General features: G+C 60.6%; 91 protein-coding genes (2 of these 91 only partly in view). 43 read left to right on the top strand and 48 right to left on the bottom strand.

What is annotated here, in order from left to right; genetic code table 11:
• Positions 1–41: the 5' end (the start) of a hypothetical protein gene (locus IPM54_42405; GenBank protein ID MBK9266428.1), read on the bottom strand. Its footprint begins 445 nt before the window's first position; the window shows 41 of its 486 coding nt (coding positions 1–41); it begins with the start codon at positions 39–41; its stop codon lies off the left edge, out of view.
• On the opposite strand from IPM54_42405, the gene IPM54_42400 reads away from it, so the two are divergent.
• Positions 40–279, top strand: coding sequence for a hypothetical protein (locus IPM54_42400; protein MBK9266427.1), 240 nt, complete (start codon positions 40–42; stop codon positions 277–279). The two genes, IPM54_42405 and IPM54_42400, sit on opposite strands and share 2 nt — an antisense overlap.
• Before the next feature lie 22 nt (positions 280–301).
• Here the strand turns inward: IPM54_42400 and IPM54_42395 are convergent, their stop codons facing one another.
• The 3 genes from IPM54_42395 to IPM54_42385 all read right to left on the bottom strand — a co-directional run bounded on the left by IPM54_42395 (position 302) and on the right by IPM54_42385 (position 4,255).
• The gene (locus tag IPM54_42395; protein ID MBK9266426.1) at positions 302–1,252 is read right to left on the bottom strand and encodes a GDP-mannose 4,6-dehydratase; all 951 of its coding nucleotides are present in this window, start codon (positions 1,250–1,252) and stop codon (positions 302–304) included.
• Positions 1,253–1,267: 15 nt separating this feature from the next.
• Entirely contained in the window at positions 1,268–2,242 is a 975-nt protein-coding gene (locus IPM54_42390; GenBank protein MBK9266425.1) for a galactokinase, read from the bottom strand.
• Between the two features lie 273 nt (positions 2,243–2,515).
• The gene (locus IPM54_42385) at positions 2,516–4,255 is read right to left on the bottom strand and encodes a hypothetical protein (GenBank protein ID MBK9266424.1); all 1,740 of its coding nucleotides are present in this window, start codon (positions 4,253–4,255) and stop codon (positions 2,516–2,518) included.
• 278 nt (positions 4,256–4,533) lie between these two features.
• On the opposite strand from IPM54_42385, the gene IPM54_42380 reads away from it, so the two are divergent.
• Complete coding sequence (locus IPM54_42380) at positions 4,534–6,765, top strand: NADP-dependent isocitrate dehydrogenase (protein MBK9266423.1); 2,232 nt, start codon at positions 4,534–4,536, stop codon at positions 6,763–6,765.
• A gap of 127 nt (positions 6,766–6,892) precedes the next feature.
• On the opposite strand, the gene IPM54_42375 is transcribed toward IPM54_42380, so the two are convergent.
• A complete protein-coding gene (locus IPM54_42375) occupies positions 6,893–8,170 on the bottom strand; it encodes a glycosyltransferase family 1 protein (GenBank protein MBK9266422.1) in 1,278 nt (425 codons plus the stop codon).
• 26 nt (positions 8,171–8,196) lie between these two features.
• Here IPM54_42375 and IPM54_42370 point away from each other — a divergent pair, with 26 nt between their 5' ends.
• Positions 8,197–8,814 (top strand): hypothetical protein, encoded by a 618-nt coding sequence (locus IPM54_42370; GenBank protein ID MBK9266421.1) that lies wholly within the window; start codon positions 8,197–8,199, stop codon positions 8,812–8,814.
• Between the two features lie 14 nt (positions 8,815–8,828).
• Here IPM54_42370 and IPM54_42365 read toward each other — a convergent pair whose 3' ends face one another.
• The 7 genes from IPM54_42365 to mdh all read right to left on the bottom strand — a co-directional run bounded on the left by IPM54_42365 (position 8,829) and on the right by mdh (position 16,037).
• Positions 8,829–10,511 (bottom strand): hypothetical protein, encoded by a 1,683-nt coding sequence (locus IPM54_42365; GenBank protein MBK9266420.1) that lies wholly within the window; start codon positions 10,509–10,511, stop codon positions 8,829–8,831.
• Positions 10,508–11,341 (bottom strand): hypothetical protein, encoded by an 834-nt coding sequence (locus IPM54_42360; GenBank protein MBK9266419.1) that lies wholly within the window; start codon positions 11,339–11,341, stop codon positions 10,508–10,510. Before IPM54_42360 ends, IPM54_42365 begins: the two co-directional genes overlap by 4 nt.
• On the bottom strand, positions 11,338–12,096 hold the full coding sequence (locus tag IPM54_42355) for a hypothetical protein (protein ID MBK9266418.1): 759 nt from the start codon (positions 12,094–12,096) through the stop codon (positions 11,338–11,340). The genes IPM54_42360 and IPM54_42355 overlap by 4 nt, the downstream gene beginning before the upstream one ends.
• 96 nt (positions 12,097–12,192) lie before the next feature.
• Positions 12,193–12,906 carry a hypothetical protein gene (locus IPM54_42350; protein ID MBK9266417.1) on the bottom strand — a complete coding sequence of 238 codons (714 nt, stop codon included), beginning with the start codon at positions 12,904–12,906 and terminating at the stop codon, positions 12,193–12,195.
• 283 nt (positions 12,907–13,189) lie between these two features.
• On the bottom strand, positions 13,190–13,774 hold the full coding sequence (locus IPM54_42345; protein MBK9266416.1) for a DUF4276 family protein: 585 nt from the start codon (positions 13,772–13,774) through the stop codon (positions 13,190–13,192).
• A gap of 7 nt (positions 13,775–13,781) precedes the next feature.
• The gene (locus IPM54_42340) at positions 13,782–14,930 is read right to left on the bottom strand and encodes an AAA family ATPase (GenBank protein ID MBK9266415.1); all 1,149 of its coding nucleotides are present in this window, start codon (positions 14,928–14,930) and stop codon (positions 13,782–13,784) included.
• A 159-nt stretch (positions 14,931–15,089) separates the two neighbouring features.
• Entirely contained in the window at positions 15,090–16,037 is a 948-nt protein-coding gene (gene mdh / locus IPM54_42335; GenBank protein MBK9266414.1) for a malate dehydrogenase, read from the bottom strand.
• A 79-nt stretch (positions 16,038–16,116) separates the two neighbouring features.
• Here mdh and IPM54_42330 point away from each other — a divergent pair, with 79 nt between their 5' ends.
• Positions 16,117–17,079 (top strand): phosphoribosylaminoimidazolesuccinocarboxamide synthase, encoded by a 963-nt coding sequence (locus IPM54_42330; protein ID MBK9266413.1) that lies wholly within the window; start codon positions 16,117–16,119, stop codon positions 17,077–17,079.
• Positions 17,080–17,092: 13 nt separating this feature from the next.
• Here IPM54_42330 and IPM54_42325 read toward each other — a convergent pair whose 3' ends face one another.
• The gene (locus IPM54_42325) at positions 17,093–18,547 is read right to left on the bottom strand and encodes an ATP-binding protein (protein MBK9266412.1); all 1,455 of its coding nucleotides are present in this window, start codon (positions 18,545–18,547) and stop codon (positions 17,093–17,095) included.
• Positions 18,548–18,631: 84 nt separating this feature from the next.
• On the opposite strand from IPM54_42325, the gene IPM54_42320 reads away from it, so the two are divergent.
• Entirely contained in the window at positions 18,632–19,894 is a 1,263-nt protein-coding gene (locus IPM54_42320) for a dicarboxylate/amino acid:cation symporter (protein MBK9266411.1), read from the top strand.
• Positions 19,895–19,907: 13 nt separating this feature from the next.
• Here IPM54_42320 and IPM54_42315 read toward each other — a convergent pair whose 3' ends face one another.
• The gene (locus IPM54_42315; protein ID MBK9266410.1) at positions 19,908–21,179 is read right to left on the bottom strand and encodes an MFS transporter; all 1,272 of its coding nucleotides are present in this window, start codon (positions 21,177–21,179) and stop codon (positions 19,908–19,910) included.
• Positions 21,180–21,218: 39 nt separating this feature from the next.
• Positions 21,219–22,136: a hypothetical protein gene (locus IPM54_42310; GenBank protein MBK9266409.1), complete on the bottom strand. Its 918-nt coding sequence runs from the start codon at positions 22,134–22,136 to the stop codon at positions 21,219–21,221.
• Between the two features lie 111 nt (positions 22,137–22,247).
• Between IPM54_42310 and IPM54_42305 the strand changes: the two genes are divergently transcribed.
• The 10 genes from IPM54_42305 (at position 22,248) to guaD (ending at position 35,802) form a co-directional block, all read left to right on the top strand.
• On the top strand, positions 22,248–23,297 hold the full coding sequence (locus IPM54_42305) for a hypothetical protein (protein MBK9266408.1): 1,050 nt from the start codon (positions 22,248–22,250) through the stop codon (positions 23,295–23,297).
• A gap of 47 nt (positions 23,298–23,344) precedes the next feature.
• Positions 23,345–25,873 carry a HEAT repeat domain-containing protein gene (locus IPM54_42300; protein ID MBK9266407.1) on the top strand — a complete coding sequence of 843 codons (2,529 nt, stop codon included), beginning with the start codon at positions 23,345–23,347 and terminating at the stop codon, positions 25,871–25,873.
• A gap of 114 nt (positions 25,874–25,987) precedes the next feature.
• Complete coding sequence (locus tag IPM54_42295) at positions 25,988–27,490, top strand: serine/threonine protein kinase (protein MBK9266406.1); 1,503 nt, start codon at positions 25,988–25,990, stop codon at positions 27,488–27,490.
• A 92-nt stretch (positions 27,491–27,582) separates the two neighbouring features.
• Entirely contained in the window at positions 27,583–28,686 is a 1,104-nt protein-coding gene (locus IPM54_42290) for a hypothetical protein (GenBank protein MBK9266405.1), read from the top strand.
• Entirely contained in the window at positions 28,683–29,279 is a 597-nt protein-coding gene (locus IPM54_42285; GenBank protein ID MBK9266404.1) for a hypothetical protein, read from the top strand. Before IPM54_42290 ends, IPM54_42285 begins: the two co-directional genes overlap by 4 nt.
• Positions 29,280–29,297: 18 nt before the next feature.
• Complete coding sequence (locus IPM54_42280) at positions 29,298–30,569, top strand: hypothetical protein (protein MBK9266403.1); 1,272 nt, start codon at positions 29,298–29,300, stop codon at positions 30,567–30,569.
• A 139-nt stretch (positions 30,570–30,708) separates the two neighbouring features.
• Positions 30,709–32,835, top strand: a complete 2,127-nt coding sequence (locus IPM54_42275) for a sulfatase-like hydrolase/transferase (protein ID MBK9266402.1) — start codon at positions 30,709–30,711, stop codon at positions 32,833–32,835.
• Between the two features lie 18 nt (positions 32,836–32,853).
• The gene (locus IPM54_42270; GenBank protein ID MBK9266401.1) at positions 32,854–33,951 is read left to right on the top strand and encodes an SUMF1/EgtB/PvdO family nonheme iron enzyme; all 1,098 of its coding nucleotides are present in this window, start codon (positions 32,854–32,856) and stop codon (positions 33,949–33,951) included.
• Between the two features lie 25 nt (positions 33,952–33,976).
• Positions 33,977–34,549, top strand: coding sequence for a hypothetical protein (locus IPM54_42265; GenBank protein MBK9266400.1), 573 nt, complete (start codon positions 33,977–33,979; stop codon positions 34,547–34,549).
• A complete protein-coding gene (gene guaD / locus IPM54_42260; GenBank protein MBK9266399.1) occupies positions 34,549–35,802 on the top strand; it encodes a guanine deaminase in 1,254 nt (417 codons plus the stop codon). The genes IPM54_42265 and guaD overlap by 1 nt, the downstream gene beginning before the upstream one ends.
• 172 nt (positions 35,803–35,974) lie before the next feature.
• Here the strand turns inward: guaD and IPM54_42255 are convergent, their stop codons facing one another.
• Together IPM54_42255 and obgE are read right to left on the bottom strand one after the other, a co-directional pair.
• Positions 35,975–38,401 carry a protein kinase gene (locus IPM54_42255; GenBank protein ID MBK9266398.1) on the bottom strand — a complete coding sequence of 809 codons (2,427 nt, stop codon included), beginning with the start codon at positions 38,399–38,401 and terminating at the stop codon, positions 35,975–35,977.
• 70 nt (positions 38,402–38,471) lie between these two features.
• A complete protein-coding gene (gene obgE, locus IPM54_42250; GenBank protein ID MBK9266397.1) occupies positions 38,472–39,509 on the bottom strand; it encodes a GTPase ObgE in 1,038 nt (345 codons plus the stop codon).
• Positions 39,510–39,853: 344 nt separating this feature from the next.
• On the opposite strand from obgE, the gene IPM54_42245 reads away from it, so the two are divergent.
• The gene (locus IPM54_42245; GenBank protein ID MBK9266396.1) at positions 39,854–41,317 is read left to right on the top strand and encodes a response regulator; all 1,464 of its coding nucleotides are present in this window, start codon (positions 39,854–39,856) and stop codon (positions 41,315–41,317) included.
• 285 nt (positions 41,318–41,602) lie between these two features.
• On the opposite strand, the gene IPM54_42240 is transcribed toward IPM54_42245, so the two are convergent.
• The 4 genes from IPM54_42240 to IPM54_42225 all read right to left on the bottom strand — a co-directional run bounded on the left by IPM54_42240 (position 41,603) and on the right by IPM54_42225 (position 43,826).
• Entirely contained in the window at positions 41,603–41,857 is a 255-nt protein-coding gene (locus IPM54_42240; protein MBK9266395.1) for a hypothetical protein, read from the bottom strand.
• A gap of 17 nt (positions 41,858–41,874) precedes the next feature.
• Positions 41,875–42,615 carry an Rpn family recombination-promoting nuclease/putative transposase gene (locus IPM54_42235; GenBank protein MBK9266394.1) on the bottom strand — a complete coding sequence of 247 codons (741 nt, stop codon included), beginning with the start codon at positions 42,613–42,615 and terminating at the stop codon, positions 41,875–41,877.
• 149 nt (positions 42,616–42,764) lie between these two features.
• A complete protein-coding gene (locus IPM54_42230; GenBank protein MBK9266393.1) occupies positions 42,765–43,001 on the bottom strand; it encodes a hypothetical protein in 237 nt (78 codons plus the stop codon).
• 78 nt (positions 43,002–43,079) lie between these two features.
• Positions 43,080–43,826: a hypothetical protein gene (locus tag IPM54_42225; GenBank protein MBK9266392.1), complete on the bottom strand. Its 747-nt coding sequence runs from the start codon at positions 43,824–43,826 to the stop codon at positions 43,080–43,082.
• Positions 43,827–44,190: 364 nt separating this feature from the next.
• Here IPM54_42225 and IPM54_42220 point away from each other — a divergent pair, with 364 nt between their 5' ends.
• Positions 44,191–44,463 carry a hypothetical protein gene (locus tag IPM54_42220; protein ID MBK9266391.1) on the top strand — a complete coding sequence of 91 codons (273 nt, stop codon included), beginning with the start codon at positions 44,191–44,193 and terminating at the stop codon, positions 44,461–44,463.
• 18 nt (positions 44,464–44,481) lie between these two features.
• On the opposite strand, the gene IPM54_42215 is transcribed toward IPM54_42220, so the two are convergent.
• The 7 genes from IPM54_42215 to IPM54_42185 form a co-directional block, all read right to left on the bottom strand.
• Complete coding sequence (locus IPM54_42215) at positions 44,482–44,661, bottom strand: hypothetical protein (GenBank protein ID MBK9266390.1); 180 nt, start codon at positions 44,659–44,661, stop codon at positions 44,482–44,484.
• Between the two features lie 5 nt (positions 44,662–44,666).
• The gene (locus IPM54_42210) at positions 44,667–45,137 is read right to left on the bottom strand and encodes a type II toxin-antitoxin system VapC family toxin (GenBank protein ID MBK9266389.1); all 471 of its coding nucleotides are present in this window, start codon (positions 45,135–45,137) and stop codon (positions 44,667–44,669) included.
• Between the two features lie 111 nt (positions 45,138–45,248).
• Positions 45,249–45,476 (bottom strand): hypothetical protein, encoded by a 228-nt coding sequence (locus IPM54_42205; protein MBK9266388.1) that lies wholly within the window; start codon positions 45,474–45,476, stop codon positions 45,249–45,251.
• Positions 45,477–45,795: 319 nt separating this feature from the next.
• Positions 45,796–46,890, bottom strand: a complete 1,095-nt coding sequence (locus IPM54_42200) for an Rpn family recombination-promoting nuclease/putative transposase (protein ID MBK9266387.1) — start codon at positions 46,888–46,890, stop codon at positions 45,796–45,798.
• Positions 46,891–46,935: 45 nt separating this feature from the next.
• Positions 46,936–47,376, bottom strand: a complete 441-nt coding sequence (locus IPM54_42195; protein ID MBK9266386.1) for a hypothetical protein — start codon at positions 47,374–47,376, stop codon at positions 46,936–46,938.
• Between the two features lie 59 nt (positions 47,377–47,435).
• Positions 47,436–48,878 carry a glycosyltransferase gene (locus tag IPM54_42190; protein MBK9266385.1) on the bottom strand — a complete coding sequence of 481 codons (1,443 nt, stop codon included), beginning with the start codon at positions 48,876–48,878 and terminating at the stop codon, positions 47,436–47,438.
• Between the two features lie 13 nt (positions 48,879–48,891).
• Positions 48,892–49,401: a universal stress protein gene (locus IPM54_42185; GenBank protein ID MBK9266384.1), complete on the bottom strand. Its 510-nt coding sequence runs from the start codon at positions 49,399–49,401 to the stop codon at positions 48,892–48,894.
• Positions 49,402–49,564: 163 nt separating this feature from the next.
• On the opposite strand from IPM54_42185, the gene IPM54_42180 reads away from it, so the two are divergent.
• Both IPM54_42180 and IPM54_42175 read left to right on the top strand, forming a co-directional pair.
• Entirely contained in the window at positions 49,565–52,504 is a 2,940-nt protein-coding gene (locus IPM54_42180) for a thrombospondin type 3 repeat-containing protein (GenBank protein MBK9266383.1), read from the top strand.
• Positions 52,505–52,604: 100 nt separating this feature from the next.
• On the top strand, positions 52,605–53,564 hold the full coding sequence (locus IPM54_42175; GenBank protein ID MBK9266382.1) for a hypothetical protein: 960 nt from the start codon (positions 52,605–52,607) through the stop codon (positions 53,562–53,564).
• Between the two features lie 42 nt (positions 53,565–53,606).
• Here IPM54_42175 and IPM54_42170 read toward each other — a convergent pair whose 3' ends face one another.
• Positions 53,607–53,972 (bottom strand): hypothetical protein, encoded by a 366-nt coding sequence (locus IPM54_42170; GenBank protein ID MBK9266381.1) that lies wholly within the window; start codon positions 53,970–53,972, stop codon positions 53,607–53,609.
• An 86-nt stretch (positions 53,973–54,058) separates the two neighbouring features.
• Between IPM54_42170 and IPM54_42165 the strand changes: the two genes are divergently transcribed.
• From IPM54_42165 to IPM54_42155, 3 genes are all read left to right on the top strand, one after another.
• Positions 54,059–55,345: a radical SAM protein gene (locus IPM54_42165; GenBank protein MBK9266380.1), complete on the top strand. Its 1,287-nt coding sequence runs from the start codon at positions 54,059–54,061 to the stop codon at positions 55,343–55,345.
• 202 nt (positions 55,346–55,547) lie between these two features.
• On the top strand, positions 55,548–57,377 hold the full coding sequence (locus IPM54_42160) for an AAA family ATPase (GenBank protein ID MBK9266379.1): 1,830 nt from the start codon (positions 55,548–55,550) through the stop codon (positions 57,375–57,377).
• 240 nt (positions 57,378–57,617) lie between these two features.
• Positions 57,618–58,994, top strand: a complete 1,377-nt coding sequence (locus IPM54_42155; protein MBK9266378.1) for a hypothetical protein — start codon at positions 57,618–57,620, stop codon at positions 58,992–58,994.
• 96 nt (positions 58,995–59,090) lie between these two features.
• On the opposite strand, the gene IPM54_42150 is transcribed toward IPM54_42155, so the two are convergent.
• Complete coding sequence (locus IPM54_42150; protein MBK9266377.1) at positions 59,091–59,786, bottom strand: hypothetical protein; 696 nt, start codon at positions 59,784–59,786, stop codon at positions 59,091–59,093.
• 193 nt (positions 59,787–59,979) lie between these two features.
• Between IPM54_42150 and IPM54_42145 the strand changes: the two genes are divergently transcribed.
• Together IPM54_42145 and IPM54_42140 are read left to right on the top strand one after the other, a co-directional pair.
• Positions 59,980–60,978 (top strand): hypothetical protein, encoded by a 999-nt coding sequence (locus IPM54_42145; GenBank protein ID MBK9266376.1) that lies wholly within the window; start codon positions 59,980–59,982, stop codon positions 60,976–60,978.
• A gap of 63 nt (positions 60,979–61,041) precedes the next feature.
• Entirely contained in the window at positions 61,042–61,824 is a 783-nt protein-coding gene (locus IPM54_42140; protein MBK9266375.1) for a hypothetical protein, read from the top strand.
• Positions 61,825–62,074: 250 nt separating this feature from the next.
• Here IPM54_42140 and IPM54_42135 read toward each other — a convergent pair whose 3' ends face one another.
• A complete protein-coding gene (locus IPM54_42135; protein MBK9266374.1) occupies positions 62,075–64,897 on the bottom strand; it encodes an NACHT domain-containing protein in 2,823 nt (940 codons plus the stop codon).
• Between the two features lie 685 nt (positions 64,898–65,582).
• Between IPM54_42135 and IPM54_42130 the strand changes: the two genes are divergently transcribed.
• Positions 65,583–66,173: a hypothetical protein gene (locus IPM54_42130; protein ID MBK9266373.1), complete on the top strand. Its 591-nt coding sequence runs from the start codon at positions 65,583–65,585 to the stop codon at positions 66,171–66,173.
• Between the two features lie 94 nt (positions 66,174–66,267).
• Positions 66,268–66,588, top strand: coding sequence for a hypothetical protein (locus tag IPM54_42125; protein ID MBK9266372.1), 321 nt, complete (start codon positions 66,268–66,270; stop codon positions 66,586–66,588).
• 48 nt (positions 66,589–66,636) lie between these two features.
• On the opposite strand, the gene IPM54_42120 is transcribed toward IPM54_42125, so the two are convergent.
• The 3 genes from IPM54_42120 to IPM54_42110 form a co-directional block, all read right to left on the bottom strand.
• The gene (locus IPM54_42120) at positions 66,637–67,233 is read right to left on the bottom strand and encodes a hypothetical protein (protein MBK9266371.1); all 597 of its coding nucleotides are present in this window, start codon (positions 67,231–67,233) and stop codon (positions 66,637–66,639) included.
• 88 nt (positions 67,234–67,321) lie between these two features.
• Complete coding sequence (locus IPM54_42115) at positions 67,322–78,253, bottom strand: thioester reductase domain-containing protein (GenBank protein MBK9266370.1); 10,932 nt, start codon at positions 78,251–78,253, stop codon at positions 67,322–67,324.
• A 415-nt stretch (positions 78,254–78,668) separates the two neighbouring features.
• Complete coding sequence (locus IPM54_42110; protein MBK9266369.1) at positions 78,669–79,472, bottom strand: hypothetical protein; 804 nt, start codon at positions 79,470–79,472, stop codon at positions 78,669–78,671.
• 240 nt (positions 79,473–79,712) lie between these two features.
• Here IPM54_42110 and IPM54_42105 point away from each other — a divergent pair, with 240 nt between their 5' ends.
• Together IPM54_42105 and IPM54_42100 are read left to right on the top strand one after the other, a co-directional pair.
• Entirely contained in the window at positions 79,713–80,849 is a 1,137-nt protein-coding gene (locus tag IPM54_42105; GenBank protein MBK9266368.1) for a hypothetical protein, read from the top strand.
• 210 nt (positions 80,850–81,059) lie between these two features.
• The gene (locus IPM54_42100) at positions 81,060–81,356 is read left to right on the top strand and encodes a TMEM165/GDT1 family protein (protein ID MBK9266367.1); all 297 of its coding nucleotides are present in this window, start codon (positions 81,060–81,062) and stop codon (positions 81,354–81,356) included.
• On the opposite strand, the gene IPM54_42095 is transcribed toward IPM54_42100, so the two are convergent.
• Complete coding sequence (locus IPM54_42095) at positions 81,350–82,660, bottom strand: inositol-3-phosphate synthase (protein ID MBK9266366.1); 1,311 nt, start codon at positions 82,658–82,660, stop codon at positions 81,350–81,352. The two genes, IPM54_42100 and IPM54_42095, sit on opposite strands and share 7 nt — an antisense overlap.
• A 625-nt stretch (positions 82,661–83,285) precedes the next feature.
• Here IPM54_42095 and IPM54_42090 point away from each other — a divergent pair.
• On the top strand, positions 83,286–84,086 hold the full coding sequence (locus tag IPM54_42090) for an NTP transferase domain-containing protein (protein ID MBK9266365.1): 801 nt from the start codon (positions 83,286–83,288) through the stop codon (positions 84,084–84,086).
• A gap of 198 nt (positions 84,087–84,284) precedes the next feature.
• Here IPM54_42090 and IPM54_42085 read toward each other — a convergent pair whose 3' ends face one another.
• Positions 84,285–85,004, bottom strand: a complete 720-nt coding sequence (locus IPM54_42085; GenBank protein ID MBK9266364.1) for a DUF2064 domain-containing protein — start codon at positions 85,002–85,004, stop codon at positions 84,285–84,287.
• 242 nt (positions 85,005–85,246) lie between these two features.
• Between IPM54_42085 and IPM54_42080 the strand changes: the two genes are divergently transcribed.
• The 4 genes from IPM54_42080 to IPM54_42065 all read left to right on the top strand — a co-directional run bounded on the left by IPM54_42080 (position 85,247) and on the right by IPM54_42065 (position 92,669).
• A complete protein-coding gene (locus IPM54_42080) occupies positions 85,247–86,506 on the top strand; it encodes a hypothetical protein (GenBank protein MBK9266363.1) in 1,260 nt (419 codons plus the stop codon).
• Between the two features lie 13 nt (positions 86,507–86,519).
• On the top strand, positions 86,520–89,063 hold the full coding sequence (locus IPM54_42075) for a HEAT repeat domain-containing protein (GenBank protein MBK9266362.1): 2,544 nt from the start codon (positions 86,520–86,522) through the stop codon (positions 89,061–89,063).
• 180 nt (positions 89,064–89,243) lie between these two features.
• Positions 89,244–90,908: a VWA domain-containing protein gene (locus tag IPM54_42070; GenBank protein ID MBK9266361.1), complete on the top strand. Its 1,665-nt coding sequence runs from the start codon at positions 89,244–89,246 to the stop codon at positions 90,906–90,908.
• A gap of 87 nt (positions 90,909–90,995) precedes the next feature.
• A complete protein-coding gene (locus IPM54_42065; GenBank protein MBK9266360.1) occupies positions 90,996–92,669 on the top strand; it encodes a VWA domain-containing protein in 1,674 nt (557 codons plus the stop codon).
• A 186-nt stretch (positions 92,670–92,855) separates the two neighbouring features.
• Here the strand turns inward: IPM54_42065 and IPM54_42060 are convergent, their stop codons facing one another.
• The 3 genes from IPM54_42060 to IPM54_42050 form a co-directional block, all read right to left on the bottom strand.
• On the bottom strand, positions 92,856–93,332 hold the full coding sequence (locus IPM54_42060; GenBank protein MBK9266359.1) for a hypothetical protein: 477 nt from the start codon (positions 93,330–93,332) through the stop codon (positions 92,856–92,858).
• Between the two features lie 76 nt (positions 93,333–93,408).
• Entirely contained in the window at positions 93,409–94,518 is a 1,110-nt protein-coding gene (locus IPM54_42055) for a 3-oxoacyl-ACP synthase III family protein (protein MBK9266358.1), read from the bottom strand.
• Positions 94,515–96,269 carry a thiamine pyrophosphate-binding protein gene (locus IPM54_42050; protein ID MBK9266357.1) on the bottom strand — a complete coding sequence of 585 codons (1,755 nt, stop codon included), beginning with the start codon at positions 96,267–96,269 and terminating at the stop codon, positions 94,515–94,517. Before IPM54_42050 ends, IPM54_42055 begins: the two co-directional genes overlap by 4 nt.
• 270 nt (positions 96,270–96,539) lie before the next feature.
• On the opposite strand from IPM54_42050, the gene IPM54_42045 reads away from it, so the two are divergent.
• The 6 genes from IPM54_42045 (at position 96,540) to IPM54_42020 (ending at position 106,275) form a co-directional block, all read left to right on the top strand.
• Positions 96,540–98,480 (top strand): hypothetical protein, encoded by a 1,941-nt coding sequence (locus IPM54_42045; GenBank protein MBK9266356.1) that lies wholly within the window; start codon positions 96,540–96,542, stop codon positions 98,478–98,480.
• The gene (locus tag IPM54_42040; GenBank protein ID MBK9266355.1) at positions 98,477–100,210 is read left to right on the top strand and encodes an acetyltransferase; all 1,734 of its coding nucleotides are present in this window, start codon (positions 98,477–98,479) and stop codon (positions 100,208–100,210) included. The genes IPM54_42045 and IPM54_42040 overlap by 4 nt, the downstream gene beginning before the upstream one ends.
• A 78-nt stretch (positions 100,211–100,288) precedes the next feature.
• Positions 100,289–101,683 carry an outer membrane protein transport protein gene (locus IPM54_42035; protein MBK9266354.1) on the top strand — a complete coding sequence of 465 codons (1,395 nt, stop codon included), beginning with the start codon at positions 100,289–100,291 and terminating at the stop codon, positions 101,681–101,683.
• Between the two features lie 96 nt (positions 101,684–101,779).
• On the top strand, positions 101,780–103,873 hold the full coding sequence (locus IPM54_42030; protein ID MBK9266353.1) for an AMP-binding protein: 2,094 nt from the start codon (positions 101,780–101,782) through the stop codon (positions 103,871–103,873).
• Positions 103,874–103,884: 11 nt separating this feature from the next.
• Positions 103,885–105,126: a type III polyketide synthase gene (locus IPM54_42025; GenBank protein ID MBK9266352.1), complete on the top strand. Its 1,242-nt coding sequence runs from the start codon at positions 103,885–103,887 to the stop codon at positions 105,124–105,126.
• A gap of 3 nt (positions 105,127–105,129) precedes the next feature.
• Positions 105,130–106,275, top strand: a complete 1,146-nt coding sequence (locus IPM54_42020) for a sulfotransferase (protein ID MBK9266351.1) — start codon at positions 105,130–105,132, stop codon at positions 106,273–106,275.
• Positions 106,276–106,903: 628 nt separating this feature from the next.
• Here the strand turns inward: IPM54_42020 and IPM54_42015 are convergent.
• The 6 genes from IPM54_42015 to IPM54_41990 all read right to left on the bottom strand — a co-directional run bounded on the left by IPM54_42015 (position 106,904) and on the right by IPM54_41990 (position 110,285).
• On the bottom strand, positions 106,904–107,593 hold the full coding sequence (locus IPM54_42015) for a hypothetical protein (GenBank protein MBK9266350.1): 690 nt from the start codon (positions 107,591–107,593) through the stop codon (positions 106,904–106,906).
• A gap of 280 nt (positions 107,594–107,873) precedes the next feature.
• Positions 107,874–108,038, bottom strand: a complete 165-nt coding sequence (locus IPM54_42010) for a hypothetical protein (GenBank protein ID MBK9266349.1) — start codon at positions 108,036–108,038, stop codon at positions 107,874–107,876.
• A gap of 93 nt (positions 108,039–108,131) precedes the next feature.
• The gene (locus tag IPM54_42005) at positions 108,132–108,632 is read right to left on the bottom strand and encodes a hypothetical protein (GenBank protein ID MBK9266348.1); all 501 of its coding nucleotides are present in this window, start codon (positions 108,630–108,632) and stop codon (positions 108,132–108,134) included.
• A 28-nt stretch (positions 108,633–108,660) separates the two neighbouring features.
• The gene (locus IPM54_42000) at positions 108,661–108,960 is read right to left on the bottom strand and encodes a hypothetical protein (GenBank protein ID MBK9266347.1); all 300 of its coding nucleotides are present in this window, start codon (positions 108,958–108,960) and stop codon (positions 108,661–108,663) included.
• A 32-nt stretch (positions 108,961–108,992) separates the two neighbouring features.
• Positions 108,993–109,988 carry a hypothetical protein gene (locus IPM54_41995; GenBank protein ID MBK9266346.1) on the bottom strand — a complete coding sequence of 332 codons (996 nt, stop codon included), beginning with the start codon at positions 109,986–109,988 and terminating at the stop codon, positions 108,993–108,995.
• Positions 109,989–110,015: 27 nt separating this feature from the next.
• Positions 110,016–110,285 (bottom strand): hypothetical protein, encoded by a 270-nt coding sequence (locus IPM54_41990; GenBank protein MBK9266345.1) that lies wholly within the window; start codon positions 110,283–110,285, stop codon positions 110,016–110,018.
• A 714-nt stretch (positions 110,286–110,999) separates the two neighbouring features.
• On the opposite strand from IPM54_41990, the gene IPM54_41985 reads away from it, so the two are divergent.
• Positions 111,000–111,869 (top strand): DUF3883 domain-containing protein, encoded by an 870-nt coding sequence (locus IPM54_41985; protein ID MBK9266344.1) that lies wholly within the window; start codon positions 111,000–111,002, stop codon positions 111,867–111,869.
• Between the two features lie 253 nt (positions 111,870–112,122).
• Here IPM54_41985 and IPM54_41980 read toward each other — a convergent pair whose 3' ends face one another.
• The 3 genes from IPM54_41980 to IPM54_41970 form a co-directional block, all read right to left on the bottom strand.
• A complete protein-coding gene (locus IPM54_41980) occupies positions 112,123–112,362 on the bottom strand; it encodes a hypothetical protein (protein ID MBK9266343.1) in 240 nt (79 codons plus the stop codon).
• A gap of 195 nt (positions 112,363–112,557) precedes the next feature.
• Positions 112,558–112,920, bottom strand: a complete 363-nt coding sequence (locus IPM54_41975; protein MBK9266342.1) for a hypothetical protein — start codon at positions 112,918–112,920, stop codon at positions 112,558–112,560.
• A 202-nt stretch (positions 112,921–113,122) separates the two neighbouring features.
• Positions 113,123–113,335, bottom strand: a complete 213-nt coding sequence (locus tag IPM54_41970) for a hypothetical protein (protein ID MBK9266341.1) — start codon at positions 113,333–113,335, stop codon at positions 113,123–113,125.
• Between the two features lie 7 nt (positions 113,336–113,342).
• On the opposite strand from IPM54_41970, the gene IPM54_41965 reads away from it, so the two are divergent.
• The 3 genes from IPM54_41965 to IPM54_41955 form a co-directional block, all read left to right on the top strand.
• Positions 113,343–113,519: a hypothetical protein gene (locus IPM54_41965; GenBank protein ID MBK9266340.1), complete on the top strand. Its 177-nt coding sequence runs from the start codon at positions 113,343–113,345 to the stop codon at positions 113,517–113,519.
• Positions 113,520–113,633: 114 nt separating this feature from the next.
• Complete coding sequence (locus tag IPM54_41960; protein MBK9266339.1) at positions 113,634–114,899, top strand: PAAR domain-containing protein; 1,266 nt, start codon at positions 113,634–113,636, stop codon at positions 114,897–114,899.
• Positions 114,896–115,343, top strand: the 5' portion of a protein-coding gene (locus tag IPM54_41955; GenBank protein MBK9266338.1) for an ankyrin repeat domain-containing protein. Its footprint extends 245 nt past the window's final position; the window shows 448 of its 693 coding nt (coding positions 1–448); it begins with the start codon at positions 114,896–114,898; the stop codon falls past the right edge of the window. The genes IPM54_41960 and IPM54_41955 overlap by 4 nt, the downstream gene beginning before the upstream one ends.

Genomic DNA, 115,343 nt, shown 5'->3' with positions numbered 1-115,343 from the left:
ACGGGAATGCCAGCGCACGTGCAGCAGTCATTGACCACCATGCAATCCGAATCCTTCGTGCATTCGGGGCCCGGTGCGGGATTCATGCCCCCGCCGCCGCCCATTCCACCACCTCCGCCCGAGCCTCCGCCTCCACCCATTCCACTCGAAGAAGACGAGCTCGAAGACGAAGACGAGCCGGACGAAGATGACGAAGTTGACGACGAGCTATTGTCTTCGACGGTTGGATCGCATCCGAACAGAGCCACCATCGAAACCATTGACGCACAAGCCAAGTAGCGCATGACGTTTTCCCCTTTTGTTAAGCAGTTTCGCGTATCATCGATCGAATCGCATCCGTGACGGCACCCTCCGAAGAATACTTGCTCGACCACCCTCGCGATCGGATTTTCGACGTGTCCAGCCGATAAACCGGCACGTCGCCTTTCCACCCTCGAGGTCCCCCCGTGAATTCGTATTTCACATCGGACAACCCCATTTCCCGCACCACGATGTCCGCAATTTCTCGTACCGTGATGTGGTCCGTCGTTCCAACATTGAAGTATTCGTACGGGCCGCGGCGCTCGCGTTCCAGTGTGTCGAAAGCATCGAGCACATCGTACACGTGAATGTAGGGTTTGCTCTGGGAACCATCGCCCAAAATGAGCAGCTCATTCGGATTGGCCCGAAGCTTTCGAACGAAGTCGTAGCCCACTCCATGGGTTTGTCTTGGACCCACCACGTTGGCGAATCGAAACACCGTCCCCTCGAAATCGAACATGAAACAATACGCACTGATGAGGGCTTCGGCTGCGAGTTTTCCGGCGCCATACGTCGACACGGGAATCATCGTCGGCCAATCTTCGGGAATGGGCGTCGGCGGAATGTCCCCATAAACGCCGCTGCCCGACGTGAATCGAATCCGCCGCACCCCCGTTTTGCGCATCGCTTCGAGCACGTTGCGGCACAAAAGCGTCCCATTGTCGAAATCGATGTCCGGCTCGACCACGGCCCGCGCAATGTCCGCATTCGACGCGAAGTGGTACACGATGTCGTGCCCCGCAATCGATCGCCCGAGCAGCTCCGGCTCGCGAATGTCACCTCGAATCACCGTCAGTCGCGGATTATTTCGCACCGCTTCGAGGTGTTTTTCCGTGCCCGTGAGAAAGTTGTCGAAGACCGTGATGGTCGCATCGGTTTTGGCCAGCAGCCGTTCGACGAGGTGCGACCCGATGAATCCTGCGCCGCCTGTGATGAAGTATCGTGTGGGCATCGTTTCCTCGACGAGCTAGAGCAAGGTCGTACCGAAATAATCGAAGTCGTAATGCAGCTCCATGAGCCCTTCGGCTTCCATGGCGCGACGAACGGGCGTCGGGTCGGGCGTGTAAAACATCAAAAAACCGCCACCTCCTGCACCAATCAGTTTTCCCCCGATCGCGCCGTGCTCACGACCGATGTCGTACCAGCGATCGATGTCCGAATTCGTCATTTTTGACGAACGCTTTTTCTTCCATTGCCAATGCTCGTCGAGCAGCCGGCCATAAGCATCCAAATCGCCCAGCTCCAGCGTTCGTTTGGATTCGATGCCGATGTTTTTGATGAAGTGCAAGTTGTCGATCATCTCCTTGCTCTGCGCGCGGCTCTTGTCGTCCTGCTCCTTCAAAATGGACGACGCTTCACGCGTGATGCCCGTACAAAAAAGCAGCAGCCGCTGCGTGAATCGCACGAGCACCGGTTCGTCCACGGCGAGCGGCGTCACGACGACCGATTCATCCGGCCGGAATTCATAACAATTCACGCCGCCCAGCGCGGACGCATATTGGTCCTGTTTGCCCACCGGCTCGCGCAAAATGTCGATTTCGATGTGCGACGCCATCTCCGCAAGCTCGCGCTGCGAAAGTGTTTTGCGCGAAAACCGAGCGAGCGCTTTCAGCAGCGACACGCCGAAACTTCCCGACGACCCCAGCCCCGTGCCGGCAGGAATGTCCGCCATCGTCGTGATTTCGAGCTGCGGTTCGCGGATTCCAAGAAGCTCCAAAGCTTCACGCACGATGGGATGCCGGATCTCCGAGTTCGTCGACACTTGCTCGATTTTCGAATACCGCACCAAAATGCGTTTCTCGAACGTGCGATGCACCGACACGTAGACGTGCTTGTTGATCGCGCCGGCGATGAGAAACCCACCATATTGCCGGTAATACGACGGCAAGTCCGTCCCGCCGCCCCCCAAGCTGATTCGTAACGGACTGCGTGCGATGATCATGAGCCTCGTGGTCGAACCTTCGGGGACGAGCATCCCCAGGCAATTCGCCCACAACATACCCGTGTTCGTGCGGTTTGTCAAACCCGCGCGTGCCCCGTTCAGTTTGGAACGAGGCCAAATCGGGGGGTATGGGGGGGCCGAGCCTCGCCGTGTTTTTGTGCGCAGCGCAAAAACACCGGGAGGCGAGCCTCGGCCCCCCCATCGTGAACTAGCCTCGCGAAGCGCGCGTCCCACGCGCGCGAAGCGAGCGTGCAAATCTTGGCCTGGATTCAGTCAATTCGCGTACACGACGATGATCGCATATTGCGCCCACGCACCATCTTCGGGCTTGAAATGCGTCACGCCAATGTCCAGATGCAGCGTCGGTTGCCGCAACACCTCATCGGGAAGCGTCAACTCCTCGAGCGACGTCGTTTGTATCGCATAACCACGCATGCTCTGCTGAAACGACTCCACCGACCGCTGCAGCACCGCGTTCATTGCATCCACCGGGCTCTGCTTGCTCTGGTGCACCCGCATCAGCTCCTCGTTCAAAATCGCGTCGACCCCGCCAAGGCGCTTCGGTGGCGACAAATTCAGCCGCTTGCGCGTCTGCATCACGCGCGAAAGCAAATACTGCTCGTCGTCCGCATGATCCGCTCCGTGATGAAACCGATATCCCACCGCGACCGATCCAAGCATCCCCTGGTCCTGCATGATCATCGGCCCGAGCGCCAATTGCTCGATGTTCGGATCAAATAACGTGTGACGACCTATCGGCATCTCCAGCGCCGACGTCAGCCACCTGCTCACATCCAGCGTCGCAGCCGTCGTCGATACCATTTGCGCATCCCGAATCATTCCCTTCACGTCCCAGCCCGCCATCAAAGCGAGCGCTATCGTGTCCACCTGCCCCGGATTCGGGTTTTCGTCGAACATCGACGTAAAGTAATGAGGTGCAACCGCCGCAGCCGTCTTGGATTGTTCACGCGCCAGCGTCAATTCGGACAAACCAGCCTCTTTGCGCGCCTTGTTCAGGTTTTGAATCACCGTCGTCGTGAAGTTTTCCGGCGTCGATGCCGGAGCCGCATCGCCATATCGAATCGCCGCGTACTTCGGCGAAACATTCGCCTCTTTCCGCACCAGCGCTTGCGCGAACACCGAACCGAGCGCCCGCTTCGGCGGCACCGATAGCAGTTGAATCCATGCCGTATCGTCTTGCGCATCGATCGGGCAAATGATGCGGAAATTAGGCCGCACCATCGACATGTCGATTTCGCACTTGACAACCGCCGTCGCACCTTTGTTGACGTATGCATTGAAATATTGCGTCGGCTGCAAGACCTGACCCTCGATCACCACTTCCCCGCGTTCGTCAGGCGTCAGCGAAAACGGCTTGATGGTCGCCTCTTCCCGCGCCTGCACCACATACGCGACAATTTGTTTGTCCTTTCGCCCAAACCAAAAACCGACCAAATCGGGATTTCCACCCAAACTCTTGCCCAAAGCTTGGCGAATGTTCGGCCCCGCATTCTTCAAAAGATCCTCGTCGCTCACGTCCGCGGGCACTTCATCCACGAGATATCCGCCGCCCACATCCGGCACGAAATTCCCACAACCACCCGTCATGAAACGCCGCAACCCATCATCGGGCTCGGACTTCTTTTCCAGGTAAAACCTCCCAAGCTCGTGCGCAACACATGCCATCGCGCGCGTCAGCCGAGCCTTCGGAGCCTTCGCTTTCGCAACCTCCTCGAACATCGTCTCCCACGAATTCCCCGGCGTCCAAGCCTCCTGCCCCTTGTCCGCTTCAGGCGCCGATTCGATCGTCCACGCATCCACCGCATCCGCCGTCTTGCGCATCGAAACCTTGCCGACCGGTTTGGCCGCAATCGCACCGAGCACATCGCGGCCAGGAAATTCCAGCACCGCACTGCCGCGCGACGTCGCCGGAGCTCCCCCACACGCTTCGACGACAAGTGCTGCGAAACACATACCCACGAACGCGCGATGCTTTGAATTCAAAATATTCATGCCTCAGCTTTCTCCCACACGGCCCAACGAAGCCACTTGTTGCTCCCAGCAGTGAGCCTACGACTGCATCACGCGTACAACTCTAGGCGAATGTCAAGAAGTCTCTTCGCAGGCCCGTGCGGTGTTTGACGCGATCGTTACGACCGCCCTTCCGTTTCGTCTCCGAATCGGCTAAGGTGCGCGCGCCCGAGGCGGACGCAGAGCGCGCATGCACGGACTCGCCCGCCTTCACCTATGGTTTCCTGCGCAAAGCAGCCCGCAGCTCACAACAGAAAACGATGAAGAACACCACGTCGACCATCCACTGGACCCACACCGACGAGGCACCGGCCTTGGCCTCGCTGTCGTTTCTCCCCATCGTCGAGGCATTCCTGAAAGATACGGGCATTGCCGTCGAGACCCGAGACATCTCGCTCGCGGGCCGCATCATCGCCACGTTTCCCGAAAGCCTCACCGAAGCGCAGCGCATTCCGGATGACCTCGCGTACCTCGGCGACCTGACCCACAAGCTCGAAGCCAACATCATCAAGCTCCCCAACATCTCCGCTTCGATCCCGCAGCTCAAAGACGCCATCGCCGAACTGCAGTCGCAAGGCTACAAGATCCCGGATTATCCGGAAGCGCCCAAAGACGACGCCGAAAAGGCCATTGCTGCACGTTACGCAAAAGTTCTCGGAAGTGCAGTCAATCCCGTTCTTCGCGAAGGCAATTCCGACCGCCGCTCGCCCTTGTCCGTCAAAGAGTTTGCCCGCAAGCACCCGCACAAACTCGGCGCCTGGTCGAAAGAATCGAAGTCGCACATTTCGCACATGTCCAGCGGCGATTTCTACGGGACCGAAACGTCCACGATCATCGGCAAAGCCACCGACGTCCGCTTCGAATTCGTCGCGGCAGATGGCTCGACCACCGTGCTCAAGAAAAAATTCGCATTGCAAGAAGGCGAAATCCTCGATTCGTCGGTCATGCACGTCGAACCCCTGCGAGCGTTTTACGCCGAGCAAATCGACGAAGCGAAGAACAATGGGCTGCTTTTGTCATTGCACCTCAAGTGCACGATGATGAAGGTTTCGGATCCCGTCATGTTCGGGCACCTCGTCAGCGTCTACTTCAAGGACGTATTCGACAAACACGCCGCTACGTTCAAAGAAATTGGCGTCAACCCGAACAATGGATTGGCGGATCTCTACGCCAAGATTCAATCGCTCCCGGCCGACAAAAAGGCTGAAATCGAAGAGGACATCAAAGCCACCTACGCCAAGCGTCCACCGCTTGCGATGGTCGATTCCGATCGAGGCATCACGAATTTGCACATGCCGAACGACATCATCGTCGATGCGTCGATGCCCGTCGTCGTGCGTGATTCTGGCAAGATGTGGGGCCCCGACGGCAAACTCCACGACACCAAGGCGCTCGTGCCGGATCGCAACTACGCCGGCATCTACAGCGTGATCCTCGACGATTGTCGCGAGCATGGTGCGTTCGATCCGAAGACGATGGGCAGCGTCCCCAACGTGGGGCTCATGGCGCAAAAGGCCGAAGAATACGGTTCGCACGACAAGACGTTCATTGCATCCGGTTCGGGCACCATTCGCGTCGTCGACGAATCCACGGGCAACGTGGTTCTCGAGCAAAAGGTCGACAAGGGCGACATCTTCCGATCGTGCCAAACGAAGGACATTGCCATTCGTGATTGGGTCAAGCTCGCGGTTCGTCGCGGCAAAGCGACGGGCGCGCATGTCGTGTTTTGGCTCGACAAGAATCGCGCGCACGACAGGCAGGTCATTGCCAAGGTCGAGACGTACTTGAAAGAGCACGACACGACGGGCCTCGAAATTCGCATTCTTTCGCCCGTCGAAGCGATGAAGTATTCGCTCGAGCGCATTCGCAAAGGTCAAGACACCATTTCGGTGACGGGCAACGTGCTCCGCGATTACCTCACGGACCTCTTCCCGATTCTCGAGATTGGCACATCAGCAAAGATGTTGTCCGTCGTTCCGCTGCTCGCGGGCGGAGGGCTCTTCGAGACCGGCGCCGGTGGTTCGGCACCGAAGCATGTGCAGCAATTCCAGAAGGAGGGGTATCTCCGCTGGGATTCGCTCGGCGAGTTTTCGGCGCTTGGCGCGTCGCTCGAGCACGTTGCGCTGACGTTCCAGAATCAGCGTGCTGCGGTGCTCGGCGAAACGCTCGATCAGGCCATCGGCAAATTCCTCGACAACAACAAGTCACCGGCGCGCAAGGTCGGTCAAATCGACAATCGCGGCAGCCATTTCTACTTGGCGCTGTACTGGGCCGAGGCATTGGCTGCGCAAACGAAGGACGCCGAGCTGCAAAAGCGTTTCGTTGGTGTCGCGAAGCAATTGGCGGAAAACGAAGCGAAAATCAATGCCGAGCTCATTGGGGCTCAAGGCAAGCCGGTCGACATGGGCGGGTATTACCACCCCGACTTGGCCAAAGCGACGGCCGCCATGAGGCCGAGCGCGACGCTGAATGCGATTGTCGACGGGATGTGAAGGGCACCCGCCTCACCCCCCGACCCCCTCTCCCCCGCGTAAAACGCGGCGGAGAGGGGGAGAAAGAAAGAGCGTTACGATTCTGTAGTTCCCCCTCTCCGCGGAGCGAAGCGACGGGGAGAGGGGGCTAGGGGGTGAGGCGCGACTGCTCGATGAACGCCAGCGTATTCTTCATCGAGTCTTCCTGCCGCAACTTTTCTCCGATGGCCTCCGCATTTCGGCGAAGCGCTTCATTCTCGACCAATTCTCGCAAGGCCTTTGCCAGGTTGTCCACGGCAAGCTTTTTCGGAGGAATGGGAGCAGGTCCCGCGCCGAGCGTTTGCACGCGACGTCCCCAAAATGGCTGATCGCCAAAAAATGGGCATATCAATGTAGGTCGACCCGCGCGTAGTCCTGCCGCCGTCGTACCAGCGCCCCCGTGATGTACCACCGCCGCCATACGTGGAAAAAGCCAATCGTGAGGAGCGGCGTCGATCTTGTAAATCGAATCGGGCAAATCGTTTGCTTCGAGTCCTCCCCATCCCGTCGCCAAAATCCCTCGCACCTTGGCTTTTTGCAATGCTCCCACGACCACTCGGCTGACGCGCTCCGTCTTTTGATTCGTCATGCTGCCGAACCCTATGTAAATCGGCGGGTCACCGGCGTTCAAAAAGTCCACCAGCGAAGACGGCGGGCTCCATGTTTCCTGTTTGTCCAAGAACCAATACCCGGTGACCGTGACGTGGTCGGGCCAATCGGCGGGTCGCGGCACGACATTCGGGCTGAAGCCATGCATCACGGGAATCGGACGATCATCCGATGTATGCAAAAAGTCTCGGCTGCGACGTCGAGGCATTCCATGCTTTTTCCTCCACGCGTCGACGTATTTGCCAAAGCCCATCGACATGGCAGCGAGCGTGAACTTGGTGGTGAGCCGATTGTACCAGCCGCCCAGTTTCCATTCGGGAAACCCAAAGCCCGAAAACTCGCGGGTGGGCACCAGCATCGGGATGAGCAACGCACAGATCGAAGGAATGCCGAGTTTTTCTGCGTAGTGCGAAGCGCCGAGACCCTTGGGATGAAACAAAATGAGGTCGGGTTTCGCGGCTTCCGCCGCTTGCCAGCCTTCTTCCAAGAGAGCCGCTTGCATGGGAGCTGCCAGCTTCGTGAGCTCGGCATACGTCTTGATTGTTTTCCACATGGATCTGTCGTCATCGAGCGCCGAGCGCCCAGCGTCCGTGTGTATGAGCTTCAGCGCGTCGTCGTTCAGGTACCCATAACGGAGGCCATGCTCGGTGACGAAGTCACGAAAGTTCACCGTCGTGCAAAGGGTGACTTGGTGCCCTGCTTTTTGCAGCCCGAGCCCCAGCGCGATGTACGGTTGCACGTCGCCGCGCGTGCCGAGTGTGATGATGAAAATATTCATGCGCGTGCTCCCTCGAAGGGCGAGTCATGCAATGGTACGATGTGGTCGTGAAGGGCAGGGACATCATGATCGAACGCAAATCCATTTTCAAGGCAAGCTTTGCAGCATCCATCCTCGGGCTGTTTTTCGTCGTCATGCTCTCGTCGTGCGAAGGAGGTGGCGTTTTCGGCGGCGCCGAAGGCGATGCTTGCCGCTCGAACGACGATTGTGCCAGCGACCTTTATTGTTATGGCCCCAATCGCCCCAACGTCTGCGGTATTCCTCCGCGCGAGCAATGCTGGAAGGATGCCGATTGCCCCATGGGCACGTTTTGCCACGCCATTGTTGACCATTGCAGTCCCGATGGTATCGGCTCCGAATGCAAACCGCCGTGCGCCGTCGATTCGTGCGGACCCGATTTTCGCTGCAATGCAATGGGCGCCTGCGAGCCCATTCCATGCGACGAAGGTTTTACGTGCCCGGACAGGCAACAATGCGATGCCGTGCTCGCGCATGATGCGACGCAGCCCGTGCACGCGCGCACGTCTGGATGCGTGAACATCACGTGCAATGCGGATGGCGCGTGTCCGACGGGCAAGTTTTGCGTCGAGGGGTATTGTCAGGACGAGCTCGGCACGTGCGGGGAGGAATTCGCGGTGCCGTGAGTTCTCGTTCCTGATTACTTGCGGGCGCGTTTCTTGGACGCGGCCGCGGGAGACTTGCGATTGCCTCGCGCGGCATTGGCGGCCGGTGCTTGGTCTGCCTGATTTTCCTCGGCCTGTTTTGTCGAGTTCGCTAAATCCGCAGTTCCGCCAAGCTTATGGTAGATATCGAAAAGCTTCTTTCGTTCGTGACTGTTCAGGACTCCGCCCAGCGAGGCCAATGCATTTTCTATATTTTGTCTGCTTTCGTCGGGCTGTCCTTCCGTAATAAGACTCGCGGACGATAGGACGAGGGCCACGCCTACCAGTGGAGGAATGTCTGTCGACTTCGCAATGGTCAGCATTTGCTGACGCAGCTCTTCGGCCCGAGCGCTGTTCCGTTGCACGGCTTCGATCAAGGCAAGGTTACCCAAAGGCAATATTTGTTTTCCGCGGGCCCCGATTGCTTCATAGATGGCTAATGCTTGCTCGAAAAGCTTTTTCGCATCTGCCCAATGCAATTGATCGGAGCCGACAAGCCCCATCTCATAGATCGCATCTGCGTACGATTCCCGATCCTCGCGCCCGAGAAAGATACCCGCAGCCCTTTCGAGTACTGCGAGTGCCTTATCATGCTCCTCTTGCTTCCTCAGCTCTTGCCCAAGCGCCAGCAGCGCTTCGCCCATGCCACGAATGTCCCCGCGCCGCTCCGCTTCTTGAACGCGCGTTTCCAATATCGGAATGCTCGTCCCTGGCGTCGACACTTGCAGGCCCGCCGGCATGTCCTGCCCCAATTGCCAATGCCGCAACGTCTCCGCCAACTGATCGTACGCTCGAGCCAAAATCTCCTTGTCCGAAACCCCCGATGCGTCATGCAAAAGCTGCTCGCCAAAACTCCACCGCGCTCGAAACGGTATCTCGTGCGAACGCAGCCCCGAAAGATGGTTCTCCTTTTTCCAAAGCCCCTCTTTCATCCCACGCTCGAATTCGGCTTCGTACTTGCGATACCATTCTTCCGCGAGCGATACTTCCTCCACCACCGAAATGCGCGACGGAACGAGCCACAAATGCGGCGTATCCCGTCCCCCTCGCTGCGTGCTCGGTGCCGCTACGATGCCCCGCGCGATCTTCTCGATGCCCCGAAAGGATTGCTCGTTCGGCGCAGTCAATAGGACGACGCCGTCCGGAAGCTGAATCGTGCAAATGCCCCCCGTGTCCGTCAATCCCGTGCGACTGTCCACGAGCACGATGTCGAAATCTTCCGTGATCTGTTTTCGCAATGTCTCGATCGCGACGGCGCCCCGATCCTTCTCGTAAAACTCTTGCCAATCGAACGCGGCGAGGCGAGCATCGAAGCCCGAATCCAATTGCCCCGCAATCAACAACGACAATGACCCAAATCGAGGGGCATGAGGTCGCCTCGTGATGGGAATGATCGACGAACGAACATTCGGCGGGGCGGGCGCTTTTTTTCGCACCGCGTTTCGCCATTCGAGCAGAAAATCGAGCACTCCGCGGGCATTGGCAAGCTCTTCCTGGGTCAATCCCCAGAAATCGTGCAATCCCGGAGCCTCCAAATCCCAATCCACCGCGAGCACCCGCAGGCCATGTTTATTCGCCAGGCGCCAGGCGACATTGGCCAGCGCCATCGTGCGCCCCACGCCACCTTTGTACGAATAAAAAGTGACGATTTGTCTGCGGTTCGTGAACAACATTCTCATGCGGCTACGGACCACCGTGGTGGTTTCATCGGCAACTGATCTTCTCCAACGGCCCATGTCGGCAAATCTGCTGCATCGTCATCCGGATCCGCTTGCTCGGCGAGCAATTCATCGATTTGCTCTGCCGTTGCGCCGACATCCATGAGCGCCATACGGCAGCGCGCGCGCTCCCAATTCCCAAGCTTGCCAAGCTCCTGCGCAAGGCGCGGTGGCCCAATCCGCGGATCGGCCCGATATGCCCAAAGCACCTCACCCAATGGAAAATCTCGGTGACTCTTTGCTCTCGTAATGATCTCCGGAAGGAGAGCGACCCCCTGCTCCGGATCCGAATGCCTGAGGCCCGCCGTTGCAATGGGCCAAAGAGCGGGATCCTTCGAGCACCACACGCCAATCCAATGATGAGCCAAGAGTTTCGGCTCCTGCAGTCGCGCCAGCGCCATCAGCACCATGCGCTCGGCATTCGCATCGATTTCGCGGTTGGTTCTGCCCAGAATCCCCCTCTCCGCAATCGCGAGCAAAACAGGCACCGCCGTCCGAATGGCCCGGCGCAAAATGAGCGCGGCAAGATGCTGCACCGCGTTTGCATCTTTGCCCGCCCGCAGGTCTGGATTTTTGGCGATTTCCCGAAGCGCCTCGACAATGCCGTTTTCCAGTCGACCGCGGAATGCCGCGTCGGTCGTTCTGCCGTGAACGACTGCGACGAAATCGTCCGGGGTTTCCAGGTGCATGCTCGACAGCGGAGGATCCGCTTCTTCCCCACGCATACGGCGAACGAGCCAGCCCGTGAGAGCCTTCTCGTCCATTTCCTCTAGCGCGCGCTGATTGATCATGGGATCCTCTTTACCAGATAATCCGTGGGAGGGCTGCGTCGAAGTAGGCCGACTTGATGCGCGCTGCGTTCATCGGCGTCGTTTGGCGTTGCCAGTAGCTCCGGCTCAGCGGGACGATCGTCGCGCAAATCTCGTGTCAATCCCCATGGTTCGGAATGGCTCTTCGGCGGACGCCTCCATGGTGGACTGAACCCTGCATCGATAGCGCTCGGGACATGCAGCGGACGTTTCTTGTCGTCCACGTGCACGGCAACGCGATACAGCACTTCACCTGCCGGAAGATGCGCCAACCCGAGTCGATCGCGCACCTCGTCGGCATCGCCGCCATCCGTCATCGTCGTGATCCAAAATGGATACTCGTTACCTGCACCGTCCGAGCCCCAGCGGCGAGTGAGCGGCAGCCGCGGCGGCGCCGCAGACGGATCGACTGCCGCTCCCGACACGAAACCGTGCCGCTGCAGCTTGTCCAGCGTCATGTACGTGCGCCACTCGGGCTGCACCTTTGGCCGTTTCTTCGCGAGCACACGTAACGCTCGCCCCCCGCTTTTGCAGGCCTCGCGCAGTTTGTCCGGTGCCGTTCCCGTCGCGGCGGCAAGCGCCTTCTGAAAGGCTGCTCGACGCGTCTTTGGCAGACGGTCTTCTTCCCGAAGATTGAGCAGCACGGCTCGATCTTCGCGTCCTCCGGCTTCGAGCTCATCGACGAAGGTTTTGACCGCGGCCGCTACTGCTCCTCGAGCGCCATCCACGAGCGACATGGGCGGCGACCCTACCACACTTGGGAAAACGGGGAACGATAAAAGGCGGAGGAATGTCGTTTTGCAGGAGCGGCTCGGAGATGCGGAGAGACGTAATCAGCCTCCGCTTTCTTTCGTCTTCGCCTTCGCAGGTCCTCGTCGTTCTTCCAATTCATCGATGAACGCGAATACTTGCTGTTCCAAGTCTCGCGGCAATGCTTCGTTTTCGGTGATTTCATCACGCAGCGCCGCGCGGAACTTATTGAGCAGCCCCAGCGTCTCGCCGCGCAGCTTGCCCACGCTGCCTTTCGGCATCGTCGTATGGGCGCTGGCCCGCTGATCCAGCAATTCGGCCAGCTTATCGCCCGCGTCGAGGAATCCGGTGACCCAATCGAGGAGCGTTTTGCCTTCGGGCGTTGGGAATTGCTTCAAGTCGCCTTCCAGCTCGGCGACCTTGGTTCGATTCTTTTTCGCGGCTGCTGCTTCTTCCGCATAGGAATCGACGAGTGCGCTGCGCTGTGGAACGAATGCAGCGCGAATCCGCTTCGCCGCCGCGCGCGTATCATTCGACAGCCCGGGAACCTGTTCCACGGCGTCCAAGTAGCTTAGAATGGCGCCACCAAAGCCGTCGTGCGTGACGTCGGTCACGCCAAGCTCTTCGGCGAAAGCTTTGCCGCGCAGCACCTCGGGCACGGCCAAAATGGCCACGTGTTTTTTGGCAATCCACGGACCATACAACTTCCCGACCACGGACGCTTCGAGCGCGTCTTTGCGCGGCCCGAAGAGATTGGCCAGGGCGAGGTCCAGGTCGTCCAGCGTGAGTTTGCTCATGTGCCCAGCTTTCCACGAAGTCTAGTTTTTGGTCAAGGGGTAACGTGGACGGTAGCGCGATGTTGCTGGGCTAGCTTTGGGGTTGAGCGAAGGGCCCTGGGCGAGGGGGTGTTGTTAGGGTGGGGGGTAAGCGCGAGGGATCGGGCGAGGGGGTGTGTTTAGGGTGGGGGCAAACGCGAGGGCTCGGGCGAGGGGGGTGTTGTTAGGGTGGGGGTAGACGCGAGGGCTTGGGCGAGGGGGTGTGGGTAGGGTGGGGGTAGACGCGAGGGCTTGGGGGAGGGGTTCAAGTTGGCGCCGAGCCATTCCGTATCGCTTGCTCGAAATGGGCAAAACTGCGACTGCGTTTGCCGACTTCAGTGGTCGAAATTCCCTGCGCGATTTCTCCGGCAACACGAGCCGTGTAGGGCACATCGAGCAAGTCTTTCAAACATTGTTTGGGGCTGGGTATCGCGTCGGGATCGTTGATGTCGACGTTGCCGAGATCCCGCCCCACATAACTCCGTAATGCGTGCGGATCAGCCCAAAACCATGCCTCCAGGTGCCATTTCGCGGCGACCACTTTGATGGGGACCGGAATGTCTTGGCACTTGGTGCCTTCGAGCCGCTGCGCAAACGTCGCGACGACCATTTGCGGGTCCTTGCCATCGGCGTCCACGAGAATGACGAATTTATCGGGCTGAGGATCATTCCAATACCATGCTGCTTGGACGAGCTTGCAAGCCGAATCCGGCGTGAGAGCATGCTGTCGCGGGGGCGTAAGGATGGGTCCCAGGATCCCAACATTGTCCGACTCGAGGTGCCGGAGTAGATGGGGCAGCGCCATTCTTTCCGTCTCGCCCGAGGCAATGACGACAACGCGTTTTCCCATGGCGCGCTCAGGCTCCGAATCCCTTGGTCTCGTGAAATTCACCCAGGCTGAAGCCGGATTCTTCGAGCGCCTTGCGTACGCCTTCGGGATTTTTTTCTGCGGTAATGGACGTTCCTTCGGGCGTGCGCCGGACGATGGAAACTTCTTCCGGTTTTGGCAAGCAGTCGAGCAGAATAGGAGAATGCGTGGTGACGATGATTTGCACGCGTTCGCTCGCCTCGCGCAGATACTCGGCCAAACCTTTCAATGCCGAGGGGTGGACATGATTCTCGGGTTCCTCGATGCCGACGAGGCTCGAATCCGATTCGCCAAACAGGGCGGTCATGAAGGCGAGCATGCGCAGGGTGCCGCTGGAAATGCCCGCCTGAGGAACCGCAAAGTTCCCCCCGTATTCCTTTTGCGAGAAATAAGCCTTTCCATCGAGAGGCGATATGGCGAGCGTAATCGCTTCGGGGACGCCAAGTACGTGACGCGTTGCTGTAACAATTCGATCCAATGTCTGTTCGCCCGCGTGAGCATTCTTTATTGTATATAAACGTGCCGCAAGGTTGGCTCCATAAGGGTCCAATTTGTCTCCCTCTGTCATGTGGGCCGCTCCGCGCAGAAGCGGAGGGCTAGGATCAAAAAATCCCCAGCGACTTACGAATTCGGCGACATGTCGCGCTGGGAAGGACTCATCCGTGCAAGCGATCGCGAGAGCACAAGATGTAAGGTGCAACTTCAAAGTAACCCGATCATTTCTGGCCTGCGTCGACGTCCACCAGACTTTACCTCGCCTAAATTCCAATATCTTTGTCGTCGAGTTATCATCATTGAGCTTGAACATTTCTTCGACAACGCTGAAGGTCATCGCGTCGCCATAAAGAGTGACAGTCCATGAATATCGCGCGCCAATGTCGTCGAGAAACGTCGTCTCGAGCGTGATTTCAATGGGAAAGCCCTCTCCCCGCCATCCAAGGTCTTTGCATCCGCCCCGGCTTTCAATACTCTCTATAAAGTCCTTCGCCCGAACCCCTTCCGACAAAAACCGCAATGCATCGAGCACGTTGCTCTTGCCGCTCGCATTCGCGCCGATGAGCACGTTCATCGAGCCGAGCGAAATGTCGACGTCTTTGAGACTGCGGTAACGACTCGCCTTGAGGTTCGTGAGCTTCATGGGCCGCTACAGCATCTGCCTGCAAGCACGCGCGTCGTCAACGCAGATCGCGTTTCATCGGACGGACGTCCGCAGCGAATGGCAATGATGGGATCGGGGAAAAGCGAATTCGGTAGGACGAACAAACTCAACTCGAACGCATGGCGCGCTCGATGCGCCTCACGCCGCCGGGGTTGCCTTCACGACGTCCGTGATGCCCTGCACGCTCTTCGCGCTCTTCGCAAGCATCGCTTTCTCGTCGTCCGAGAGCTTGATCTCGAGGATCTTCTCGACGCCGCGGCCGCCAATGACGACGGGCACGCCCATGTAGAGATCCTTGTAGCCGTATTCGCCTTCGAGGTACGCGGCGCAGGCCAAGACGCGCTTTTGGTCGAGCAAAAACGATTCGGCCATCGCGACGGCCGCCGATGCAGGCGCGTAGTAGGCGCTCGTGCCCATGAGCTTGACGATCTCGCCGCCGCCCGTACGCGTGCGCGCGATGATCGCGTCGATCTTGTCCTTCGCAAGGAACTCGGTCACGGCAACGCCGTTGATCGTGGTCGCGGAAAGGACGGGGACCATGTCGTCGCCGTGTCCGCCGAGGACCATCGCGCGGACGTCCTTGATGCTGACGTTGGCTTCACGCGCGAGGAAGAGCTGGAAGCGGGCGCTGTCGAGCACGCCGGCCATGCCAACGACACGCTCGCGGGGCAGGCCCGTCGCGCGCTTGAGCTCGTAGACCATGGCGTCGAGCGGGTTCGAGATGACGATGATGAAGGCGTCGGGGCAGTTTGCCTTCACGCCGGCAGCGACGCTGCGGATGATGGGAAGGTTTGTCGCGACGAGGTCATCGCGGCTCTGGCCGGGCTTGCGCGGGATGCCGGCGGTGACGATGACGACGTCGGCGCCTTTGCAGTCGGCCCAGTCGCTCGTGCCTTTGATGTTCGCGTCGTAGCCGATGACGCTGCTGTTTTGCTCGAGGTCGAGCGCTTTGCCTTTGGCGAAGTCGGTCTTGGCGGGGATGTCGAAGAGGACGATGTCACCAAGCTCCTTGCGTGCGCAGAGTGCCGCAAGTTCGCCACCGATGTTGCCTGCTCCAATGAGTGCGATCTTCTTCCGAGTGCTCATGCGCCGCCTTTAGCACCCCGGCCGCCTGAACTAAATGCAGTAGGTGCCGCGCGCAAAAGTTGCGCTAACGTCGCGCCTCATGGTGGACATCGAACAGGTCCGAGCCGCACTTCGTACGACACTGAACAGCACTGATCTGGGTGCTCTGGGGACGAAATACGAAGGGAAAGTCCGCGACAATTACACGACGGGCGATGGTCGTCGGTACTTGGTGTCGACCGATCGCATCAGCGCTTTCGACAGGGTGCTCGGGACGCTTCCGCTGAAAGGGCAGGTGCTGAACCTGCTTGCTGCGCACTGGTTCGAGGCGACGAAAGACATCGCGCCGAATCACGTGATTTCGGTGCCGGATCCGAACGTGCTGGAAGCGAAAGAGTGCACGCCGCTGCCGGTGGAGATGGTGGTGCGTGCGTACGTGACGGGGGTGACGTCGACGAGCATATGGACGCATTACGCGAAGGGGGAGCGGGTGTTTTGTGGGCATCGTTTGCCCGATGGGTTGAGGAAAAACGAACGGTTACCTTCGCCGATCCTGACGCCGAGCACGAAGGCGCCGAAGGGTGGCCACGACGTTTCGGCTTCGCGCGATGAAATTTTGGCGATGGGGCACATCGATGCGCGTGACTTCGATCGAGCGGCCGAGCTTGCGATGGCGCTCTTCGCGTTCGGACAAACTCGATGCAAAGAGCGTGGGCTGATCTTGGTGGACACGAAGTACGAGTTTGGAAAGACGAAGGAGGGGGAGGTCGTGGTGATCGACGAGATACACACGCCGGACTCGTCGCGGTTCTGGTTTGCCCGGACGTACGACGAACGATTTGGGAAGGGTGAGGAGCCGGAGTCGTTCGACAAGGAGTACGTGCGGAGGTGGCTCGCGGCTGCGGGTTTCACGGGTGATGGAGCGATTCCTACGATCCCGGACGATGTGCGCGTGGAGGCGTCGAGGCGTTACATCGAGGCGTTCGAGGCGATCACGGGGGCGGCTTTCGTGCCGAATTTGGAAGAGCCGAGCGCGCGGATGAAGCGGAATTTGGGGTTGTAGGGGCGAGCTGCGATCACATGTCGAGCTCGGACTTACCGAGCCAGTAGCAAGCCAGGAGTGCTGGAATCTTCAGCGCTTGCGCTTCGATGTCGCCGTTTGTCGTTTGGATCGACACGCCCAGCGGCATCACCGAAAAATCCTGGATGTCTTTCGTGATGACGTAGCCTCGGGGGATCTTGCGTACTTCGCAGAAGTCGCGCAGTCCCCGAAGTTCGCCGGCTCCGGTGCTCTGCATGCTGCGGTACTTGACCTCGAACGGGATGAGCCGGCCTTCGACTTCGGCGATGAGGTCGACCTCGCGGTCGCGTTTGCCGCGCCAATAGGAAAAACCGATGCTCCGGGCGTAGTAGCGTGTGCATACGTGCTTGAAGAAGGCTGTCTCCGCGGCCAAGCCCAAGGCCGTTTCGTCTTCGAGGAGCGACTGACCTTTGAGCAAGACCGACGGAGCGATCGCGGGATCGGCCAGGTAGATCTTGTAGCGGGCGCGCAGGACTTCCTTGCCGTACCCGAAGGGCGCGAGCTTGTGGATGAGGTGCGTGGCTTCGAGCAGATCGATGAACCCGAGCACCGTGGGGCGCTTGAGTGCCAGGTTTGCGCAAAGCGCCTGCACGTCGAGCAGTCCTCCGCCGTGCAGGCACAAGTACAAGAACGTTTGCTCGAGGCCCAGAATCTGCCGCACACCGAAGAGCGCGGTCATGTCGCGCTTCAGGACTTTGTCGACGATGTCTTCGCGCAGGAGCTTCTGGGCGCCTGAAATGCTGTCGACCAACGCTGTTTGAGGAAACCCGCCGCGCAGCAGGTATTCGTGGAAGTGGGCCACGAGAGGCTGGGCATCGGCCGATACGGTGGCGAATTCGACGGGACGCCATTGAAAAAGCCGCGCGAGCGTATCGACTTGCGGCAAGTCGGGCGTTTGTACTTTCTTGAGCTGAAGGTACTCGAAGAAAGAAAGCGTCGAGAGCTTCAGCGTGGACCAGCGTCCCACACCGGATTCCTGGCCTTCCGTGACGAGCGGCGTTGCCGAACCCGTCACGGCGATGCGGCGGCTCTTGTTGAAATCGACTTGGTGCTTCAGCCACACCTGCCAGTCGCGGACGCTCTGGATTTCATCGAGGAACAGGTATTCGACTCCGCCGCTTTCTGGTTCGAATTCCCGCCAGAGCCGGATGAGCCCTTCCAGGCCGAGCAGCTTCAGCAGCGGATGGTCGAACGTGGCGTACAGAATTTTGTTGGCCGGGACGCCTTGATCGACGAGCTCCTGAATTACCTGCAAAAAAAGGGTAGTCTTCCCGATTTGCCGCGCGCCAGAAAGCAGTAAGGCACGCGGGGCGGGGGGCGACTTCATCCAGTCGAGCACGTCTTTGAACGCACGCCTGCGCCATCCGGGCAGGTCGGGCACACGTGCGCCCCTCCACCAAGGGTTGTATTGGCGCAGGACCGTAAGGAGCTCGGCAACGTTGGCAATCATGGGAAAGTTGCTTCGGGTGCGGATTTAAGTAAACTATACTTGACTTAAATGACGTAGCCAAGCTGTTTCGTCGCGGGAGGGGGCATGAACGCTCACGTGAAGATGTTGGTCGGCGTCGTCACCGGCGCACTGGCTGGGTTCGCGTGGCGTCTTCTGCCCGGAGATGGCCGCTGGCTCGGCCTGTTCATCGAATACGTGGCGCAGCCCGTGGGGCAGATCTTCCTGCGGCTGCTCTTCATGCTCATCGTGCCGCTGCTGTTTTCAGCGCTCGTGATCGGCGTGTGCGGGCTCGAGCTGAAAAGCGTGGGGCGTATTGGGCTTCGTACGCTCGGGTACACCGTGGTGGTTTCGACGATCGCGGTGCTGATTGGGCTGGTGCTGGTGAACGTGCTGCAGCCCGGGGCCGGATTGCCCGATGAACTGCGTGCGCTGGCCAAGCAGACGGCGCTCGTGCAGGCGGTGCCGAAGCCGCCGGATACCAAGGTGGTGACGCAGATCGTGCAGATGGTGCCCGACAACGTGCTGAGGGCAGCGGCGAGCGGCGACATGATCGGCCTCATCGTCTTCGCGCTGCTCTTCGCGGTGGCGTTGTCGTTCGTGGAGACGCAAGCGTCGAAGCGGCTGCTCGAGGTGATCGAGGGTCTGTACGACGTGATGATGAAGATGATCGACGGGGTGCTGAAGTTGGCCCCGATCGGCGTCGCCGCGCTGCTCTTCACGATGGCCGCGCGTCTTGGTTTGGGGGTGATGAAACAGCTCGCGGCGTACGTGGGCGTGGTGCTTCTGGGGCTGTCGATTCACATGTTCGGCGTCTATTCGCTGTCGGTTCGCTTCCTTGGAGGCCGCAGCCCTGTGCGCTTCTTCGCCGACAGTCGGCTGGCGATCGTCACCGCATTCGCGACGGCATCGTCGAGCGCGACGTTGCCCACGGCCATCAAAGTTGCCGAGGAAAACCTGAAGCTGCCGACGCACGTGAGCCGATTCGTGCTCACGGCGGGGTCGGCGATGAACCAGAACGGCACGGCACTCTTCGAGGGCGTGACGGTGCTGTTTTTGGCGCAGTTGTTCGGCGTCGAGCTTTCGCTGACGCAGCAGTTCGTCGTCATGGTCATCTGTATCCTCGGCGGGATTGGCACTGCGGGCGTGCCGGCTGGTTCGCTGCCGGTCGTCGCGATGATCCTCGGCATGTTCGGCATTCCGCCCGAGGGGCTTGGTCTCGTGCTCGGCATCGACCGCTTCCTCGACATGTGTCGCACGACGCTCAACGTCACGGGAGACTTGGCGGCAGCGGTTTACGTGGCGAAAGGGGCAGCGTCTTCCGCGAGCAGCGAGCCGACGCAGAGTTGATGTCGCGCGCGGATTACGCGGTGGCGGGAGCTGGTTCCTCTTCGCGATGGGGCGGCGGCGGCTTCCAAAGGAGCCAACCGACGTAGCCTGGGATCATCCACACGCCGAGCGCGAGGTACGGCGTTACGTAGCCGCCGGAGATCGTGATGAGTTTGCCGATCAGTGGGGCGAAGAGGATGTAGGTCATCGATTGCGCAGCGGCACCCATGCCGCTCGCAGCGGACACCTCGGAAGGGTGAACGCGCGCCAAGTAATCGGCCGTGATGATGGCGAACATGCCGCCACCTCCGGCCATGCCGATGCCTGCGATGAACATGCTTTCCCATGGTGTGCGGCCAAAAGGCGTCATGGGAATGAAGAGCGTGAAGAGGATGGCCAGGGCGAAGAGAGGGCGGTCGGGTGCGCCGTCGGGGCGATGGCGTTTGCGTGCGCTTGCAAAGTGGCCGAAGAGGATGGAGCCGGCGTCGAAGAGCAGCGGCGGCAAGACCATGTAAGGGCCGACGTCCACTTGCGCGACGTGATGAGCTTTCTCGAGGTACTTGGCGCCCCAATTGAGGACGAATCCCAGGGATGGAGCGATGGCGGCGATGCCGAGCGATGCGCGTAGCACGGCAGGGTGAAACGCGACGGCTCGTGACGACGTTTTCGGTTTGTCCGGTACGCGTCGCTCGTCGAGCAACTCACGGGCCGGACTTTTCCAGGCAAACGCGAGCCAGAGCGGAATCCACAACAGACCGATGGCGGCAGTACCGAGAAATGCCGCCTGAAGCCCCCAGTGTTTCAGAAGAAACGTTGCAAGAGGTGGGGCAATCATCGCTCCAATCGAGCTGCCGGTAAAAAGCACGCCAAACCCACGCGCTCGTTCTGCTGGGGAAAGCGAGCGTTGTACGGTCTGAGCGGCACCTGGAAACGAAGGTGCCTCGGCCAAACCCAAGGCAATACGCAGAAAGAAGAGCACGCCAAACCCAGGGACGATGGCGTGCAGGGCTGAAACGAGCGACCAAACGAGCACCGCGCCCAAGAGACCTCGACGCGCACCGACGCGATCGACGAGTGTTCCCGCAATCGGCGCTCCGACGAGATACGCCAGCGAAAAGGCGCTCATCAAAAAGCCGTATTGCGTCTCCGAGATGTCGAAGGTCTTCGTGACGGTCGGAGCGAGCGCCGCAAGTGCCTGACGATCGACGTAGCTCACTGCCATCGTCAGCGTGGCCACGATGGTCAGAGCCCAAGCGTGATTGCGAGAGATCACCGAATAGCCGGCGTTGGTCGATGCGGTCGTCATGGTTTGTCATGTCCTGCTGGCAGGACATTCGAGACTCTATCAGGGGCCTTGCTGAAACCGCAGCACGTCGTCAGCCTTCACCCCGAGGGCTCGAAGCGCGCTCACGAGCTTGGAACGGTGCAGTGAAACGACCGTCGGCATGCCGCCTGAGATGCCGAACTTTTCGAGAAAATTGAGCCCGCTGTCGAAGGGCGCTGCAAACGTCACGTTTTCCGCGTCGATCACGACCGCGACCTTCGCGCGTTCCTGTCCCAGAAGCAGCAGAAGCGTCTTGTCGTACGGACCCTTGCGGTTTGTCGCGTCCACGATCGCAAGGGACGGCTCGATGCGCTCGAAGTCCCGCGCAAGGCGTCGCGATTCCATCTCGAGCGGTAGAAGCTCGGCCCCAGCGGCGTCGATGGGCTCCCACAAGGAACCATCGGCAAGCCCGGTCGCGAGGTGTCTCACGATGATGCCGAAAAGCGCGTGATCTCGTGGTCGCGCGCGAAGGGCTCGATCGAGGCGTTGCGCAATGGGTCCCGCGATGCCGATGCGCGTGTCGATCGCCCGCGCATCGTCGTCGCTCCCCGGGTACGGCTCGATGCCGCCGCGTATCCACTTCGCTGCGCTCACGAGCCCATCGAAGTCGCCATGACAAACCAAGGTGTCCACGCGGCCCGTGCGAGCGACGACTTCGGGCGTGATCATTTCCGGACACGCGCCGTGCTCGGCCTTGGTGGACAGGATGAACCGGGCGTCATGCGCGAACCGCGCGTGGTGGCTGCTGTCGTGATGGTCGATCCAGGCGACCAGACGGCTTCCAAGGCCCTCGATGAGCGGCAACGTCGTTTGCTCGAAGCCTTTTCCTCCGGCCTCCGAGGCGAAGGCGATGTCGACGACCGCTACGTTGCCTCGCAGGTCTTTTGCCCGCGGGAGCTTTCGTGGAGTAGCAAAAGCCAGTTCGATGGATGTTTGCATCATCAGGCGCTCGTCAACGTCCCTCGTGCCGCCCCGGGTATCGAGCAGGGGCAGCTCGATCCGGCGCTGTGGATCCACATGGCACAGGGGCGAGCGAAAATGGAGACGAACATGAAACGTGGTCTCTTGGCATTGGGATGGCTTTTTGCGGGGGCTTTGGCTGGATTTGGAATGTGGGGCGGCTCGTCCCCAGTGCCCGAAGCCCTCGCGGGTGAACCTGCCGGGCCCAAGGACGTAACGGGCCCGGGGTGCTTGATCAAGGGCACATACCCACCGGTGAAAGGCGCCAAGGTTTTCGATCAGGCGACGGGTGGCGAGCTCATCGCGACCCTGACCGGTGCCTACCTTCCCATGACACTTTTCGAGATTCCATTCGATCCGGGTTCGTCGCGCGCACGCCTGGCCACCTCCACCGGCAGGGGCAATCTGCGCATCGAAGGGTATGTGAAGGCGTCGAATTTACCGCTCTACACAGCACAAGACATATCCGTGCACGGCGCCACCGTTTGGATTTCTTCGGCGCAGCGCGTGAAGATCGTACGCGCATCCAAGAGCTCGCTCACCGTGGAGATGGCGGTCGGCGGTACGTTGAAGCAAACCGTCCGCGCCACGGCTCCGTGCGATGCGTTTTCGTTGGCCAAAGGTGCGCCCCAGCCCATCGAGCTTTCGCCGAAGGGTCGGTCGTACATGACCAAAAAGCAGAAGATCGAGCTGTACGAGCAGCCGAACGGCAAGGTGGTGTTCACGCTGAACATGATGGAGGGCACGGGGCAGCTCTTCTGGGGCGACAAGATTCGTCAGGGGTTTGTCCACGTCCTTTCGCGCAACGACTTGACCATCGACGCATGGGTTCCGCTGAAGGACCTCGAGCGGATCAAAAAGGACGAAATGATGGATCAGTACACGCCGCCGGTGACGCCGATATCCGGAGCAACGCTTTCCTTCGACAAACCACCGCTCGTGGGTCGCGCGACGCAACCGATTCCCATCCGCGCCAAGCGTGACGAAAGTGCCAAACCGGTGGGCGTGATCGAAGCGGGCGCCGAGTTTTACATCTTGGAGACGGTCACCACTTGGACCAACGTCATGCCCAAGCACCTTGGCGTGTTGCCCCCGGACGACGGCGGATTCTGGATCCCGTCGAGCGAAGTGCCCAAGTGATCGCGTAGCCATTGCGCGCGCCCGCCATCACGGCAACCATGCGCCCCATGCGCATCCGCAAAGCGCTCGCACCTTTCTCCGCACTGCTCACATGGTTCGCCGGCGCATCCACGTCGATCGCGGCTCCCGCTTCCCCCAGCATCGTCGCTCCCGCGGCCGCGGGCCAGCAAGCCCTCGCTGCGACCACCATCGACGGGGCCATCGTCGCCAAGGTTTGTCCGGGTACCGCTGGGTGTAGCCCCACCGGCGGCACCTCGATGGACGTGCCTGCCGATGCTGCGGCGCTCATCAAAAAAGGCGCACGTTTCGACGCGCTGAAGCTTGCCGGCGGGCGCCACGTCGTGCGCGTCGTCGCCGATGGATCCAGCGGCGAGCGTTTCACCATGCTCCTTGCAGCGCCGCCCGCGGGCAAAGGCGAGACGCCGATCGCCATCTGGAGCGGTTTTACCGGCCAATCCAAAGGCGAATACGGCGAGGAACGCGTCAACGTCGTCGTCGAAGAAAAGCTCGACGATGGTCTGCGCATCATCGTTGGCGAACATCGCAACGACGTAACGATGTGCGGAAGGCCCGCGCTCGTCGCCGCGCGCGACGTCGATCCTGCGACGATGACGCTCAGGCGTGGTGCGAGTGTGCAGAGTTTGTCGGAGGCCGATCGCGCCGCCGCCGTGAAGCTCACCGCAAAGCTCGTCACCGATCCGCGTCCCTTGCCCGTCGTGTCGCTTCTGCGTGCGCAGACGGCATCAAGCGCGGTGGGCAAAGCGATCGGCACGCTCACCGATGGAGACCTGGAAACGGCTTGGTCCGAAGCAAAAACGGGCATCGGTCGTGGCGAGTTCGCTTCGATGTCGTCATCGAGCGACATCGCCATCTCGTCGCTGGAGTTCGTCGTTCGGCCTCCGACAACGGATGTCACCGCTGGTGCGGCGCCGAAGGTGTTTTACCTTGCGACATCGGACAAACTTTTCGAGGTCACGCTGCCCGAGGACGCATGGCGCAAAGCTGGCGCACGATTTGAAATTTCGTTCCCAAACGAATTGTCGACATCGTGTTTGTCGCTCGTGCTGGACAGTGCGTTTGCCCCGGCTTCCGCCGACAGCGCGCGCGTTACGATCGCCGAAGTGGTTGCACGAACGTCGCTGGACGACCGAACGCCGGAAGCGCTCGTCGAGCTGCTTTCGGGTGGGCAGCCACGGAGCAAAGCGGCCGCCGCACTGCTCGAACGAGCGGGCAAAGCGGGCGCCGATGCAGCGATGAAGGGCTACGACAAACTGGACGAATCGGGGCAACGTCTTGCAGAAGGCATCATCGATGCGTCGCCGTGTTCCGCTCATGCGCCGTTTTACGTGCGCACGATGGGCGAAAAGCTCGAAGCACGAGGTCCGAAGCGACGGAGGAGCGACGTCGATCCCTCCCTTGCTCACGCGACCGATCGAGTACGCCGCTGCGGGCGAGCAGCCGCGCCAGCGCTGACCGACCTCATCGCAAAGGCGAAACCTTTCGTCAAAGTTGCCGCGGCTGCCGAGCTTGCGTTGATTGCGCCGGCCGAATCCGTGACCGTTCTCATCGACGAGCTCGCGACGTCCGACGATGCCTTACGTCGCGAGATGCGCACGTCGCTCGCGCATGCCGCGAAGAACGAGCGTGCGCGGTCCGTGTTCGCCACCGAGCTCGAACGCGATCGTTTTTCCGCACGAACCGACGTCGTGAAGGTCGACGTCCTTCGTTCGCTCGGATCGCGTATTCCAAGCGTAACCGGTGCCCGAGATGCTTTCTTGTCGTTGTGGGCCCCGGAAGCGCCTTTCCGAACGCGATATCTGCTTCTCGGGCCTGCTGCGGAGCTAGCGCGATCCGGCGACGAACGAGCGCTCGGATTGCTCACCGAAGCACTTTCGAAAGACGAGAACCCGCACGTGCGTTTGCGAGCTGCGCAGGTGGCAGGTCGCGTGCCGTCGCTGAGATCGCTGCTCATTCGTGCCGTCGACGATGGCGAAGTGCGCGTGCGCGAAGCCGCCATCGAAGCATTGGGCACGACGGACAAGGACGCGGAGGTTGCGCCGCCGTCTGCCGAGCTGACTGCGGCCCTCGAAGGGCGACTGAAGAAGGATCCCTTCACGTTTGTCCGGGTACGTGCAGCGACATCGCTCGGACAATTGCCCGCAACGCCGGCGTCCGACGCGGTCCTTGCCGGTGCACTTCGCGACGCTGCACCGGATGTTCGAGCTCGCGCGATCGATGGCTTGGCCGTGCATCGTGCGAAGAATCAAATGCCGGCGTTGCGTCAAATCGCTGACGCTGATGAGGAGTCGGCCGAGGTGCGATCGCGCGCGATCCTGGCGCTTGGCGTGTTGTGCGACGCGTCGAGAGTTGACGCGTGGACCAAGCTCGCGCGGCTATCGGTGCAGGGCATGTCCGACGGCGAGCGGCTCATTGGAGCAGCGGCCATTGCTGCGCTTGGAGACGTCAAGCCGAAGGATTTGGCCAAGCGTTTGGCGCCGCTGCTAGATCCCAAGGCTCCTCGCAACGTAAGGGAAGCGGCACGAGCGGCACTCGAGACGCAGTCGGGTTGTAAATAGGAAAGCCTCTTTTGTTCGCGCGGTTTTTTTGCTGCGTTCCCGAGATGCGATCCAATGATGGATACGCCACACTAACTCGTGTAATTTCCAGCTGCTCGGAGGTACGTGACGCAGGTGAACACCGCGGCCGAGAATATCAAGCCTGGAACGCTCGTTGCCGAGCGTTATCGCGTCGTGCGTCAGCTCGGTCGTGGCGGCATGGGTGCGGTTTTTCTCGTCGAACACGTACACACCGACGAACAGCTTGCGCTGAAGATCCTGAGCGCGTCGGTTGCATCGGACAAAGTCGCGATCGAGCGCTTTCGGCGTGAAGCGCGGACGCCTGCGAGGATCAACAGCGATCACGTCGTGCGCGTGACGGACGCGGATGTCGCCGAGGATCTCAACGGCTTGCCGTTTCTCGTGATGGAGTTTTTGCGCGGCGAAGGCTTGGAAAAACGCGTCGAGCAGCTTGGACCGCTCCCGCCGGAAGAAGTGGTTCTGTACTTGCGACAAACCGCACGAGCGCTCGACAAGGCCCACGCGCTCGGCATCATCCACCGCGATCTCAAGCCGGAAAACCTTTTTCTCACGACACGTGAAGACGGCACTCCATGCATCAAGATCCTCGATTTCGGCATTGCCAAAATCACGGGTGATGCGTCGCGCGAGCTCGTGCGATCCGCAGCAACCACGACGGGACAGATCTTCGGCACGCCGCTCTACATGTCCCCGGAACAAGCCAAGGCCGACAGCTCGAAAGTTTGTCCCCAAACGGATGTCTGGGCACTCGGCATCATCGCATATCGTCTGCTGACGGCGCGCGACATCTGGACCGCTGAAACGATCACCCATCTCATCGCGCAGATTGCGTATGAGCCGATGCCCATTCCGAGCGAGCACGGTTCGCCGCTCGGGCGCGACTTCGATGCGTGGTTTGCCGTGTGTTGTGCCCGCGAGTCATCGGATCGTTACGCGTCGGCGGGTGAAGCCGTCACGGCGCTTGCCAAGGCTCTTGGCGTGGTCGAGCTGCCGTCGATGACCGATCGTCCGACGGGGCGGTTCGTCCTGGAAAAACTCCTGCCGCCGGCATCGTCGCACGCCGTCACGATGAACGATTTGCGAAAGGATCTTCTGTCGGAACGTCCGTCGGATGCTCCATCGTCGGATGCAGACAAGAAGAAATCGGGCGGACCGTTCACGCTGACGGGGCAAATCGGCACGTCGTCGTCCCTTCCTCCGCCACGGCTTTCTGCGCGTGGAAACACAAAGTTCGTCGCAGCCTTGACGACGTTGGCCATCATCGCCGCCGTGCTGTTTTTCATGTGGCGGTTCGTTTCTCAGAACGCGCCGGTCGTCGACGGGAGCAGGTCGAACGAGGACAAACCTGCCGCATCACCGACGTCTCCAGCGATGGCACCTGCAGCCGTCGCGGTTCCGTCAGCGCAGGCCACGACCAGTGCAGCGCCCGCCGTGCCATCTGCAGCCACGCCTGCCGTTGCTACGAGCGCGGATGCTGCCAACCCGGCTACGAAGACAGCATCGTCGGCGGCGACACCTCCTGCTGCACCCGCGACGACACCCATCAAGATCAGGCGCAAGAAGCCCCCGTCCGATCCGCTTTTTGGTCGTCACTGATCGGGCAGCGGGCGCGTCGAACCACCACCTCCCCTCGATGCTGGCCCTTTGTTTCGGTTTCCGAAATCAGTCGGTTATAGATACGTTCGGAAGTGCTGCCCAATGTTCGAGTTGCGGCCGCGCTCGTCGTTCCCTCTCGCTGGACGTGTCATCGCATGAAGCTCGGCTGTTTGTCGATCCGAACCCGCTTGCTCATCACGGCGAGCCTTCTCGTCGTCGCCGTGGCGGATGCATCCGCGGGTGATCCCGTCGCTGCCGAAGCTCTGTTCCAGCAAGGCAAACAGCTCGTGGCCGAACGCAAGTACGCCGAGGCATGTCCGAAGTACGACGCGAGCTACAAGCTCGACCCGACGCTCGGCACTTTGCTCAACCTCGCCGATTGTTACGAGAAGGCGGGACGTATTGCGACGTCGTGGTCGACGTGGGGCGCGGCCATGGAGCAGGCGCAACGGGACAAGGACCCGCGCCTCGACTACGCCAAAGAACGCCGCGAAGCGCTCTTTCCTCGGCTGCCCAAGGTCGTCGTTCGTGTCTACAACGCCGTGCCCGGCATCGATGTCTTATGGGACGGCGCCAAGCTTGCGCCGGGTGCGTTTGGGTCGGAAATGCCCACCGATCCGCTCGATCACAAGCTCGTCGTGCGTCGAGACGACGGTGTGGTGCTTTTCGAAAAGACGGTGCGCGTCACGGATGACGGCAAGAAAACCGAGATCCCGCTCGACATGGTTGCGCTCAATCGCGCGCATCCGAGGCGTTCGGCCGATGATGATTCGTCGTCTGCGTGGGGTCCCCAGCGAAAAGCGGGGCTCGTCGTTGGAGGTATCGGTTTGGCGGCGCTTCTGACGGCCGGGGGACTCGAGCTCGGTGCGCTTTTGAAGCGCGACGAAGCCAATGAAGCGAACGCGTGTGTCGACGGCTTCTGCACGCCCAAGGGCATGGAGTCCATTCAAGCGGCGCGAACGTATGCCGAAGCAGGCCAGTGGATTGGGCTCGGCGGGATCATTGCTTTTTCCGTGGGGGCCACGTTGTTTTTTGCCGCGCCCTCGACGTCTCCGGCATCGCCCGGAGCCTCGAAGCAGACCGCGAACGGTCGTCGTGTCATCGATCGGCATCGAATCCTGTCTCCCTCGGCCGTATGGGTGAGTCCCTGGGCGGGGCCGACGGGGGGCGGTTTCGTGTTTGGGGGCAAGTTGTGAAACGACCTTACGCGCATCGCGTCGTGGCATTGTTCGTCGCCGGATTGTTTGCCGTCGGATGCGCAACCATGCTCGAGCTCGATGGTTACGACCATGCCATCACGCTCATTTGCCAATGCCCGGGTTTCGAATCACTGCAGGATTGCGCTGGTAGCGCCAACAAGCGGTTGTCATTTGCAAACGACACCGAGCGGGAAGCGTGGCTCAGGGTATTTCAGGACAAACAGTGCGGCGTGAGCTGCGACCGTGCGGACGAGTGTTACGGCGACGTACCAGCTTGTCGCGAAAAACGTACGGGATGCGAATGTTGCTCTTGGAATGACGACAAACTCACCTGCACGACGGGCACGTGTGAATCGTGTCGCACGTGCTCTGAAGTCGCGCGTGATAGCGGTAGTGGCAACGTGTGCGTGACGGGCAACGCGCTTCTTGGCGAATTGAGGCGCTGTGCGTGCGAAGCTTGCCCGGACGAATGCACCAAGGTTTGTCAAGGCACGGGCCACTTGTCGAACAACGGATCCGATGCGTGCAGCAAGTGTCTCGGCGGTGCGTGTCAGCCGGCGCTGGCTGCGTGTTTGGCCGATGCACCTTGAAGGGAGGCGAAGGTAGCGATGTCTTGGCTGTTTTCCGCTCCTTCGCTTGCTTCGAAAAGGCCGCTTGCTTTTGGTCTGGCTGCTGCATTTTCGCTGCTTGCAGCCAGTTGTCTCGGTGTGCTCGGCGTCGATGAGTACACGGGCGTTTCCGACGAGATCTGTGCACTTCACGACCGTTGTTACGGATCCGAAGCGTTCGTCGGTTGTCGTCGTCACGTCGACGGCCAGCTTGGCACCGCGGACTCCGATGCTCGCGACGCATTCATCGAGCGCTTCGCAGATTGTCTCGACGATTGCCAGAACCTGAGCGCTTGTCTCGACCAACCGCTCTTTTGTCACGCGCTTCGTGAAGACTGCGGTACGAGCGCGCAATGTTGTGGTTTTGCGGCGGGAGTTGCCACGTGCATGGGTCAATCCTGCTGCCTCGTGAAGGATGCGCCTTGTGACCGCGACGCTGATTGTTGTGCCGGTTCTTGCAATGGCAACAAGTGCGTCGGGGGTGGGAACCCGACTTGTGCGCAGATCGGCGAAGGGTGTCTTGCAAGTGCAGATTGTTGCAGCGGAATCTGCGTCGGTGGCGTTTGCTCGATGGCTTGTGGCCTTCGCGGGTCGGCATGCACGAACGACGTCGATTGTTGCTCGGGCAAATGCAGCAATGGCGTGTGCCGCAAATTCGGCTGCGTAGCGTCGGGCGAGTTGTGTTTGTCGGACCTCGATTGCTGCCAGGATGCTTGTGATACGAGCCGCGGGATTTGCGGCAGCCTCGGATGTTTCCCCGACGGCATTGCTTGTTCCGCGGACGGTCAGTGCTGTTCGGGCGAGTGCAACCCGGCCGATCAACGTTGCGCGGACCTTTCGTGCAAGAAGTACGGCGATTCGTGCGGCGCCGACAGCGAGTGTTGCGGCCTTTATTGCGACGGATCCGCTTGCCAATGCGCTCCGACCGGCACCGCGTGCACGACCGCGGAGGCGTACAAGTGCTGCAGTGGTTTCTGCAGCAATGACGTATGCACGGATTGCTCTCCGGCATCAGCGGCATGCAACGACGACGCCGAGTGTTGTTCGGGGACGTGTAATGCGGGGTTGTGCTGCGATGGTGGTTGTTCGCACAGCATTTGCAGTCCGGGTGCTGCTTTAAGCGTCAAGGATTGTTCGCCGCAGAACGTCGGCGCCGCGCAGGTTTCGTGCATCGACGACATTTGCGCTCAGGATCCGGGCTGCTGCTGCAACACGTGGGATCAGAGCTGCGTGGACAAGGTTGCCACGGTTTGCAAGCTGGTTTGTCCCTAAAATCAGATGACTTGGTTTCAGTTCTCCCCGTTCAGATCGCTGACTCGGTTCCCATCCGTACGGTGCACGAGTCTTGTCTTTTCCGCGTCCTTCCCAGGTGCTACGCCGTGGCCGCCATGAACGAGTCGGTTCGTTTCGCATGACAAACTCAGGCTGGACCATGCGCCTCGGCGAGGCGTGCATGCTCGCGCTCTCCGTCGCTGCACTCGCGGCCGTCCCGACGGCACTGCGCACGCACGTCTCCGGTGGCGGGCTACTCGACGGATTGCTCGTAGGTACCGCTGCCCTGCTCCCGTTCGTCTCGCTCCTCGTCGTGCTCTTGCGAGCTGCGGGGCGCGGGCTTCGAGGCGTCATGGGCGCGCGTGCGGGAGCCGTTGCAACGCTCAGCATCGCGCTGCTCGTGGGGCTCGCGCTGCCTGCGCTCAGCGTCGTTGCGGCGCTGCTCAAAGCGCTGACGCATCATCGTGGACTCGGCGGCGCGACGTTTGGTGTCGTGGGCCTAGGCGTCGTGATTGCCTGCGCGCTCGTTGCGCGACGCATGGTGGACCTCGGTCAAAACCTCGTTTCCCGCGGGGTTCGTCCGGTTCTGGTGGCCGCAGGCGGTGCGATCGTGTCCGTCTTGCCGCTCGTGCTCTTGGCGATCTCTTTGGCGCGCGCATCGAAAGATCGGGGCGCAGGTTCGGTTGGAGCAGCCCTCGTCGATCTCGCCATCGTGCTCGTGGCTACAGCCCTTGCCGCGTCGATCGAGCTTCGTGCGCAGCACAGCAAGTTCGCCTCGTTGCTCGGAGTTCCGTTTGCCGCGGTGCTCATGATCACCGCGTCGGCGCGTCTTGCTTCTTCGCCAGAGCTTGGCCGATCCGTGCAAACGGGTGGAGGGCTCGCCGCGACGTTGCTTTCGGCGCTCGAAAAGTGGACCGATCGCGATGGCGATGGTGTTGGTGCGCATTTCGGTGGTGACGATTGCGACGAAGGCGATCCGCGTCGACATCCCGGGGCCGAGGACGTTCCTGGCGATGGAATCGATCAGGATTGCGATGGCACCGATGCTCGTGCGAATGCGGCACTACCCGGACAAACCGTGCCTGCCGCGGCTTCCGCAGCACCGGCAGCGTCGGCTGCATCGGCGACGCCTCGACCGGCCGCCGCGCCGAAAACGGCTTCTTCGTCGTCGGTGCCGGACATCGTGCTGATTACGCTCGACACCGTGCGAGCGGATCGTACGAGCGTGTACGGGTACGAGCACAAGACGACCCCGCACCTCGAGCAGCTCGCGGCGCGCGGCGTCGTTTTCGAGCACGCGTACGGGCCTGGGAGCGATACGCAGCGTGCGCTCATGCCGCTCGTATCGGGCAAACCGCTGTCGCAAACGGTGAAGGAACGTCGTGAATGGCCGGCGATTCCAGCGGACATCGATACGGTGGCCGAACGAATGAAGCGAGCTGGGTACGCGACGGGCGCGGTCGCTTCTTTTACGTGGATCAGCGACGAGAAGGGTTTTTCTCAGGGGTTCGATCGATTCGAGATGGTGTTTCGGGAAGAACACCCCGAGCGCAGCGTCACGGGGGCATTGGCGACACGTTCGGCGTTATCGATCCTCGACGAATTCGGCCCCAAGGACGCTCCCATTTTTCTTTGGGTCCACCTCTTCGACGCGCACGAAAAGTACCAAGAGCACGCTGGGCCGCGTTTTGGTCGTGGGGCGTCGGGATTGTACGACGGCGAAATAGCGTTCGTGGACAAACAGATCGGCCAAATTGCGGCCTTCGTGGCGAAGTGGAATCGTCCGCGACCATTGGCATGGGTCGTTCACGGCTCCCATGGCGAAGGATTCGGCGAACACGGGACGAAGGGGCACGGCACCGAGCTTTACGAAGAGATGCTTCGGGTGCCGCTCGTCGTCGTATTGCCCGACGGAAAGCCTGGTCGGTATGATGCTGCGGCCGTGACGACGCTCGATGTTGCACCCACGGTGCTTGCCATTGCAGGTGCGCCAGCCGATGGCGTCGTGGGCGTCTCGCTCGTATCCCATGCTCGCCTCGATCCGGCGGCACCGAAACGTGCCCCGGTCGCTGCATACGGGCCCAAACGAGCGGCCTTGATCGATTGGCCTTACAAGCTCATCGTTCAGGAGCGCAAGAAGCAAAATCGCAACTTTCTTTTCGACCTTGCAGCCGATCCGCGGGAAGCCAAGGATGTATCTGCCGAGCACGTGGACGTCGTCACGCGCCTCGAGAAGCTTCTGTCCGACATTGGAACGACGCCATAGAAAGGCCGTCCAAGCGCCATGCCAAATTCCCCTGCGCCCAATGAATCTTCGAAGCGATGGTCCTCCCGCCAGCTTCAGATCGCTGCGGGTCTCGGCGTCGTTGCGGGTGTCGTCGTGGGCGCCTCCGTGGGCGCCTCGGTCGTGCTTCATTACACCCAGAGGCAGGGGCTTCCGCTTCAGCTTGCGCTCGGAGCCATCAAAGGTGCGTTGCCTCGACCGCTCGCGCACGAATGGCGACTCGTGAAAGGCAAGCATTGGCAGATCGTTACGAAATCATCCGCGGAGCCCATGAGCACGACCGACATGCTCGAAGGAAACCGCGGCCTATGCCCATCCGGCATGATTGAAGTCAAAGGCAACATGAAGGTCGATCCTTCGCCCACGGCGGCATACGACGGCAAGTCTGTCGAAGAGATGCAGAAGACGACGTGCACGAAATGGATCAACCGGGACTATCCCGAGCGTTGTGCCGTTTTCGATCGCGACAAGTGGCTTGCGATTTCCAAGGAATTGACCACGAAGCCCATGCATTTCTGTATGGATCGTTTTGAATATCCGAACGAACGCGGCGCATTTCCAGTCATTTTGGTGAATTTCAACGAAGCCAGCGACATGTGCACTGCCCAAGGCAAACGACTTTGCGATGAAAGTGAATGGACGTTTGCTTGTGAAGGTGACGAGGCGCAACCGTATCCTTACGGTTATGTTCGCGACCCCGAAGCTTGCGTCATCGACAACAAATGGCGCCCCTACAATGAAACCGCCATGCAACCTCGCGATTCGCTCCGCGCCATGAACGAGCTCGACAGGTTGTGGCAGGGCGTCGCGAGTGGCTCGCGGCCTCGATGCAAGAGCCCCTTTGGCGTGTACGACATGACGGGCAACGTCGATGAATGGACGCGCGGCGTGCGCACGTGGGAAAGACCGTCGATATTGAAGGGCGGATATTGGGGACCGGTACGAACGCGATGTCGCCCATCGACGCGATCGCACGACGAAAACCACACGTTTTATCAGCAGGGGTTCCGCTGCTGCGCCGACATGGGCACGACGCTCATCGAAAAGCGTTTTTCCGCGGATGGAGCGGCGGCGCCATTGCCGAGGGAAGCGCAATGAAGGTACAGATTCTTGGACCGCGCGTATGGCCGTGACGCAATCACCTCCTCCGCCTCCCGATGGGCATGCCGAGGCGAGTGCCACACCGCCCATTTCGCCGGTTCAATCGAGAATCAAATGGATGGAGCTTGCAACGCGCCTCTTGCTCTTTGCAAGCATCGTGATTTTTGCATGGACGGCGGTCTCCGCGCTCGCACGCCCAGCCGCCAGGCGGCTCATGCAGCCCATTTCGTTCCGTTCGCCCAACGCGGACGATGAGCAGCCCCAGGCGCCGATCGACTTTTTCCAAGGTGACGACGAATTCGAATCGGAACCTCGACCAAGAGAGCCATTTCGGGGCCGCCACGGAGTCATCGAGGACGATACCGAAGACGATGACAATCGCGATGGTGGCGGAAAAATCGAGCTTCGAGCCGCCTCTGCACGAATGGATGCTAAATTGTATGGTCAGCCATCGGAGCGGTCGGTTGAAATGGGCGAGGTTCGTGCCGGTGAAACCATTTTCGTCATGAAGGAGTCTGGCGGCTGGGTGCTCGTGCTCCGTGGGGAAGGCGCAATGATGGGGTGGATGCGTCGAGACAACGTCGACAGTCGCTAATGGGGGGACCATTGAAAACGGGATTTCGTGGCAAGGTATTGACGGCATGTGCGGACGCAGCCGGCCTTCGGTACCTCGAAGATGGCCTGGTCGTTCTGGACGACCAAGGCCGAATTGCCGAAGTCGACGCGTATTCGCTCGATCTTGCGCGTGACGTGACCGTGCGCGACGTGCGCCCGTGGCTCATCTCGCCAGGGTTTGTCGACGCGCATTTGCACTTCCCACAAATCCGCGTCATTGGCAGCGCATCGGGCCCCCTCTTGCCATGGCTCGAACGTACGGTTTTTCCCGAAGAAGCCCGGTTTGTCGATGTAAAACATGCTCGTACGGTTGCCGAAGAGCTCGTGCAGCGATTGGCATCGGCTGGCACGACGACGGCGGTGTTATATTCCAGCTCGAGTCCCCAAGCGACGAGGGTGCTTTTTGAAATGCTCTCCCAAAGCGGCATTCGCGCCATTGCGGGTCTCACGCTCATGGATCAAAACTGCCCCGACGCGCTACGCGTGCCTGCCGATCGAGCGCTCGAGGCTGCCGCGGAGCTCGTCCAGGCATTTCATGGTTACGATCATGGACGCCTTGCATTTGCCATGACGCCTCGATTTGCACCAACATGTTCTCGTGCCCTTTTGGAAGGTGCAGCGCAGCTTGCTCACGATAAAAAATTATATGTGCAGACGCACATTTCCGAGAATGCCGACGAAGTGGATGCGGCGCTCGAAGTTCATCCCTGGGCAAACGATTATCTCGACGTATACGAAAAAACGGGCCTCCTTGGTTCGCGTTCTCTTCTGGCGCATGCCATTCATTTGTCGAGCTCGGAATGGGATAGGATTCGCGACCACGACGCGCGCGTGGTGCATTGCCCCGATTCGAACTTTTTCCTTGGCAGTGGTCGGCATCGATTGAGCGAGCCGCAGCGGCGGGGGATTCGAGTTGCCGTGGGGACCGACGTTGCGGCGGGACGAACGTTCGACGTGCGGCGCATTTTGTCGTCGGCGTATGACAATGCGCTTTGTTTGGGCGATCGAGTTGCACCAGCGGACCTATTCCGGCTGGGAACGCTGGGTGGTGCCGAAGCGCTCGGGATGGAAAAGGCCATTGGGAGCCTCGAGCCGGGCAAGGATGCGGACATTTGTTTGATTGAGCTACCGGATTACGTGAACGGCGAGGCGAACGTGCTTTCGCGTGTCGTCTTCGGCAGCGATACGGCCCTCGTGCGCGAAACGTACGTGCGCGGGAAACAATTGGTTTGAAAGCGCCCTTTCGGGGGGTATGGGGGGCAGAGCAGTCGGCTCGTCTTTTGGGTCGTAGACCCAAAAGACTTATAGAGCCGCCTGCGAGCCCCCCATCGTAAACTGGCCTCGCGCAGCGCGCGTCCCACGCGCGCGAAGCGAGCGTGCAAATCAAGACCCGGATTCGGTACGTCTACGAAAGCTGCGCCCACTGCGCTGCCACTCGAATGAGCCGCGCATTGTCGGGATCGTTTTCGAGAAAGCATTGACGCCAGCGTTCATCGCTGATTCGTGCGGCCTTGGCGCGTAGCCCGCGTCGCGCCATGTTGATCCACCGCTTGCCTTCTTGCGCGTGCCCAATGCCTCGGAGCGCGAGCGCGTGCACCACGCGAATGAGCGATTCGCCTTCTTCTACGCCTTCGAGCTCCTGCAAAATGCCCATGGCCGCCGTTGCCAGATCGAGCGCTGCAGCGGGTTGTCCCTGCGTGAGCAAAATGTCGGCTTGGACCGCCAGGGCAAACCCGCGCAGGCCCGGTACGTTTTCAGCCAAATGAGCCGCTTGTTTTGCGGATGCGAGCGCCACTTCGACTTGGTTTTGCGTGGCGAGCATTCGCGCGAGGTACGTCATGGCATACGCTTCCGCGCGCACGTTTCCTTGCACGCGTGAATGTTCGAGCGCCACCGTGAGCGACTGAATGCCTTCGTCGATGCGTCCGAGGTTCGCGAGCGAAATGCCCAGGTTTGCCCGAGCTACGCCGGAAATGAAGGCAAGCTGCATCGGTTCGGCAATACCGATGCTCTCTTCGAGCGCGCTGGCGGCAAGCTCGTGAGCGCCGAGCTGAAGGAATCCATTGCCCAAATTTGCGCGCTGCAGGCACGCATTACGCAAATCACTGGCCGACGTAAAAAGCTCCACGGCTGAATGAATGTGTTGCACATATGCCGTGAGATCACCAGAATGCAGGGCGATTTCCGCTGATGCGACGTCGATCCATGCGCGTACGAAGGGCGCTGTGTCTGCCGTATTTTCCGAAGAATGGACCGCTTCACGCATCAGCCTGTGGGCAATTTCCACGAGTCCCGTGCGCATGGCGAAAACCGCCAGCCGGCAGCCCGATACGAGATGCGCTTGGTTCGTGATTCCTCCCGTGTTTTTCGCCAGCGTTTCGAGTTCTTTCGCGGCGGCAAAGAGCACCGGCTTTCGACCCAAGTGCCCGGCGGCAATCACGAGGTGCCCGAACGCTGCATGCCATCCCGTGCTGCCCGGCGAAAGCCTCTTTTTCGCCTTTTCGGCTGCATCGTAAGCCTGCACGAATTCACCGAGCCAGTACTTGGCAATGGCCTGCACGAGCCACATGCGCGCCTGCACTTCGTGCGAAATGTCCGGAGCCGAAAACGCGCGCTCGGCAGAATCTGCCGCATAACGAAGCGCATTGACGGACAATGCATGTTCGGCTTGCTCGATCCAGTCCACTTCCCGGACCGAGTTGGACATGGGTTCGTCGCGCCATTCCATTTCGGGCTGAAGCATCGGCGTGAACGAAATGGGCCCTTCACCGTCGTGCGATGCCGACGCTGGTCGAATCCTGCGCGTCTCGTCCTTTTTCTGTTCTTCGCTGATGAGCCTCTTCGGATCGAGCTCGGTCTTCGACGGTGGAGCGACTGCGGCGTTGAGCCCCACGAGCGTCGTCGAACGCGGTTTGTCGCGAAGCGCGATGATGGGCACTCGAGCGGCATCACGAATACCAATGAGCTCGTCCTGGAACGCTTGCATGTGCGGAAAACGTTCGTCCGGGTTTTTGCTGAGCGCTCGATGAATGGCCGCCGAAAACGGCGCTGCGTGCGGCGCTTTCGCTTCGAGCGGCGCGGGCACCTTGGTCAATATCATGTGCAAAACGGCACCCGCATTGTCACTATCGAAAGGCCGCTCGCCCGTGAGCATTTCGTAAAGCATGACGCCCATCGCCCACACGTCGGCCCGAGCATCCACCGGTTTGCCGTCCACTTGTTCGGGCGACATGTATTGGAGCGTTCCCATCAGCGTGCCGAAATGCGAAAGCACGTTCGTCCCGATGTCGTGATGGACCTTGGCGATACCGAAGTCGATGATTTTGGGAATGAATTCGCCCGTCGACGTGCGCGAAAAAACCACGTTCTCCGGCTTCAGGTCGCGATGCACGATGTCGCACGCGTGCGCTGCGGCAAGCCCCCCCATGACGGGAACGGCAATCGATATGGCTTCGGCCAAATCCAGCGACCGTCGGGCATCGAGGTGTTGGCGAAGGGTTTTTCCCAGGAGTAGCTCTTGCGCAATGTAAAACGCAGTGTCACGGTGTTTGCCCACCTCGAACACGATCACCACGTTGGGATGGTGAATCCGTGCCGCCGCTTGCGCCTCGCGCCGGAACCGAGTCACCATGTTCGCATCGAACGCAAGGTGCGGGTGCATCAACTTGAGCGCCACTTGCCGCTCGACGAACATGTCCCGAGCCTCGAACACCGTGCCCATGGCACCGAAAGCGATGACGCGCTGCAAGGTGAACTTGCCACCTACGACGGTACCGGGCGCAAAGTGCGTTCCGCCTGGATTGCTTTCGGGTCCTCCTCGATGTTCGCCCATCCGCGGGCCCCTTTCACGGCGAGAAGAGCGAAACGTTACGACCGAACGCCAAGATGGGTCAAGTTTTTCATCACGCGCTCGACGTCGCCTTCTTGTTTGCCTTCACGATGTCCCATAGGGCCGCAATGATTTCCGGCATCCCGTCGCCCGTCGCCGCGCTGATGAGGTGCAGCGGGATCTTGGCCCGGCCAAACCGTTTTTTGAGCGCCGGGTACGCTTCACGCACGTCCGGAAGGTCCGCTTTCGACAGCGCGACGATTTCCGGACGCGCAGCGAGCTCTTCACTGTACTTCTTGATTTCCTTGCGAATGGCTCGGTAATCCTTCAATGGATCACGTCCTTCACCGTGATCGAGCGTCACGAGGTGCAGAAGAACTCCCGTACGTTCGAGGTGACGCAAGAACTGAATCCCCAAGCCTACGCCTTCGCTCGCGCCCGGAACGAGCCCCGGGATGTCCGCCACGACAAACGACGCCCCGCCAGCTCGCCGCCCGCCGCCGACTTCCACGACACCCAGATGCGGCGTCAGCGTCGTGAAGGGGTAGTCGGCAATTTTCGGCCGAGCGTGGGACACGGCCGAGACAAACGTGCTCTTGCCGGCGTTCGGAAAACCCACGAGACCCACGTCGGCCAATACTTTGAGCTCCAAACGAAGTTCGCGCTCTTCGCCGGGTTCGCCTTTTTCGGCGCGGCGTGGCGCTCGTTCTTCGGGCGTCGCAAAGTGCATGTTTCCACGTCCGCCGCGACCTCCTTTCACCACCACCACGCGTTGACCGTGCTCGGTCACGTCCGCGATGAGCTCGCCTGTTTCCGCGTCGTAGATCTGCGTTCCGAGTGGCACGCGTTCCACGCGATCGGCTCCGCCGCGCCCGTACTTTTCTTTGCCTTGCCCGTGTTCGCCGCGTTCCGCCTCGACCTTTCGGGCGTAGACGAAGTCGAGCAGCGTGCTCATGCCCGAGTCTCCTTCGAGCACCACGTCGCCGCCGCGACCTCCGTCGCCGCCCGAAGGGCCGCCGAAAGGAACATACTTTTCGCGGCGAAATGCGACGGATCCGTTACCGCCGCTGCCCGCCACGACCTTGACTCGACATTCGTCCACGAACCGCATCGCACGCGGCTTGTACCACGCTTCTCGGCAAAGCAAAGCCCGCGCGCGAATTTGATGACTTGGGTGCGATTCGACCTCGGGGGGGTATGGGGGGGCCCGAGCCTCGCCGTGCTTTTGCGCAGCAAAAGCACCGGGAGGCGAGCCTCGGGCCCCCCCATCGTAAACAAAACTCTCGCGAAGCGGGCGTCCCCCCCCGGTGGCCTGGCTTCAAGCCCCCCCAGGCCCCCCCCGTAAACACCTCGCGAAGCGGGCGTCCCACGCCCGCGAAGCGAGCGTGCCAAGTCCTGGCCTGGTTTCAAATCCAACTCCAGATGTGATACGCATCTCCTACGGAGGATGTGACCTTGACGGCGCGGATTCTCATCGTCGACGACAATCAGAACCTGGCAAAAAACCTGCGTGACGTGCTCGAAGGGGCGAGCGAGCTCGGGGCCGAAGTGGCGCTTGCGCCGACGGGTCGGCAAGCGCGCGAGCACGCTGATCGCGAAGGCTTCGACGTGGCGGTCGTCGATGTAAAGCTTCCCGACGAAAGCGGCGTGGATCTGATCCGACCTTTGCGCGAATCGTGCCCGCATGGAGAAATCGTCTTGCTCACGGGCAATGCGACGGTCGACATTGCGATTGCGGCGCTGAGGGCCGGTGCGTTCGCGTTCGTTTTGAAATCGTTTCGTCCTGCCGAGCTCATTTCGACGGTCGCGCAAGCGCTCGAAAAAGTGGCGCTCAAACGAGAGCGCGAAGAGCTCGAAAGGCGTTATCGTGCCATCGTCGACGCGGCCGACGTGCTCATCGTGGGCCTCGATGCGCGTGGTCGAGTGACTTTGTGGAATCCTCGCATTGCGGCCGTGACGGGCATATCGACGGAGGAAGCGGTGAGCAGCAATCTCGCTGAAAACACGCTCGAGGAAGATGGCCGGCGCAGGTTCGCTCAAGCTTTCATGAGCGTGCGGGACGAAGGAACCCCACGAGATGTCGAAGTGGGATTGCGCGACGCGATGGGTGCCATTCGTATCGTGCGCTGGCATTTGAGTGCCGTGAAGGGTTCAGGAAATCGAGTGGACCTCGTGTATGGCATTGGTATCGACGTCACCGAACGCCGGGCGCTCGAACGCCGGGCACAATTGGCCGAGGCGCTGAATGCAATGGCGCCGCTTGCGTTGGGTCTTGCGCACGAGATTCGGAATCCTTTGAATGCCGCGGTGCTCGAATTGCATTTGCTCGGCCGCGGTATCGACAGGCTATCGGAGAGCGCGGCGCGAGACCCCCTCAGGGCTCGCGTGCGTATCGTGGAGAGCGAAATCAAGCGGCTCGAGCGCCTCTTGACCGACTTTCTCGAGCTTGCGCGTCCGCGCGCTCCGCAGCGCGAGCCGGTCGATTTGTCACGCGTCGTGGAGGACGTACTCGAGCTCGAAGCCGAAGCGATTGCGTCGCATCACATCAAATTGGTCCGCGAATTCGATCCCACCGTCATGGCGCTGGGTGATGTGGAAAAACTCAAGCAAGTCGTGCTGAACCTCGTCGTCAATGCGCTCGACGTGATGCCGGATGGAGGCGAATTGCGCGCATTTTCGGGAGGTGACGAGCGCGAGGTATGGCTTGGCATTGCGGATACGGGGCCTGGTGTGGATCCGCATATTTTGGCAGAGATCTTCGATCCATTTTTCACGACGAAACCGGCTGGTACGGGCTTGGGTCTCGCCATCGTACGAAAGCTCGTGGAACAACACGCAGGTCGCGTCGTCGTCGACACGAAAAAAGGTGAGGGGACGGCGGTGCGCGTGCATTTACCGCGGCTGCATGGGGCGACGTGAGGCTTGGCAGGCCACCAGAGCGACTTTCGAGTCAACCTGCAAACAAAGTGACCGCGCGGTGCACATGCGCGTAGAAATTGGCGTGAGAAAGTGAACATATTTGTACGTGGCCGTGGACCGGCGTCAGGAAAAGCGAAAGGCGGGAGCAGAGGCGCGTGGAAAATTGCGTGAGAAAGTGAACGAATTTCCGGGCGGGCGTGGACGGCGAATTACGAAAAGTGAATCGTGGGAGTACGGGAGGGTGGAACTGCGTGCGAGAAGGTGGATGGGCGAGGGCTAGAGCGTTCACTCGGAGCCGGTCGACACGCCCAGCACTTCGTCGAGCGTGTTTGCGGTAAGCACGCGCAGCACCATGGCGTCGAGGTCCTTTGCGGTCGCTGCGTCGATCCTTGCGAGCGCCTCTTGCGCCAGCTCGCCGAAACGGGCACCGAGCAGTTGCTTCAGGGCGTTGCGTCTACCCTTCAGCTCACCCCGCTGCTCGACCCTGCCTGGCCACCGTCCGGGTGCGGATTTCGGGCCTGTTGTTCGAGGGTTCGGCACGCCATGCGTATCTCCGCTTACCCGCCCCTCCAGTGACCGTCGCGAAGACAAGGTCCCGTGCGGCTGTTCCTCACCGCCATGAGCACTTGCGCCATTCTGGGCCGCTCGTCGAAGAACTTGCTCGGCGTCCGGCCAAACCGCAATGCAAACAAGACGAGGCGTCCTTCCGGCGTGATCGGACGCTTTTCAATCGCTTCGGCGCCGACTATGCCGATGTCGTCCAGCAAAAATCCGAAATCGACCATGTACTGAGCGAGCAAATCCTTGTCTTCCGGCGCGACGTCGAACAAATCCCGAAATCGGAGCGATCCCTTCCAGCCTCGTTCGCTGTGATGAAGCACCACCGGGATGATAACGGGCAGCCGAGTTGCTCCTTTGTTCGCTGGATCCTCGAGAAACGATCGCCAAATGCGCACTTCATATTCGAGCAGTTGCAGCGGCGTCCAGGGATCATACTGAGACTTGTGCTCCCAAAGAATGTAGACCAGCGTTTCTTTGCCGCCAATCTTCACGGCATACAAAACGTCGGCGTATCTTCCGGTGAGTTTTGCATCGACGAACTTGAGCGACAGCGGCCTGAGCGTATCCCATTGGACGCGCGCTGAAAGCTCGAGCCCGAAAATGCACCGCAATTCCGCGGCCGCATGCTCGGGCTTGGAAAAGGTCCGGTAAAACAGCGCATCGTGCGGCGACGTCGCTTCGCCCGGTTCGAGCGCTGGCTGTGGTTTGTCGGGATCGTCGTCGCTGGCGTTCGTCATGACGGGCGGGTTTTACTCGAACGAACGAGCTCGTGCAAGGGCGTCGGGGGATTTGTGCTTTGGGAGCCTGCACGTACCCGGTTGCCGTGTGATGGTGTCGCGTTCGCCGGTGTGAACCAAAAAATCGTCCACGGGGATGTCCCACGTGGCTATCTGAGCCACCCTTTACGTTGCGCCTGGTCGATGAGTGCGCGCAGCGTCGCCGCATCAGGGATACGTGCTTGGCCGCGCGCCGGTTGAAGTTTGCCCTCGGGAGTTCGCCAAATAAAGCGATACCCCACTTCGCTGCTACCGTCGTCATAGTGATACGTGCAGCGATGAAAACAAAGTGACCAGTCTCCTTCATCGCCGGTCTGGACCTCATCATGCACTTCCACCCATGCCATGATACGCTCCTGTTTGCAGAAGTCACTGACGTGGCGCAGAGCAGCCGGCACGCTGGGTGCCCCTGCCCAAATCACCCCTCACCCATTCCCCGCTTCATTCTTTTTCTTCGCTACGCGTCGCGAACCCAATGCCGGCACGCGTTCTTCCCAATCGGTGGGGTGAAAATAATGCGCAATGGCTTGCAGCTTGTGGTGCCCATCCACGAGCAACGTGGCAAAGCGATTGCGCAGATCCACGGCAGCGCTCGGGCCGGCCGACGGCACGCTTGGCGCATTGCCAGGGCGCAGATTCGCCACGAGCCACGAACCCACGGTGGCCGCTTGATCGATCATGTCCGTGGTAATCGGGTGCTTTCCCGCAATGGTGGCATCATGATTGCGATACAATGCAGCCAGCGCGACGCAGTCCTCCGCACGATCGCGCGTTCCGCTACCTGCTGCAATGGCCGCGACCTCGGCTTGCGGAAGCAGACCATTTTCTGCCAAAGCTTTGGCCGCGGACAAAAGCTTGGCGCGCAATGCCCGAGCTTCGGACAATTTAGCTGCCATCTGCGATTCGGCCGGCACCTGTTGCTCGGCACGAAGCGCCGCGTACTTGGTGGCCAAGGCAATTTCCGGAAGAGCCTTCAACGTCGACAAATCGACCTTGGGAAAGTGCTCCGGGATTTCAGCCGCATGTTCCACGAACACATGCATGGCCGTGTCGATGTTCACGATGGCCAGGTCCGGATCGAGGCGCACCGTCAACACGTTTGCAGCGGGTAGGGCCTGGGCCGCAGGCAAATGCGCATTGTAACAAGCTTCGATGTCGACCGGATTGCTCATGGCGTCGTGTCTCCTGAAAATGGATGTTAGGCAGCGAGCGACTTTACAAGCAAGACGCTTTTCGAGTCAACCTGCAAACAAAGTGACCGCGCGGTGCACACGTGCGTGGAAATTGGCGTGAGAAAGTGAATGTACGTGGCCGTGGACCGGCGTGACGAAGATTGAATCGCGGGAGTACGGGAGGGTGGAACTGCGCACGGGAAGGTAAGCGGATTTCCGCATCTTCGTGGGACCATCGAGGCTCGCTCCATCGCGAACCGACCGCCGTCAGGCTCCCACTCGTCCGCATCTGGCTAGCGACGACGCACGGGCCGCACCTCGCATACGCTGGCATCCATGCTGGGGCGTGTGGCATACTGCATCCATGACCATCGAGCAACTTGTAGCTGCGATCCGCTCCTTGCCGGTCCCGGAGCGGCTTCGCGTCATTGAGCTCGCCACACACGACGTAGCGGCCGATGTCTCCGGGACGTTGCCGGAGGCGGCTGAGGTTGCCCCTGCCGCTGGCGTCACCCTCGTCGAGCGGCACGGTGTGCTCATCGCACACGGCCAGTCCGGCGTTGTCCTATCCAAGGAAGCGTTCGACCATCGATTGGATCGCGAAGCGCGCGCGGAACATCTCGTGGGTGGTTCATGAAGGTCGCTTTCGACTCGTTCACGATGCCTTTTTGGCGCTTTCCGTCTTCTTCGGTGGGAGGCGCACGACAGGCCGCCCGCTCTTTGCCTGCCGGTCTTTTGCTGCCTCGATGATCTGGTCCAGGTCGTAGCCAGCTTCTTTCGCGATGGCGTCTCGCACCGCGTGGACTTCTTCGACGATGGGATCTTTTCGCGACATGGCGTCTACTCTTGCATGAATTCGACCGGCGTACAAATGACGGGCGCCTCGAACCCTGTTGCCCTGCAGATCATTTCTACTTTGCCTCGCATTGCCGGATTCGCGATGTGCTTGCAATTCCACGTCAGCAGGTAGTCGATGCCGTGTGCCGCCGCAACCGCGACATGCAACGCATCCACGTACGCCTTCGCCGGCATGCCGCCAAGCCGCAGGATCTCGGCTGCGAGCAGCCTTGCCTCCGAAACTACGTCGAGCAGAGCGATGCCCTCGAGCGCGGCCAATCGGCGCTGCGATGCCTCGAGGTCGCCTGCGCCAGCCTCATCCAGAACAAACTGAGAGATGTAGAGATCGAATGCCGATCGCGCGTCCCACCAGTCTCGCGTTACCTGCTGATGCGCCGCGCGCACGAGGTCATGACTCGGCCTGGAGGTGAGATAGCTGATTATCGTCGTTTCAACATACAAAGTGGGCTTCATCTGGTCTGATCCGCTTCCGCGCAAAACCCAGCACCATGCACGTGCGCACGCTACTCGAAGCGCTCAACCAGCGCAAGCCGCAAGACGAGCACCCCTCACCCATTCCCCGCTTCATTCTTTTTCTTCGCCACGCGTCGCGAACCCAATGCCGGCACGCGTTCTTCCCAATCGGTGGGGTGAAAATAATGCGCAATGGCATTGCACATGCATGGCCGTGTCGATGTTGACGATCGCCAGGTCCGGATCGAGGCGTACCGTTAGAACGCTTGTCGTGGGCAGGGCTTGGGCCGCGGGCAAATGCGCATTGTAACAAGCTTCGATGTCGACCGGATTGCTCATGGCGTCGCGTCTCCTGAAAATGGATGTTAGGCTGCGAGCGACTTTACAAGCAAGACGCTTTTCGAGTAAACCTGCAAACAAAGTGACCGCGCGGTGCACACGTGCGTTGAAATTGGCGTGAGAAAGTGAACAAATTTGTACGTGGCCGTGGACCGGCGTGACGAAGAGTGAACGGCGAGAGCAGAGGCGCGTGGAAATTGGCGTGAGAAAGTGAACAGAATTGTACGTGGCCGTGGACCGGCGCGACGAAGAGTGAATGGTGGGAGTACGGGAGGGTGGAACTGCGTGCGCGAAGGTGGATGGGCGAGGGCTAGAGCGTTCACTCGGAGCCGGTCGACGTGCCCAGCACTTCGTCGAGCGAGTCTGCGGTAAGCACGCGCAGCACCATGGCGTCGAGGTCCTTTGCGGTCGCTGCGTCGATCCTTGCGAGCGCCTCTTGCGGCAGCGCGCCGAAGCGGGCGCCGAGCTGTTGCTTCAGGGTGTTGCGTTTACCCTTCAGCTCCCCCGTCAGCTCCCTCCTCAGCTCCCCCATGAGCTCCCCCATGAGTTCACCCTGCTTGATCCCTTGCTGCTCGAGCCATCGTTCCGGGTGCAGGATGTATTCGACAGCCTGTTGTTCGAGGGTTCGTTGCATCGCCATGCGTATCTCCGCTTCAGGCACCTTGCCGACCGTCTTCAAATACCAGATGACCGTCGCGAAGACAAGGTCTCCGTGCGGCTGTTTCCACACCGCCACGAGCACTTGCGCCATCCTGGGCAGTTCGTCGAAGAACTTGCTCGGCGTCCGGCCAAACCGCAACGCAAACAAGACGAGGCGTCCTTCCGGCGTGATCGGACGCAAATCAATCGCTTCGGCGCCGGCTTTGCTGATGTCGTCCAGCAAAAATCCGAAATCGACCATGTACGGAGCGAGCAAATCCGCATCGTCCGGCGCGACATCGAACAAATCCCGAAATCGGAGCGATCCCCTCCAGCCTCGTTCGCTGTGGTGAAGCACCACCGGAAGGATGACTGGCAACCGAGTTGCCCCTTTGTTCGCTGGATCCTCGAGAAACGAACGCCAAATGCGCACTTCGTATTCGAGTAGTTGCAGGGGCGTCCAGGGATCGAAGTGCGACTTGTGCTCCCAAAGAATGTAGACCAGCGCTTCTTTGCCGCCAATCTTGACGGCATACAAAACGTCGGCGTACCTTCCGGTGAGTTTTGCATCGACGAACTTGAGCGACAGCGGTCTGAGCGTATTCCATTCGACGCGCGCCGAGAGCTCGAGGCCGAAAATGCACCGCAATTCGGCTGCCGCATGCTCGGGCTTGGAAAAGGTGCGGTAAAACAGCGCATCGTGCGGCGACGTCGCATCGCCCGGTTCGAGCGCTGGCTGTGGTTTGTCGGGAGCTTCGTCGCTGGCGTTCGTCATGACGAGCGGGTTTTACATGAACGAACGAGCTCGTCAACATTCGAATCAACGCCGCACTTCGGTCGCCGTGCAAATGGGCGCTTCCGGCTTGTCCTCGGCCCCCATTTCGCAACGCAACTTCAAAATGGGCGGCCCACCCCAATATCCTCCACCCTCCCAAACGGCTTTCTTGCCATCGGGTTTGTCGAAACAGACTCGCCAAGCATCATAACGGTCGCCCATGACGATGAATGCTGAAAAATAGCTTGTGCTGGGAAAGGAAAACCGCCCCTCGGCATCGGTACGCGTCTCCGCCGAACCCGCCGGACAATCCGCCTCGGTGCGATCGGCATTGACGGCGCGGCGGACGAGAACCCCGGACGCCGGAGCGCCGTCGACGAGAAGCACGCCCTGCATGGCTGGAGCTTCACGTTGGTCGTGCGGAAAAGGAACGCAAGCTGCGCCGAAGCACGCGAGGATGGGCAGAACGAGCCGAAACCGATGCATGAGGCTCATGTATGAACAGAGGTCGTAAGGGATTCTGCGCTTTTTGGCAAGCTTATGCATCACCTCGGCGCCACGAGGTCCACGACGGCATTGCCGAGCTGCACGAGGTGCCGCAGCGCCAGGAAATGCCGCCGCACACGCTCGTGCGCACGGCGGCCGAGCTCGCCGGCAAACGCTGGGTCTTTGAGGATCCGGCATACCGCATTTCCAAACGCTCGGTCATCGGTGGGATCGGGCACGAGCAGGCCGCTCACGCCATCTTCGATTTGATCCCTGATGCCGCCGACGGCGCTCGCGACGACCGGACGCGACTTCCACATGGCCTCGGTCACCGTGAGCCCGAATCCTTCGTGCAGGCTTTTTTGCACGACGACGGTTGCGTGGCGCTGGAGCGCATTGACGATGGCAGCGTTTTCTTCGACGTCGGCCGTGGGCAACATGGCGAGGTGAATGTGCGCGCGGACGGCCTGGGGCTGCTCGCAGAATGCACGCATGACTTCGGCGAAAACGACGGGACCTTCCGGATCGTCGGCAATGGCGTGTACGTTGGGACCTGCCAGGACGAGGTCGGCGTCGAGCTCGGGGTGGTCCTGCACGAGCGCCGCAAAACCGCGGAGGACGCCGACCATGTCTTTCAAGGGATCCCAGCGCGAGACCTGGACGACGAGCGGCGTTTCCCAACACGACGCACGCCCGAGTTGGACGACGTCTGCACGGCGCTCGACACGGCTCGGCGTATCGTCGCTGCGCATGAAACCCAAATGAGCCGACGGCGGCAGCGGACCTTCAATCAGGCCCACATGCACCAGGATGGACCGAATCGTGTGGTCGTCGAAATCGATGTTTTTGGTTGAAAAGATATCGATGCTCGGCTGGATGACGACTGCGCGGCCGTCACGATAGCGGTCCGGCACGTACGCAGCGCGCGAAAATATCATTTTTTTGACATTGTCCAAATAGGGATGGAGAAATTGCCACCCGTGCGTGACGTCGGCATTCTTTTCGTCGGCCCCAATGTGGCAGCGCCAGAGCACGTGCGCTCCCGCCGCGAGGAGCGGTGGGGCAAGCCCCGCCGTTTGCGGATCGTGGAGCAGGACCACATCGCCCGGCATGATTCGCCCGCGCAGCTCGATTGCATTGCGTGCGAGCGTCGCGGCGTAAACATCGTGCGCGGCATCATCCAGCCCGGAGCCGTCGCCGCCCGCGCCATGGAGCGCGTGATGCAAACGCTTCGTGATGCGGAAAAATTCGTCCGACCCCTCGATGACGAGCCACCGAACGTCGGCACCCGTGCTTCTCGCATAACCTATGAGCGATTGCAGCATTTCGGCGACGCCGCCACCGACGGCCGTCGAGCTGACGTTCCAAATGACGCGGCCTCCAAGCCGCTGCGCAAGCAAAGCGGCCGCCTGATGCACCTCGTCGACCGGCGCTCGTCCGACGATGGGAACGAATCGGTCGAGCGAACGCGTCGCGACTTGAATGTCCTTGACCAAGCTCATTTTCGAGACGAGCTCAGCGGACCCCCTGTCGCGCTCGGACCAAGTCAGCGAGCGACGCACCGCCTCGAAGCCGCTCGGCCAGCGATTCCTCGCCTTCGTGAACGCGCACGGTGAGCACGGGGCAGGGGGCGTTGCGAATGACGCCTTCAGCGACGCTTCCGACAATCATGTACAGCCGCCCGATGCGTCCAGACGTGCCCATCACGATGAGGTCGAAGTCGCCTTCTCCGGCTGCTTCGACGATCGTTTTCAATGGATCGCCATGTTTGGTGGTGCGCCTCAAGCGATCGCCCAGTCGGTTCGTGGCCCGGGCGATGGCTTCATCCATGTGCTGCTCGGCTTCGCGTAGCGCTTCTGGAGCAAGCGGCACGGAGGAGCCCACTTTGAAGTCGTCATGGTCGTGCACGTGCAGCACGTCGACTTTGGCGCTGCACAGTTCCGCGAGCGAGCTTGCGTATTCGAGCGCCGCGATCGAGCCGCCGGAGTGGTCCATTGGAACGAGAATCGTGCGAATGAGTGCCATGCGGTGCTCCGACGCGAGGCGGAGCAATGCGCGTGCCCCTTCGGTGATCGCGGACGGCCGTGCAGCGCACCGTCGTGCAGACTGATTTGTCTTCGCGCTGCGTGAGGATGGTATCTTTTTTTCTCTTGTGTCCTCGACATCCTTTTATGTTAGGTTCGCGCGCATGTCCACTACACACTTCAATTTCTCCCGCGCTCGCCGCGGTTTGGCAGCTCCGAAGCGGCGCCTTCGCGCCCGCGCGGTCGCCACGCTCGCGACGCTTGGAGCTACGTTCATCGCCGTTGCCGCGCACGCAGCGCCGTGCCCGCTCGGCTCGTATTGCTACTACGCTCCGCCGCTGCTTCCGCAACCGATCGTATCGCCGCAGGGGTTCGCTGGGGATTTTGTTCTCGCGTCGCCATCGGGCACGGTGACGGGTACGTACGCCGTCAACGGGGGCGCGCCCGTACCGTTCAGCGTCACGAGCGGCACGCCCGTCATCGTTGCGCTCGGCATGAACGAAGGCATCACGAGCGGCTTCAACTTGGTCGACCAACGCGGCATCGAGGTCGTCGCGAGCTCGCCGGATCTGATCGTGGATCAGCGACTCGTTGCGGATTTCTGGCAATCGTCGTCGACCGTGAAGAGCAACGTCGTGGGCCTCGGCACGCGCTTTCGAGCGGGCGGTTATGCGTTGAATACCGACGTCGGCGCGGGCGATGGCACCAACTACGACTTCCTTTCGTTCTTTGCCCCGACCGGTGCGACCATCACCATCGAGGCTCCGCCTGGCGCGATGGCGCCTTACTGGCAAGACGGCATCGCGGGCCTCACGCATGCGGTCACCCTGCAGGCCGGCGATACCTACATGGTTCGCACCGTGGCGGGCCTCGATATCGATGGCGCGCTCGTCACGTCGGACAACCCCGTTTCGGTTGCAGCGGGCGGACGTGGTTGGTCTCCCGCGGGCTGCGGCGACGACGGCATGGACCACCTCGTCCCCACGAACTTGCTCGGCACGCAATTCGTCGTCGACGACTACCCCTCCACGGCGGGCGAACGCGTCCGCGTCGTCACCGACTCCAATGCCACCGACATCTTCGTCGATGGCACGCTCGTCGGCACCATCAATGCGGGCGAGCACTTCGATATTCCGGTCACGGGCGTCACGTTCATCGAGACGTCGCAGCCGGCGTACGTTTTCCAGAATGCGGGGCTGCTCATCTGTGAAAACGACCTCGCGCTCATTCCGCCGGTCGTGTTTGCACAAACGGGCCCGATCAATGTCGCATTCGACGTGCTTGGGAGCGGCGCCGTCAACGTCGTGATTCCGACGGCTTCCCTTTCGACCCTCACGCTCGACGGCGCGCCAATCATGAATCCCGCGATCGTCGCCGTTCCGCTTCATCCCGAATGGTCGCGCGTGCGCTTCGATGTGATGGGTGGGACGCACAATGTGTCCGCAGACAGCGACTTCCAGCTTGGTCTGGTGTCTGGCAACGGGGGAGCGGGTCTTTTCGCTTATTACAATCCCTATCGTTTGCCCGGTTGCGGTGACGGTGTCGTTGGCATGGGCGAGGGGTGCGACGACGGGAACGTCAATGACGCTGATGGTTGCAGCGCCGCGTGTCAGGTCGAGGCGACCTACCAATGTACGGGGCAGCCGAGCGTCTGTGTGGTCATCGACAGCGATAACGACGGCGTCATCGACGGCGACGACAACTGCGTCAATGTGCCGAACCCGGATCAAGCTGACGCGGACATGGATGGCATTGGCGACGCGTGCGAAGCCGATACCGATATGGACGGGGTGATCGACGACATCGACAATTGCGTCAATACGCCGAACATGGACCAGGCCGACATGGACATGGACGGCATTGGCGATGCGTGCGAAGCCGATACCGATATGGACGGGGTGATCGACGACATCGACAACTGCATCAATGTGCCGAACCCGGATCAGGCGGACACGGACATGGACGGCGTCGGCAACGCGTGCGAGCCCGATACCGACATGGACGGGGTGATTGACGACATCGACAATTGCGTCAATACGCCGAACATGGACCAGGCCGACATGGACATGGACGGCATTGGCGACGCGTGCGATATCCCGGACGCGGACAACGATGGCATTGCGGACGATGTCGACAACTGTCCCATGACGCCGAACATGGATCAGGCGGACACGGACATGGATGGCATTGGCGATGCGTGCGAAGCCGATACCGACATGGATGGCATCATCGACGACGTCGACAATTGCGTCAACGAGCCGAACATGGACCAGGCCGATATGGACATGGATGGCGTTGGTGACGCGTGCGAAGGCGATGTCGATTCAGACGGCATCGTCGACGACGTGGACAATTGCATCAATGTGCCGAACATGGATCAGGCGGACACGGACATGGATGGCATTGGCGATGCGTGCGAAGCCGATACCGACATGGACGGCGTCGTCGATGACGACGACAACTGCGTCAATGTGCCGAACATGGATCAGGCGGACACGGACATGGATGGCATTGGCGATGCGTGCGAAGCCGATACCGACATGGACGGCGTCGTCGATGACGACGACAACTGCGTCAATGTGCCGAACATGGACCAGGCCGACGCTGACATGGATGGCATTGGCGACGCGTGCGAAGCCGATGCCGATTCGGACGGCGTCCCCGACGACGACGACAATTGCATCAATGAGCCGAACGCGGATCAGGCCGACGCGGACATGGATGGCATTGGCGATGCGTGCGACACGCCGGATGCGGATGGCGACGGCATTGCGGACGATGTCGACAACTGCCTGATGACGCCCAACGCGGATCAGGCGGACGCGGACATGGACGGCATTGGCGACGCGTGCGACACGCCGGACGAGGACAACGACGGCATTGCGGACTTCATGGACAATTGCCCCAGCACGCCCAATCCGGATCAGCTCGACGCCGACATAGATGGCGTGGGTGATGTGTGCGACGCAGACGGTATCATCATCGAAGGTGGTAGCTGCGCTTGTCGCCAAGCCGCTTCGACGACGGGTGACGTCGGTGGTGGTGCAATGGCCGCATTCGGCGCATTCCTGCTCGGCCTGTTCAGGCGCCGTCGCAAGGCGTGAGCGTTCGAAGATGACCGACGTTCCGACGTCTTCCCTCTGAAAAATCCCCTCCCAGATTCTACCGATGCGGGCATTGCCTGCGCGGTGCTATTCCTAGCCCATGGCGGGCGCAGCTCATCCCAAAATCCAAGTCGTCCTTGATCAGGACTATGCGACCGCTCTCGAAATGCTCGTCGCGAACGCAAATACCTCGATCGACGCGCTGTCGTTTTCTTTCGCGATCGGCAGTGCCGCGGGCAGACCGAGCCGTGAAAGCTCGAGCCATGCGATAGCCAAACAGTTTGCCGAACTGAAGGCGACGAACCCGAGCGTACGGATGCGATTCTTTTTCGAGGGCCTTCGCGAAACGGCCGATCGCAACCGCATGACCGGAGAATTCTTGGAGAACGCGGGTATCGAAGTTCGTTTTGGCTCGACACATGCAAAAGGTTTTTGCTTCGACGAGCGCTACGTTTTCTTCGGATCGACCAATCTCACGAACCAATCTCTCCTCAAAAATCGCGAGGCCAATCTATTGATCGATGATCGAGACGTGGCAAAAGGCTTCATGCGCTATTTCGATCACCAATGGAACGGCGGCGAACATGGCGGAATCCAATTGCCAAAGCCGTGGCTTGCCGACGGAGCGTTCGAGCTGGTGCTCATCGACCTTTGCGATCGCGCCCAGCGGTCGTTGGACTTCTCCATTTATTTTTTCAATCATCGAGACATCGAAAGGGCCATCGTGCGCGCACACGGGCGCGGCGTGAGGGTGCGGGGCCTCGTTCATCAGCACAAGAGCTTTGCTTATCCATATGTCGCGCGGAGCCGTGCAACCGTCGAGCGAATGCGACGAGCGGGCCTGCATGATCTGCACTTCGGCATACCGACGATTTTTTCACATTCGAAATACATCGTCGCCGACGAAAAAGAGATCATGCTCGGAACGGGCAACTGGCTATTGGAAGATGTAAACACGCACCCGCAGCTCTACATCCACATCGAAGATGCAAGCGTGAGCAAGGCGCTTCTCGAGCATCTGGCGTCGCAGATTCAAAAAGCAATGGGTGCCGAGATGTGACGTGGAAGCAAGCTCATATGCGCTGGGGCGCGTGCGCAGCCATTACATGCCGCCTTGACCGCCCATTCCCCCGCCGCCTCCGCCCATCCCACCTTGGCCACCTTGGCCCGCTGCGCCAGCCGCGCCGCCTTGGCCCGCTGCGCCGCCTTGACCAGCCGCGCCACCTTCGCCGCCTTGTCCGCCTATGCCGCCGGCACCGGTCGTGGGGGGGACGCCGTACACGGGGATGGCCTCGGGCTCGCAGCCGGCGGCCGTCAAGACGGCGCTGAGGCCCAGGGCGAGGGCGGTTGCGCTTCGAGGCATGCGGCTGTCTTCACGGCGCAGCGACGCGCCGCAGTGAGGGCAGGTGGATTCGCTGGATTTCGCGTGACATTCGCAAGCAGGACAAGCAATCAGTTTCGGAGCCATGAGGGCAGCTTCGCCGAAGTGCGGCGAGCCTGTCAAGAAAAGAAAAATGTGGCGACATCGCGCCGTCGTCCGTTTATGGTAGGCAGATGCATGAGCCCGAAGAACGTCCCGTGACCAGACCTCGCGCACGCCGAGCCGAGGATGGCGCTGCGGCAAAGCCGCTCTACGCGGTTTGGGAGCTGACGATGAAATGCGACCAGCCGTGCCAGCATTGCGGGTCGCGTGCGGGGCGTGCGCGGCCCGAGGAGCTTTCGACGGAGGAAATTCTAAAGGTGGCCGAAGGGCTTTCGCGGCTTGGTTGTCGGGAAATTGCGTTGATTGGGGGCGAAGCGTATTTGCGCGAGGACATCCTGACGATCGTGCGATTTTTGGCGGATAAGGGCATCCGCGTGAGCATGCAGACGGGCGGGCGAGCGATGACGCGCGAGCGAGCGCGCGGGCTATGCGAGGCGGGGTTGTGGTCGATTGGGGTATCGGTCGACGGAACGGCCGACGTGCATGATGTATTGCGGGGCAACCGAGGGAGCCATGCGGCGGCCATGCGAGCGCTCGAAGCGGCGGCTTCCGTGGGGCTCGTGGTTACGGCGAATTCGCAGGTCAATCGATTGAATCGGCATCTTCTACCGGAAATGGCGCGCGAGCTGCGGGAGCGGGGCGTGATTGCGTGGCAAGTGCAGATCACGGTGCCCATGGGGCGCGCGGCGGACCACCCGGAATGGATCCTCGAGCCGTGGGAAATCGTTCCCGTGATTGACTCGCTGGCGGCCATTCAGCGGCAGGCACTTTCGGAACATCGCGGCTCGGGCCCGGTCTTCGACGTGATTGCAGCGAACAACGTCGGATATTTTGGCCCGCATGAAATGTTATTGCGTTCGCATCCGTCCGGTGCCGAGGCCCATTGGGCGGGTTGTCGAGCGGGCATCAATACGATAGGAATCGAATCGGACGGCACCGTGAAGGCGTGTCCTTCGTTGCCGACGGCGCCGTACGTGGGAGGCAACGTGCGAAGCGAATCGCTCGCCGACATTTGGCGCGATGGCGAGGCGATGCGTTTTACGCGCGAATGGTCCGCGGACGAGCTTTGGGGCTTTTGCAAGACGTGTTATTATGCGGAGAATTGCCACGGCGGCTGTTCGTGGACGGCGCATTGCACGCTCGGGCGCCGAGGGAACAATCCATTTTGTTATCATCGCGTCAAGACCCTCGAACGGCGCGGCATTCGCGAAAAGCTCGTGCAGCGCGAGCGAGCGCCGAACGAGCCGTACGACTTTGGGCTTTTTGAGATTGTGGAAGAGTCGCTCGTCGACGCGAATGCCGAAGGCATGACCGCGCCGGCCCCAGGGGCACGCGTACGATTGCCCATTGTGGGTTGATGGTCGCGCAGGCGCTGCGTCTACGCCTGCACCGAGCGGGCGTGGGCGTGCTGCCGTGGGTGCGGGCTGCTATCGCCTTCGTGCATCCATTCTAAAACCCTTCCAACTACGTGGCATTCTACACAGTTCGGCGCAATGATACGGTCGAACACCTCGCGTTTGTCTTTCCATCGTGCTAGCGTTGCCGGGTCAGGGTCGAGCCATGAAAATCCCGTACGCCAACTGCGACTTCGCCGACATCCGCAAACGAGGCTATTTCTATGTGGACAAGACACCATTCTTGCCGCACCTCGAGGCCACGAGCGGGAACCACGTCATCTTCTTGCGTCCACGGCGGTTTGGCAAGACGACCCTGATCAGCACGCTGGAGAACTATTACGACATCAACTTGGCCGATCGTTTCGACGAAATTTTTGATGGGTTGTGGATCCACGAGAACCCGACGCCCAACAGAAACAAGTACCTGGTGTTGACGCTGGACTTTTCGCCGGTCGACACGACGGGAACCATCGAAAAGATTTGTACGAGCTTTGCGGTGCAGGTCAGGGCGGCCGTCGACGGCTTTGCTGCGCGGTACGCCAAGCTCGTCCCCGGGTTGTCCGAATTGGACGGGGTGATGTGGTCGGACACGGAAGACATGGCCGCGCTCATGACGCAGTTGCTCAAGACGCTCGAGCGAGCAGGGAAGCATCTCTATTTGCTGATCGACGAATACGATCATTTTGGCAATCGGCTCCTCGCGGACGGGCGCGACGACGTCTACCAGGAATTGGTCAAATCGACGGGATTCGTGCGCAGTTTTTATGCAAGCCTGAAAGCGTTCACGCGTACGAGCACCATTGCGCGCACGTTCATCACGGGCGTGTCGCCGATCATGCTGGACGACCTGTCGAGTGGTTTCAACATCATCTCGCACATTTCGCAACGCAAAGAATTCAATGCTTTGGCCGGCTTCACGCGAACCGACGTGGAAAATGCCCTCGACACGCTCCTCGCAGATAAACCCCACTTGGCGCTCGACCCGCACGTTGGAGATCGTCAGGTCCTCCTGACGACGCTGGAACGGCATTACGATGGCTATCGCTTTTCGCCTCGGGCCGCAGAAAGGCTTTACAATTCGACGCTCGTGCTCTACTTCTTGGCGCAGCTCGCTTCGGAAGAAGTGTACCCGAACAACATGCTCGATTTGAACGTCCGTACCGATTACGGGCGCCTTTATCAGATCGCCAAATCGACCAGCGAGAAAGAGACCGATACACGGACGCTGCTCGAAGAAATTCTGACGAACGAATCCGTTCGTGCACGGCTGGTCGAACAGTTCGGGACGAGGTTGAATTTGGGTCGCGAACAAGTCGCGTCGCTCTTTTATTACATGGGTATGCTGACCTTCGCCGAAGATGCCCCGCCGACGGGAGAAGCAAGGCTCGTCATTCCAAATCGAGTGATGCGTGAGCTGCAATGGGAATACATGTCATTCGCCCTGATGGATCACGACCACATTCGCATCAGCGTGGACGACATGCTGGCAGCGATGCGCGTCATGGCGGACAAGGGTGAAATTCAACGCTTGCTCGATGTTTTCCAAGAGCATGTGCTGAAAAAGCTGGGTCTGCGCGAAACGATGACGTTCAACGAGCAAACGATGAAATTGATGTTGTTTGCTTATATGTCGTTGAGTCGCACGTTTCGATTGAAAACCGAAGTCGAAATGGGGCAAGGATATTGCGATTTGTTGCTCGGTGTGCCGGACGCTCGGTCCTCGAACAAATACTCATGGATCATCGAAGCGAAATACGTGCAGGCGAAAGCGACGAAAGCTGCGATTGAAAAGGCCATCGAGCAAGGATATGCGCAAATCGACAAGTATGCAGCGGACCGGGATGTCGTCGAGTCGCTCACGCTGGGCCGAGAGCTGAAAGCGGGCGTTTTGGTATTCGTCGGGTTGAAGGACGTGTTTTTCAGGCCATGGCCGCGGCCGGCAAAGAAGGCGGCTGCGAAAAAGGCGGCGGCGAAAAAGGCGCAGCGGAAATAGCGTTGAGGTGCGCGGTCGTCACGCCGTGCGTATCCCCACGTTGACGTGAAACCCCACGTGTTGCCCATTGTGGGTTGAGCTGCATCGAGGCCAGTACTCCTGTTGCACTTCGGCTTGATGCCGAGTCGCGCCTCACCCCCTAACCCGGCTGGGGGGGTGAGGTGCGCTCACGCGTAGGATCTTTGTCCAATCTTCCGATTTTTCCTTGCCATGTGTACAAGCTTTGTATATACTTGGGGCATGATCCGAACAGCAGCACCTTTCTCCCTCGTTCTGGCGTTGATTCCATGTGTGTCGGCTTGCGATCGCACGGGGAACCCGGACATTCCCGACACGATCGCGGGGCGGTGCATCTACACGAACAGCTTCTCGGCTGCCGAGGAGTGCCGCGAATTTCGCGGTGATGGGTGGACCGACGATGCGGCGAGCAGCAACTGCAAGGAGTGGGAAGCTACATTCGAGGCGGGGGCAGCATGCGAATACACGTCGGTGCTTGGCGCCTGCATTCTCACGGAAACGAGCGACCGGGTGGTCCGGGTGGTGATCCCCGGTAGCGATCCTGGCAAATGCGGCAGCAGTGAACGCGGCTGCGAGCTTTTTGGAGGCGGCATCTTCGTTCCGGCCGAGGTTTGTGGTGGTGCGGCGGCGGACGTCGAAGAGACCGGGCCATTCTTTACGCCAGCGGCGCTCGAATGCCGCGATCCCTTGCCCGGTGAGCCTGCGGGCGCCGGTGATGATGGCAAGGTTTGCACATGGTCCATGATCAGCGGCTGTACCGAGCCGGGCCGGCATTTTGCCGATTATGGCTCCTGCGAGGCGGTACGTACGCAGCGCCCCTATCACCCCGCGCCGCCGGCGCCTCCGCCGGAAAAGCCGGATACTCGATTGCAGGATCCCAGCTATGTCGCCGAGCTTGGATGGGTCAAGGAGCAGGTCGAGGCGTCTGCGTGTGTTTGTTGTCATCAGGACAGCATCACGCCCAAGGGGGCATCGGTATGGGACATCGACGCGAAGGACAATTGGATATCGACGTTTTCGACGTACGGCTTGGCCTTTGCCGGTGGATTTTTGGATTCTTCGCTGCTCGGCGCATACCCTCCCCATGAAAACAATGGCTTCGACCGCTCGAAGACGGGCATTCCGACCACCGATCCGGAGCGCATGCGGAAGTTTTTCGAAAATGAATTGGCTCATCGCGGCTCGACGCCGGATGCATGGGCGAAGTTCGATCCGGTACCGCAGCCGTTTTACGCAATGGACCAATACGAGCCCACTGCTTGCGCGGAGGGAGAAAAGATCGCCCCTGACTACACGATGACTTGGACAGGCGGCGGCGCGCGCTACGTGTATGTCCTCGAGCCTGGCACTCGGAATCCCGGCGTCCCGCCGAATTTGGATTTGCCGACGGGAACCATTTGGCGGCTCGACGTACCGCCCGATGGCAAGTCGGTGCGGTCGGGTCAGCTTCGATATGGTGAGCTCCCTGCGGGCACGAGCCAGGCATTTCCGTTGGATGGTGCGCCCGCGCCGCTCGAGACGGGCAAGACGTACTACCTGTATGTTTTAGCGGACATTGCGCAGCCCATCACGCGCTGCACGTTCGAGTACGGCAAGTAGCCCACGTTCGAGCGGTGGTCACGCGCGTGCGAGCTGCCGCTCGATGGGGGGGCAAAGGGCTCCTGTACGAGCGGATTGGCGGATTCTCGCGAGCAATCAGGTGCCGGAGCCGGATTGTTCGACGTCTTCCCCGTCGTCGTCTCCGCCGCTGGCTGTTTTTCGAGTGGTCACGCGGAAGAATTGTTTGGGCCAATCACGCGGAAGGCCTTTTTCGCGAGCGCGAGCCGACAAGGCATCGTAAAGCCCGTCGCGTTCGCGCGTGAGGTCTTCGGCCAATTGCTCGCGCGCGATGCGTGCGGCGCCGCGAACCATGGCCGCGCTCGTGGTTTGATCGATGGATGCAGCCGCCGCATTGGACCACGTGGTCAGAGGTGTGCGGTGTTTGTCGAGCGTGGCATCGTTGACGTCGGGACCGAGCCAGCTTTTGACTTTTTGCACTTGCTTGTCGAAGCGTATTTTGATGAATCGGCTGACCGCGACGGAGAAGAATTGGGTCCAGCGCGGCGATTCGCGATTCTTGCCGACGGCCAAGTAGAGGTCGTCGCCGAACGCGGTGCAAGCGCGGTCGAAATGGAAATTGGAGACGACGCGCGCGGCGGTGGCATCGGTTTCCGCAATGCGAGCCTGGCGATCTTTTGCACGAGCTGCATCGATGAGCCCGAGCCAATCGTCCGTCATGGGCAACAGATCGGCAGCATTGGGATCAGCCTTTATCGTGGCTCGCGTGAAAAACACTTCGTCTTCGTCATCGTCGAGTGGCATGTCGGCCGTGATTTTGCGAATTGCGGACATGGTGGGTGCCTCGTTGTCAAGGGTTGGACGCAGCGTAACAAGGGATGAGGACGCTGGCCAAGAAAATCGCAGGTCGACAAGCTGCGTGGCATGAGATGCTCGCAGCGTTTCTTCGCGCCGGTTGCGTGCCGCATATTGCGTTTTCCCTTGCCGCTCAGTTGGTCGACCCGCGATTCTGCAATTCATGCAAACAATGACGAGACGTCGCGCAGCCATGCTGGGCGTGTTGGTATTGGGCTTCGTTGGGGTAGGGATGGCGGGTGCGTGCGCGCCGAGCGAGCCGGGGTCGGTTGGTCCGGGCGTGGATCCACCGGAACCGCTAGGCGAATCTGCGTTGGCGGTCAAGGGGACGTTCCCGCCGAACGAGCGCGCGTCTCTCGGTTCGAGCCCGCCAATTCCACGTGAGCCGCTCGAATGCTCGGACATGTTTATCCAGCAGTGCAAGCGTTACCGCATCCAGCTCCTGGGAGATACCATGAACCCGGCGTTACGCGCCAAGTACAAGGCGGCGTTTGGCTCGGCTTGCTATGTGTCCGTGAGCAATACGTTCGACTGCTTCTACAAGGATCCGCTGAAAGCATGTGAAGATGGCGTGTTGGTCCCAGACGTCTTCGGTGCGGCGGAGTACGACAAGACCTACAACTGCCAGCAAGTCAAGGGCACGAAGGATTGGTGGCGCCAAGTCGGTCCGGATCCCGCAATCAAGATCGACATCACGTATCAGGACGCGCCCCTGGAAACGTCGCTCATCGATGTCGATGGCGTTCCGACGGCGATCAACGGCCCGTACCGCAACTTGCCCGAGCCGTCCAAGGTTTTACCGGGGAAAGAGTTCCGCTGCTACAGAATCGACGGGGTCGTGCAGAGGGAGCGAATCCTCGAAATCAACAAAAAAGCGCACGGTGGCAAGATTCACTCCGATTTCGCGGGCTTCACGTGGCCTTGTAACGAAAAGGACAAGCCAATTTGCACCGAGGAAACCGAGCTCATAGACGGGTCTCCAGATCTCGCAAAGGCTGTGCAGGTGCACCACGAGGTGCGTGCGGCGGACCTGCGCGGTTGCCGTTGGGGCACGAACTCAAATACAAACGCGGTGGTCATCTCGCGGAAGCTCAACAGGTTTTTCTGGTACAAGTACCCGTCGAAGGAGGAGGTGGATTGGGTCAACAAGCTTGCGCCGTACACGCCGTGACGTGGCGGGTGCACGTTGGTCGCGCCCGTTGACGCCGAGACCAACGCGGTCTAGGCGACGTTGATGCTCGAATGGACCATCCCGGGCTTCAAACACCCACTCGTCTTCGACCGAGACGCCATCGTGCGCGCCGCGCTGCGTGCCTATGTCGAATGCTTCTTCGCGCGAATCCCGAGTTGCCTGGGGTCGCCAGTCGTCGACTTGCCTTTTTGGACAGGCGACCTCGAGCGGGGCGCCCTCCGCAACGACGACGGAGAGGGGGGCTATGAGGTGGTGGCGTGGACCGAGGCGGGCGTCGTGGGCCTCGCCCTCGAGGCCTGGCAAGGTCCGATCGAGCAGCTTGGCCTGTCGGTCAATGCGGTGACCGGTGGCCCGGACGACGTGCGCGTGGCCGTGCCGGAGCTCCCCGAGGAGCTGGAGCCTGCATTCGTGATGGCCGTCGGCATGCTCGACGTGGGGCCGGATCATGGGGAGAAATTGGCGGGCATCGGCTTCTGGCTCTACGGCGATCGCGCGGGCGGCACGCTCTTCCACCTCGACGAGCTGATGCCGCCGGTTTGGGGCGTCACCAAGCTGGCCGCGTGGGGCTTGCTCTGGGACGGCCGCCTGCCGCGTGCGTGTGGTGACGAAATCCACTTCCACTCCGACGAGCCGGCAGCCGCGCCGATCCACGCGATCATTGACTCGGTGGTCGATCGGAGGCTGAAAGGCCCCACGGAGCTCACGCCGGACGAGCTCGCGACGCTCCTCGTCCGCGAGCCCGCCCCGAAGCGATTGCTCGCCGTCCAGCGCAGGCTTCAGGAGGTGGGCATCACTTGGCCCGGGTCGCCGGAGATTCCCGAGTAGCCGAGGTAACGGGCAAACCCATTATTGTTTCTCAATAAGCTTCGCGAGCCCGGGCCCGACGAATTGCCAGACAGTGACGAGGCTTGAGTTCGGTCCGCGCCCATTGTCGAAGAGCTCCCCAGGCCCCGACGAGCCATCGCGCGTTTGGCAGCGTGGAGTGACGCAACGAACGGCCGCCGACGCTCGTGCACCTGTTGCGCAAGTCGAGAGGCGTAATCCCGTGAAGCGATCGCTGTGAAGTGGAGCGACTTCATTGCGAGGACTGTCCGCTGCTATCCGCGGTGGGTGACGGAGAGGCGCCGTTGGCCAGGATCTCCGTGCGACGAGCGATCATCTGCTCGAGCGTGGAGGTGACCTTGCTGATATCCGCGGATGACTCAACGGTGCCGTCGGCGATACGCGCGGCAATGATGTCGAGACATTCTTGCAGAATATCAACCCCAGCGCGCGTATAGCCTACCGGCATTGCGATGGGAAACGATGTGGTCATGGCAAGCCAAGTATCGTTTAGGCCCATATCGAGGTATTCCACAGCCAATTCGAGCGTACCGCGCAACTGAGCCGTTTTTTGGTCCAAAAGGTGATTGGAATGCTTAAACCGTTTCATCCCTGCGTCCGCTTCCAGCACCAGCAGCATCAACAGCAACGGGACGACATGTTCTGAGGGTGGAACGACTTGGTGGTAGATTGAAATGACGTCGCCAATCGGCAGAGCGCGCTTTTTGAAATTCAATTGAAGCTGGCGATAAAGGGGCACGATCCACCGCGAGGTGGGTTCCGATGGCGAGAGGATCCCTTGCGAGGGTAGTGGCGCTTCGCAAAGAAGCTGCTGCCACTCTCGAATGCTTTGCGGGTCGGGTGCGCACACGAACCAAAACATGTAATGAACACGCCCTTGCGCCTGGCGTACCTGGTCCCATACGAAATGGCCCGCCTCGTGCCAATCACCTGCAACGATCACCGCATCCCGGCCGCGTAAACTGTGCAATGGTAGCTTCGGCATTTCGACTTGCCAATCTCGTCTGCCCGCAGTCCAAGTCCACGAGCTCGTTTCTAACAAGTACTTCTCGATGCTACTCGATTGGGACCTCTCGACGAAGGCATCGATCAAGCGGCCCTTCAAATTGGGCGAAAGCCGATCACCTTGATCATCCACCAAGCTCATTGCCAACAGGAGGTTTTCCCAATCGGCGTTCTTCATGCATGTCTGGATGAAATCTTCCACCTCGCCTGCGGGTGCGAGGCCGGCCCAGAAAAACAGGACCGCCATCCAGCGATCTTCGTGCCGATGCTTGTAAAGCATCATGCGGTCAATGCGGCATTCCGCGCTGTCGCGTTCGTTCGCTTCCACGATGGTTTCAGCGACGAGAAACTCACCAATGCTTTTGTGCGCGAAGTTGTACACCCCTGGTCCAATCAGCAGTCCACTGCGTTCACGCAATTCGTCGAGGACGATGGCCGCGTCTGCTGGAATGCGGAAGTCCTCGAGGGCCTTGTTTGTCGTTATTTGAGCCGGCTCTTCTTCAAGTTGATCTTGGCTGTCGAGATGCATTCTCAAGGCGAGCCGCCGGAGAATTCGTCGCTTCTGCTCCGTGGCGAGCTTGAAGCGATCAACCTCGACTTCGCGACGGGTGTCCCAACCACCCAGCATTCCATCGACATAACGCGCGTAGAGTTTGGCCCGTCCGCTCGGCAACTGACCGTCGTGATGATGAACGACCAGCAGCGTCGACAGCAGTAGAGGATTGCCGGTCAACGGTTTCAAGGTCGGGTCTTGCTGCCACGTAGTTGCGAGCGCTTGCGCATCGACGGTGCGCTCGGCATCGGCGAGTTTTGGGGCATGGGTGTACCAGGCCTGGATATAATCGACGATTCGTTTGATATCGAATTCGTTGACGTCGAAGCGCTCCCACTGCGACCTAAAGCTATCAATATGATTCGACGTGAGCGGTCGCGACGTCACGATCATGGGGCAGCGTCCCACTGCGTCGCTCAGCCCGTGGATCCATTGTTGGAGATCGTCACGTCGGTCGAGCGGCAATTCATCAAAGCCATCGAGTAAAAAGACGACCCGCCCCGCATTCACCCAGCCTCGTATGCGATTGGTGTCCAGTTCTTCCGCCAGGTTCGGTCCTGCTTCTTCCCGCAGCAGATCCATGTACGAAGGCAATCTTCCCTTGGCGAGTCGACGCAATTCGATCCGAAGGGCCGCACCGTGCCACTTTTCACCCAACGCTCGGGCTTGTAGCCATTTCGTCCATGTGGACTTTCCCGAACCAGGTGGTCCAACCAGCACCGCTCGTCGATAGTTGCGCAGAAAATAAGCAAGCGCTTCGGTTTCGTTTGCCAAACGTAGGACGGTTGGGCCGTCTTCTTTCGAGCCTTTTTGCGGCTGTACGACAGACGTTAGCTCGGGATGAACGAACATTTGCGCCAATTTTCCAACCAGTGGTTGCTCCGCGCGTAGGCCCGCCAGGTCCACTTGCATGCGCACACGCAGCTCCTGCGCCTGGCGTAGTCGTCGCAGGACATCATCGGAATCTTTGGCCGCGGCCTTGTTCTGGGCATCGAACTCTTCGAAAAATCTCCGCAACTGGAGGGCTATTTCATCAAGCCGCCGATAATCTTCACGCCACTTCTCACGCTTCCATTCCCCAACGACAAGGGGAATCTCGCAAAGCAAGCTCCCAATCTGAGGGCCCAAGCGCTCATAGATGCCGTCCAAACGTTCGTCCCGGATCTCCTCGGGGTAACTTCGGCCAGCATAGAACTGTTGGAACAGCTTGGCGCCATCGAGCGACGCCTGGAACAACTTCGCCGGCTCCTGGAGCAGCTCACGCATTTCCCGGACGCACGTTTCGACGAGCAATTGTTGCCGCCTTTCATCCAACCCTTCGTGCTGGAAGAATGGCAATAACGGTTCCACGACCTGGGCGACGGCATTTTGGATCTGATTGTTGATCCGCAACCGGACGAAATAGCTTTCGCTCGTGTACTCGACCCGCGCCTTGACGGCCTCGAGCACCAACTCGAACACCCAACCCATGATCGCTTCGTCAGCGGCGAATGCCATCGTACCCTCGTTTTTCGGAGCGCATGCTACTCCCGCGCGGCTGTCTTGAAAAGCGATTTCACAAAGGTGCTGAACGATGTATACTTGAAAACAGCATGAGCAGAGGAAAAATCATCGGCAGGCCTCGTTTCATCATTGTTGGCGCACTTGATATTTCCCCGGCATCCGTGGCGTTCTTACCCAATCTAGCAACCCCACGTCCACATTCCTTCCTGCTGTCCGCACGCCTGGAAATCCCCTCTCTGCGCGTCCCGGAACCGTTTGCAAAGCTTGCGCGCGGCAATCTGTTGTAATGCGGTATGCTTTTCCACGCGTACAAACGGCATTCTGACTGTCCCGCTGGCGCTTTCCACGCTTCCAAGTGGTTCTCGGACGTGCAGCGAGGCGTTTGCAACGCGCGAGAAATCGTCTCCTGCACGTCCAACAGACGTTTGCAACGCTTCCAAGTGGTTCCCGGACATGCAGACAGCCGTTTGCAAGCGTTGCAAACGGCTCCCGTACGAACAGAGTCGCCCATTCCTTGGTGCAACTTGGCGCAGGATTGATCGCGGCTCGACCGAGCCACCCAAATTGGCTCGTACGATCCAATCAAAACCGCCAATCTGTGACGTCGATTGCGTCTTCGCTTCGTATCCTCGCCAATCATCCTCATTCCGTATTGGCACCGTCGTTGCTATACAGGCGGATGCACACCATCAAGGAGTTTGCATCATGCTTCATCGAGCGACTTTCATCGCGGCGAGTCTGTTGGGAGCGGGGCTTTTTTTGGCTGCGTGCGGGAGCGATCCGCAAACGCAAGGAACGACGGGCGGATCTGCCGCGCCGCGCTACGGGGCAGCCTGCCCGGCAGTGCGGGGCGGGTAGCGCGGGTGCTGGCGGTGGTGGAGCGGGATCGAATGTGGGCAATCCTTTGGCCGATCCTCCTGGCCCCAAAGATCCGAACGAAGCCGTCAAGGCGGCGATCATCATTGGTAGCTGCGTGCCGGACGACGGCATCGCTCGCCATTTGAACCGCATGTACACCACGCGAAGCTTCCAACGCCGGAGAGCACTGGAACCTCACGGAAGCTGGCCATGGGCGGCGCGGCGGCCGGAAAATGCTCGTGAAGGTCGATATGGATTTGTCCGTGTGCTCGCCTGCGTGCAATGGCGATACGTGGACCGTGTGCGACGACGGTATGCATTTCACGATCGATTGCGCGCAATCGGGCTGGACGTGTTCCACAGCGAAATCACCGGGAATGCCACCCCCACGGCCCCCCCCGTGCAACAATGACACCCCCACGAAGGTCGGCGAGTCGATGGTCCCACTGCAGATTGGGGTTGGTTTGCGGCACGAATTCATTTGGCGCCGCGCGGAGCAGGTCCCCATGCACTCCGCGCAACACCGGCGACCACGGGTATTCGACGACAGCATCCCTGGCACGCTCGGACGTGTGAACGATGCCGAACACGAGCTCGATTGTGGCCTGCTCGCGGATGGATTTACCTGCCAAACCGTCAATGGTACCAGCTTTTGCGGACTGGCGAGCGAATGTTACGACCTGAAGCCTGCGTGCGAAGGGGACAGCGTCGTATTGTGCAATGCGGGTCGCATCGATAAAATCGATTGCAAGAGCCTTGGGTTTACCGGCTGTAACGCCATGTGGGGCACGTGCAGCCCCAGCATTTACGACGAATTCGGCCCTTGAGCAAGGAACGACGACACGGTCCAAAGCGCGCCGGCCACAGCATGCACATCAAGGCACCGTGCACTTCAAGTCGTACAAGATAGGGCCTTTCATCCCGAGCCACGTCGGGTAAAACTCGAACGTGAGGTGCTCGAAATCCTCGCTGACGACAATTTCCCGCAGCGTCCCCGTCGTCACGGAACCGCCCGTATCGTCGAATGAAATGCGGATCGACGCAACGCCGGTTCCATCATCGAGCATGTCGTCGACCTCGTACGTTTTCTGCGGAACGTCGTTGTTGCTCCCATAATAGAATGCAGTGCAATCCTCCCAAAGGCATTCAGCTTTGTAATGCCCGTCCGCGGCAAAGTGGATGTCGACGGGGTATTCATCGTATTGGCCCCACATTGCAGGCGGATTCGCCATTCCACGATAATGTCCGGCAAATCCGTACACGAGACGATCGAACGGATCGAGGTCGTCCGTTCCATCGATTGCCGGGCGGTCGCATGGTGGCGGGGTGAGATCCACCGGCGGATGCGGCGGATTGCCGTCAGGATCCAGCGTACCCTCGACGACGACCACCGGCCCGCAGCCGCCGGCGCAGAGGGCGACGAGCGCAAGGACAAGGGCACGCGGCAACGACGAAAAAGCTAGGTTACGCATGGTGTTCGAAGCTCCATCGGGGATTGTACCACAACGTGCTTTCGATGGTGGGTGAGCGTCGAAAATTGTTCGCGCCGTCGAAATCGGCTTAGCGAGGTGGAGGCACGAACCCTGCACGGATGAAATTGTCGAAGTACCAGTCGAGCAAGCGGCTGTCGACGATTGGGCAGTGTAGCGAGGACATTTTCAACGCTGCCGTGAGTGACGTGCAGTCATATTCGACGTTGAGGAATGGTTTTGCTCGACGGATCCACGGGATGAGCGGTTCGAGGGCGTTTTCTCGGCCCTGTCTTTCAATTCGTGCCAACCACTCGTCATGAGAGGTCGTGGTGAGTTTGTAACCGCGGTGCCGCATGTGGTCGACGATTTGCGAAAAATGCGTCGATTCGATGTTCGCAAGGTGGAAGATGTGGTTTGGGTGTTCGGTGCGTGTCGAGATGTGTACGATTGCATCTGCGACGAAATCCACAGGTACGAGGTTGGCACGCCAATCGATATCCGGTACGCACTCGGCCTGGATACAGCCTTTCAAGATTCTACACATGGCATCGTCGAGGTTCCAAGTTCCCGTCGCGGTACTTCCCGAAATGACGGCTGGGCGATGCACGATTGCATGAAGCCCCTCGTTCATTGCCGCGAGCACGATATTTTCCGCGGCGCGTTTCGTTTGGGTGTAACCGCAAGAGATGAGCTCGGGACCATCGGTCGGTGCTGCGACTTCTGCCAAGCGGCCGTTGATTCGAGGGTGTTGCTGGGGTAACACACCAACGGTTGAGATATGGCAAAATCGAGCACGACGCGATTGCAAAGCCAACTTGATGGCTTGTGCGGTCCCGTGCACGTTCGTCGGCGCGAGCTGGTCGTACGACATGACGAAATCCAGCATGGCCCCATTGTTGTAAACGATTCCCACTTCTTCGCCGATTGCATGAAAATGCGGTTCGTCGAGCCCGAGCCGTTGTTTGGCCATGTCTCCGAGAAGAGGTACGACGTGACTCCAATCGATTTCCGTATCGCCGCAGTAATGACGCATTGCTGCGCGTAGTCTGCGCATTGCCATTTCCTCGGTGTCGGCGCGCACCAAGCAATATACTTTGGGCGCACCGGCAAGAATCAGGGTACGAAGTAAGTGCACGCCGAGAAAGCCGGTGGCGCCGGTGAGCAGCGCTGGCGTTTGCACCATGCGCTCGCCCGGTGAGCGCCTTTCTCTGATTGTCGCTGCGGGACGCGAATGCTCAGCGATGGGTTGGTTCAACGTTGCGCTCAAATGTTCGGTCAACTGTGAGACCGATGGGTGAGCGAGCATCATGGCGGCCGAAAGCCTATGTTCCAGAATGGCTTCGAGACGGTTACGCAGTTCGAGGCTCATGAGGGAATCCATGCCCATTGAGCCAAACGGTGCGGTTTTGTCGATTTCCAGCGGATTCAGGCGCAATATGCGAGCGACTTCGGTCAACACGATCTCTTCGAGCGTGTTGTTATCCGTGGAAGCTGGATGCACTTGCGCTGCGGCGTGGGTCGTGGGCGACTCGAACCAATGGCGCTGTCGTTGCCATTGATAGGTGGGCAGGATCGAGACGCATGAGCCCGAGGGATACAGGTGATTCCAGTCGACCTGGCGTCCGGACACATAATCGTGGGCTTTTTGCACGAGGTCACCATGACCGGCGCCAAGCACTCGCTCCGCCGATTCCGTCGCTTGCGCGAATGTTCGAAGCAGTTGGGCGAGTGTTTCCTTGGACGAACCGAGAATTGCAGCCCGATGCTCGAAGTGATTTCGGCGTACGCTCGCGGTGTAGACGATATCGTCGAGCGACGCATTGGAAGTTGCAAGGAATTGTGCATAGGCGTGTGCGAGCGCAATCAGCGCGGCGGGGGTTTTCGCCGAGAGGGGCAGCAGGTAGCCGTGCAAGTCCGATGAGCTTGCGTGCACAGGCGCGCGCATTGGCGGCTCTTCCAGCAGCACGTGCACGTTCGTTCCGCTGATGCCGAACGAGCTCACGCCGGCCCGCCGCAATTTGCCCGGTTGTCGCACCCACGGTATTGCGCGGGTTGGAATGACGAACGGCGTGCCTTCGAGGTCGATTCGTGGATTGAGCGTCTTGAAGTGCAGATTTGGTGGAATGGCTTCATGCTCGAGGCTCAGGATTGCTTTGATGAGCCCTGCTACACCGGCTGCGGCTTCCAAGTGTCCAATGTTCGTTTTTACGGCGCCGAGGACGCATGGTGAGCCATCGGGGCGTGGCTTGCCGAGCACTTCGCGCAGAGCCTCGAATTCAATGGGATCACCGAGCGAAGTGCCAGTTCCATGCGTTTCGACATACCCGATCTCATTGGGAGACACACCCGTGTCTTCGAGTACTTGGCGTAGCATTGCTTGCTGCGACAGCACATTGGGAGCCGTAAGGCCCGTGGAGCGACCGTCTTGATTCATGACGGAGCCGCGAATGACGGCGAGGATGGAATCTCCGTCGCGTTCGGCGTCTGCCAAGCGCTTCAACAATAGAATACCGCAGCCTTCGCCTCGTACGAAACCATTCGCTGCGGCGTCGAAGGTCCTGCAACGGCCGTCGGGTGAAAGTGCTTGTGTCTCCGCGGCGATACGCATCGTGACGGGATCGAGCAAGAGGTTGACACCGCCCGCAATGGCAACGTCACATTCCCCATTGCGCAAGCTCTGCAGCGCCATGTGCACCGCGGCGAGCGACGAGGAGCAAGCAGTGTCGACCGTCATGCATGGACCGTTGAAGCCGAACGTGTACGAGATGCGCCCAGCGGCCGTATTGAACATGTTTCCGGTCGCCGTATACGCGTCGATATGATCCGCCTTGCGTAGGAGATGCATGTAGTCACTGCTGCACATTCCCACGAAAATGCCGGTGCGGGTATTGGCGAGACGATCGGTGGTTTGGCCACCTCGTTCCAATGCTTCGTACGTGACTTCGAGGAGGAATCGTTGCTGGGGGTCGAGCTGAGCTGCTTCGCGCGGAGATATGCCAAAAAATGCGGAATCGAATTCGTCGACGGCGTCGAGCAAGCCTGCCCATCGGGTAGCGGATTGACCGCCTGAAATTGCATCCGCGGGCCATCTTTGTGCGGGAATACGCACGATACCATTCGCGCCGTCGTGCAGCGCGCGCCAAAATGCATGGGGATCATTGCTTCCGGCAGGGAATCGGCATGCCATGCCGATGACCGCAATGCCCCTCGAGCTCGCGTGGTTGCGCGTGTCGTGCTGATTGTCGACTGTCACATCGGAAGCCGTCTTGCTCGGGACGAACGTTTCCGCATCGGGGACGACGCGTGGAAGGAGATGAGCTCCGAGTGCGGCAATGGTCGTGTGCGTGAACAGGATCGTGGCCGAGAGACGTATGCCCAAACTTTTTTCCAACCGATTGCGCAATTCGAGGCTCATGAGCGAGTCGATGCCGAGCGTTTGAAATGGCGCATTTCGATCGATTCGTGATGCATCGCATCGCAAAATCGCTGCAGTTTGCTCGACGATGTGCTGCTCGAGCAATGCCAGGCGATCGCTCGACGTCACAGTTTGCAACTGATCCAGGAGCTGGTGACGAGTCCCATTGGCGTCGTGGTGGGCGGCGCTTCGCAGGATTTCCGAAAAATAGGGCAGCCCCGCCGCGGACGGGTAAAATTCCACCCATTGACGTGGATTCAAACGCACGATTCCCACATTGATTTTGGGATTGCCCAGGAGTCGTCGCAACACCTGAAAACCCTCGACGGGCGACATGCTTCCCGTACCTCGCGAAGCAAGCCGTTGCCCGCGGTTGCGCTGGGCCGCTGCCAGTCCCACGTCCGAAAAGGCTCCCCACTGAATGCTCATTGCGACCAGGCCGCGGCGCGCGCGTTCTTGCGCCAACGCATCGAGAAAGGCATTGGCTGCGCAATAGTTGCCTTGCCCTGGAGATCCCATCAATGATGCGACGGACGAATACAGAACGAAGAAGTCGAGGTTTTGGCTTTGTGTCCGCGTGTGCAGGTTCCATGCGCCGATCGCCTTGGGTGCGAACACGCGCTGAAAGTTGCCTTCGGACAAATCGGCGGACGTGTGATCATCGAGGACAGCGGCGGCGTGTATCACGCCCGCGAGAGGCGCCATTTCGTGCTCAATCAGGCGGAAGACCCGGTCGACATCGCCCGGAAGCGACACATCGCCGCACATGCAGCGCACGATAGCCGAGCTTTTCTCCATGCCGCTGATTGCTTTCCGAGCTTCCTCGGACGGCGCGCGGCGATTCATCAAGACGATGCTCCGCGCCCCCTCGTCGACGAGTTGGCGCGCCACCGAAAGGCCAAGACCGCCAAGTCCACCCGTAATCAGGTAGGTCCGGTCCTTGCGAATCGGTGACGATTTTTCGGAATGGTCTGCGACGATACGAGCGCTGCTGTCCCTCATCGCCAACGCGATCTTGCCAATGTGTTTGGCTTGGGCCATGAACTGGAAGGCCTCCTCGGCTTGCGAAATGGGGAATACTCGCACGGGCAGCGGGGTGAGCGTATCGGCCTCGAACAGTCGCAACAATTCTGCCAATCGCCTTCCCAGCATTTCTGCTCGTTCGGTGAGCATTGGAAGCAAATTCAAGTGCGAATACGATAGGTTTCGTGCAAATGGCCGCAAACCGAGCTGCGCATTTTCGTAGATATCGCGCTTGCCAATTTCGACGAACCGACCGTACTCTCTCAAGAGCCCCAAGCTCGCTTCGATGAATTCGCCGGCCAGCGAATTGAGCACGACATCGACGCCATTCCCGCCGGTGGCCCGTTTCACGCCGTCTACAAAGTCGAGTGACCGCGAATCGAATACGTGTGATACGCCCAGCGAACGCAGGTATGCGCGTTTCTCGTCACTACCTGCGGTGGCGAAAACTTTGGCGCCGACATGCTGAGCCCATTGAATGGCAGCGAGACCAACTCCGCCCGCGCCCGCATGAATGAGTATTCGTTCCCCGGGCTGCAATCTGGCGATATGATCGAGCGCGTAATGGGCAGTCAAGAACACGATCGGTATCGTGGACGCTTGGTCCCACGTGAGCTTTTCAGGTTTGCGCTTGACGAGCTCGCACCGAGCAACGGCGAAGGTGCCGAAGGTATGCGATCCAATGGCAATGACTGCGTCATTAGGCTCGAATTCGGATACATCGGTGCCGGTTGCGACGACCCGGCCGGCACATTCATTTCCGAGATGTGGACCCGCGCCGGTTGAATCCTCGATGCCCGGCGGGAGTCCACCGACTGCCGATAATACGTCGCGGAAATTCAACCCACTTTGCTCGACCTCGATCACGACTTCTCGCGGACCAGGCACCGGGCGCTGCATTTTGTAAAGCGCAAGGTTACGCAGTTGACCGGGCGTTCGGATCTGTAAGGTGAAGGGCTGATTGCGCGATGGGACGAGCGATGGTGCGCGAGAATCGTTCGCTTTGCCAAACTCCGCTTCGACCATGCGCGCGGCGAAGCGTCCACCATTTCGTAGCGCAATCTGATCCTCACGATCGCTCGCGCAAATCTCCCGGAGAAGCCGCGCGATTTCGGTGTCGGAGGGCAATGGGCTCAAATCGATGCGCTTGCATTCTAGCTCGGGAAGCTCGAGCGCAAGGGTTTTACCTAGCCCCAAAATCGGTGATTGTGCAACCGAAACGGGATCGGTCGGTTGTACCGCACGAGCGCCACGCGTGATGAGCGACAAGCGCGGATTGTCACGAAAACCATACCGAACGATGGCATTGGCGAGGAGAGTGGCACTCACAGCGCCGCGCGCGAGATCAGCATGGAGGCTTTGGAGCGTCGTATCGTCACTACTTTCTGCGTCGAGGCTATAGAGGTGCACGCAGCCGTGACACGCGTCATCGCTGCCGAAAATGTCTTGGAGAAGAGTTTTGTAATCGTCAGCATGGACGATATTCATTTCGTAAACGTCATGGTCGATCCTTGTAAAGGATGTGCCCGGACGAACGATGATGCACCGCTGGTCGCGGCGAAGAAGCTCCGTTGCGAGCGCTACGCCAATGCCAGTGCGATCCGAGAAGATGAGCCACACTCCGGCGGGGCGTAAACGTACTTCCGGCAAACCCTCCAATGGACGAAAGGCAACGTCATACACGCAATTGGCCAGAGCATCGTGGGATTGCGTTGCCGGGGTATCGAGGCAACGCAGGCGCAGGTCGGCAATCTCCATGAGGACGGATCCGCGTTGGTCCATCACCGAAAGGTTGAACCCATGTTCGCCTTCGCCGTGCATTGAATTCGAGCTCGGCCTTGCCAGCACCCATGCCTCGGCCGTGGGCGTGCGGTGTAATGCCAACCGGTCGAATCCCACGGGAACATAGGTTTTCTTTGCGCTCTGCGGAGGCAACAGATGCACGGATATCTGTAAGGCCGCGTCGAGCCATGCCGGATGAGCTCGATAATCGTCGGCATGCAAATCGTCGGGCAGACGCAAGCGACCGAGCACTTCGTCGTCGCCAAACCACACTTCGGCAACGCCTTGAAATGCCGGCCCATAATCGAGGTTCATGTCACGCAGCCGTCGGTAATGCTCGGCCGCCGAGATGGACGCGCTCATGCGCTGCCGAAGTGACGCCGGCGATTCATTATTCAATGACATCTGCTTTTGCATGCGCGTTTTGCCGGACGCGTGTTTCGTCCATCGTTTCGAGTTACCGACGCGGCTCGATATGATGAACGAGCCGGCATCGACGCCCTGTTCGCTCCAAAAAAGCTGGAGGTGCCGTGCGTCGGTTTCATTCAATGGAAGCGGGTTTTCAAATGCGACGTGCTCCAGCAGGATCGCTTCGCCACTCGAAATGTGAGCAGTTGCAGCCACCGCTGCCTCGATGAAGCCCGCTCCTGGAAAGATGACCGCATCATCGACACGATGGTCGGCCAGATACGGCAATGCTTCGGTGCTGATCTCTCGTTCCCACACGTATTCGTGCGGTCGTGACGCCAGCGTGATGGCCGCACCCAGGATCGGGTGCGCGTGCTCTTTCGATGCGACCTTTTGTGAAGATTGTCGCTTGGGCGACGGCGCGAGGTCGAGCCAATGACGTTCACGTTGCCATGGATACGAGGTGAGATCTACGACGCGCCCACCATTGGGGTACAGCCGTTCGAAGTTCACTGGATAGCCTGCGACGTAGAGCCGCCCCAAGGATTCGAGCATGCACACGCGTTCGTCGAGCCCGCGACGGAGCGATGCGAGCGTCGAGCCTTCCGTCTGTTTGTCGCGGAGATTCTCTTCCACGGAGGGCATCAAAATGGGATGTGGGCTCATTTCGAGGAACGTCGTGTATCCATCGGAGATGAGCTTTTGGATGACGTGCGAAAACAACACGGGGCGCCGCAGGTTGTCCGACCAATACGATGCGACGAGCTCCGGTCCGTGCAACGCGTGGTCCGTTACCGTTGATATCATTGGGATTTCGATTCGCCGAGGAGCCACCGTTTGTAGCGCTTCGACCAAATCGTTCTGCAGTGGGTCCATCTGCGGGCTATGGGATGCGACGTCAACCTTCACCCGGCGGCAATAGACGCCTTGTTTTTCGAGCGCGGCGAGCACTTGGTCGAGCGCATTGGGATCTCCGGCAATGACCGTGGCCCGCGGACCATTACTCACTGCGACGCTCAATCGAGCGCCGTATTCGGCAAGCGCACGTTCGGCGTCGGCCATCGTAAGCTCCACGAGCGCCATTGCGCCGAGTCCGCTCACTCGGCGCAGCAGGCGGCTGCGGCGGCAAATGATCGCCGTCGCGTCGTCGAGTGAAAGTGCTCCAGCAACGTGAGCGGCTGCTACTTCACCCATGCTGTGACCCACGACGGCGGCAGGCTCCACCCCCCACGAACGCCATAGCGCCGCAAGCGCAACTGAAATCGCAAACAGGACGGGTTGAACGACGTCGATTTCTGCGAGACGAGACGTGGATTCGTCGGCTTGCAGCTCAGTCACGACGGAAATGCCGGATTCTTTCTGGATTGCGGCGTCACATGCTTCGATTGCTTCGCGGAATGTAGGCTCTTCAGTCAAAAGGCTTCGCCCCATTCCAATCCATTGCGAACCTTGGCCCGGGAATACGAAAACCACCTGCATGGGCTGGTTCGACGTGCGCCCTGTAGCCAAGTTGGGCATTGGTTTTCCGCTCGAGTATGCACGTAGAGCGCTCACCATTTCGTCCTTGTTGCGACCGACGAACGCCAATCGATGCTCGAAATGGCTTCGTCGTGCGCTCATGGTGAACAACGTATCGTGCAGTGCGCAGCTCGACCTATCGAAATGGTCCGCATATGCGCTTGCGAGCGCCATCAAGGACGCTGGTGTTTTTGCCGATAGCGGCACCAGCGCCGGTCGGTCTGCCGCGGAGCGCCGTTGCACGCCGATCGTATTCAATTGAGCGAGGGAATCGAGCATCGTTCGTCGATTGTTTTCGCCTCGCACCATGGACGCCAAAACGTTGCCGTGTACATTCGATCGGCGTAAGTTGGCCTCAATCGAGCTTCGAGTGATCGGATGCGGACCGACGTCCAGGAACGTTCGATGCCCCCGCGCAATCAGCGTATCGACGGCGAGCGAGAATCGTGCCGGATCGGCGAAGTTGCGAACCCAGTGTGCGGCATCGAGCGACGTACCAGGTACCTCTTCACCGGTTACTTCCGATATTAATGGAATTCTCGAATTGCGGGGTCGAATGTCACGTAGCTCCATTTCGAGATCGCCACGAAGAACGTCAACGAGCGGGCAATGGGGTGCCACGTCGATGCTCACGTGTCGGGTCGTGACGTTCTTTCGTTGTAGATGTTCGCGCAATTCATCGAGCGCGTCGGGTTCGCCCGCAAGCACCGTGGTGACCGCGCTGTCCCATATCGCAGGAAACACACGCCCTTCGAATCCGGCAATGGCCTCCGGGGCTCGTTCCCAGGGCAACTCGACGAGCAACATGCGCCCGCGGCCTGCCAAACGCGCAATCGTCTTCCCATATGCGCAGATGACGCGCATCGTGTCCGCAAGGTCGAGCGCTCCGGATACGTATGCTGCGGCGATTTCACCTGTACTATGTCCCACGACGGCTGTGCAGCGCACCCCAAGAGATTGCCAAAGCGATGCCATTGCAATGTCGAGGGTGATGATTGCAGGAAGGCTGACGTCGATCCGGTGCATTCGTGAACGCTGTGGACTGGCCACGAGCTCGTCGAGCAAGGAAAATCCCATCAATCGATTCACGTGCTCGTCGCATCGTTCGACGATGGTGCGAAACAATGGTTCGGATTGCAGCAGATTTTGCGCCATTCCTTGCCATTGCGCTCCCTGGCCGGGAAATACGAAAACGACACCTGGCGAATGCTCGGCCCCATGAGAATGCGCATGGAGTGTCATGTGGGGCGTTCCGTCAATCGAACTCGAGCTTGGTAATGGATCGGGCCATTCTTCCAGTACGACATGTGCATTGGTGCCACCCAGCCCGAAGGAACTGACTCCCGCTACGAGACGTCGATCAGGCAAGGGGAATTCCCTGAGCGACGTAGGCACATCGAGCCGCAGCGCGTCAAGCGGAATGTGGGCATTCGCTGTCTCGAAATGCAGATTGGGCGCGATTTGCCGATGCTTCAGCGAAAGAATCACCTTGATGAGCCCAACCGTTCCGGCAGCACCTTCCAAGTGCCCAATGTTTGTCTTGGCTGAACCCACGAGCAGCGGACGGCTGGCAGGACGCGCCGCTCCGAAGACCGCTCCCAGCGCTTTGGCTTCCATCGGATCGCCGAGCGGCGTTCCCGTTCCGTGGGCTTCCACGTATTGCACTTCATGCGGATGAATTCCGGCACGCTCGTAGGCTTCGCGCAGCAATGCTTCCTGGGCTTTGGGGTTTGGCGCAGTCAAACCATTGCTCGGGCCGTCGTTGTTCACGGCGCTGCCGCGGATGATCGCATGAATCCGGTCACCGTCGAGAATGGCATCCGAGAGCTTTTTGAGGACGACGACACCTCCTCCTTCCCCACGAACGTAGCCATCGGCGCGCGCGTCGAACATGCGGCATCGAGCTTGTGGCGAGAGCGCGCCGAGGCGTGCCACACCGAGCGCGCTTTCCGGCAAAACATTGAGATTCACCGCCGGTGCAAACGCCAAGTTGCATTCCCCCTTGCGCAGACTCTCACAAGCAAGATGCACGGCGACGAGGCCCGACGAGCAGGCCGCATCCACCGTAAAACTCGGGCCTTGCAGCCCGAAGAAATAAGAAACGCGATTCGCTATGATGCTCCGGTGGCTGCCGGTGACACCATGCTGATCCATCCCGGCTGCACCCGCCTGCAATTGCAACTGGGCATAGTCGGACCATATTGCTGCGGCAAAAACGCCCGTTTTGCTTTCTTTGATCGCATCGGGGCGGATGCCTGCATCCTCGAGCGCCTCCCAGCACAATTCGAGCGCCAAACGCTGCTGCGGATCCATCGCCCTTGCTTCGCGCGGCGAGATCTCGAAGAAAAAGGAATCGAATTCGTCAATTCGTTTCAACCACGCCCCGCGGCGAATCTTTCGTTGATCGTCGTCGGAAATGTCGAAGTGCGCCTTCCAGCGTTCTTCCGGCACATTGCTCACTGCATCGATGCCACTCGCAAGCATTTGCCAAAATGAAGCAGTATTCGGTGCTCCAGGAAAACGGCAAGCCATCCCGACGATGGCAATGGGTTCGTTACGCTCGCCCCGGGCTTGCTTTGCTTGCAGTTCGACTTCGGATGCCTCGCCCGATGAGCTTTTGGATAAGTGTCGTGCGAGCGCTTCGATGGTGGGATATTCCCAAAAGATAGTGGGAGATAAAGGGCGTCCAAGCTTCTGCGACAACGCGGCTGCCAACTTCGTGGCGCCCAGAGAATCGAGCCCATATCGATGAAATCGTTCGTGCGGATCTATTTCATGCGGAGCCATTTCGCGCATTTCCGCAATCGTTTTCGACAACCACACTCGAAGATTCACCAAGCCATCCATGTGCAATTCTTTTCGTAAAGATTCCATACGTTCATCGACCGCATGCACCGCGCGCAATGGCAGATATTCGCATTGGCGAGCGACATACTGCTGGCCGTGGACATCGAATGCGCGCGTGACCGACCCCGGTTTGTGCGCTCAATCCGACCAACACGTTGCGCAATGCTCGGCCCCACGAACGTGAAGCATCATTGCATCGCAGCGTGCTACGATAGTGCACGGACCCATTGGTTTGTCCAAGACGTAGTCAAGCATCGCAAGCATGGCTGCGATGCTAGACAATCTACGAAGTTGTACGCAAGAATTTAGTGTGAACGTACGTGGGACAAACGCGGATCTTGGACAGTACGGCGCACTGCCGTCGACTGCAGCAGAATTGCGCGGCGACCGGGAGAGGTTTTGCTGTAGGGGAAAATGCTCCGCAGGGGGGAGTACGGTGAGATCAGCCGCTGACCATACGCATGGGCGGCTTCAGCGGCAGGGGCAGGGTCGTCGGGCCAGGTGACGAAGGGGCTGCGGCTTTCGGAGCCGCTTCGCCTTCGAGCGCTGCGAGGCCCGCAAAACAGCGGTCCATGCCGTAATCGAGCGCCGCTTCCCGCTGAAACACCTTCGATAGCTTCACGAGCTTCAGGGACGTCTGCTTGCCCAGATCCGTTTCGCGCTCGAGGAACGCTTCGAAAGACCCGTAACCCTTCGCCTGATACAGCTCTTGCTCCTGAATCTCGGCGAGAACCTGCCCGATCTCGAAGAAACCCTTTTCCATGCGCTTGCGAAGCGTGCGGATCTTCGTCGTCTGGTTGTGAAGCTCGCCGATCTTCGCCTTGATCTCTTCGGCGCCTTGAGGAACGCGAATCGTCGCCCGCGCGCTGCCCGGAGGCGCCGGTTCTGCCGCCCGAGCTCGCGCCTCGGCTGCGTGTTTTGCCGCATGCCGTGCCGCCCAAGGTGCTGCACCACGAAGACCAAGCTTGCGCTTCGAGCCTTTGGAATCGTCTTCCTTGCCCTTGGCCTTCGCCTTGCCTTTGGGCTTGGAGCTCGAAGCCGCCTTGGTTGGTTTGGCCGCCTTGGTTGGCTTGGCCGCCTTGGTTGGCTTGGTTGGCTTGGCCGCCTTGGCCTTGGCCGTCTTGCTCGATGCCTTGCTCGTCGCCTTGGTCTCGGGGCCATCGCTTTGGCGGGAGGCGCTGGAGATCTTCTTCTTCTTTTTCTTCAGGCGCTTCTCGGGGCTTTTCTCTTTTGTCGCTTTCGCCATGTTGCTGCGTCCCGCTTCTGCGATAAAATTCGGGCTCGTTCCCGGTTTACATGCCGCAAACGAACCGCGCGAGCGACGTGCGACGCACGTGTCTCGAGCTTTCCGCTCGTCGCCTTACCAAAATTTCGGACCGTCCGTCCACAAACTTTCGGATGTGAATCCATTTTTGGCTTTCGCAGCTCAATTTTCGGGCTGAATCCGAAGGGATGGTGAGGTGGCATCCGTGCTACACCCGCCTTCATGGCCTCCCATCCAGACACATCGGGTGACTTGCGTGCCGCGACGAACGCGACGGCACCTCTACAAGGGAAAACCGAGCATGCGGCAAACCCACCCTCACCGGCAAACTCGGGACTGTCGTCGCGTATCGCCGTCGTCGTCAACGGCAACGCGAAGAGCGTCACTGCGGAGGTCATCGAAACGCTCGATCAAATCCTCGACAACGGCGACTTGTTCGTCTCGCGTCGCGTCGAAGAGAGCGAAGGCATCGCGCGCACGCTCGTCGAGCGCGGTTACGGAACGATCCTGACGGGCGGAGGCGATGGGACGTTCACCGTCGTCGTCACGGCGGTCGTGCAAGAAGCTCGTCGTCGTGGGGCACCATTGCCGCGCTTTGGACTTTTGCGACTTGGAACGGGCAACTCTCTTGCATGGGTGCTCGGTGCGACTGCATCGGGTCCCGAGCGATCACGTGGTTTGGCCGTGGACCTTGGGCGCATGCGAGCCGAAGCAGGCAGCCGGTGGATGAGGTTTGTCGAAGCAGAACAAACGCTGTCGCCATTTTGCGGCTACGGCATCGATGCCGTCGTGCTTCGCGACTACAACACCGTGAAGAATGCGCTTGCTCGAGGGCCTTTGCGAAGGTTTGCCCCCGGCATCGCGTCTTACGCCATCGCGGCGTCGTTCAAGACCATCCCAAGCTACTTCGTACGGCCCACGCCACATTGCCGCGTCATCAACGAAGGCAGCGACGCCATCCGCGTAGGTGCCAAAGGCGGCATCCTCGGCGCTCCCATCCGCAAGGGCAGCGTGATCTACGAAGGCCCCGCCAAGCTCGCGTGCGTCGCGACAATCCCCTACTACGGCTTTGGTTTTCGCATGTTTCCGTACGCCGAGGATCGGCCCGATCGCATGCAGCTTCGCATCAGCAACATTTCTCCGCCCCGGTTCGTCCGGCACTTCCAAGCCATCTGGCGCGGCGAATACGAGGACTTCGAGGACACGTTCGACTTCTTCGTCGATGACGTCTCCATCGAGATGGATCCACCCACGGCGTTTCAGATTGGCGGTGACGTGCGTGGAGAACGATCGCGCGTTCGTGTGCGACTCACCGAGCCCATCCGGATCGTGGACTTCTACGCGCCGCCGCGCGGGTGAAACCAGGCCAAGATTCGAACGCTCGCTTCGCGCGCGTGGGACGCGCGCTCGCGAGAGTTTTGTTTACGATGGGGGGGCCGAGGCTCGCCTCCCGGTGCTTTGGCTTGCGCCAAAGCACGGCGAGGCTCGGCCCCCCCATACCCCCCGATTTGGCCCTGTTCCAAACTACGTAACCTTGCGACGCGCGCGTGCGTCGGACACCTTCGCTCCATGGACTGGAAGCTGTTCGCCTCGACGTTCGTTGCGGTGTTTCTCGCGGAAATGGGCGACAAGACGCAGATCGCGACGATGAGTTTGTCCGGGGCGAGCTCGTCTCGCTGGAGCGTGTTTGCAGGTTCGGCGATGGCCCTCGTTGCGACGAGCGCGATCGCGGTGCTGCTTGGTGGTGTTGTTGCTCGTTACGTGCCGGCGATGTGGGTCAAGCGTGCGGCGGGAGCGGTGTTCATTCTTCTCGGCGTGTTCTACTTGGCGAGCACGTTCGTTCAAACGAACCCTACGAATCAGTAGTATTCGTTGCCGAGGTGCGTGATGAGGTCTTCGCCCATCATCCAGCGCATCGTGTTCTTGAGCTTCATCGACTGGATGAACAGATCGTGCTCGGGGTACAGGTTCGGCGCGGTCATGGGGCTCTTGAAGTAGAAGCTGAGCCATTCCTGCGTGCCGGAAAAACCCGCGCGTGACGCGAGGTCCATGAGCAGCGCGAGGTCGAGGACGATGGGGGCGGCGAGGATCGAGTCGCGGCAGAGGAAGTTGATCTTGATTTGCATCGGATAGCCGAGCCATCCGAAGAGATCGATGTTGTCCCAGCCTTCCTTGGCGTCACCGCGGGGCGGGTAAAACTCGATGCGGACCTTGTGGTAGAGCTTGCTGTAGAGATCTTGGTAGATGTGCGGCTGAAGGATGTACTCGAGCACGCCCAGCTTCGAGACTTCTTTTGACTTGAAAGAATCGGGGTCGTCGAGCACTTCGCCATCGCGGTTGCCGAGGATGTTCGTCGAGAACCACCCGGACAAACCGAGCATGCGGGCCTTGAGACCGGGGGCGATGATGGTCTTCATCAAGGTTTGTCCGGTCTTGAAGTCCTTGCCTGCGATGGGCACTTCGTTCTTCTTTGCGAGGTCCCAGGCGGCGGGGAAGTCGACCGTGAGATTGGGTGCGCCGTTGGCGAACGGCACGCGTTCTTTCATGCAAGCCCAGGCGTAGATCTGCGAGTTCGAGATGGCGGGGTCGTTCTTCGAGAGGCCTGCTTCGAATGACTCGATGGATGCGTGGACGTCGGTCGGCGGGAAGTAAACTTCGGTCGAGCCGCACCAGACGGCGACGGCGCGCGAGCATTCTTTTTCTTTGACGAAGGTGCGGATGTCGTGTCGCACCTGTTCGACCATGTCGGCTTTGTTCGAGCCCGTTTTGACGTGTGGACCGTGAAGGCGCTTGACGTATTCGGGGTAGAACACGGCCTTCATGGGTTTGACCGTGGCGAGCTCATCGCGGACGAGGTCGAGGTGTCGTGATTCGAGAACTTCGGCGTGTTTCGCCGATTCGTAGGCATCGTCTGGGAACAGATCCCATCCGCCGAATTCGAGCTCGGGCAAGGAAGCGAGGGGCAGGAAGTCGCGGATGAGCGGTGATCGATTTTCGGTACGTTTTCCCAGTCGGATCGTCGCGAGCTGGGTTAGCGAGCCGATCGGTAGCGCCAGACCGCGGCGTGCCAACATGACGCCAGCGATCGTGGTCGTAGAAACGGCTCCAAGCCCGGGCAAGAGCACTGCGAGCTTGCCCTCGGGCTTCTTCACTTCTTGCGGCTGCTTCACGGACGATCCTCCATGCTTTCGGCCTCGCATCGATCGGGGCCACGCTCGGAAAGAAATTGAGCGCGCGTATCTTGCGCGATGGTCACCGAGCATGACGTGTCGCGTGCGCTTGCGCCCGTATATACACCTTCGCGATCATGTGCAGCGAGGCTGCGAGTGCATCGCGAGTGCGCCACTGCAAACGGTATCGACAAATGATTTCGCGCCTCGGTGCACGAGCGAGCGGCGCTGTGATCTTGGTGTGAGCAGTGTGCTTGATGAGGCTGCCTGCAAGCGGTTCGCCGTCATCGAACGTGCTCCACACCGAACGGTGATTTGCGTCGTTGGCTGGAGATCGCGCGTTCTGGGTGCGAACACGCGGTGGCACTTCGGTTGGCCTCTGGATTGCTTCGAATGCCGTACGAGTCTCCATCGCGGCTCACGCAGCGTGCTCATGTTCCGTGGTTGCGGTGGCGCTGGGTCTCCGTGTCGACACTCAGCGGGTGTTGCGCTTTTGCGACACTGACACAGGCGTCACACCGCACCTCGACGTGGATCAAAGAGCGTTGTTTTGCTGGCAGAATGCGTGCTACGAGGGGCGCGCTTCAGATCGGGTCTTGGGCCTTTCATGCTTGAAACACAACCGATGAAACGAGCCATCGTGCTCGCAGCAGGAACCGGCTCGCGCCTCGTGAGCGGCGAGGTGTTCCCGAAACCGTTGAAGTCGGTTGCGGGCATCCCTCTTCTCCTTCGCATTCTGCGCACGCTGGCGGACGAAGGCATCCGTGAAGTCGTGATCGTCACTGGGTACAAGCAGGATCTCATCCGCGCGGCACTCGAGTCCGACGGCACGCTTGGTTTGACCATCACGTTCGTCACCAACACGCAGTTCGAAAGGAAAAACGGCGTGTCGTTGCTCGCTGCGCGCGAGTTTGTCGAACCAAACACGCTGCTGACGATGGCCGATCACCTCTACGCGCCTGCCATCGTGCGGCGACTGAATGCGTTCGATCTGCCCGAGGAGGCAGCAGCGCTCGGCGTCGATCGCGCCATCGGTCGCTGCTTCGACATCGATGATGCGACGAAGGTTCGCACCGATTCCCGATTCATCACCGACATCGGCAAAGAGCTTCCGACGTACGACGCGCTCGACACGGGCGTGTTTCGCATTGGCCCTTCGCTCGTTGCTTCGCTCGACGAGCTGTACGCGGCGCACGGCGATTGTTCCTTGTCCGACGGGGTGCGAGCGCTCGCGCGTCGAGGGCTGTTTTTCGCTTGCGACGTGGGCGATGCACGCTGGATTGACGTCGACACTCCGCAGGCTCTCGCGGAAGCCGAGACGATGTTGCGACTCTTCGGCGACAGCCTCGATCGCGAAGCGGTTCGTCCGCGTCCGCGACCCGTATCGTTTCAGGGGCTTGCGAGCGTCGCAGCAGACGCGGAGTAGCCTCACCCCCCAACCCCCTCTCCCCACGCGCCTGCGGCGCGGCGGAGAGGGGGAGCATACCTCACCCCCCGACCCCCTCTCCGTTTGCGGAGAGGGGGAGAAAGAGCCGTTCCCCCTCTCCACTGTGTGGAGAGGGGGCCAGGGGGTGAGGCCTATTCCCCCTCTCCGTTTGCGGAGAGGGGGGCAGGGGGTGAGGCCCTACTTGAACCGCGCGAAGTCGCTGCCGCTCAGTAGCGCCGTGCATGCGGGCAGTCCGCCGATCGGTTTGTTCGGGCCGCTCATGTCCTTGACAAACTGCTTCAAGTCGTCCGGCGTTTCGATCTCGGACACCTCGGGAAGCAGCTTCGTTTCGATCTTCAACGCGCTGGCTCGCTCTTCGAGACGCTTCGCAACGCCTGGGGACGTCCAATCGAGGCCGCTGAAAAGCCCAGGCTCGGCATGCGTCATGGCCACGATGTATAGGCCGCCCGCGGTCGTTGGGCCGAGGAGCAGACCACGCCGCTTCGTCAGCCACATGAGTCCTTCGTAGAGCTCGTCGAGGGACACGAGCGGCGTATCGCTGGTGATGATGCCGGCGGCTTCGACACCCGTTGCAAACAAGTGATCGAGTCCTTTGGCGATTCGCGTGTCGAGCGACGTGCCGCCCGGTGCAGCCACTTGCCAGCGCGGAGGCAGATTCGCTTTCAGTGCATCACGCGCTTCGTCGGAATCGCACAGGACCGCGCGATAACCCATGGGCAAAAGCGTGAGCACACTCAAGACATCCGACAAAAGCGCCGACGCAAGCTCCACCGCTCGCGGGGGCGTGAGCGGTGGGCTCAAACGACGTTTGACGGCGCCCGCGACCGGAGCTTTGGCAAGCACGCCGAGTGCGAGACGTTGCGGGCGGACGGTGGGTTGGTGTCGAGAATCAGCCACGTCCCAATAGTATCGCGAGTTTTCCCCTCCGGGCCAAGCAAGCGCACTTCGAGGCGACACGTGGGGGGCGAGGGACGGACAATTTCGGGCCGCCCCGATGCGATTGTGCTGCCCCGAAGCGGCGGAATCGTTGCACCATCGTCTCGATGGCCTGCGCACCAGTCATGGGATGTCGAGACGCTCTGCGCGCCGAACGCCGCACGTGCGTTCTCGGCAGGGCGTGGCGGCTCTGAGGAGGCATCGTGCCCGGATCCAACATCATCGACGTCGCGATCGGCGTCACGTTCGTCTTCGCCGTTCTCAGCATCGTCGCATCGGCGATCACCGAAGCGATTTCCACGGTGCTGTCGTTGCGCGCGGTCACGTTGCGTCAAGCCATCGAGCGGCTGCTGAAAGACCGCGTCATGGCGGAAAAAGTGTATCGCCATCCGCTGATCGATGGCCTCACCAAAGACGACGACACCGATCCGGCGTACATCCCTTCCGACCTTTTCGCGCGAGCTCTCATCGACGTGATCGTTGCGTGGGACGACGACAACGATCGTGCAAAAGCGCCCGAACGCTTGGGCATGCTCAAAGCGATCGTGCTCATTCCATGGCGCGCCATCGCGCAGTTTTTCCGAAACCTTTGGCCTCGAACGAATGACCGCGCCGAGCCAAGCGAAGTGGCCACACCGGACCTCGAACAACTTCGAACGCGGCTGGCTCGAGCGAAAGGCATCCATTCCGGGACGCGCGCGGCGCTCACGGCGCTCATCGCCGATGAAAAGGTGAAAACGCACGACGACGTGGTTCTTCGTATCGCCACCTGGTTCGACCGCACGATGGAAGGCGTCGGGGGTTGGTACAAACGAACCGTCACACTGATGATTGCCATCGTTTCCGTGGTGATCGCCGTCGTGCTCAACGTCGATGCGTTTGTCGTGGTCGACAACCTTTCGAAGGACGCCGTGCTTCGACAGTCCGTGGCGACGATCGTCACCGACAGCATCAAGCACGAGTCGGAAGACGTTCGAACCATGGGAGAAGCCGTTGCCGACCGTAAACAAGCCGTGCGGTTGACACCGGAAGAAGCCGCGAAGCTCGAGCAAGATCGCAAGACGGGCGAGCTCTTGCGCAAACGCGTCGTGGCCCTGAAACACAGCCTCGATTCGCTCAGCGTGCCGATGGGTTGGCCCGAAGGCGAAAAGTGGTTTTGCCGCCCCACGAACGACGAACCCTGTGATCAACGCCTGTTGCCCGTCACGTACTGGGGATGGGCTCGTCGCATCGCCGGATGGCTTTTTACGGCGGTTGCAATGTCGCTCGGAGCACCCTTCTGGTTCGATCTGCTCAACAAGTTCGTCAACCTTCGTGCAGCAGCACCTCCGCCTGCCAAGGTGCAACCAAAGCCCGCTACTTCAGGCGCGGACGTGCCTCTGACAGACGGATCCCCACGCTCCAAGCGGCCCGCGGATCGCAACGGTTCCTCGCGCAGCGATGCGCCTCCTCCGCTTTCCTGATACCGTGCTCGCCGTGCGTTCGACTCTTCGCACTCGTTTGACCGGTGGCCTCGTAACGCTCGCGATCGCCCTGTCGTCGACCATTGGTCACGCGTTTGTCTGGCCGAACGTTCCCGAACGTATCGCGCGATCCCTCGCGTCCTCCGATGTGTCGGAGCGAAGAGCCGCTGCCAAACGCATCTCGGAGCTGCCTCCGGAGCTGGGCGTGCCCCTTGCCCAGCGCGCGCTTGCCGATGCGGACATCGACGTGCGCTTGCTCGCGGCTGCTGCGGCGAGCGCGTTCTCCATGCCGAAGGCCGGTGACCTCGTCATCGGATGGCTCGGCGAAGGCGATGCGCGCTTGCGTCGTGCAGCATGCGACGTCATTCGCATCTCCCCCACGGATCGCTCCGTCGTCGCGCTCGGTCGCGTGCTCGGCGACCCGGATCCTCACGTTCGAGTCGCAGCGGCTGCGGCCATGGGTAGCTCGGGTTTGTCCGATGCCGTGTCTCCACTGCTCGGTCATCTCGACGATGCAGCGTTCGAGGTGCGCGTGGAGGTTGCGCGTGCGCTGGGAAGGCTCGGCGATGCGCGCGCGGTCGTGCCGCTCATCGGCAAAGTGCAAGACACCGCGGTCGAAGTGAGGCGAGCCGTCGCTCGGTCGCTCGGCGAGCTTGGTGATGCAAGGGCCACGAGCGCGCTCGTGATCGCGCTCCAGGATGGTTCGCAAGACGTGCGCATCGAAGCCGTCAAGGCGCTTGGAAAATTGCGTTCGGACGAAGCGACGTCGGCCATCGTTCCGCTCATCGAAACATCGGCGGCCGATGCTCCTTTGCCCGTAGGTGGCGTGCGCATGGCTCAGGCGTCCGCAGGCTCGCTCGACGTGCGTGCAGCGGCCTATGAAGCGCTTGGACGCATTGGTTCCGAAGGTGCCGTGCGAGCTTTGATCGGCGCGCTGTCGAAGGACGATCCGAGCGCGTTGCGATCGCCCGTGCGCGTCGCGCTCGTGCAGGCAGGCAAGCCTGCGACGCCGCAGCTCGTCGCCGCGTTGTCCGGCGCGCCAACGCCTGCAACGGCTGCAGGTGCGGCGCTCGTGCTGGGCGCGCTTCACGCCAAGGAGGGCCTCGTGCCAACGGTGCGAGCGATGCAACGGGGCGCGCTGCCGCTCGAACATGGCTTGCGTGCGCTCGCGGCGCTCGGTTCTCCCGATGCATTGCCGGCCGTGCTGGAGCTCATCTCCGACACGGATCCCGCCGTTCGTCGCGAAGCCGTGCGCGCGGCATCCGCGCTGCTCGATCCGGCGCGTCCCGATGGTCGAGCCGTCGATCCGGCGCGCGCGATGCTCCTCGATGCAGCGACACCGAGCGATGAAAAGGTTTCGCTCGTGCGTTTGCTTGGACAAACCGGTTCGCCGCGCGCGCAGACGACGCTCGTTTCGCTTGCTGGAACGAAGTCGCGAAGCCTGCGTCTCGCCGTGCTCGAAGCTCTTGGTGCGTCGGGCACGTTCGCGCCCGAAGCCGAGGCCGTGCTGCTCGGCGCGCTCGATGACGAGGCGCCGGAAGTGCGTCTCGCGGCGGCGTCGTCGATTGCGCGCGGTGGAGGTGGAGCCGTTGCAGGGAAGCTGCTCGAAAGGCTTTCTGTCGCGGCCGAGCAGGATCGCGGAGCGCTCGCCTTGGCGCTTGCAGGGGCGCTGTCACGGTCGACCGACGCGGCGCTCGTGGATCGCGTTGCCAAGGTGTTGCCGTCGACGCCAGACTCCGCGCGCGATGGCCTGCTCGAGGGGCTCGGGCGCATGCGAGGTGAGGCGAGCAGCAAGGTGCTCCGGCAGTTTGTCCTTTCGACCATCGATGATCGTCGCAAGGTCGCCGAAGCGTTCGGGGGGCATCCGGAAGCTGCGCCGGTGCTTTCGTCGATGCTCGGAGATGCCGATCCGTCCGTTCGTGCGAACGCCGTTTGGTCGCTCGGCGCCGTGGGCAAACGGGACGCGCTTGGGCCAATCGTCAAACTTTTGGCGGATCCCGATGTCGCGGTGGCCGGCAATGCGGCTGGCGCGCTTGGTCGTATTGCAGCCCGCGAATCCGCGGGCGCGGATGTTCGTTCGGCGCTTTGCGGAGCGCTGTCGGATGGCAGACCTTACGTGCGAGCCAACGCATTGACGTCGCTGGGACTGTCGGGTCAGCGATGCGATGCGGGAATCGTCGAGGGGCTTTTGCTGCGGGATCGATCCGAGGCTGTGCGAATGGCGGTGGCGGGATATTTGTGGACCGTCAATGCGGCTGCGAGCCCACTTCCGGAAAACGTGCGCCGCGTGTTTGCTCGTTGTGCGAGCGAGGAGCGGAGTGCGCGGGTTGCATTGCAATGTACGCGTACGCCCGAGCGGGTGGCGGGGACCGATGATGTCCTCGTATTCGTGGCGCCTGCGGGTGCGGACGAGCCGCAATCGCGAGCGCCGTATGCGCTCGTGCGAGGTGACGGGCTCATTCGAATGGGAATGGCGGATCGGCGCGGCGGGCTTTTCGAGTTTTCAGCGCCGAAAGGCGTCATTCGACTTGCGGTGCCGGCGCAGTTGGCGCGCTGATTTCCGACTGCGTGCTCGCAGCGAGCGCCCTTCCGTGGTAATGCTGAACATGTGCCATCGTGCGCCACCGCGCGCGCGGAGTTTCATCGCTTCATCCGGTTTTGCAGTAGGTATGCGATAGGCATGCCTTTTGCGAAAGTCGCTTCATCAAAGACCGGAGCAGCAACCTTGGAGGTTCCCATGAATTCGAGGATTCATCTTGGTTATGTAGGATTTGCTTTGGTTTTGAGTGCGATTGGCGTCATGGTGGGGGCCTGTGCCCAGGATGCCGATTTCGCTGCGCTCGAATGTGGTGCGGGGGGCAGCGGCGATGTAATATGTAGTCAGCCACCAGGCTCGACGGGAACCATGGGCGGTGAAGGCGGGCACGGGGCCAGCACCGTCCCCCCTACCGGCTCGGGTGGGTCAGGCGGCGACGGGGCCGGGTATTTCGATGCTGGCGCTGGCGACGCGGAGCCTATTGCGCCACCACCGGATATTCCCTCGGGTTGTATCGATATGAGTATGGATAAATCGCCGAGGACTTTTTACATGTCCGCCGACGATTCGAATTCGATGGGATCGCCCGCGCACGTGAGGGAATTGATCCATCTTGGATTCGAGCCGAGCCCCAGCAGAATTCGCACCTACGAATTCCTCAATTATTACCGCATTGCATACCCTGCGCCGGTATATGGCTCGCTGAACCTTTTTCCCGAACTGGAGCAGAAGACCGAAACCCCTCAAGTCGCTGAATTCCAGCTTGGCGTTCGTTCCTTCGACGCGCTCGTTCCGCGCCGTCCGATGAACCTCACGTTCTTGATCGATACCTCCGGCTCCATGAAGGGCCCTGGGCTCGACCGCGCCAAAGCCGCCGTGAAAGCGATTTCTTCGATGCTCGTGCCCGGAGACATCGTGAGCATGCTCGCGACGAATGCGGATATCGAAAAGCTCGATGGATACGTGGTTGCGGGGCCGGAAGACCCAATGCTGCTTGGCCATCTCGACAAGCTCACGACGGGAGGAAATTCCGATTTGTATACGGCGCTCGTCGAGGCTTACAAGATTGCGAAGGGCCATGCAAACGAGAGCTTGATGAATCGCGTCATCATGATCAGCGATGGCGGCGTGAATGCAGGCGTCACGGAAACGGATCTCATTGCCTCCGAAAGTGACGATGCGGACAAAGAAGGGGTGTATCTCATTGGTGTCGGCACGGGACCTGCCGTCTCGTACAACGATCACCTCATGAATGCCGTCACCGACGCGGGGCGCGGTGCGTACGTGTATCTCGACAGCGTCGAAGAAGCGAAACGCATTTTCACCGAGCGATTCGACGAAACGATGGACATTGCAGCGCGCAGCGTCCAGGTCGAGGTGACATTGCCGTGGTACTTCCGCGTCAAGGGGATTTCCACGGAAGAAATCAGCGAAGCTCCTGTGACGGCACAACACCTCGCCCCCAATGACGCAATGGTGTTCAATCTCGAAATCACCGCTTGCGATCCCATGGTGTACGAATTTGGTGAAAATGTCCGCATTCGTGCATTTTGGCAAACGCGCGTGGGTTATCTCAATAAGACGACCGAAGTGAACGTGCCACTCAACTCGCTCAAGAATCCAATGATGAAAGCGTTGCCCAAAGGACGCGCCATCGTGGCGTATGCCGAGGCCCTCAAAGGATGCGGATTCAAGAGCAGCGGCGCGAGCCTCTGCGACACCGAAGCGGAGCGCAAAAAGGCCACGAAAGAGAAGCTCCTGAAAGCACGCGAATTGGCCGTCTTGGCAAATCAAGGTGGCGACGTCGAGCTCGACGAGATCATTTCCATCATCGACAAACATCCCCTGATTATGACGGGCCTGTAGGTCATCCGAGGGACATCGTCCCAGACCCGCCATTCGATACACGTCCAATCGCGCAAAGCAATACGAGCAGAATACTTGGAGGTTCCCATGGGTCATAGGAGTCATCACGGTTATCTAGGTTTCGCAATGGTCCTCGGCGCGATAGGTGTGGGGCTGGTTGCTTGCAGTATTCCTGGTGACTCCGAGCCTCCCCGCTGCAATCCTGAGATTGCCGGGTGCCCCGAAGACAACGGTGTGGGTGGTTCTGGTGGCGGTACCTTTCAGACGACGGCCGGATCGGGTGGTGAGGGCAGTGGACCTGGTCTCACTGGTGGCGGTGGCGCCGGTGGCGCCGGTGGTGACGGCGCTGGCTACGTCGATGGGGGAGTCGGAGATGGGGGCTCGGTTGATCCTTTGGCCATTCCAGCGTCCTGCATGGGCATCGACCAAGTTCAGCGAACGTTTTACATGTCCGCCGATGATTCGAATTCGATGGGATCACCTGCGCATGTAAGGGAATTGATCAACATCGGATTCGAACCGAACCCCGCGAGAATTCGTACCTACGAGTTCCTCAATTATTACCGTATTGCGTATCCTGTGCCGGCGTACGGCTCGCTGAACCTCTTCCCCGACATGGAGCAGAAGGCCGAAAACCCTCACGTCGCCGAATTTCAGCTCGGCGTTCGCTCCTTCGACGCGCTCGTTCCGCGCCGTCCGATGAATCTCACGTTCCTGATCGATACGTCCGGCTCCATGAAGGGCCCCGGGATCACCCGCGCCAAAGCCGCTGTGAAGGCCATTTCGTCAATGCTCGTGCCCGGAGACATCGTGAGCATGGTCGCGTCTGATATGGCAATCGAAAAGCTCGATGGGTACGTGGTCACGGGGCCGGAAGATCCAATGCTGCTTGCCCATCTCGACAAGCTCACGACAGGCGGAAATTCCGATTTGTATACGGCGCTCGGCGGAGCTTACAAGATTGCGAAGGACCATGCGAACGAGAGCTTGATGAATCGCGTCATCATGATCAGCGACGGTGGCGTGAATGCAGGCGTCACGGAAACGATGCTCATCGCCCAAGAAAGCGCCGATGCGGACAAAGAGGGGATTTATCTCATTGGCATCGGCACGGGACCTGCGGTTTCGTACAACGACAAGCTCATGAACGACGTGACCGACGCGGGTCGCGGTGCGTATGTGTATTTGGACAGTGTCGAAGAGGCGCAACGCATTTTCACGGAGCGTTTCGACGAAACGATGGACATTGCAGCGCGAAGCGTCCAAGTCGAAGTGAGTCTGCCTTGGTACTTCCGCGTCAAGGGCATATCCACCGAAGAAATCAGCGAAATGCCCGTAACGGCGCAGCATCTCGCTCCCAATGACGCGATGGTGTTCAATCTCGAGGTCACCGCTTGCGATCCCAGCATGTATGCGCAAACGGATAACGTCCGCATCCGAGTCTTCTGGAAGACGCGCGTCGGTTATCTCGATCAGGTGACGGAGATGAACATTCCACTAGACAAACTATTGAAGCCCGGTGCGCCCGCAATGGCCAAAGGACGCGCGATCGTGGCGTATGCCGAAGCCCTCAAAGGATGCGGATTCAAGAGCAACGGCTCGAGCCTGTGCGACACCGAAGCCGAGCGCAAAAAGGCCACGAAAGAGAAACTCCTGAAAGCACGCGAATTGGCAGTCTTGGCAAATCAAGGCGGTGACCTCGAGCTCGAGGAAATTATGTCCCTCATCGACAAACACCCGCTGATCATGAAGGGGTTATAGAATCCGGCCAGAGCTTGCGCTCGCTCGCGCGTGGGACCACGCGAGGCTGTTCATTGGGGAGGTCCCCGCGCTTCGCACAGCACGGCGAGGCCCGGCCCCCCAACCCCCGATTACCCCTTTCATCAAACCGGGACCGAGCCAAGTTTGGAAGGACAGACTCGTTTGTCCTGGAACGATGAGCTGTCGCTACGCGCCGCGCGCGGCCTTCATCTGCTTCACTTCGCCGAGGATCACCCGCGCCTCCTCCTCGGTCAAAAACTGAGCTTTCCGCGCAACCCAAAGGAAGCCTTCTTCGGTCGTTTGCGCGATCGTCTGCGGAAAAATCACCCGCGTGAACGACTGAAGCATCCTCACCGTTTGTCGCAGCGCGCTCGACCTGAGCCCCGTCCCTTCGATCACGAACGCATGCGCCACGATGTACTTTTCGAGTGAACGCGTCGTCTTGCCCAGCACGTCCGCCGATGCTCGATCCGGCGCTCCAACGGATGCTGTATCAGTCAGCACCACGAAGATACAACCCACGCCGTAATTTTGCATGACGCGCGTCAAGTTCTCATGCACCGCCTGGGCCGCTGCGAGGTTCGGCGTGTTCCGCCACCACACGACGACAACGGGCGCGTGCCATCCCATCACCACATCGGGCCGGTCTAAGACGATCTCCACGCGCGCACATTACCAGCAAAAGCGCCCGCGTGGGAAGCTCGCGGCAACGATCTCCGAAAATGCCTCGATCAAAGCACTAAAACGTCACCACCGCAGGCGCGGGTGGCGGACCAAGCCCCACGTCGCCCCACCGCACGATGGCCGTCCCCGAGCTCGATACGCTGCCCACCGTATGAATGAGCACGAGATCCCCGCGCCGAATCGGCAGCTCGACCGCCGCCGTATAGAGGTTCACAGGCATCAACGCAGGGCCGCAGTTCGCGTAACGAGGGAACGTGTTCACGCTCCGCGCAAGGTCGAAACCGAGCACACGCGCGCAGAACGACGTGTACCAAGCCGTCGGCGTGTTGACGACGAACCAGGCAATGTCCGATATGCCAAGGTCCGCCTTGCGCAATGCCGCTTGGGTGACGTTCCGCAGCGCAGCCTCCGACGTCTCGCGGATGATTCGGCCCGCGCCCTTCGACGAACGAAGCCGAACCGCCTGCGTGCCCCGCGGCACGTCGTCGATCACGTCGAACAAAAACGCGTCACACGTATTGGCGCTGTGGAACATCGACGAAGCGATGAGCCCCTCGCCCGCGGGCGTCTCGCCAACCACGAACGCTCCAGCTCCGTCCCCCGACAAAAGCGCCATCGTGTCGTTCTCGTCGATCGAGCGCGAATACGTGCACGACACGACGCAAAGCACGGTGCGGTATTGGCCCGCCCGCACGAGCGCACACGCTGTCTCGAAGATCGCGAGCGCTCCCGAGCACGCCGTCTCCAAATTCCATGCGGCGCACGAAAGCCCGAGCTTGCCCGCGATGAACGTCGCATTGCCCACGCCCATGAGGTCCGTGAAAAACGACGTCGATAGGACGAGATCGATGTCCGACCGCGAAATGCCCGCCGCCTCGATCGCCATGTCCGCAGCGCGCGTCTCGATCGTCAGCGCATTCTCGTTCGGCAAGAGCACTCGCCGCTCTTTCGCCCCGCGAAATGGATCGTCGATGTATTTGAGCATCTCCGCCCCGAACGCGCTCTGTTCCGCCGACGCGCCATCCGCCTTCGGGTTGGACCAGACGTTCTTTTTATCGACCGCCATCTCCACCATATCGGGGTACTTGCGGACCCAATGGTCATTCGTCTTCAGCCCACCAGGAAATGTAATGGCGAGCGATCGCATCCCTGCGGAGGTCGTCATGTGAAAAAATCCTCCATTGGCATTACGCCCTGTGATTCCAAACTCCGAAAACGGCTGGTGATGGGGGCACGTTCGTCCGGATCAATCAATACATCGACCACGAAGGGACATCGTGCCAAAAGCGCCTCGCGTAGTGCTGCGTCGAGCTCCGCCTCGCGCGTCACCCTTCTGCCCAGAGCACCCATTCCACGCGCCACGAGCGTGAAATCCGTGTCCGGCAGCGTCGTCTCCAGAGGCGAATACCCAAGTGCCCGCATTCCGTGCTCGACAATGCCATACCGTCGATCGTTCATGACCACCCAGACCGCCGGTATGCCGTAACGCACCGCCGTGCTCACCTCCTCGAACATGAGCATCGCGCCGTCGCCAACGACCGCCACGGCCGCCTTTCCATGCGCTCGTGCCGCGCCAACCACCCCCGTCGTCGCGTGCCCCATCGATCCAAAATGAAGCCCCACGCGATATCGTCCAGGCTTCCGAAACCGCAGCACGTGGCTCCCCCAAACGAACGCATTGCCCGCCTCCGTGAGCACCACCGCGTCCGATCCCTCCACCACGACCCGCTGCAGCGCCTCGAACAAGAACCGCGGCCTCACCGACCCCTCGACCGGCGGCTCGAGCGGCGCAGTCTCTTCCCTCGCAGGCAATGCAATCGGCTGCTCCCGTCGATCGGGGACGCGAGGCAAGAGTCCCGCGAGCAGCGAGCCAATCTCGGCGACGATCCCGACCGTCGGCGTCGACGGATACGCCGCGCCGAAGGCTTTTGCGTCGACATCCACGTGGACAAACCCCTCCGGCGGCGCGAGCGACTCGTTCCAGAAAGACGTACACTCCCAAAGCCGCGAACCAAGCACCAGCGTCCGTTGGATCCCGAGCGATCGCAGGCATTGAGCGACCCGCGCGTGCCCTCCGACGCCCGTCACGCCCATATAAAGCGGATGATCCTCGGGAAAAATGCCCTTCGCCCGCGGCGAGCACATCACCGGAAGTTGCAATCGCTCGGCCAGCGCAAGAACGAGCTTCGACGCGCCCCGCGCACCGAATCCGACCCACAACGCACACGCTTCCTCGCGGAGGATCTTCGCGACCGTGTCGAGTGCCTCCGTCGACGCTGCGGGCCCCGGCAACGCGCTCTGGGCAAACGCTCGCCCTTGCGCCGCAGCCGTCTGCACGTTCAGCGGGAAATGTACATGCGCGACAAACCCCTCGATCGCACGCGCGCCAAGCGCAATCCGCCGAAGCACGGCGGGAAGCTGCGTCGGATGCTCCACGATCGCTGCGTAATGAAAGACCGGTCCTTCCGACAAAAGCCCCGCGGGCAACGTCGCCAAAGTCGTCTCCTGCGACGCGCCCCGCTCCCGTCGCGCAGCCATCGTCCCGCCCGAGACCAGCAAAACCTTCGCACCCTCGATACGCGCCGAGCAAAGCCCCGTGATCGCATTGGTGATCCCAGGCCCAGCCGTCGCGAAAACGATGGTCATCCGCCCCGTCGCGAGGCTATCCTCGAGCGCCGCGAACGCCGCACCCGATTCGTGCCGGCAGTGGATGATGGAGATCCCACTTCGCGCAAGCGCATCGCAGACCGGCACGACCGCACCGCCCACGAGCCCATACGCGACCTCGGCGCCAAGGCTCTCGAGGAATGCCGCGAAGGTCGCCGACACCGAAGCGCGACGCGACGCGGGAGGTCTAGCAAGGTCGCTCGCTGGGCCTTCGAGATCTCGACGCGACGACGGGGGGCCGTTGTTCATGCGCTGAATGCCCTGCTGCGGGGGGAACAGTGAAAGTAGAATCCCCTCGACATGCCGCAGCATACGCCAAAACGGTGAGGATTCCCAAGAAGGTGCGTCATGACAAAGCGGCCTCACCGAGGTTCATCGTGACGGACGGATTGTGTGCGCCTCATCCCAGTCGTCGCAAAAGCACGTTCGGGACGGTTTCGCTGTCGTGCCCTGGCCAAAGGGTGGATGTGCCGTTGACGAATGAGTCATTCGCGCCAAGTTGCTTGTTAGCGAGACAACGTGAAACTCGCCGGCGGCGCGATTTCGGGCGCGCCTTATGTACACGTTCGCACCACCCGAGCGTTCGACGGAGACGTACGCATGCGCTTTTTTCTGCGTCGTTGCGGTCAATTCTGGTCCGTCGTCATCATCGTCGCCGAATCGACCATGGGTTGCGGTGGGGCCGTTCCGACTGAAAATGCGGATCACGAACTACCGGCGCGTCATGGCGAAGTCGAAGGCGACGAAGTTTCCGCGATTGCCGCGCCCAATCGATATTTGCTGTTTCCGGATGTCTCGTCCGAAGTGCCCGTCACGTTGGATTTGGACAAACAAAAGGCATTGTCTCTTTTTGGGCCGGTCTTTTCGCAGCGCATTCGCTTGCTCGAAGTGGAATCGACGACGCTGCTCGAAAACGTCGTCACGACGATCCGCGATGCGTGTGGTACCAGTTGGAAAAACGATGCCAATGATCCGGGCTATGATTGTCAAAAAACGGCGCTCGGTCGATCCTTCGGTTCAAATTGGCGATCGTCCCCCGAATTCGCCCTCGTCCGGCTCCTTGGCACGACCCCGGCCAATGTGGATTTGGCCGGCACGTCGCTCGAAGATTTCGCCAAGCTCGTCGATAGGAATCCGGGCACATTTCGTTTCGACTTTGCCGAAGTGCTCGCTGGGGCGCTGGGCATTCGTCGCACCGACGCAATCGTTCCGATTTCGGCCATCGTCGGCTCGCTTCAGCGCAATCTGCTCGCGACGCATCCCAGCGTCATGAACGAGCGTGGGCTTTTGCCCGTGAGCCTTCACGATGCGTTGCTCGACCTTGCGCCACTTGCCAACAAATTCGGTCCCGTGGGCCGAGCGCCATATTTGAATGGAGGCGAGCACCCTGGCATATTGCTGCCGGATGATTCTGGATTTCGCACGAAAAGCAATGTACTGCGTCCGAATTTCCGGATGCGCGTCGAAGCACGGTCCAATTTGTACCGCGTGCAAGGGATCGAGTTTTCCTCGGGCGCGGGTGATATGTTCCTCGTGCTGGGCAAAGCGCCGCTTTCATTCGATTTCACCGATGGCAAAGCGTTCACGGTGGAGGGCATCGAGGACGACCCGACCATCGACATGCGCCTTGCCATCGAGGAAGCTCCGGCGAGCGGGTCCTGCGCAGGCAATCCACATTGTCGCCCGTTTTTCATGGGGAACATCGTGCGAGAAGCCGCGAAAAGTGCATACGGAAAGCGCGTGTACCAGCGCTGTCACGTGGGCTTCAATGGCCTTTGCCTCGTGGGGGTCGATATCGGCAAACAAGGCTCGATGCCGGGATTTGCGACGTTCACGAACGACCTCGAAAGCATCATGGTTCCATCGCCTCAATTCTTATGGGATTTGCTCGAAGACGTCGCCTTGGTGCAGCTTCACGATCCAACGGGTGATGGCGTGGCCGACATTGCGCCCGGCAAAGCCCGTCCGGTTCTTGCCTTGCGCGGCATTCCCATTGGCGTTCGTGGTGCCGAGCTCGTGAGACAAATGCGCCCCGTGCTGCAATCGCAAGAGGAAACGATCGCCGATATCATCGCCGGCAATTATTGGCAGGAAAATGACGACCTCGACGTGTTCGTCATGCAGGGTTTGCCCACGGACGAGCCGTATCTGTTTTTCGTAGCGCCGTCGGACGTGCGTCCCGACCCGGAAAACCCAGGCCAGCCCAAACCCTACTCCTATATGCGCCCGGGTTTCTTTTCTCGGGCCGATTTGACTGAATCCAGTCGAGTATCCAGGACGAGCATTCCGGGGGTCGACGACACCGAACATGAAAAGGTATTGCTCACAAAGGGCTCGCGCGTTCTTTATGCACAGGACGACGGCGGCGACGTGTACGAGTTATCGATTTTCGTCCCCGAAGACCTCGGGCAAACGTTTCCCCTCGAGATTGCCGTGAAAAACCTCGGGAGGTCCGATTGAACATGCGCCCGGCATTCACCTTGGGCCTTTGGGGCCTCGTTTTCGGCTGCAGCGAGCCGCTCGTGCTGGAGCCTCCTCCAAAAACGGATGCGCTCGACCTCGGCGAATCACGCGTGGTCGACCTTCGTTTTTTGCGCCTCGACGTCGAAAACTTCGGCCGTTCGCTGTCCATGGCCGATTTGCGTCAATTGCCACCAAAAACACTCGAAGAAACGTGGCTCTTCGACCTCGATGCCCGGCCCCTCGTCGAAAATGCGCTCGCTCGATTCGTTTTTTTGTCCGCGGAAGAAGCGTATGCACTCGAGCCTGCGGCGCAAAACATGTTTTACCTGCTCAACATGACCCCTGAAAACACGCGCCTCGAAGGTACGAAGCTCGCGGAGCTTGCTGCTATTGGTACGGCTGTCGGTATTTCGCCGTCGCGCATTCTCGCGGACCTGCTCGCCGCGGCACCGAATGAACGCGTCGCACCTATCGATGTCGTCGCGGACGTGGTGCTCGAACGCATCATAGCGACGCATCCGCGTGCGCGATTGCGTCAAGGTCCCGCGACGGATCAAAACCCGACGGGACTTTATCCCGTGCCGCCTGGTTTCATTGCCGTAAGCCTTGCAGACATTGCGATGGACTTCGGCACGCTCGCAGAACGATTTGGTCCGGCCGACATGCATCCAGGATTCATCCAATCCGTTTCCGGCATTTCCGTGGCGAAACAAAATTTTGAAATGACCGTGCGAGTGAGCGTCAATGCGCTGCCGTTCAAAGGCATCGAGGCATCGCGCGCGGCGGAAGCCAGCGTCAACAGCATGGGAATGCAAATCGACGAAGCGTTCGACTTTGGGGATCCGCAGTGGATGACCATCGAAGGGCTCGGGGAAAACCTGCACATCGGGCAATTGGTGATGAACATCGAAGAATCCGACCAACGAGTGGCCATGGGAAAAAACAAGACCCCACGGCCCTTGGGTGATTCCCCTGTTTGGTCCGAGCCGTCATGGGTCATCGAATCCCTGCTTGCCGACGTAGGCCGGCGCATTGCAGCGAAAATTCCGGCGCATTGCACCACGTATTCGCCTGCTGGGCAAGTCGATCCGCCATTCGAAGCCGTCGAGGTATGTATCGATGCGGATGGTTGGGTCGAAATTCGAGTGGATCCCAGTGTCGTGCTTTCGGGGCCGCCACCTGCGGGAGCCTACTTGTCGGATTTGCTGCTCGATGTGGCGCAAACGCGTTTGCATGACGGAGGTCTCGCCGAAGGCGAAGCGAATGTCGTCATGCCGGTCGAAGATGTGCCCATTGGCGTAAAAACCGCCGACATCGTGACTCGAATTCGCACGAACCTCGAAAAGAGTCCCGTCTTGCTTCGGGGCGTTGCCGAGGCAATTTCCGATACGACGCACGGCGATGCGGACTTTTTCTATGTGCAGCCCGAGGGCACCGTCGATGATTGGCTGTTTTTCGTCGCGCCCGAGGACATCCGCAAGGACGAAACGGGAGAATCCGTGCGGCCGTATGCATATGGGAATCCCGGGTTTTATCGTGATGCTTCGCTACGAACGAAAATATCGTCGCGCGAAAGCGTGGATGGTGACACGAGCCATGAAAAAGTGCGCATCCGGGTAGACGACACGCTTTACATGCAGGATGCAGACGGGGCCGTATTCGAGATCCGCCTTTTGGAAAAGCCAAGCGCCCGTCGAATTCGCCTCGAAGTGAAACGAGTTTTTTGATCCGGAAGGGAATACCCCGTCATGGTCTCGAGCGCGCATTATCGGAAGATCGCGATTTCAGTGGCAATGGTCGCGATCATGTGGCCCTCGCGCGCGGACGCATCGGGGCTCGACGTGCCACTCGTCGGCAGCGGGCAATCCGGTCCGACCACGGTGGACGCGGCCGCGATTCATTGGAATCCGGGGGCACTTGCTGGAATCGACCATTGCGAGCTATTTGCCGGCGGGGGGCTCGTCGCGGGTCGCATCGGCTATACGCGGCAACGGCTCGGTACGTATCAAACGCCCGATTCGCTTCGATTACGAGCGCCGCTTTTGCCCATTGAAATCGACGCGACGAAGTTCGGATGGGCCCAGCCGGTCACGGCCATGCCGCTCGCTCCGGTGGGTGACATTTTTCTCGCGGTGCCTTTGAATCGTCGCGTCGTCGTGGGGCTTGGCGCTTATGTGCCTTATGCCGCGACGCTCGATTATCCCGACGATGGTCCGCAGCGTTTTCGCCTGCAAAACGCATTCATCGTCGCGAGCCATGTTTCTGCGTCGGCTGCGGCGCGAGTTGGCCGTGGATTGTCGATCGGTGGAAGCCTCACGTGGGTGAGCGGTTATGCGAGCATGTCAAAAATGCAGGACTTTGCTGAGCTCGAAGAGTTTCGCCGAGCGTTTGCCAATCCGCCGATCAGCCAGGCCAATGAATTCGGTTCGCGGGCGCCGAGTCACGTGCGTGAATTGCAGGTGCTCGAAAGGCCCATATCGATTCGCGATGCCATCAGCAACGGGATCACGTTCAATGCTGGCATCATGTACGAGCCTACGGCAGACCTCAGGTTTGGCTTGTCGTACCAGCATGGCGCGCAGATGAATTATCGCGGAAAATTCGAGGTCGATTTGAACGATCCGTTTTTTACGCAGGACCTCGCGGCGCAAGGATTGAAGTACCCGCCGCTCGTCCAAGGTGAAGCGAATCTTGCATTTCGTTTGCCCAAGCGAATCACGACGGGCGTGGGATACCAAGTCATGCGGCGTTTGCGCGTCGATGGATTCGTCTCGTACGTGTTTTATTCGGATGTCGATGCATTCGTCGTGACGGCGCAATCTCCACGGCTCGCGCAACCGAAGCTTGGCTTGGGACCGACGGTTCGCACGGTATTGCCGCGGGCGTGGCGGGATACTGTTTGGGTCGAGGGGAACGTGCGGCTTTCTTTGACGGACGCGCTGCTTTTGTCAGCGACAGCGGGTTATCAATCACCGGCGTCGCCGGATGGTACGATTGACGCGGCATCACCGGATGGGCATCGGTTGCTGGGTGGAATTGGTGGAGTGTATCGTGCGACGCGGTGGCTCGACGTGCACGCGGACGCGCGATTGCAGGGGATCTTGCCGCGCACGGTGACGACGTCGCAGAATGACGTGGCCAATGGCCGCTATACGATGGTCGTGGGGTATGTGGGCGGGCACTTGAAGGCGAAGTTTTGAGCGCGTGGAGCTTTTTCAATCTCGCAAGCGAAGTTTGAGAGGATGTCCCCGATTCGCTCGCCGGGGAGTGCGTGGTCGCCGCAGTGGACGTCAAGCATGTCCGACGCCCGCGCGAACTTCGTCAGGGACATTTTTTTGTATGCATGCAGAACTCGTGTCGACATAATGCCGTTCGTGTCGACACTCGTAGATTTGTTGAATCGCCAGAGTGCGGACGTTCCAGACCGGCCCGCGCTCCGTTTTCTGGAGCGCGGTGAGGTCACCGGACCGATCGCCACCTGGACCTACGCCGACCTGACGATGTGCGCCCGCGCGATCGCGAGGTGGCTGCGGTCCCAGGGCGTGCAGCCCGGCGACCGGGTCATCCTGCTCTATCCGACCGGGCTGGAGTTCATCGCGGTCTTCTTCGGCTGTCTGATGGCGAGGGTGGTGGCCGTGCCCGCCTGGCCGCCCGAACCCCCGCGGATGGCGCGGGGCGTCGCCGCGGTCGAGGCCATCGCGCGGGACTGCGCGCCGACCGCCGTGTTGACGACCTCCGCCTTCGCCGGGTTCGCCGCGGCGATGGCCGAACAGTTGCCCGGCCTCGCGGCGCTCCGGCTGCTGCCCACCGACGCGGTCGCCGCGACCACCGACGACGTCCTGCCGGTCTCGCCCGACCCGACCGCGCTGGCGTTCCTGCAGTACACGTCGGGCTCGACCGGCTCCCCGAAGGGCGTGCGCGTGACCCACGCCAACCTGCTCGCGAACCAGCAGATGATCGGCCAGGCCATGCGGATCGCGCCGGGCGCCGAAGTAATGGGCTGGCTGCCCCTCTATCACGACATGGGGCTCATCGGGAACGTGATCCAAACAATCTACGTGGGCGGGTCCCTGACGTTCATCTCCCCGATGCACTTCATCGAGCGGCCGCTCCGCTGGCTCGAGGCGATCTCGCGGTTTCGCGCCTACGTGAGCGGCGCTCCGAACTTCGCCTACGCGCTGTGCACGCGAAAGGCGGCCGGCGCCGATCTGTCCGCGCTCGATCTGTCGAGCTGGAAGACCGCGTTCGTCGGGGCCGAGCCGGTCCGCAGCGATACGCTGTCGGCGTTCGTCGACCGGTTCGCGCCTCATGGCTTCGATCGCCGCGCGCTCATGCCCACGTACGGTCTCGCCGAGGCGACCTTGTTCGTGAGCGGGGCCCACGCCGTAGACGGCCTCGTGGTGACGACGACCGCCGACGGCCCGCCGGTCGTCGGCTGCGGACCCGCGGCGGAGGGCGTCGAGATCGCGATCGTCGACGTGGAGCGCCGGGTGCGGCAGCCCGAGCGGGTCGAGGGCGAGATCTGGGTCCGCGGTCCCATCGTCACCGCCGGGTACTGGGGCGACCCCAGGCAGAACCAGGAGGAGTTCGGCCAGCGCCTGGAGGACCGCGACGGATGGCTGCGCACCGGCGATCTCGGCTTCCTCGCGCAGGGACAGCTCTACGTGACCGGCCGCGCGAAGGACGTCCTGATCATCCGAGGTCGCAACGTGTATCCCCAGGACCTGGAGCAGGTCGCGGAGCGCGCGAGCCCGGCCGTCCGTCCGGGGTGCGCCGCCGCGTTCGCGATCCCCGGGGAGGATGGGACCGAGGCGGTCGGACTCGCGGTCGAGGTGCGCCAGGACGTGGACGACGCGGCCTTGCCCGCGCTTGCCGAGGCGATCGCCGCGGCGGTGTCGGGCGCCTCGCTCGCCAGCGTCAGCCGCCTTTTGCTGCTCCGGCCCCATAGCTTGCCCAAGACCTCGAGCGGAAAGGTCCGGCGGCAGCCGACCCGCCACGCGCTCGACCAAGGCGAGATCGCGCCGCGGTACCAGTGGACCCGGCCGACCGGGCGGCCCACCGCCGCCGGCACCGATACACACGCGCTGTGCACCGCGCTCCGCGCGGCCGTCGCCGAGCGCCTGGGCTGCGCACCCGCCGCCGTCCCGCTCGACCAGCCGCTCGACGAGCTCGGGTTCGACTCGGTCGCGAGCATGGAGCTGCTGGAGCAGGTGCGCGTGCTCGTCGGCGTCCACGTGCCGGCCGAGTTGATGGCCGAGGCGCCGACCCTGCGCTGGCTCGCCGACGCGGTCGGCGGTGCCCCGCCCGAGGCACCACCGGTCCGCTCCACCACGCCCGCCACGAAGGCGCCCGCCTTGCTGCTCGATCCCTCGTGGATGGATGACTTCTGAAGAGGTGTCTCATGGTTCGTCCGACCACGCCGCTGCTCGGTCCGATGCGTCCGCTCACGGAGCAGGACATCGTCTTCACCGACTTCGAGAGCTTCCTTGGGGACCGCGCCATCCCCCAATCGCGCTTGCTGGCCTATACCGCGTGGCTCATGGCGACCGCGCGCTGCGCTCGCGACGGCGTGTCGGAGCCGCAGGCGGCACGGAAGGTGTGGGAGCAGACCCGTGATCGCGTGCGCCGTTTCGGCATCTCGCCAGCCCACATCGCGCAGCGGATGCTGCTCATCATGCCGCCAGCGCTCCGCGAGCTGGATCCCGGCGCGCTCGGCGGCGAGCTCCCCCGTCTCTTCGAGACGCTGACCAGCGAGCCCGACGGGGCCCCGATCGATCGGCGGATGCAGCACACCGCCGAGATCGTGAACGAGGCGCTGGCGCAGGCGTTCCCCTCCGGCGGGGAGGCTCCCGACGACATCGTGCACGTGACCTGCTCCACCTATCAGGCCCCGAGCCCCGTCGAGCGGTTCGTCAGCGCGCGAGGGTGGGGACGGACGACGGTCACCAACTCCTGGCACATGGGCTGCTATGGCGCTTTCCCGGGCGTGCGGATCGCCGCCGGGTTCCTGGCGGCCGCTCACCTCGGGTTCGTCGCGCCGAAACGGCGGGTCGAGATCCTGCACACCGAGGTCCTCTCCGCCCACGCGGACCTGCTGGACCATAGCCCTGGCAACATCGTGACCGCGACCCTGTTCGCGGACGGGTTCGTGCGGTACGCGCTCGTCCCCGGCGCGCGCCACGCCCCCGGGGCCGCGGGGCTACGGCTGGTCGGCTGGGACGAGCGGGTGCTGCCCGGCTGCGCGGACGAGATGACCTGGGACCTCTCGCCCCACGGGTTCAAGATGTACCTCTCACCCGAGGTCCCCCTGTTCATTCGCGACCACGTCGCGGGGCTCGTGAACTCCCTCGCCACCGAGGCCGGGTGCGATCCCACAGCGCTGCGCGATCGCGCCGTGTTCGCCCTGCACCCGGGCGGACCCCGCATCGTCGACCTCGTGCAGGAAGCGCTCGCGCTGCGGCCCGACCAGGTCTGCTTCAGTCGAGAGGTCCTCCGCGAACGCGGCAACATGTCGTCGGCGACGGTCCCGCACATCTGGCAGCGCATCCTCGCCGAGCCCGCCGTGCCCTCGGGAACCCCGGTCGTCAGCCTCGCCTTCGGTCCCGGGCTCACCGCCACCGCCCTTCTGCTGCAAAAGGTCTGATCCATGTCCGCCTCACGCACATTCACCCGTCCTCACCCGCTCGTCCGCGCCGCGTCGATGCTCCGCACGAGCGCGTCGCGCCTCGCACCTCGCGACGTCCCGTTCCTGCTCGCGCGCCTCGCCGTCCTCGCCGCCGGTCGGGCGAGCCTGCCGCTCGATGCGATCTTCCAGGCGGGTTACAAGGACGTCCCGGTCGAGCGTCCCGTGTTCATCCTCGGGCATCCGCGCAGCGGCACCACCTTCCTCCACCGCTTGATCACCCAGACCGAGGAGTTCCCTGCCTTTCAGACCTGGGAGCTGCTCGTGCCGAGCCTCACCGCGCGCAAGCTCCTGGGACCGCTCGTCCCCGGGCTCGTCCGGCTGCTCGGCAAGGGCTTCCACGACGCCTCGGCGGTGTTCGCCGAGGACGCGCACGAGGTGCGCATCGATTCGATCGAGGAGGAGGAGCTGCTCTTCCTGTTCTCGATGGACAGCCAGTTCCTCCTCCTGTTCACGGCGCTTGGTTTCGTCGAGCAGGACCCGTGGGATCTCGTCTATCCCGACCGCCAGCCGAAGGCCGACCGCGACGCCAGCATGGCGCTGTTCCGGGGCTGCTTGCAGCGTCAGATCCACGCCACCGGGCGCACCCGGGTGGTCGCGAAGATGCCCTACTCGACGCTGCGGGTCCGGACCCTGCTGGAGCACTTCCCGGACGCGCGCATCGTGTATCTGGTCCGCTCCCCGCTCGAGACCATCCCATCTCACCTCAGCCTGCACCACCACCTCTTCACGCAGCTCTACGGCCCGGGCAACGTCCCGGCCGAGCTCATGGAGCGGTACTGGGATCGCCGCTACCGCTTCAACGTCGAGCTGTATCGCTACTTCCGCGACGTCGAGGAGGCCCGGGTCATCCCCGACGACCAGCTACTGGTGGTCCGCTACCCCGAGCTGCAGGAGGATCTCGGCGGGGTCTTCGAGCGTTGCATGGCGTTCGCCGGCATCGAGCCCTCGTCCGCGCTCCAGGCCGCGGTCGGAGCCCAGGCCGCGCGGCAGTCGAGCTACCGGCGCGGACACACCAACCAGCGGGTCGAGGAGTTCGGCATCTCGCAGGAGCGCGTGATGGCCGATCTCGGCTGGGTGTATGACGCCTACCGGCTGCCGCGACCGTAGGAGACCGCATCGCCACGACGCTCGTCGCTGCGTTCTGAGCGCGCGCCGTCGTGCCGAGGGGAGCCCGGTGGAGACCGACGCGGTCGCCATCGTGCTGATCAGCCTCGGCGCCGCCACCGTCAACGGCGCGCTCGGACGCGCGATTGCAGGGGATATTGCCGCGCACGGTGACGACGTCGCAGCATGACGTGGCCAATGGCAGATACTCGATGGTCGTTGGGTATGTGGGCGGGCATTTGAAGGCGAAGTTTTGAGCGCGTGGAGCTCTTGCAATCTCGCAAGCGAAGTTTGAGATTGAGTGGACCCCTTGCGACATCATGCTTGCGTCGACGCAAATCGACCTCGACCGCTTGCGGCAACACATTTGCACCGGCGCAAAGGACCTCGCACACGTCGCGCAGCCTGATTTGCACGCGCGCAAGGGATGGCGCCACGGGTGCGCGATGGTGTTTTCGTCGGTGCAAAAGACCGCCCTTCGAATTGCGGCGACCCATTTGCACGCGTGCAAATCAGCTTGCCACATGTGTGCACGGTGATTTGCGCCGACGCAAGGGAATGCGCTTAGCGGCGCCGATGCCTTTTGGGCGGGTGCGAGCGCCACCTCGTACGAGGTCGGCGCGGATTTGCGTCAACCCTTTTTGTTTTCGCCGCTGTTTTCTTCGCTCTCGGTATCGGCGTCGTCGTCTTCGTCCGCTTCGGCGAGCGCTGATTTGGTGCGAACTTCATCGAAGAATAGGTCCTGCATGACGCTGTCACGCGGATATTCGGCCGCGACGCGACTGCCGATTTCGACGTACTTCGTGATGAAGGCTTCTTTGGCCGCATTGCGGAGAGCGCGCTTGTTGCGCACGTTTTGACCGACGTTGCGGCGATACGCGAGCGCCGTGTCGTACGCTTCGCGGTGTTCCTTGATGGCCTCCCGTTCTGCGGCGGCTTCCGGCCAAAGCTGCATGGCCGATTCCAAGCGACCTTCGAGGTCCGACATGGCCTGGATTTGTGAATCACCTTGGAGGCGCGTGATGGGTGTCGATCCCTCCGGAAAGACCAATTCGGCAATACGGCCGCCTTTTTTGCCGTCCGCCATTTCGACTTTTTGCTGCGTCAGGCGAATGCGTCGATCGGACCTGTGGTTTTCGTATTTCGCGTCCACGCGCGCGGGCAAGATGTCCAGCACCGCCGCTTCGTAGGTTTGTTGCGACGTCGCGAGATGCGATTTGGCGGCGGTCATATCGGCGGCGAGCTGGGTGAGCACGACGTTCGCCGGGAACTTACCGAACATGCGGATGGAGTACGTCGCAAGCTCCAGGCATTTGGACACGCGTGTTTTCATCGTGGGATTTTGCATGATTGCTCCTGAACCATGGTACGAGAGAACTGTACGGTACACACTGTCCAGGGTTGGCGTCAACAGGTTTGTCGTCGGCTTCGAGGTCTTCCGATTCGTGCTGTTCCGAGCATGCCCGATGGTAGGACTTGCTTGACCCTGGCGGCCATTGTTGGCGTGCTCGTCATTTATGAGGCCGCGTTGCCGCAAGATTGGAAGCCACGCGACGGGATCGGGCTAGGCATGTTGCCGTATAAAATGGGTCGAGGTTACTTCATTGACGAACGTGAGTAGAACCCATCATTTCCTGCACATTTCGCAGGGTTTGTAGAGCGCCAAATCGTCGGTCGTATTCGAGCGCAGTTTCGTGTTCGAGCGCGTTGATTTCCTTGACGGGAAAGACGCCTTCTTCATCGAAGACCGTCGTCGATGTTCGCACGTGACCGATGCGTCTTTTGCTGTGGCGCTCTCGACATTGCCGTACTTGTCCCGCCTGTCGTATTCGAATGTCAACCTCGTGTCGGGAATGTTCTTATCGCTCGTCGACTCCGATTCGACATCGCCAAACCTGTCGGCGGTGGCTAATCAGGGATCTTCGGCGAACCGGGCCAGGTGATGCCGACCTTTTGAAGACTCCGTTTACAGCAACGAGTTGTTCCGGGGTCGGGAGCCGTGGGGAGAGCGTCGCAAGCTCGTCCGGTGTTAGTTCTGTCGGACCGCTCAGCCTCCGGGCGACCACCGCGTCGATGATTGCGTGGATGGGCGCGGCGACCGTTCGGTCGAGCTCCGAAACCTCGGCGTAATCTTGATTCCACCATACCGGCAATCGGTCGCCTCGGAGCTTGCCCCACGCGGCCAGCCGTTTGGCGCCCCAGGCCAGCGTCGGATCCGTAAAGAGGAAGAACGAGCCTCCAACGCGATCGCCGTGCAGCCAGAAGCCGACGCCTGCATCTCTCCCCATGCTCGTCCCACTCTCGAGCATGCCGACGGCCATCACGAACGCTGGCTCCAGCTCGTCGGGAAGCTCGGGCACGGCCCCCGCACATCATCCGGCCCACCTGTCACCTCGTCAATCTCGAGGCCAAGCTGCTCGATCGGACCGCATCCAGAGCGCACGCCAGGCCGACGACGCCCGCCTCGGTCCATGCCACGACTTCGTAGTCTCCTTCTCTGTTGTCGTTGTGGAACGCGCCTCGCTGGAGGTCGCCCTCCCACTCATTCGCGGAGGAGGCTGTGAAACGATGGCGCTCGAGCGGATCCAGATGTGCAAGGATGTGTTCGACGTAGGCCCGCAACGCGGCGCGCACGATGGCATCGCGGTCAAACACGAGGCGTCCATAATAATGTTGTCGCTCAACCATGATGCCACGGTTATGCCAGGTTGGTCTCGGCGTCAATGCGCGCCCGGACAACACGTCACTTGGTGCCTCACGGTGGGTAGGGTGTAACCTGGTTGATCTGCAGGACCTCTGGCTGCTGACGGGTATTTGTTCCTCAGAAAATGGTTGAGCTTGCGTGAGATCACCGCCGCGTTCGCATTCGAGTTTGTCCCCCACGGGCAACAGCGTGTCGTCTTTGGCGCGCGCGACATGATGGACCTGCGCGGCGTCGTCGTCATAAGGACGCGCTTCTTGAGAACGGTCGGCTCCGTGCACATCTTGGAGGGGTCAGTCTTATCACAAGGGTACACGAAACCCGCAAGATCGGAGTGAATCTCCCCACCGTTCGCGTCGCGGTTGACCTTTAGAATCAGATCCTGCTGATCGACTTGGTTGCCGTTCTTGTCGACAACCTCCTTGTAAAAATCGTTGCCCGGCGCGAGATCTTGCGGCTCGGGCAAATTCCGATATGGACCGTTCACCGCTATCGTCGGGACCGCATCGACCTCGATGAGCGGGTGTTGCAGCGGCGCGTCCACAAGTCGATGCACGAGGTCGATCTTCGTGCCGGGGACTTCCTTGCAGGGGTATCCTTCCGCGTAGGGCGCCGCTCCGAAGACCTGGGCGACCATCTGGGCGTGCTCGCACGCTTGCCCCTTCCCCTCCACCTTCCTGTAAAAACAGTTGAATGTACTATTATTGATGTCCGCGGACATGTAGCAGGCCGAGCCAAACGCGGCCTTGTATTTTCTTCGCGTCTCGATGTTGTTGTTGGGATCGCCTTGAAGCTGAATCTTGAACCGCTTGCAGGGCTTTTCCACCTCGGCCGAACATTCGGTTGGACACGCATCCGTTGCTGCGGCCATACCGACGCTCAGGTCGTCCATCGACACGGGGCATTCGATCCCATTGACAGGCACCGGCGCGTCCGACCCGCAAGCACCCGTCATCCCTGCCCCTGCGAAACCCAGCACCAGCATGCCCAGCATGATCGAACTATGCTTCTTCATTGCTTGCATCGATTACCGCCCAAACGTTCATCTTACACAAAGGACCATTCCTGCGAAAAGCCCACTTTCGGCGCAGCGAACTTCTAGAGCGGCAGTGTATGCCTTGACGACGTCGTTCAGCCGCCCTTCGTCGGCAGCACGAGCGCCTTCCTTGACCAACGCGCGAAAACGCATTTCGTCCGCTTCACTGAGTTGCTTTTCAGGGCGCCGACGATCGTCGTCGGCTTCGTTCGCAGGCGACACGCGCGCCGCAAGAAGGCCAGCAAGACATAGAAAAACGCGCGATGAACGACGCACGAACGCGAGTCTACACGACCGGAAAAACCCGGACAAGCACGACGTGTGCGAAGGACGAGCTACGGAAAAACCCTCGCACCAAACGCATGACACGACGATGCTTCGCGCCGCATGTTCTCTGCGCAGAGAACCCCCGCGTTCTCTGGTAGGTGCAATCGAGGGAAGCGAGACTGCGGGACAAGCATCGTGCACGCGAAACGCAGTCGATCACGGTGCGTCCTGATGGAACTTCGCTCCATCGGGCACGCGTGCGGAGCGTAGAGAACGCGATGACGACGACGCGGTCGTCGCGTCGACAATCACGCGCACGTGGAGCCGTCATGGGGCGGGCGTCGAATCGGCTTGCGCTTGCGGATGCAAGCGGCTTGCGACGCAAGCCCCACGCGCACAAGCGCAAGCATGCACGCACGAACGCGCGCACGACGAGCATGAGCGCGCCGCGCTGCGAGTAGGGCGCGGGCGTTCGTCGGTGTGCCGATTGCGTCCAGTGTGTCGTGACACAGCGGGGCATGCAGCACACCGGAGCGGGTTGCTTGGCCTCAGCAAGGGTGCGGAAAGTGCGATTCAGGATGACCGCGCGTGCGTCGAGAACGCAACAACCCCTTGCCTCGAATGAAATTCTGCGAGTAACGTGTTTGCATGAGGACAAACACCGACAGAAATAAACGAGCCAATCAAACTCGCGGAAAGCAACAGCCAAAGGGGCGAGTGCTCATGGCCGCCAATGATGATGAAAACGACATGCGGCGCACCAACTCCGCGAAAGGTTTACGTTTCGCGATGCCGCAAAATTCACAAATTGGCGATACGGCATTCATCTTCACGCATGAGGGACTCATCGGACGTGGCACAATCGCCAAGGAGCCCTACAAGGACCCAAAGCACCCCAAATTTCAGGGTCGACCTGTATGGTGGGGAGAAATCGATAACGTCGAACTTCTTTCGAACACCTTGCCAAATGAAAAGGTCAAAAACCGAATGAGCGCGGAATCCCAAATTATCAAGAAATGGGTCTGGTACACACATCCGCGCCGCGCTTTTAATACGCCTTCAGATGAACATTTTCGTGAACTCGAAAGAATCTTCGAGGAAGAGCCGAAAAAGAAGGCATCACGCTCGGCCAAAAATACTCGGCCCACGCAAGACGAGCAGGATGTAAAAGCATTCGACGATGAAGTCGCGGGTTATGAAAACGATTCGGCCAAACGCAGAGTTGTGGAAAAGTGGGCGATGGATGTTGCGACGAAACACTATGAAATCGCCGATTTTAAGGTCAACGACATGTCCCAAGAGAAACTCGGTTATGACCTTCGGTGCGTGCACAAGAAACAAGAAGTCCACGTCGAGGTTAAAGGCACGACTACGAACGGAGCCATGGTCGAGGTCACCATCAATGAAGTGAATCACGCGCGCGCAAGCGAATACCGCTGCCGCACCGATCTATTCATCGTCTACAATATCAAGGTAACGAAAACCAAAGATGGACCGAAGGCGTCTGGTGGCGTCAAACGAATCATCGAAAATTGGAAACCGACGGACGAGGACCTCAAGCCCATTCGGTTTCGTTATACCGTGCCGACCTGATTGGTCGTCGTTCAACAATTCCGTCACGAGTTCGGCGGACGATGTACGCCCAATCAATCTGCGCGCAAGTTCAGCACGGCCGCGCCGTTCGTCGCGCCACATGGCGAGGTCCGCGCGGTTGAGGGTCGGCAAATAAAACGAAAAAATTCGTCCGCTTGGCTTCTTTCTCTGCGCGGACGTTGAGGCTTGACTTGTGCACGAGCGACGCAGCCAATGAAGAATCGATCTGGTTCTTAATTCGCGCCGTAAGACTTCAATCGTCTACGCTTCTAGAGCTAGGATCACTTGGCTGCCGAAGCCTCCAAAAAAACTCTCGCCTGTTCCACACGACTGTTTTCAGCGAAATGCGCTCGAATTCCTTTAGAACGTTTGTCGAAATGGCCGGATTGTCATTCTCGTTGGAGTAGACAAATCGCTGACCGAAATGCCTGTCGATGTGCTCAACTGCGTCTCTCTGGTATAGGGTTCCCTTCGTTTTTACTTCCTCCAACATCCAAGCAGCGACATCTTTGGCTGTTGATTTTGGATCCGCCTTGGAATTACGAGACGATGATTCCTCAAATAACCAGGAAAGCGGAGAACCATCGAATAGCTTGTGCATGCCAGAATTGTCGAATAGTTTGTGCATGTCGAAATCAGGGCTGACGTCCTTAGTCTTATTCTTCTTCGCTGCCATCGCACTTACTTCCTAATGCATGCCCGGTTCAGCCAGCGAGTTGCGAAGGGCGCACTTGACCTTATCTCCAACGCCTGGCTTCAATTCCCCCGCGGCATCGATGCGCTTGATGAATTCCAGGTATAGGGAACGCTCGGCAGGACTTGAGTCAGGTGGGACCGAGAACGAATCAAGGAAATCGCCGAAGTTATCGTAGAACTTACGCTCTGGGGGAACTCGTCCCGGGTTATTTGGCAGAGGTGTATGCGCAAACGCCCATGCTTCGTCAAAGGATTTCAAGGCGGCGAGCTTCGGGAGAAAAAGGTTCAGCGCGCGCTGATCAGCATCACGCCACTCTTGCTTTTGCTGAGCATTCGTCTTCCGCTTTCGAATCATATGGTAGCCTTCCTTCTCATGACTCTTGTCGTGCTGTCAAGCGAAATAGTGTTGCCGCCCTTTGAAAAATGCAGAAATTTGACCAAGCCAACGAACGGGCAGATATCGCGCTGGGACGGTATGACTTGCAATGTACACCGTGCTCGTCGCGAAGGACGCCTGGCAGACGTGCCCAGCGGCGGCATAGTGTGTCCTGGTGACATCAGATTTCGTCCCCCGTCTCGTCCGCTTCCAAATCCAACCCCGCCGCGCTCGGAGCCTCCTGTCCCTTCGCTGGTCGCCGTGGTCGCTTCGGTTCGACCACTTCTCCGCGCAAATTCACGAGCGCGCCGTTTGCGTATCGCGTCGCCATTGTCGCGGCGTTCGCCCATTGCATCGTGATCTTGTCCGTGCCCACGACAATCCGATCAACCATCGCAGCAATGACCAGCTACGGCGATGCGGAAGTTGGGCGAAAGCATTCGCAAGGCGGCGAAAAAGGTCGTCGAAGCGAAGACGCGAAAAGCAGGGGCGAAGAAGACGAAGCGGTGACGATCGCGCTGCGGCAGAAAGCAGGTGCGAAGAAGGCATCGCCCGCACGTACAGGCAAGCGCTCGTGACGCGACGGACAAGAGCGTCTGCGCATGCGGTCGTTCGAAGGATGAGCTTTCCCTCTTCCCTTCGTCCGCGCTTTGGGCGATACTCGCGTTCGCCCCTTCGTCGACGAGGAACCCATGAGCGACCCGATTGCCGCGCGAAAAGGTGATCATCATCTGTGCCTACAACATGTCGGAAAGGATATTTTGCCGGCATGTGCGACGACCATCCTGGTGGGTGGGCAACCTGCGGCGCGGGTGACGGATCTTTTGGAGTGCCAAGGAGCTCCGCCCGACATCATTCAGATTGGTGAACCGACGGTGCTTTTGGAGGGTCAACAAGCGGCGCGGTTCGGCGATGGAACGAACCACGGGGGGCTCATCGACGAGGGCTGTCCAACGGTCATCATCGGCTCGATGTCCGACGCGGCAAAGCGCATGCGCCTGATGGAGCGGCTCCGATTGATCGATGCAGCTCGGAAAAAAGCCGCCGACATGCCGAATGGGCCCGAGAAAGATCGGCTGAACAATGCGGCGGATCGCCTCGCGCGCAACAACCGGTCGGTCGAAGATGCGCGCCTCGTGAGCGATGTATACAACACGAGCGGTGCGCCACCAGGCTGGACTCGGCTTGGACCGTCGGATTTGCCGCCGGAATTGCGCAATGCAACGTTCAACGATCCGAGCTCCGGGTTTTATGCCGATATTTATCGGTCGAACATCGATGGCAGTTATCGGCTGATCATGCGCGGCACGGAAATGAACACCTGGAACCAATGGGACGGCAATGATTGGCTCTGGGGCAATCTCTCGCAAGGCACGGGGTTCGAATCGACGCAATACACGCAAGCGGTCGAATTGTCACGGCAGGTTGCCGAGGTGTACGGCGGGAACGCGAGCATTGCGGGGCATTCTTTGGGTGGAGGTCTCGCTTCGGCAGGGTCGCTCGCTTCGGGGCTGCCCGCAAATACGTTCAATGCCGCGGGGATTCATTCGAGCACGTACGACCGGTACGGGCTCGATCCTTCCCAAGCTGGGCAGCTCGTGGACGCGTATCAAGTGGACGGCGATATTTTGACGTGGGCGCAGCAAGATTCGGCCATTGCGCGGTTCATGCCGGATGCGATTGGCACGACGCACGGTTTGAACGCGGTAAACATGAACTCGGACGGCTCGTTCACGCCTCGTTCGTGGCCGCCGGAGCCGACGTTCGAGCATCCGGAGAGTCGTTGGGGGTATTTGAATCCATTCGACATGGGCAGGCGCACGAAAGATTGGGCCGCCGCCGAGCTCGAGCAAGAAAAGAAATGGTTTGCTGAAGCGATCGAGCGTCATAGCACGCACGTCGCGGGCATCGAGCAGCAAAAAAGCGAAGATGTTGCCACGCTCGAGGGGATGTTATGAAAAACGTCGACAATGTCATCGCATACCTATCGCACGCGTCGAAGCCGCGCACGCCGCCGCGCGCGGACGAAGTTTTCGAGACGCATCGATTGCGAGAAGCGGCGTCGGCCGCGGAACGAGGTGACCTCGCGACGCTCGAAATGCTGAAAAATCAGGGTGCCGACCTGGACGAGGTGACGCCGAAAAACGTGACGCTTCTGATGTATGCGGTCGCCAAAAATGACGAATTGGCCGTGCGCACGTTGCTCGCGGCGGGCGCCAGCCCGAATACGCTCACGAAAATGGGCACGTCCGCGATGCTCGTGGCGATGACGAATCGCGATCCGAAGTTTCTGCAGATGTTGCTCGAGCGCGGGGGCAAACCGAATCTGGAAACGGAACAAGGCGAGATCCTCGTGCATCAGGCCATTTCGCTGGGGGCCTTTCAGCATATCGGAGTGCTTT

Source organism: Polyangiaceae bacterium (assembly GCA_016715885.1).
Taxonomy (GTDB): domain Bacteria; phylum Myxococcota_A; class Polyangia; order Polyangiales; family Polyangiaceae; genus Polyangium.
Note: the sequence above shows the minus strand (reverse complement) of the source record. Positions and strands in the feature narration are given on the sequence as shown.

Excerpts from the sequence above, each read along its gene's own strand:
- IPM54_41985 (MBK9266344.1), top strand. The coding sequence starts at position 111,000 with ATGGCCGCCAATGATGATGAAAACGACATGCGGCGCACCAACTCCGCG.
- IPM54_42385 (MBK9266424.1), bottom strand. The coding sequence starts at position 4,255 with ATGAATATTTTGAATTCAAAGCATCGCGCGTTCGTGGGTATGTGTTTC.
- IPM54_42145 (MBK9266376.1), top strand. The coding sequence starts at position 59,980 with ATGACGAGACGTCGCGCAGCCATGCTGGGCGTGTTGGTATTGGGCTTC.
- IPM54_42180 (MBK9266383.1), top strand. The coding sequence starts at position 49,565 with ATGTCCACTACACACTTCAATTTCTCCCGCGCTCGCCGCGGTTTGGCA.
- mdh (MBK9266414.1), bottom strand. The coding sequence starts at position 16,037 with ATGAGCACTCGGAAGAAGATCGCACTCATTGGAGCAGGCAACATCGGT.
- IPM54_42340 (MBK9266415.1), bottom strand. The coding sequence starts at position 14,930 with ATGAAGCTCACGAACCTCAAGGCGAGTCGTTACCGCAGTCTCAAAGAC.
- IPM54_42365 (MBK9266420.1), bottom strand. The coding sequence starts at position 10,511 with ATGAGAATGTTGTTCACGAACCGCAGACAAATCGTCACTTTTTATTCG.
- IPM54_42210 (MBK9266389.1), bottom strand. The coding sequence starts at position 45,137 with ATGAAGCCCACTTTGTATGTTGAAACGACGATAATCAGCTATCTCACC.
- obgE (MBK9266397.1), bottom strand. The coding sequence starts at position 39,509 with ATGCGGTTCGTGGACGAATGTCGAGTCAAGGTCGTGGCGGGCAGCGGC.
- IPM54_42225 (MBK9266392.1), bottom strand. The coding sequence starts at position 43,826 with ATGAGCAATCCGGTCGACATCGAAGCTTGTTACAATGCGCATTTGCCT.
- IPM54_42305 (MBK9266408.1), top strand. The coding sequence starts at position 22,248 with ATGAAACGTGGTCTCTTGGCATTGGGATGGCTTTTTGCGGGGGCTTTG.
- IPM54_41980 (MBK9266343.1), bottom strand. The coding sequence starts at position 112,362 with ATGTTGGAGGAAGTAAAAACGAAGGGAACCCTATACCAGAGAGACGCA.
- IPM54_41960 (MBK9266339.1), top strand. The coding sequence starts at position 113,634 with ATGAGCGACCCGATTGCCGCGCGAAAAGGTGATCATCATCTGTGCCTA.
- IPM54_42400 (MBK9266427.1), top strand. The coding sequence starts at position 40 with ATGCAATCCGAATCCTTCGTGCATTCGGGGCCCGGTGCGGGATTCATG.
- IPM54_42100 (MBK9266367.1), top strand. The coding sequence starts at position 81,060 with ATGGACTGGAAGCTGTTCGCCTCGACGTTCGTTGCGGTGTTTCTCGCG.
- IPM54_42355 (MBK9266418.1), bottom strand. The coding sequence starts at position 12,096 with ATGTCGCTCGTGGATGGCGCTCGAGGAGCAGTAGCGGCCGCGGTCAAA.
- IPM54_42190 (MBK9266385.1), bottom strand. The coding sequence starts at position 48,878 with ATGAGCTTGGTCAAGGACATTCAAGTCGCGACGCGTTCGCTCGACCGA.
- IPM54_42395 (MBK9266426.1), bottom strand. The coding sequence starts at position 1,252 with ATGCCCACACGATACTTCATCACAGGCGGCGCAGGATTCATCGGGTCG.
- IPM54_42315 (MBK9266410.1), bottom strand. The coding sequence starts at position 21,179 with ATGACGACCGCATCGACCAACGCCGGCTATTCGGTGATCTCTCGCAAT.
- IPM54_42035 (MBK9266354.1), top strand. The coding sequence starts at position 100,289 with ATGTGGCCCTCGCGCGCGGACGCATCGGGGCTCGACGTGCCACTCGTC.
- IPM54_42195 (MBK9266386.1), bottom strand. The coding sequence starts at position 47,376 with ATGCATCGGTTTCGGCTCGTTCTGCCCATCCTCGCGTGCTTCGGCGCA.
- IPM54_42330 (MBK9266413.1), top strand. The coding sequence starts at position 16,117 with ATGGTGGACATCGAACAGGTCCGAGCCGCACTTCGTACGACACTGAAC.
- IPM54_42345 (MBK9266416.1), bottom strand. The coding sequence starts at position 13,774 with ATGGGAAAACGCGTTGTCGTCATTGCCTCGGGCGAGACGGAAAGAATG.
- IPM54_42020 (MBK9266351.1), top strand. The coding sequence starts at position 105,130 with ATGTCCGCCTCACGCACATTCACCCGTCCTCACCCGCTCGTCCGCGCC.
- IPM54_42115 (MBK9266370.1), bottom strand. The coding sequence starts at position 78,253 with ATGGAATCTTTACGAAAAGAATTGCACATGGATGGCTTGGTGAATCTT.
- IPM54_42375 (MBK9266422.1), bottom strand. The coding sequence starts at position 8,170 with ATGAATATTTTCATCATCACACTCGGCACGCGCGGCGACGTGCAACCG.
- guaD (MBK9266399.1), top strand. The coding sequence starts at position 34,549 with ATGGGGGGACCATTGAAAACGGGATTTCGTGGCAAGGTATTGACGGCA.
- IPM54_42200 (MBK9266387.1), bottom strand. The coding sequence starts at position 46,890 with ATGACGAACGCCAGCGACGAAGCTCCCGACAAACCACAGCCAGCGCTC.
- IPM54_42155 (MBK9266378.1), top strand. The coding sequence starts at position 57,618 with ATGATCCGAACAGCAGCACCTTTCTCCCTCGTTCTGGCGTTGATTCCA.
- IPM54_42055 (MBK9266358.1), bottom strand. The coding sequence starts at position 94,518 with ATGACGACCTCCGCAGGGATGCGATCGCTCGCCATTACATTTCCTGGT.
- IPM54_42270 (MBK9266401.1), top strand. The coding sequence starts at position 32,854 with ATGCCAAATTCCCCTGCGCCCAATGAATCTTCGAAGCGATGGTCCTCC.
- IPM54_42025 (MBK9266352.1), top strand. The coding sequence starts at position 103,885 with ATGGTTCGTCCGACCACGCCGCTGCTCGGTCCGATGCGTCCGCTCACG.
- IPM54_42390 (MBK9266425.1), bottom strand. The coding sequence starts at position 2,242 with ATGATCATCGCACGCAGTCCGTTACGAATCAGCTTGGGGGGCGGCGGG.
- IPM54_42370 (MBK9266421.1), top strand. The coding sequence starts at position 8,197 with ATGCAATGGTACGATGTGGTCGTGAAGGGCAGGGACATCATGATCGAA.
- IPM54_42230 (MBK9266393.1), bottom strand. The coding sequence starts at position 43,001 with ATGGCATGGGTGGAAGTGCATGATGAGGTCCAGACCGGCGATGAAGGA.
- IPM54_42325 (MBK9266412.1), bottom strand. The coding sequence starts at position 18,547 with ATGATTGCCAACGTTGCCGAGCTCCTTACGGTCCTGCGCCAATACAAC.
- IPM54_42275 (MBK9266402.1), top strand. The coding sequence starts at position 30,709 with ATGACAAACTCAGGCTGGACCATGCGCCTCGGCGAGGCGTGCATGCTC.
- IPM54_42000 (MBK9266347.1), bottom strand. The coding sequence starts at position 108,960 with ATGGTTGAGCGACAACATTATTATGGACGCCTCGTGTTTGACCGCGAT.
- IPM54_42165 (MBK9266380.1), top strand. The coding sequence starts at position 54,059 with ATGCATGAGCCCGAAGAACGTCCCGTGACCAGACCTCGCGCACGCCGA.
- IPM54_42105 (MBK9266368.1), top strand. The coding sequence starts at position 79,713 with ATGGCCTCCCATCCAGACACATCGGGTGACTTGCGTGCCGCGACGAAC.
- IPM54_42110 (MBK9266369.1), bottom strand. The coding sequence starts at position 79,472 with ATGGCGAAAGCGACAAAAGAGAAAAGCCCCGAGAAGCGCCTGAAGAAA.
- IPM54_42140 (MBK9266375.1), top strand. The coding sequence starts at position 61,042 with ATGCTCGAATGGACCATCCCGGGCTTCAAACACCCACTCGTCTTCGAC.
- IPM54_42050 (MBK9266357.1), bottom strand. The coding sequence starts at position 96,269 with ATGAACAACGGCCCCCCGTCGTCGCGTCGAGATCTCGAAGGCCCAGCG.
- IPM54_41995 (MBK9266346.1), bottom strand. The coding sequence starts at position 109,988 with ATGAAGAAGCATAGTTCGATCATGCTGGGCATGCTGGTGCTGGGTTTC.
- IPM54_42065 (MBK9266360.1), top strand. The coding sequence starts at position 90,996 with ATGGGTCATAGGAGTCATCACGGTTATCTAGGTTTCGCAATGGTCCTC.
- IPM54_42170 (MBK9266381.1), bottom strand. The coding sequence starts at position 53,972 with ATGGCTCCGAAACTGATTGCTTGTCCTGCTTGCGAATGTCACGCGAAA.
- IPM54_42160 (MBK9266379.1), top strand. The coding sequence starts at position 55,548 with ATGAAAATCCCGTACGCCAACTGCGACTTCGCCGACATCCGCAAACGA.
- IPM54_42135 (MBK9266374.1), bottom strand. The coding sequence starts at position 64,897 with ATGGCATTCGCCGCTGACGAAGCGATCATGGGTTGGGTGTTCGAGTTG.
- IPM54_42380 (MBK9266423.1), top strand. The coding sequence starts at position 4,534 with ATGAAGAACACCACGTCGACCATCCACTGGACCCACACCGACGAGGCA.
- IPM54_42300 (MBK9266407.1), top strand. The coding sequence starts at position 23,345 with ATGCGCATCCGCAAAGCGCTCGCACCTTTCTCCGCACTGCTCACATGG.
- IPM54_42235 (MBK9266394.1), bottom strand. The coding sequence starts at position 42,615 with ATGACGAACGCCAGCGACGACGATCCCGACAAACCACAGCCAGCGCTC.
- IPM54_42215 (MBK9266390.1), bottom strand. The coding sequence starts at position 44,661 with ATGTCGCGAAAAGATCCCATCGTCGAAGAAGTCCACGCGGTGCGAGAC.
- IPM54_42280 (MBK9266403.1), top strand. The coding sequence starts at position 29,298 with ATGTCTTGGCTGTTTTCCGCTCCTTCGCTTGCTTCGAAAAGGCCGCTT.
- IPM54_42125 (MBK9266372.1), top strand. The coding sequence starts at position 66,268 with ATGCACTCCGCGCAACACCGGCGACCACGGGTATTCGACGACAGCATC.
- IPM54_41970 (MBK9266341.1), bottom strand. The coding sequence starts at position 113,335 with ATGGTTGATCGGATTGTCGTGGGCACGGACAAGATCACGATGCAATGG.
- IPM54_42205 (MBK9266388.1), bottom strand. The coding sequence starts at position 45,476 with ATGAGCAATCCGGTCGACATCGAAGCTTGTTACAATGCGCATTTGCCC.
- IPM54_42255 (MBK9266398.1), bottom strand. The coding sequence starts at position 38,401 with ATGGGCGAACATCGAGGAGGACCCGAAAGCAATCCAGGCGGAACGCAC.
- IPM54_42350 (MBK9266417.1), bottom strand. The coding sequence starts at position 12,906 with ATGAGCAAACTCACGCTGGACGACCTGGACCTCGCCCTGGCCAATCTC.
- IPM54_42175 (MBK9266382.1), top strand. The coding sequence starts at position 52,605 with ATGGCGGGCGCAGCTCATCCCAAAATCCAAGTCGTCCTTGATCAGGAC.
- IPM54_42150 (MBK9266377.1), bottom strand. The coding sequence starts at position 59,786 with ATGTCCGCAATTCGCAAAATCACGGCCGACATGCCACTCGACGATGAC.
- IPM54_42130 (MBK9266373.1), top strand. The coding sequence starts at position 65,583 with ATGCACACCATCAAGGAGTTTGCATCATGCTTCATCGAGCGACTTTCA.
- IPM54_42090 (MBK9266365.1), top strand. The coding sequence starts at position 83,286 with ATGAAACGAGCCATCGTGCTCGCAGCAGGAACCGGCTCGCGCCTCGTG.
- IPM54_41965 (MBK9266340.1), top strand. The coding sequence starts at position 113,343 with ATGACCAGCTACGGCGATGCGGAAGTTGGGCGAAAGCATTCGCAAGGC.
- IPM54_42265 (MBK9266400.1), top strand. The coding sequence starts at position 33,977 with ATGGCCGTGACGCAATCACCTCCTCCGCCTCCCGATGGGCATGCCGAG.
- IPM54_42185 (MBK9266384.1), bottom strand. The coding sequence starts at position 49,401 with ATGGCACTCATTCGCACGATTCTCGTTCCAATGGACCACTCCGGCGGC.
- IPM54_42360 (MBK9266419.1), bottom strand. The coding sequence starts at position 11,341 with ATGATCAATCAGCGCGCGCTAGAGGAAATGGACGAGAAGGCTCTCACG.
- IPM54_42120 (MBK9266371.1), bottom strand. The coding sequence starts at position 67,233 with ATGCGTAACCTAGCTTTTTCGTCGTTGCCGCGTGCCCTTGTCCTTGCG.
- IPM54_41975 (MBK9266342.1), bottom strand. The coding sequence starts at position 112,920 with ATGATTCGAAAGCGGAAGACGAATGCTCAGCAAAAGCAAGAGTGGCGT.
- IPM54_42310 (MBK9266409.1), bottom strand. The coding sequence starts at position 22,136 with ATGCAAACATCCATCGAACTGGCTTTTGCTACTCCACGAAAGCTCCCG.
- IPM54_42070 (MBK9266361.1), top strand. The coding sequence starts at position 89,244 with ATGAATTCGAGGATTCATCTTGGTTATGTAGGATTTGCTTTGGTTTTG.
- IPM54_42220 (MBK9266391.1), top strand. The coding sequence starts at position 44,191 with ATGACCATCGAGCAACTTGTAGCTGCGATCCGCTCCTTGCCGGTCCCG.
- IPM54_42030 (MBK9266353.1), top strand. The coding sequence starts at position 101,780 with ATGTCCGACGCCCGCGCGAACTTCGTCAGGGACATTTTTTTGTATGCA.
- IPM54_42320 (MBK9266411.1), top strand. The coding sequence starts at position 18,632 with ATGAACGCTCACGTGAAGATGTTGGTCGGCGTCGTCACCGGCGCACTG.